General features: G+C 33.8%; 92 protein-coding genes and 5 pseudogenes (1 of these 97 running past the window's edge). 11 read left to right on the top strand and 86 right to left on the bottom strand.

All coding sequences use genetic code 11. From position 1 onward, the window contains the following. Positions 1 to 104 precede the first annotated feature (104 nt). A pseudogene (locus ACQV2P_RS00870) lies at positions 105 to 286 on the top strand (transposase); the annotation flags it as partial. Between the two features lie 106 nt (positions 287 to 392). On the opposite strand, the gene ACQV2P_RS00875 reads toward ACQV2P_RS00870, so the two are convergent. The 14 genes and pseudogenes from ACQV2P_RS00875 to ACQV2P_RS00940 all read right to left on the bottom strand — a co-directional run bounded on the left by ACQV2P_RS00875 (position 393) and on the right by ACQV2P_RS00940 (position 15,246). After that, on the bottom strand, positions 393 to 776 hold the full coding sequence (locus ACQV2P_RS00875; protein WP_428894539.1) for a group II intron maturase-specific domain-containing protein: 384 nt from the start codon (positions 774 to 776) through the stop codon (positions 393 to 395). 69 nt (positions 777 to 845) lie between these two features. Next, positions 846 to 1,562, bottom strand: a pseudogene (locus ACQV2P_RS00880) (reverse transcriptase domain-containing protein); the annotation flags it as partial. A gap of 704 nt (positions 1,563 to 2,266) precedes the next feature. Beyond that, positions 2,267 to 2,572: pseudogene (locus ACQV2P_RS00885) on the bottom strand (hypothetical protein); the annotation flags it as partial. Positions 2,573 to 3,084: 512 nt separating this feature from the next. After that, positions 3,085 to 5,655: a DEAD/DEAH box helicase gene (locus ACQV2P_RS00890; RefSeq protein ID WP_428894468.1), complete on the bottom strand. Its 2,571-nt coding sequence runs from the start codon at positions 5,653 to 5,655 to the stop codon at positions 3,085 to 3,087. Beyond that, a complete protein-coding gene (locus ACQV2P_RS00895) occupies positions 5,652 to 6,566 on the bottom strand; it encodes a HamA C-terminal domain-containing protein (RefSeq protein ID WP_428894469.1) in 915 nt (304 codons plus the stop codon). The genes ACQV2P_RS00890 and ACQV2P_RS00895 overlap by 4 nt, the downstream gene beginning before the upstream one ends. Positions 6,567 to 6,586: 20 nt before the next feature. Beyond that, on the bottom strand, positions 6,587 to 7,918 hold the full coding sequence (locus ACQV2P_RS00900; RefSeq protein ID WP_428894470.1) for a restriction endonuclease: 1,332 nt from the start codon (positions 7,916 to 7,918) through the stop codon (positions 6,587 to 6,589). Between the two features lie 16 nt (positions 7,919 to 7,934). Then, positions 7,935 to 8,438: a hypothetical protein gene (locus tag ACQV2P_RS00905; RefSeq protein ID WP_428894471.1), complete on the bottom strand. Its 504-nt coding sequence runs from the start codon at positions 8,436 to 8,438 to the stop codon at positions 7,935 to 7,937. Beyond that, entirely contained in the window at positions 8,431 to 10,962 is a 2,532-nt protein-coding gene (locus ACQV2P_RS00910; RefSeq protein ID WP_428894472.1) for a DNA cytosine methyltransferase, read from the bottom strand. The genes ACQV2P_RS00905 and ACQV2P_RS00910 overlap by 8 nt, the downstream gene beginning before the upstream one ends. Beyond that, a complete protein-coding gene (locus ACQV2P_RS00915; RefSeq protein WP_428894541.1) occupies positions 10,952 to 11,173 on the bottom strand; it encodes a helix-turn-helix domain-containing protein in 222 nt (73 codons plus the stop codon). The genes ACQV2P_RS00910 and ACQV2P_RS00915 overlap by 11 nt, the downstream gene beginning before the upstream one ends. 150 nt (positions 11,174 to 11,323) lie before the next feature. Then, entirely contained in the window at positions 11,324 to 11,614 is a 291-nt protein-coding gene (locus ACQV2P_RS00920) for an RNA methyltransferase (protein ID WP_428894473.1), read from the bottom strand. Beyond that, positions 11,601 to 13,382 carry a recombinase family protein gene (locus ACQV2P_RS00925; protein WP_428894474.1) on the bottom strand — a complete coding sequence of 594 codons (1,782 nt, stop codon included), beginning with the start codon at positions 13,380 to 13,382 and terminating at the stop codon, positions 11,601 to 11,603. Before ACQV2P_RS00925 ends, ACQV2P_RS00920 begins: the two co-directional genes overlap by 14 nt. Positions 13,383 to 13,426: 44 nt before the next feature. Beyond that, a complete protein-coding gene (locus ACQV2P_RS00930) occupies positions 13,427 to 13,576 on the bottom strand; it encodes a hypothetical protein (RefSeq protein ID WP_428894475.1) in 150 nt (49 codons plus the stop codon). A gap of 443 nt (positions 13,577 to 14,019) precedes the next feature. Further along, positions 14,020 to 14,430 carry a sigma-70 family RNA polymerase sigma factor gene (locus tag ACQV2P_RS00935; protein WP_428894476.1) on the bottom strand — a complete coding sequence of 137 codons (411 nt, stop codon included), beginning with the start codon at positions 14,428 to 14,430 and terminating at the stop codon, positions 14,020 to 14,022. Between the two features lie 279 nt (positions 14,431 to 14,709). Beyond that, positions 14,710 to 15,246: a hypothetical protein gene (locus ACQV2P_RS00940; protein ID WP_428894477.1), complete on the bottom strand. Its 537-nt coding sequence runs from the start codon at positions 15,244 to 15,246 to the stop codon at positions 14,710 to 14,712. A 362-nt stretch (positions 15,247 to 15,608) separates the two neighbouring features. Here ACQV2P_RS00940 and ACQV2P_RS00945 point away from each other — a divergent pair, with 362 nt between their 5' ends. After that, positions 15,609 to 16,007: a helix-turn-helix domain-containing protein gene (locus ACQV2P_RS00945; protein ID WP_428894479.1), complete on the top strand. Its 399-nt coding sequence runs from the start codon at positions 15,609 to 15,611 to the stop codon at positions 16,005 to 16,007. Between the two features lie 17 nt (positions 16,008 to 16,024). After that, a complete protein-coding gene (locus tag ACQV2P_RS00950; RefSeq protein WP_428894480.1) occupies positions 16,025 to 16,573 on the top strand; it encodes an ImmA/IrrE family metallo-endopeptidase in 549 nt (182 codons plus the stop codon). Positions 16,574 to 16,938: 365 nt separating this feature from the next. Here the strand turns inward: ACQV2P_RS00950 and ACQV2P_RS00955 are convergent, their stop codons facing one another. Together ACQV2P_RS00955 and ACQV2P_RS00960 are read right to left on the bottom strand one after the other, a co-directional pair. After that, complete coding sequence (locus tag ACQV2P_RS00955) at positions 16,939 to 17,562, bottom strand: VanZ family protein (protein ID WP_428894481.1); 624 nt, start codon at positions 17,560 to 17,562, stop codon at positions 16,939 to 16,941. 464 nt (positions 17,563 to 18,026) lie between these two features. After that, positions 18,027 to 19,124 carry a hypothetical protein gene (locus tag ACQV2P_RS00960; protein WP_428894482.1) on the bottom strand — a complete coding sequence of 366 codons (1,098 nt, stop codon included), beginning with the start codon at positions 19,122 to 19,124 and terminating at the stop codon, positions 18,027 to 18,029. Positions 19,125 to 19,551: 427 nt separating this feature from the next. On the opposite strand from ACQV2P_RS00960, the gene ACQV2P_RS00965 reads away from it, so the two are divergent. Further along, on the top strand, positions 19,552 to 19,905 hold the full coding sequence (locus tag ACQV2P_RS00965) for a plasmid mobilization protein (RefSeq protein WP_428894483.1): 354 nt from the start codon (positions 19,552 to 19,554) through the stop codon (positions 19,903 to 19,905). Between the two features lies 1 nt (position 19,906). Further along, a complete protein-coding gene (locus tag ACQV2P_RS00970; protein WP_428894485.1) occupies positions 19,907 to 21,238 on the top strand; it encodes a relaxase/mobilization nuclease domain-containing protein in 1,332 nt (443 codons plus the stop codon). Positions 21,239 to 21,261: 23 nt separating this feature from the next. On the opposite strand, the gene ACQV2P_RS00975 is transcribed toward ACQV2P_RS00970, so the two are convergent. The 43 genes and pseudogenes from ACQV2P_RS00975 to ACQV2P_RS01185 form a co-directional block, all read right to left on the bottom strand. Continuing rightward, a complete protein-coding gene (locus ACQV2P_RS00975; protein WP_428894486.1) occupies positions 21,262 to 23,799 on the bottom strand; it encodes a DEAD/DEAH box helicase in 2,538 nt (845 codons plus the stop codon). Between the two features lie 13 nt (positions 23,800 to 23,812). Then, entirely contained in the window at positions 23,813 to 25,096 is a 1,284-nt protein-coding gene (locus ACQV2P_RS00980) for a hypothetical protein (protein ID WP_428894487.1), read from the bottom strand. A gap of 13 nt (positions 25,097 to 25,109) precedes the next feature. Next, positions 25,110 to 27,320: a DEAD/DEAH box helicase gene (locus tag ACQV2P_RS00985; protein ID WP_428894488.1), complete on the bottom strand. Its 2,211-nt coding sequence runs from the start codon at positions 27,318 to 27,320 to the stop codon at positions 25,110 to 25,112. Continuing rightward, positions 27,317 to 29,074, bottom strand: coding sequence for a site-specific DNA-methyltransferase (locus ACQV2P_RS00990; protein WP_428894489.1), 1,758 nt, complete (start codon positions 29,072 to 29,074; stop codon positions 27,317 to 27,319). The genes ACQV2P_RS00985 and ACQV2P_RS00990 overlap by 4 nt, the downstream gene beginning before the upstream one ends. Beyond that, a complete protein-coding gene (locus ACQV2P_RS00995) occupies positions 29,067 to 29,288 on the bottom strand; it encodes a helix-turn-helix domain-containing protein (protein ID WP_428894490.1) in 222 nt (73 codons plus the stop codon). Before ACQV2P_RS00995 ends, ACQV2P_RS00990 begins: the two co-directional genes overlap by 8 nt. A gap of 133 nt (positions 29,289 to 29,421) precedes the next feature. Continuing rightward, positions 29,422 to 30,081 (bottom strand): single-stranded DNA-binding protein, encoded by a 660-nt coding sequence (locus ACQV2P_RS01000; RefSeq protein WP_428894491.1) that lies wholly within the window; start codon positions 30,079 to 30,081, stop codon positions 29,422 to 29,424. 45 nt (positions 30,082 to 30,126) lie between these two features. Then, complete coding sequence (locus ACQV2P_RS01005) at positions 30,127 to 38,313, bottom strand: helicase-related protein (protein ID WP_428894492.1); 8,187 nt, start codon at positions 38,311 to 38,313, stop codon at positions 30,127 to 30,129. 81 nt (positions 38,314 to 38,394) lie between these two features. Next, a complete protein-coding gene (locus tag ACQV2P_RS01010) occupies positions 38,395 to 39,834 on the bottom strand; it encodes an RNA-binding domain-containing protein (protein ID WP_428894493.1) in 1,440 nt (479 codons plus the stop codon). Continuing rightward, complete coding sequence (locus ACQV2P_RS01015) at positions 39,824 to 40,039, bottom strand: AbrB/MazE/SpoVT family DNA-binding domain-containing protein (protein ID WP_428894494.1); 216 nt, start codon at positions 40,037 to 40,039, stop codon at positions 39,824 to 39,826. The genes ACQV2P_RS01010 and ACQV2P_RS01015 overlap by 11 nt, the downstream gene beginning before the upstream one ends. 91 nt (positions 40,040 to 40,130) lie before the next feature. After that, positions 40,131 to 41,846, bottom strand: coding sequence for a DNA topoisomerase 3 (locus ACQV2P_RS01020; protein WP_428894495.1), 1,716 nt, complete (start codon positions 41,844 to 41,846; stop codon positions 40,131 to 40,133). 113 nt (positions 41,847 to 41,959) lie between these two features. After that, complete coding sequence (locus ACQV2P_RS01025) at positions 41,960 to 44,491, bottom strand: leucine-rich repeat protein (protein ID WP_428894496.1); 2,532 nt, start codon at positions 44,489 to 44,491, stop codon at positions 41,960 to 41,962. Then, the gene (locus ACQV2P_RS01030; protein WP_428894497.1) at positions 44,475 to 44,696 is read right to left on the bottom strand and encodes a conjugal transfer protein; all 222 of its coding nucleotides are present in this window, start codon (positions 44,694 to 44,696) and stop codon (positions 44,475 to 44,477) included. The genes ACQV2P_RS01025 and ACQV2P_RS01030 overlap by 17 nt, the downstream gene beginning before the upstream one ends. Positions 44,697 to 44,707: 11 nt before the next feature. Continuing rightward, the gene (locus ACQV2P_RS01035) at positions 44,708 to 47,239 is read right to left on the bottom strand and encodes a CD1108 family mobile element protein (RefSeq protein ID WP_428894498.1); all 2,532 of its coding nucleotides are present in this window, start codon (positions 47,237 to 47,239) and stop codon (positions 44,708 to 44,710) included. Beyond that, on the bottom strand, positions 47,240 to 49,606 hold the full coding sequence (locus ACQV2P_RS01040) for a VirB4-like conjugal transfer ATPase, CD1110 family (RefSeq protein ID WP_428894543.1): 2,367 nt from the start codon (positions 49,604 to 49,606) through the stop codon (positions 47,240 to 47,242). It lies immediately after the preceding gene. After that, positions 49,560 to 49,985, bottom strand: coding sequence for a PrgI family protein (locus tag ACQV2P_RS01045; RefSeq protein WP_428894499.1), 426 nt, complete (start codon positions 49,983 to 49,985; stop codon positions 49,560 to 49,562). Before ACQV2P_RS01045 ends, ACQV2P_RS01040 begins: the two co-directional genes overlap by 47 nt. A gap of 15 nt (positions 49,986 to 50,000) precedes the next feature. Further along, positions 50,001 to 50,255, bottom strand: a complete 255-nt coding sequence (locus tag ACQV2P_RS01050; protein WP_428894500.1) for a hypothetical protein — start codon at positions 50,253 to 50,255, stop codon at positions 50,001 to 50,003. Positions 50,256 to 50,267: 12 nt separating this feature from the next. After that, a complete protein-coding gene (locus tag ACQV2P_RS01055) occupies positions 50,268 to 51,131 on the bottom strand; it encodes a VirB6/TrbL-like conjugal transfer protein, CD1112 family (protein WP_428894501.1) in 864 nt (287 codons plus the stop codon). 12 nt (positions 51,132 to 51,143) lie between these two features. Next, positions 51,144 to 51,359 carry a Maff2 family protein gene (locus tag ACQV2P_RS01060; RefSeq protein WP_428892935.1) on the bottom strand — a complete coding sequence of 72 codons (216 nt, stop codon included), beginning with the start codon at positions 51,357 to 51,359 and terminating at the stop codon, positions 51,144 to 51,146. A gap of 3 nt (positions 51,360 to 51,362) precedes the next feature. Next, positions 51,363 to 51,674: a single-stranded DNA-binding protein gene (locus tag ACQV2P_RS01065; RefSeq protein WP_428894502.1), complete on the bottom strand. Its 312-nt coding sequence runs from the start codon at positions 51,672 to 51,674 to the stop codon at positions 51,363 to 51,365. Positions 51,675 to 51,894: 220 nt separating this feature from the next. Further along, complete coding sequence (locus ACQV2P_RS01070) at positions 51,895 to 52,512, bottom strand: SAP domain-containing protein (RefSeq protein WP_428894503.1); 618 nt, start codon at positions 52,510 to 52,512, stop codon at positions 51,895 to 51,897. Positions 52,513 to 52,573: 61 nt separating this feature from the next. Beyond that, entirely contained in the window at positions 52,574 to 54,355 is a 1,782-nt protein-coding gene (locus ACQV2P_RS01075) for a VirD4-like conjugal transfer protein, CD1115 family (RefSeq protein ID WP_428894505.1), read from the bottom strand. Next, positions 54,348 to 55,079, bottom strand: a complete 732-nt coding sequence (locus tag ACQV2P_RS01080; protein WP_428894506.1) for a phage antirepressor KilAC domain-containing protein — start codon at positions 55,077 to 55,079, stop codon at positions 54,348 to 54,350. Before ACQV2P_RS01080 ends, ACQV2P_RS01075 begins: the two co-directional genes overlap by 8 nt. After that, positions 55,076 to 55,561, bottom strand: coding sequence for a PcfB family protein (locus ACQV2P_RS01085; RefSeq protein ID WP_428894507.1), 486 nt, complete (start codon positions 55,559 to 55,561; stop codon positions 55,076 to 55,078). The genes ACQV2P_RS01080 and ACQV2P_RS01085 overlap by 4 nt, the downstream gene beginning before the upstream one ends. Continuing rightward, complete coding sequence (locus ACQV2P_RS01090) at positions 55,558 to 56,397, bottom strand: ATP-binding protein (protein ID WP_428894508.1); 840 nt, start codon at positions 56,395 to 56,397, stop codon at positions 55,558 to 55,560. Before ACQV2P_RS01090 ends, ACQV2P_RS01085 begins: the two co-directional genes overlap by 4 nt. Next, positions 56,394 to 57,137 carry a replication initiator protein A gene (locus tag ACQV2P_RS01095; protein ID WP_428894509.1) on the bottom strand — a complete coding sequence of 248 codons (744 nt, stop codon included), beginning with the start codon at positions 57,135 to 57,137 and terminating at the stop codon, positions 56,394 to 56,396. The genes ACQV2P_RS01090 and ACQV2P_RS01095 overlap by 4 nt, the downstream gene beginning before the upstream one ends. Positions 57,138 to 57,236: 99 nt before the next feature. Continuing rightward, complete coding sequence (locus ACQV2P_RS01100) at positions 57,237 to 57,755, bottom strand: RDD family protein (protein WP_428894510.1); 519 nt, start codon at positions 57,753 to 57,755, stop codon at positions 57,237 to 57,239. Between the two features lie 54 nt (positions 57,756 to 57,809). Beyond that, on the bottom strand, positions 57,810 to 58,100 hold the full coding sequence (locus tag ACQV2P_RS01105) for a CD1845 family protein (protein ID WP_428876202.1): 291 nt from the start codon (positions 58,098 to 58,100) through the stop codon (positions 57,810 to 57,812). A 461-nt stretch (positions 58,101 to 58,561) separates the two neighbouring features. Next, positions 58,562 to 59,959, bottom strand: a complete 1,398-nt coding sequence (gene rlmD / locus ACQV2P_RS01110; protein ID WP_428894511.1) for a 23S rRNA (uracil(1939)-C(5))-methyltransferase RlmD — start codon at positions 59,957 to 59,959, stop codon at positions 58,562 to 58,564. Between the two features lie 608 nt (positions 59,960 to 60,567). After that, a complete protein-coding gene (locus ACQV2P_RS01115; protein ID WP_428873527.1) occupies positions 60,568 to 60,750 on the bottom strand; it encodes a hypothetical protein in 183 nt (60 codons plus the stop codon). Between the two features lie 174 nt (positions 60,751 to 60,924). Beyond that, entirely contained in the window at positions 60,925 to 64,170 is a 3,246-nt protein-coding gene (locus ACQV2P_RS01120) for a pneumococcal-type histidine triad protein (RefSeq protein WP_428894512.1), read from the bottom strand. Then, entirely contained in the window at positions 64,171 to 65,121 is a 951-nt protein-coding gene (locus ACQV2P_RS01125; protein WP_428894513.1) for a metal ABC transporter solute-binding protein, Zn/Mn family, read from the bottom strand. Positions 65,122 to 65,518: 397 nt separating this feature from the next. After that, positions 65,519 to 65,650, bottom strand: coding sequence for a hypothetical protein (locus ACQV2P_RS01130; RefSeq protein ID WP_428875028.1), 132 nt, complete (start codon positions 65,648 to 65,650; stop codon positions 65,519 to 65,521). Positions 65,651 to 66,049: 399 nt separating this feature from the next. Next, positions 66,050 to 66,982 carry an NAD(P)H-dependent flavin oxidoreductase gene (locus ACQV2P_RS01135; protein ID WP_428873522.1) on the bottom strand — a complete coding sequence of 311 codons (933 nt, stop codon included), beginning with the start codon at positions 66,980 to 66,982 and terminating at the stop codon, positions 66,050 to 66,052. A 130-nt stretch (positions 66,983 to 67,112) separates the two neighbouring features. Continuing rightward, entirely contained in the window at positions 67,113 to 67,961 is an 849-nt protein-coding gene (locus ACQV2P_RS01140; RefSeq protein ID WP_428875026.1) for a 3-hydroxybutyryl-CoA dehydrogenase, read from the bottom strand. Positions 67,962 to 67,987: 26 nt separating this feature from the next. After that, entirely contained in the window at positions 67,988 to 69,232 is a 1,245-nt protein-coding gene (locus ACQV2P_RS01145; RefSeq protein ID WP_428873553.1) for a thiolase family protein, read from the bottom strand. Positions 69,233 to 69,265: 33 nt separating this feature from the next. Next, positions 69,266 to 70,471, bottom strand: a complete 1,206-nt coding sequence (locus ACQV2P_RS01150; protein WP_428873520.1) for an acyl-CoA dehydrogenase family protein — start codon at positions 70,469 to 70,471, stop codon at positions 69,266 to 69,268. A gap of 21 nt (positions 70,472 to 70,492) precedes the next feature. Further along, positions 70,493 to 71,797 carry an acetyl-CoA hydrolase/transferase family protein gene (locus ACQV2P_RS01155; protein WP_428894514.1) on the bottom strand — a complete coding sequence of 435 codons (1,305 nt, stop codon included), beginning with the start codon at positions 71,795 to 71,797 and terminating at the stop codon, positions 70,493 to 70,495. 15 nt (positions 71,798 to 71,812) lie between these two features. Further along, positions 71,813 to 72,595, bottom strand: a complete 783-nt coding sequence (locus ACQV2P_RS01160; protein ID WP_428873518.1) for an enoyl-CoA hydratase/isomerase family protein — start codon at positions 72,593 to 72,595, stop codon at positions 71,813 to 71,815. Positions 72,596 to 73,099: 504 nt separating this feature from the next. Beyond that, entirely contained in the window at positions 73,100 to 74,005 is a 906-nt protein-coding gene (locus ACQV2P_RS01165) for a LysR family transcriptional regulator (protein ID WP_428873517.1), read from the bottom strand. Positions 74,006 to 74,138: 133 nt separating this feature from the next. Continuing rightward, positions 74,139 to 75,331 (bottom strand): annotated as a pseudogene (locus ACQV2P_RS01170) (peptidoglycan bridge formation glycyltransferase FemA/FemB family protein). A 153-nt stretch (positions 75,332 to 75,484) separates the two neighbouring features. Further along, positions 75,485 to 76,870 (bottom strand): L,D-transpeptidase family protein, encoded by a 1,386-nt coding sequence (locus tag ACQV2P_RS01175; RefSeq protein WP_428875025.1) that lies wholly within the window; start codon positions 76,868 to 76,870, stop codon positions 75,485 to 75,487. Between the two features lie 103 nt (positions 76,871 to 76,973). Next, the gene (locus tag ACQV2P_RS01180) at positions 76,974 to 78,209 is read right to left on the bottom strand and encodes a lipid II:glycine glycyltransferase FemX (protein WP_428873515.1); all 1,236 of its coding nucleotides are present in this window, start codon (positions 78,207 to 78,209) and stop codon (positions 76,974 to 76,976) included. Positions 78,210 to 78,510: 301 nt separating this feature from the next. Continuing rightward, positions 78,511 to 79,746: a lipid II:glycine glycyltransferase FemX gene (locus ACQV2P_RS01185; protein WP_428873514.1), complete on the bottom strand. Its 1,236-nt coding sequence runs from the start codon at positions 79,744 to 79,746 to the stop codon at positions 78,511 to 78,513. 189 nt (positions 79,747 to 79,935) lie between these two features. On the opposite strand from ACQV2P_RS01185, the gene ACQV2P_RS01190 reads away from it, so the two are divergent. Next, entirely contained in the window at positions 79,936 to 81,273 is a 1,338-nt protein-coding gene (locus ACQV2P_RS01190) for an MATE family efflux transporter (RefSeq protein ID WP_428894515.1), read from the top strand. Positions 81,274 to 81,482: 209 nt separating this feature from the next. Here ACQV2P_RS01190 and mgtE read toward each other — a convergent pair whose 3' ends face one another. The 5 genes and pseudogenes from mgtE to ACQV2P_RS01215 form a co-directional block, all read right to left on the bottom strand. Beyond that, positions 81,483 to 82,805 (bottom strand): magnesium transporter, encoded by a 1,323-nt coding sequence (gene mgtE / locus ACQV2P_RS01195; protein WP_428873512.1) that lies wholly within the window; start codon positions 82,803 to 82,805, stop codon positions 81,483 to 81,485. A 263-nt stretch (positions 82,806 to 83,068) separates the two neighbouring features. Continuing rightward, complete coding sequence (arsB, locus tag ACQV2P_RS01200) at positions 83,069 to 84,121, bottom strand: ACR3 family arsenite efflux transporter (RefSeq protein WP_428894516.1); 1,053 nt, start codon at positions 84,119 to 84,121, stop codon at positions 83,069 to 83,071. A gap of 10 nt (positions 84,122 to 84,131) precedes the next feature. Next, a complete protein-coding gene (locus ACQV2P_RS01205) occupies positions 84,132 to 84,530 on the bottom strand; it encodes an arsenate reductase ArsC (RefSeq protein WP_428873510.1) in 399 nt (132 codons plus the stop codon). 166 nt (positions 84,531 to 84,696) lie between these two features. Beyond that, positions 84,697 to 84,801 (bottom strand): annotated as a pseudogene (locus tag ACQV2P_RS01210) (ArsR family transcriptional regulator); the annotation flags it as partial. A 144-nt stretch (positions 84,802 to 84,945) separates the two neighbouring features. Continuing rightward, entirely contained in the window at positions 84,946 to 86,244 is a 1,299-nt protein-coding gene (locus ACQV2P_RS01215; RefSeq protein ID WP_428894517.1) for an alpha-amylase family glycosyl hydrolase, read from the bottom strand. Positions 86,245 to 86,354: 110 nt separating this feature from the next. On the opposite strand from ACQV2P_RS01215, the gene ACQV2P_RS01220 reads away from it, so the two are divergent. The 4 genes from ACQV2P_RS01220 (at position 86,355) to ACQV2P_RS01235 (ending at position 90,595) form a co-directional block, all read left to right on the top strand. After that, entirely contained in the window at positions 86,355 to 87,626 is a 1,272-nt protein-coding gene (locus ACQV2P_RS01220; protein WP_428873507.1) for an ABC transporter substrate-binding protein, read from the top strand. Between the two features lie 74 nt (positions 87,627 to 87,700). After that, positions 87,701 to 88,627: a carbohydrate ABC transporter permease gene (locus ACQV2P_RS01225; protein ID WP_428873506.1), complete on the top strand. Its 927-nt coding sequence runs from the start codon at positions 87,701 to 87,703 to the stop codon at positions 88,625 to 88,627. Beyond that, complete coding sequence (locus tag ACQV2P_RS01230; protein ID WP_428873504.1) at positions 88,627 to 89,499, top strand: carbohydrate ABC transporter permease; 873 nt, start codon at positions 88,627 to 88,629, stop codon at positions 89,497 to 89,499. The genes ACQV2P_RS01225 and ACQV2P_RS01230 overlap by 1 nt, the downstream gene beginning before the upstream one ends. 211 nt (positions 89,500 to 89,710) lie before the next feature. Beyond that, positions 89,711 to 90,595 (top strand): LysR family transcriptional regulator, encoded by an 885-nt coding sequence (locus ACQV2P_RS01235; RefSeq protein WP_428873502.1) that lies wholly within the window; start codon positions 89,711 to 89,713, stop codon positions 90,593 to 90,595. On the opposite strand, the gene buk is transcribed toward ACQV2P_RS01235, so the two are convergent. The 18 genes from buk to ACQV2P_RS01325 form a co-directional block, all read right to left on the bottom strand. Next, positions 90,592 to 91,662 carry a butyrate kinase gene (buk, locus tag ACQV2P_RS01240; RefSeq protein WP_428873500.1) on the bottom strand — a complete coding sequence of 357 codons (1,071 nt, stop codon included), beginning with the start codon at positions 91,660 to 91,662 and terminating at the stop codon, positions 90,592 to 90,594. The genes ACQV2P_RS01235 and buk overlap by 4 nt on opposite strands. A gap of 1 nt (position 91,663) precedes the next feature. Next, entirely contained in the window at positions 91,664 to 92,572 is a 909-nt protein-coding gene (locus ACQV2P_RS01245) for a phosphate acyltransferase (protein WP_428873499.1), read from the bottom strand. Between the two features lie 26 nt (positions 92,573 to 92,598). Next, positions 92,599 to 93,636, bottom strand: a complete 1,038-nt coding sequence (locus ACQV2P_RS01250; RefSeq protein ID WP_428873552.1) for a PTS transporter subunit IIC — start codon at positions 93,634 to 93,636, stop codon at positions 92,599 to 92,601. Between the two features lie 23 nt (positions 93,637 to 93,659). Next, complete coding sequence (lpdA, locus tag ACQV2P_RS01255) at positions 93,660 to 95,072, bottom strand: dihydrolipoyl dehydrogenase (protein WP_428882294.1); 1,413 nt, start codon at positions 95,070 to 95,072, stop codon at positions 93,660 to 93,662. Between the two features lie 7 nt (positions 95,073 to 95,079). Then, positions 95,080 to 96,411: a dihydrolipoamide acetyltransferase family protein gene (locus tag ACQV2P_RS01260; protein WP_428876112.1), complete on the bottom strand. Its 1,332-nt coding sequence runs from the start codon at positions 96,409 to 96,411 to the stop codon at positions 95,080 to 95,082. Between the two features lie 14 nt (positions 96,412 to 96,425). After that, positions 96,426 to 97,403 carry an alpha-ketoacid dehydrogenase subunit beta gene (locus tag ACQV2P_RS01265; RefSeq protein ID WP_428873495.1) on the bottom strand — a complete coding sequence of 326 codons (978 nt, stop codon included), beginning with the start codon at positions 97,401 to 97,403 and terminating at the stop codon, positions 96,426 to 96,428. Between the two features lies 1 nt (position 97,404). Further along, on the bottom strand, positions 97,405 to 98,511 hold the full coding sequence (gene pdhA, locus ACQV2P_RS01270) for a pyruvate dehydrogenase (acetyl-transferring) E1 component subunit alpha (protein WP_428873493.1): 1,107 nt from the start codon (positions 98,509 to 98,511) through the stop codon (positions 97,405 to 97,407). Between the two features lie 163 nt (positions 98,512 to 98,674). Continuing rightward, a complete protein-coding gene (locus ACQV2P_RS01275; protein ID WP_428882296.1) occupies positions 98,675 to 99,136 on the bottom strand; it encodes a YopX family protein in 462 nt (153 codons plus the stop codon). A gap of 61 nt (positions 99,137 to 99,197) precedes the next feature. Then, on the bottom strand, positions 99,198 to 100,193 hold the full coding sequence (locus ACQV2P_RS01280; protein WP_428873490.1) for a D-2-hydroxyacid dehydrogenase: 996 nt from the start codon (positions 100,191 to 100,193) through the stop codon (positions 99,198 to 99,200). Between the two features lie 1,028 nt (positions 100,194 to 101,221). Next, positions 101,222 to 102,703, bottom strand: a complete 1,482-nt coding sequence (malQ, locus tag ACQV2P_RS01285) for a 4-alpha-glucanotransferase (protein WP_428873488.1) — start codon at positions 102,701 to 102,703, stop codon at positions 101,222 to 101,224. A 192-nt stretch (positions 102,704 to 102,895) separates the two neighbouring features. Beyond that, entirely contained in the window at positions 102,896 to 103,414 is a 519-nt protein-coding gene (locus ACQV2P_RS01290) for a DNA-deoxyinosine glycosylase (RefSeq protein ID WP_428873487.1), read from the bottom strand. A 398-nt stretch (positions 103,415 to 103,812) separates the two neighbouring features. After that, positions 103,813 to 105,498, bottom strand: a complete 1,686-nt coding sequence (locus tag ACQV2P_RS01295) for a cache domain-containing sensor histidine kinase (RefSeq protein WP_428894518.1) — start codon at positions 105,496 to 105,498, stop codon at positions 103,813 to 103,815. Next, the gene (locus ACQV2P_RS01300) at positions 105,495 to 106,241 is read right to left on the bottom strand and encodes a response regulator transcription factor (protein WP_428894519.1); all 747 of its coding nucleotides are present in this window, start codon (positions 106,239 to 106,241) and stop codon (positions 105,495 to 105,497) included. The genes ACQV2P_RS01295 and ACQV2P_RS01300 overlap by 4 nt, the downstream gene beginning before the upstream one ends. Before the next feature lie 6 nt (positions 106,242 to 106,247). Beyond that, the gene (gene msrB, locus ACQV2P_RS01305; protein ID WP_428873483.1) at positions 106,248 to 107,363 is read right to left on the bottom strand and encodes a peptide-methionine (R)-S-oxide reductase MsrB; all 1,116 of its coding nucleotides are present in this window, start codon (positions 107,361 to 107,363) and stop codon (positions 106,248 to 106,250) included. A gap of 1 nt (position 107,364) precedes the next feature. Next, positions 107,365 to 107,949 carry a TlpA family protein disulfide reductase gene (locus ACQV2P_RS01310; protein WP_428875018.1) on the bottom strand — a complete coding sequence of 195 codons (585 nt, stop codon included), beginning with the start codon at positions 107,947 to 107,949 and terminating at the stop codon, positions 107,365 to 107,367. 11 nt (positions 107,950 to 107,960) lie between these two features. Then, positions 107,961 to 108,677 carry a cytochrome c biogenesis CcdA family protein gene (locus ACQV2P_RS01315; RefSeq protein WP_428873480.1) on the bottom strand — a complete coding sequence of 239 codons (717 nt, stop codon included), beginning with the start codon at positions 108,675 to 108,677 and terminating at the stop codon, positions 107,961 to 107,963. A 211-nt stretch (positions 108,678 to 108,888) separates the two neighbouring features. Next, positions 108,889 to 110,259, bottom strand: coding sequence for a 23S rRNA (uracil(1939)-C(5))-methyltransferase RlmD (rlmD, locus tag ACQV2P_RS01320; RefSeq protein ID WP_428894520.1), 1,371 nt, complete (start codon positions 110,257 to 110,259; stop codon positions 108,889 to 108,891). Positions 110,260 to 110,335: 76 nt separating this feature from the next. Further along, complete coding sequence (locus tag ACQV2P_RS01325; protein ID WP_428873461.1) at positions 110,336 to 111,133, bottom strand: hypothetical protein; 798 nt, start codon at positions 111,131 to 111,133, stop codon at positions 110,336 to 110,338. 187 nt (positions 111,134 to 111,320) lie between these two features. Between ACQV2P_RS01325 and ACQV2P_RS01330 the strand changes: the two genes are divergently transcribed. Continuing rightward, positions 111,321 to 112,334 (top strand): glycosyltransferase, encoded by a 1,014-nt coding sequence (locus tag ACQV2P_RS01330; protein ID WP_428873459.1) that lies wholly within the window; start codon positions 111,321 to 111,323, stop codon positions 112,332 to 112,334. 19 nt (positions 112,335 to 112,353) lie between these two features. Here ACQV2P_RS01330 and ACQV2P_RS01335 read toward each other — a convergent pair whose 3' ends face one another. The 4 genes from ACQV2P_RS01335 to ACQV2P_RS01350 form a co-directional block, all read right to left on the bottom strand. Next, positions 112,354 to 112,710, bottom strand: coding sequence for a hypothetical protein (locus ACQV2P_RS01335; protein WP_428873458.1), 357 nt, complete (start codon positions 112,708 to 112,710; stop codon positions 112,354 to 112,356). Between the two features lie 12 nt (positions 112,711 to 112,722). Further along, a complete protein-coding gene (locus ACQV2P_RS01340) occupies positions 112,723 to 113,571 on the bottom strand; it encodes an HAD-IIB family hydrolase (RefSeq protein ID WP_428875014.1) in 849 nt (282 codons plus the stop codon). Between the two features lie 119 nt (positions 113,572 to 113,690). Next, positions 113,691 to 115,205: a helicase HerA-like domain-containing protein gene (locus tag ACQV2P_RS01345; protein WP_428873456.1), complete on the bottom strand. Its 1,515-nt coding sequence runs from the start codon at positions 115,203 to 115,205 to the stop codon at positions 113,691 to 113,693. 136 nt (positions 115,206 to 115,341) lie between these two features. Beyond that, positions 115,342 to 115,343, bottom strand: a 2-nt sliver of a protein-coding gene (locus ACQV2P_RS01350) for a SpaA isopeptide-forming pilin-related protein (RefSeq protein WP_428894521.1). The gene runs 2,758 nt beyond the window's last position; a 2-nt sliver of its 2,760-nt coding sequence is all that appears in the window; its start codon lies beyond the right edge, outside the window — the gene reads right to left on this strand; the stop codon is cut by the window's right edge — 2 of its three bases fall inside, at positions 115,342 to 115,343.

A 115,343-nucleotide genomic window follows, 5' to 3' on the forward strand; every position in this document is an offset into this window, starting at 1 on the left:
TAATATTTTTCATGGGAGCTTCCTTTCGCTAAGTTGTTTGTATATCTTTAGTGTATCAGAAGCTCCCTATTTTTATTTGTTTTATGTCACATATGTATTATCGTCTAACACGACCTATTAAAACGGCTTTAAACACCTTTATCCGCTATAAAACTATGTCGCTAATGCTATTGAACTACCTTACTCCAACGCCAAACTAGAAGCAACTAACAAACTCATCAAAGATATTAAGCGAAATGCCTTTGGCTATAAAAACGACTCCCATTTCAAAAAAGAATTCTTTTAATATCAAGATTATATGTGTCAGGAAGAAATCGAGTAGGAGGCTAGCCATTAGTTGACTAGCCGACCTCTCACACCCCCGTACCTACGGTTCCGTATACGGCGGTTCCCTAGTTTACACACACTTTAGTATAATAACCGAGCATTGACAGGTAGCCTGGCTTGGCTATTTCTTCTTTGATTAGCACTGAGTTTAGCATTAGTGCAGCTCGCCACGTGGCTTTTCTGCAATTCGCCATTTCATGCACTTTCCAAAGCGGTATCCCAAATTTCTTTATCCTCTTGTATCTTGCTCTGACTTTCTTCCACTGTTTCCAGTATATTTGCCTTACTCTTCTCCTAAGCCATTCATCCATACGTTCCAGCATGGATTTCATATCCGCCATTGAGAAATAATTTATCCATCCTGCGATAAACTTGTTCAGTTTGGATTTCCTTACTGCATTTGACCCTCCATTACTTCTAGATGTTAGCCTTTTCAGTTCACTTTTCATCTTATCTATTGACTTCTGATAAACCCTAACCCTATATTCCCCTTTTGTAATATAGAAGCTATAGCCTAGATACTTAACTTTCGTTATATGTGCTACCTTGCTTTTATTTCGATTCACTTTTAACTTCAGCTTTCCCTCTATAAATGACAAGATATTTCTTAAGGTTCTTTCTGCACTTCGTTTACTCTTGCAAAATATCATCCAATCGTCTGCGTATCTTACAAATCTTTGTCCTCTGTGTTCCAGTTCCTTGTCCAGTTCATTAAGCATACTATTACTTAGTAGTGGACTTAGATTTCCACCTTGTGGCATTCCTACCTTCGTTTCTTCATATTTTCCCTCGTTTATTACGCCTGCGTTCAAGTATTTATGGATTAGCGCTATTACTCTACCATCTTTTATAGTTCTTGATAGTATTTCTATTAGCTTGCTTTGGCACACCGTATCAAAGAACTTTTCCAAGTCCATATCTACCACCTACTTATAGCCTTCATCTACATTCTTCTTGCATGCTTTCAGTGCGTCGTGGGTACTTCTTTTTGATCGAAAACCATAACTATTTTCGGAAAATTGTTTTTCATAGATTGGGCTTAATACTTGGGGGATCCCTTGTTGTATCAGTCTATCTATTACCATCGGTATTCCTAACTTTCGGTATTCCCCTTTTGTTTCTTTGGGAATCTCTACCCTTAATACGGGTCGTGGCTTGTATTTGCCCGTTCTTAACTTCTCGAGCAGGCTGTCTTTGTTATCTTTGAGATACGGCATAAGTTCATATACACTCATCTCATCGATTCCGCTAGCTCCCTTATTGGATACTACTCGCTGATAGGCTTTATTCAGATTTTGTCTATCCAGTATCTTCTCAAGTAGCCCAGCATCACTAAAGTTTGTGTCGATATGCTTTGTTTCAGTAATCCTCTGTTAGGCGAATGCTCTTAGCTCCTCTTTCTGTTCCGCAGATCCCCTCCCCAAGTAGCCCTCTGTTTCTTTCTAAGGTTTTCTATTCTTGTATCTATCATCAGTTACATTCATTTTCTTCATATCTCCTAAAGTTCACTCCTTCCCCATTCGTCTTAAGCCGTCGGCTACTATGACTTCTGCTGACTTCTTACAGTTCGTTGTTACTATAGATTTCTTACTCTGTTTCCACCTACCTGTAAGACCTCCCCAGGTAAGAGCACACTCTTTCACTCCATATATCTGCCACATTTACTGTATTTATTCCCGAGTAGTTATTGGACTTTAACTTGTCTAGCAGCCTTATCCATAAGTACAGCCTGATGTGATTTCTGTTCGTCAGACCGGAGTTTTGCCTACACCTTCCTTCAGATTCCACCTCATGATGGACACCCTCGGTGTTCGGCTATGTCTTTCCCACTACTAGGGCAGACTAGGGACTTTCACCCATTAGATTGTGCCCATGCTGGGCACACAAGAAAAAGCCCCCTTGACTGCTAGCTCAATGGGGCTTTACGAGATACTCCAATTTAAATCATCTTAAAATGTTTTAAAGCCTCCTTAATTGCCTCTTCTTTTTCAGGTGGACAATTAGGTGCTATAGGATTTTCCTTCTTTGAAACATTATAATTTTTACCAACTTCAAGTCCACATTTCTTCTTTACTTGCGATATATAACGATTAGATACTTTCATGTCGTGTTTCTTCATAACATATTCTTTAATTTCTTCATAAGTAGCCTTACTTTCAGATGCTGTTACATCTAACTCGTCCATATCTAATTTCACTTTAATACATTGGTCGATATCTAGTTTGGACAATAACGCTACCGTCTCCCCCTATATACTAAGAGGAGAAAATAAACAACGAGCTATCAAAAATGGAAAACCCGTTGTTTATAATCGTTTAGCTTTAATGGCTGTTTCAGTGTTGGCTCTAAGCCATTGGAAATTGGATGTTACAGTGATAAATTACGTAGTTTAATTAATTTAAAACTAAAAATATATCTGAAACTGCTATAAAATTTAAATTATCAAGGAATACTGTTAGAAAATACATTAATTTTGATGTAAATAAAGATTAGATACTAGAAAAATGTTCAATAAATAACTTTAGTCCATAGTCACATTGTTCTATGGGCTAAAGTAGCTTTATTATAATCTTACAACATTTTCTTTAAAGTCTTTGATTATTTGATTTACTGCAAGAAAAAAAGAATACCCTTACGCAAGAGTATTCTTTAAATAAAGAGCAATTTTCTGACCTTTTACAATATAGGCAAAAATATGAGAATTATTATGGGAAAGAAGTTTAGATGTAACATCATCCTCCTTTATATTTATAAATTTTACCATTCAAATAACTTTTCTAATTCTTTATATTCATCTAAATATTTTTGCTTATCGATGATTCTTCTTAATTCTTCGTCATTAATACCTATGATTTCTTCTCTTTCATTTCTAGTAAATAGAAAACTATATTCTTCTAACAAAAATATTGCTATTGTTCTTGAAAACCCTAAATTTTGTATATCTATTATTTCTGGATCAGTAGTTCCATAATCAATATATTCTTCCCAATTACATTCAAACTCTACATTGTTGAATTGTAGTATTGATTGATAGTTACTTACATAAATTTTAATTTTATATTTTATATTATTTTCCAAATTATTAATTAAATTGTTTATAATAGTATTAATATGAAAGTCATTCTTTTTATCAAATTTTTCTGAATATTTTCTACCATTAGTACTTAAAATTATATTTTTACTGTCACCAGAATTATTATAATAACTTATAGTCTTTTGAATTAGATATTTTAAAGGTTTGGAATTAATCCAACCTTCCATGAGTGTTGCATAATAAGATAATTGTTCTTTGCTCCTTATCATAGGATTATTTCCCCTACTTTCTGTTCTTAACCATTCATATTCTTTACATAATATTTTTAACATCTTATAACATCCCTCATAAGAAGTGTCAGTAGGTAATTTCTCTTTAATACCTTCACAAACCTTATTTTGTATATCAAATTTTATATCTATACTTTCAGCTAAAATGTTACCGGGTACAAATTTTTCAGTTTGTATTTTTTTTAAAATACTTAATGATTCATCTTCTGAGTTTATATATCTATCTTTTAGAATAGAATCATTGTTTACTGAATCATGGTATAACAAAATATTCCCATACATCTCTATTATTTTTTTATCAACTTCGGACAACCTTTTATTAGTATATTCACTATTAGTATAGTAATTAGATATGTTTTTATATAAATTTTTGTTATTCTTTTTTAGTATAATTGGCTCTGCTTCGTCTATATTTTTTTCTCTAAGAATTTTCACTTTTCTTTCATCTTTCCAATAACCATCTTGATTATAAAGATTTACACAAAAAATATTGCCTGATAAATCCTTAGTTAATCTGCCTGCTCTTCCCGCTAAATTCCAAAAATCAATATCTGTCATCTTTAAATTGCCGATTTTCTCACTCAATATAAATATATTTTTAGCTGGTAAATTTACACCTTCTAAGAGAGTGGAAGTGCAAAATATATATTTTATTTTTCCTAATTTATATAATTCTTCTATTTTAAACTTTATTTCTTCTGGTATTCCCCCAAAATGATAGGCAATACCCTTTTTCAAACAATATTTAAGATAGTATTTCTCATGTACTTTTTTATCAATAATGTCAATTAATTCATTAATATCTTCATCTACAATATCTTCTAAATATTCAGAATATTTAAAAGCTGTTGATATTGTCTTATATACAGTATTACAATAAATTAAACTCTGTCTGTTTTTTGAAAAAACATCTAATATAATTTTTAAATCTTTAATGAAATTTCCTGAAAAATTGAATTTAGGAAAAATAATATCATTACCAAAATCACTTATCATAAAGCTAGAATCTGTATAACAATTAATAAAAAATTTATTTTGAGATACTGAGTCAACTTTTACTGCATAGCTCTCATCTGGGGTATTATTTACCAATTTTAAAAATATAGATGGATTTGGTATATTTGGAGATGCAAAGTATATATTTATACTTTTTCTTTTCGCCATGTTCAATGCATGATACATCAACGGAGTTCTAGTATCTTTAGTGCTTAATAATTTATGTGCTTCATCTACAAATAAATAATCTATCTTAGGATTTGTAAAATCTAAGAAATAAGAAATCAATCTTTCAGGGGTGAATATAAAAATATATTTATTTTCTGTTTTTTTTAATACTTTAGGAATTTCAGGTGAATTTATAACTTTATATTTACTTGACCTTACTAAATGTCTAATTTTATTAGACACCTGATTTATTAGTGCTTTGGTCGGCACTATAAACGCTATATTATCAGACTGATTATGCTCTTCAATTAAATATTTTGTAAAGGATTCAAAAATAAATGATTTCCCAAAAGATGTACTGCCAGAAAAACTAAAGTGATTATTATTCCTTAATTTATTAAATACTTTAACTTGTTCATCTGTAAAAAGTTCTTCAGTTGGAGATGAATTATATATTCTTTTTATTATTAAATCTAAATCAATCTCATCTACTCCTGTATTTTCATTTTTGTTCCCAATTAGATTCATTGATGGAAAATTTCCTAATTTAGTTAAAGCGTTTATCATTATAAGTTTTATATAATCAATTTCCATAAGTTCATCAAATTCATAAATAAGGCTAACAATCTTTAATGCTAAATTTTTATGATCATTCGTCGACGATCTACATAATATATCTACAAATCTCATCAAATCATGCTGTTCTTTACTAGAGAAATTTATTTTATAATCTTGATCTAATAACTTCTTACAAAAAAAATTTTCCAGATTATATATTAAATTCATCAAATACTCATCTTTATAAGCTTTTGCTGAAAGATGGTCAATAAAATTATTCATGTTAAAATATCCTCTAAAATTTTATTTCTTGTATTATCTATATCAGTAAACGGAATAATATATACAAAAAAAGTATGACCTAATAAATTATTATCATTAATTTTTCTATATATCTTATTTTCATATTCATTTAAATCTGAAAGTATTTTTTTCTTAACTTCCTCAAAAAAATTATTGCTTGTACAGTTTTTCGTTTCTTCTGAAATGTCTATCTCATAACCAATGAAAATAGAAAAAGCATCATCTATTCGTAGATTTTTTTCATTTTTAGTAGGATATATTATTAATTCAAGTATATTCTTATCTTCATCACTTAGTTCGCAATTTTCTATATTTGATGATATTAAATCTTTTTCATAATTTATACCACTTTTATTTTTACCATTGGAATTAATTTCATTAATGAAACTGTTTATAGATTTAAAGGCGTCATTTAAAGCATCAGATAATTTTTTATATAACTTAGATTCACCAAATATAAGTTTGTATGTCCCATCATAATTATTTAAAAGATGAACACCGTCTGAGCCATTAACATACATACTGCTAGTTGTTTTCATTTCCATTTTTGTTAGAATTTTAGGGGCATTTAAATGGCCCTCTAAAAAACAATATAAAAGCAACTCACCTAATTCACCTTTATTTTTTAAATATTCTTTAAATTTGCTACGTGCAATTTGTGATAAGCGCCCAGGTTTATTTTGATATTTTGCTATATTTTTTTTAGATAAAGCATAATCAATTACAGAATCCACTAAAACTAAGGAAATTTGATTGTAGTCAAAGTTTCTAGCATTTATTGGGCACATAAATATATTCAATTTTCCGTCATCTGAATTTGAACTTATAGGTATATCCTTTATGTTATGAAATATTTTAATTACATCTTTTGAATTTTGACTTACTATCAAATTATCACCTCCAAAATTAACTAAATCCTATAATCGATACCATCTTCTGCTACCGTTTTAAAATCAACAAAATTTTCCAAATACTGTTGATTTCTATCTAACTTATTATCATTTATCAATTTATAATATTTGTTATTACTAACATTATCCATATAGTAATAATCTATCTTGTCAATAATAGTAGCAAAATCCAAATAGTCAATGGAACTAAACTCTTCTGTCTCAAGACCAGTATTTAATACAAATTTATAGTCTTCAAAGTCATAAAACTTATCCTCTTTTTCAGAGGTTAAATCTAGATATATTTTTGTTGATTTTGCAATAAGACATATATATTGGAAGTCTTTATCAACGTATTGAGTGTTATTATTAGGATGAGCCATTGAATAATGTTGGTTTGGTGTCAGCATTATTAAATTTTCAACATAATCAGCAATAGTCGGATAGTCTGATTGAGTAAATATGTGGTGTGCTTGAGTTGCATTTACCATCTCGGTTGATTGATATACTTCAGATTTTCCATTATAAATACTATCATTAAATTTACGCATTGCTTTTTTAGCCTTATTAATCGTATAACTAGCCATAGCTCTTGCTTGTAGCTGTGAAGCTGTTGGCTCATGTTCAGCTCTAGTAACCGACTTATCTTTACCACTTAATTCATCTCTCCAGTTTGCACGATTATATTGTAAATCACTCAATGTAATAATGTTTTTGGAAATTCTACCTCGCTCAGTACCATGTTTCTTTAATTTAAAAGCAAGAGGATTTATAACTTTTGTAAAAATCCTACCACATTCTGTCTCACCATTTATCTTTGTATAATTTATAGTGAATCTTATAAATGTATCTCTAACATCTTTGTAGGCTTCTTTAGTTTGTATTTCAAAAAACTGTTCAAATGAATTCCAAATCCCACTATCTTTTAAAACCTTAACTATATACTCATATAAAAAGTTCAAAGCATTAGTCGGCCTTAATGCAATTTTCTCTAATAACTCCCTATTGTTTATAGAGTAGTAGTACCTATTCTTCTCTTTTCTTACATTAAGAATCTTACTATAACCCAATAATTTAATAGGTTGTCCAAAATATTTGTCATATTCATTTCCAGCTTTCAATTCAGGATCAGGTTTTGAAAAAATAGAAATTACATTCTCTCTAGAATATTCACTATGCCATATATCAGAAACAGCAAATTCCTTTGCATCATTTTCATCCACATACTCTATTATGCAGTCAGCAATTATTGAAACTACATCATAGGTACACTTCTGATCAATCCACCTTGCATCACCAGTTTTTCTTACATCATAGTCATGTTTATTTAAAAAGTCTATATATATACTCATTCTTTTTCATCCATAATTATAAGTTAAATCCGTATTTAAATTGTTGTATCAATTCTTCTTTTTCTTTATCACTATAAAAATCTATATTTTTTAAAAATATATTTTTTATTTTCAGATAACTAGAAGGGGTAATATTACTTATATATTCTTCTGAATTTTCAACTTTGAACTTATACTCTTCTATTAAGTGATTAATATAAGGGTTACTATTTATTCTAAACTCTATATTCCTAACTCCTGCACTTTTTGCCCTGTTAAAAACTTCTAATTCTTCAGTAAAAATATCAATAGTTTTATAACCATGTATTCTGCATTCTTTAGCCCATGCTCCATCAGTATGATTACCTTCTATATGAATACTTATACTATTATCAAAATTTGTTTTATTCTCACCATAACCTTTATAATGTCGTATATTAGTTAAAAAACCTAATGTTTTTGAATACTCCATCACATCTTTAAAGAGAATACCTGATTTTCCCCATCGAGGGTTATCTGTAATAAAATTTAGTTTAAGCATCTAACACACTCCTTTTTTCTACTTTTCTCCCGAACCAAAATACGCTTGTTTTATCAATGTTTAATGAACGCGTTTGTTTATTTCTAGCAATTTTATAAAATTCCCTATACTCATCTGTTGAGAAATATCTCATTTGTTCATCATTAAGAATCTCATTATTCTTTGGTATTAATAATGCTATAGACCCATTTACAACATATCCTTTTTGTTTTTTCATTACTCTTGGTTTATATGTCATATTAGGTGTCATATATACATCATCTCTATCCATAAATTTTTTTACTGAAAGATTGTCTAACTCTTCTAAACTTATATAAGAATCGTAAGAGTTTATATTTAAAATTTCACATCCATCATCACTAATATTTCTTGATTTCAATACTCTTACATAGTTTTCAGAATCATTCATATTCTCCAATGTAGAATTTTTTGTTGTAATTTGTCTATCTCTAAATACATCAAATATATCAAATTTCATATTTTCATATACATTATCGAAAAACTCATTTCTGTAAATTACCCAGTAAGGAAGTTTTTCATCTGAAATATAAGATAGCTTTTGTTTAACAATAGAGCTATCTGTAATTGATTTTACAATTGTATTCTGTCTTTTTATTTTTGTATTTACCATCAAATTTATAGTTTCAACAAGAACCCCCTTAAACCCTAGTTCTCCAAAGTCATGTATATAGTCTATAGAGTTCTCTTTTAACAATTTCCTTGTTTCTATAAACTCAGGTGTGTTTAAAATATTTTTAGGTAATATTAAAGAAACATAATCAGAAATTCTTATTGCTTTTTCTAAAAATATTTCAGCCAAATTTTTAGTATCCTTATTATAATTGTTTTCTAAATATTTATTTAAAATTTCCCCACTAATTTTGGAAAATGGAGGATTGCCAATTACTAGATCTATATTTAATTCGTCAAAATCATAGTTCAAGAAATCATCACAAATATATCTAACATTAAAGTTATCTGGAACATGATTTAATGATTCTAATATTTTTAATATATCTTCATCTATGTCAATCAATATAAGATTTACTCGTTTTTTATCTTCATATTTCTTATAAAGAAGCTTTAGAAAGTTCCCAGCGCCTACGGATGGTTCTACTATAGTTATTTCATCTTTTTCAAACTCTGGCAAATCCTCAATTATATGCTCTACTATAAATCTATTTGTATAAAAAGCTGAATGTGTCTGTCTTTTCGTATTCGACATTTCTATTATTCTTAAAATTGTAGATTCTGTATATAGATTTATATTTTCTTTTAAAAAATTAGTTAAATCACTAATGTTTTCTAATCTTTTATTTTCTATTACACCTATAATCTCCTTATCCTTTAAACTTTTTCTTGAAGTATTTTCCTTTATTTTTTTAGCTATTTGCCTAAAAATACTTGTAGGAACAGCCTCTCCTATGCTTTGCCTAATATTCATTTCAATCTTCTTAGACATTTTTTTCTTGTCTTCAATACTAAGTGAATTTAATTCTTCTATAGATTCCTCTGTCCATTTAAACTCACTTGGTATGGTCATCATCTTCATAAGTTCTCTAATAGAGAATACTCTATCATCAATAGGGTGAACAGTATTTTGACTAGCCAATTGATCATTTCTTGTGTGTATGCATGGAGCTACTTTGTTAAATTCTTGTCTAGTGTATTTATCAGCATTTTTAGCTTTATTAAATAAAATTTCTCCATTTACTACTCTATGAGGGATTTTCTTAGGATCATCATTATCAAACGCTCCCTGGCCCGGTTTAAGATCTGATATCCATTTTCTCATTCTTTTTGGATATTCTCTAAAACTGTGAAAAAAGTCATTGTCATCATATTCTCCCCAATTTAAACTTTTCATATCACCTATAACATCAAACAAAGTTTTTTCTGTTCGATAATCTGGATATAATTCTATAGGTACTACAATATCTGATAAATCTTTTCGAACTCCAATAACTAATGTCCTGGTCCTTGAAGAGTTTGAACCATAGTTTTTAAAATTAATTACACGCTTAGAAATTAAATAATTATTTGAAAGTTTACTTTCAATCATTTCGCCTATTGATAGTATAGTTCCATCTTTTAGAGTGCAACCAGTTTTCCAAAATGCAGCAACATTTTCAAAGATAAAAAATCTCGGATTAATATCTTTAACAATCTCTACACTTTCAACTATTAAACTATTCCTTTGTAAATCACTATTGTTTTTCTTATGATTAGCTACGCTCATTCCTTGACAAGGAGGAGTTGCAATAATAACATCAATGCTATCATTACCGAGTTTTTCCCATTTTTTTATTTCATTTGAAATTTTGTCTTTAATTTCCTGCTCCTGAATATCTCCACTTATATATCCACTATCGAATTTACATTTTTTGTTTATTTTTTGAATTTCTAAACGTCTATCAATTATTTCATTCGTAGCTACACATTCAAATTCCTCTTGTTTGAACCCATAACATCCAACTCCTGCTGATGAAAATAATGATATGTAGGTAAGAATATTATTTATCATTTAACTTAACCTCATTCTTAAATTCAATAATATCTCCAATATCACATTTAAAATAATCACAAATCTTCCCTAATGTCACTAAACTTACATTTTCATCTCTTCCCATTTTTGCTATTGTTTTGGGAGTTGTTGCTATTGCACATTGTAAGTCTGTTTTTTTCATATTTTTATCTATTAATAACTTCCATAATTTATTATACGAAAATCCCATATTATTCTCCAATTCTATATTTTAACTTCCTAAATATATATATTAACTATTCTATTATAACATGAAGTGTCATTTGTTTTCAATTAAGTAAATTAATAAAAAGACGGTTGGAATACCGTCCTATAAAATATAAACCTTTTGTTTAAATAACTAAATCATCCTAAACCACTCTAAAGCCTCTATGATCGCTTTTTCTTTGTCCTCAGGACATATTGGTACTACTTGGTCTTCCTTCTTTGATTTATTATAGCTTTCTCTTTCTATTATGCCTAGTTTTCTCTTAACTTGAGCTATATAAAGATAGCTTACTTTAAAACCATGTTTTTTAAACACATATTCTTTTATATCTTCATAGGTTGCATCTTTTTTTAGCTTTATATCTTTTAAATCTTCTTCATTCACTTCTATATTAATATGTTCATCAGAATCAAGTTTGGACAATAACGCTACCGTCTCCACATGCGGGGTCTTTTGATTGGGGACATAATTTTTTGTCCTCGTCCTCGTTATGGGAACACAATTTATTAATATCTTTTTCTTTGGCATTCTTTCTTTTATCTTTAAAGTTATTAGAATCTTGACTATCTTGAACTCCTGTTTTGAAATAAAACGTTAAGTCATATGGATGGACTTTTCCTTCCTTGTCAATTCTACCCACCACAACTTTGTCAACTATACTTTCAAAAACTGTTCTGTTAAATTCTTCAATAATCTCTTTGTTCTCTAATACCTTTTTAAATCCATTTAATCTTTCTTTTATAGAATTTTCATCTTTAATTGTCAATTCTAGTATTTTCTTTTCATCTAGTATTTCTTCCTTTTGTTTTGATAGTTTTTTATACTTTTTTGTATAAACATCTTCATCTATACTTTCTTCTAAGTGAAGATCAACTAGCTTTCTTTCTTGATTAATGATTCTATTTAATTTATTTTCTATCTTTTTCAAATCTTTAATTAAACTATTATCATTTATTTCTTCTTCAACAATTTTTAAAAAGTCATCTATTACTGTTGAATCTGCATGACATAATTGTCTATAACTTTCAACAAAAGCTTTTTCTATGGCTGATTCTTGAACCCCTTTTGAGTGAGGACAATATTTTTTACCTTTTTTAGTCGACTTTACACACTGCCAGTTAATCTTTTTATATATTGAACTAGTGTGCCAAGTTCTTCTTGAAAGTATTTCACCACAAAATCCACATTCTAACATACTTGAAAAAGCATATTGTCTTGAAAGTTTTTCTCTCTTCCTTCCTTTATTAGCAATCGTATTTCTATTTTGTGCTCTTCTCAATCTGATTTCTTGTGCCTTTTCAAAATCTTCTCTTGATATAATTGGTTCGTGATGATTTTCAATATGGTATTTATCAGATTCTCCGAAATTTGCTAATCTTCTTTTTGTAATAGGGTCAACTGTGAAAGTCTTTCCCATTAATATATCTCCAATATACTTTTCATTCTTAATTATCCCTAACACTGTAGTATCGGACCATTTTGTTTTACCTCTTGGACTTAGATACCCTTGCTCTTCTAATTCTCTACCAATAACTGATCCACCACTTCCCTCTAAATATCTTTTAAATATATATCTAACAATTTTAGCTTCTTCTTCATTTATAGATATACTTTTTGTTGACGGGTCATAATCATATCCAAGGCAACCTTGAAAACCAATGAGCTCTCCTTTTTCCATTTTCATTTTCAGGCCTTTTTTCACATGGGCTGAGGTGTTTTCTACTTCTTGCTGAGCTACTGAACTTAATATAGTTAATAATAACTCTCCATCCATAGTTAACGTATCTATATTCTCTTCTTCAAATACTACACCAACATTATTTTCCTTTAAAAGTCTTACATACTTTAAAGTATCTAATGTATTTCTGGCAAATCTCGATATAGATTTTGTGATTATCATATCTATTTCTCCATTTTGACAATCACTAATTAATCTCATGAAGTCTACTCTTTTAGTTGCAGTTGTTCCTGTTGTTGCTTCATCTGCATATATGCCTGCTAAAGTCCATTCTTTATTATTATTGATTAAGTTTGTATAGTAATCGACTTGTGATTTATACGAATCAAGTTGGTCTTTGCTGTCCGTACTTACTCTACAATATGCTGCAACTCGCTTTAAATCTAAATGCAATGCATTTCTATTTCTTGCTCCTGTATTTGAAGCTTTAATTACTTTTACTTTAGTCTTCATTTTTACCTCCTTCCCATTTTGTATCTCTCTACAGTGTTATTATATCATAATATTAATTGCTTTCTATCTATTCTCTTGTAATCTTTTTCTAATCTGTTCTTTATTTTAGTGTATTCTTTATCATTTATTAAATTAAGTTCATAAAGTCTACAGAGCATAGCAACTTTCATACTATAATTTTTTATTGCTTTCATATTAACCTCCTATGTAAGTTTAAGTTTTTTGACATTTACGAGTGCAGTGGATCTGCTACATAGGAATCTCACCTCCGCCCCTGTTCTAGACGAGCCGGCCTCAACTTTAGAAGTATCATTAGCACCACTCAAATCATCGCTTAAGATTTCCAGGCCTTAATTAAAGACATATATTTTTCGCTCATTTTCTTCTATCCTTGCACTTGCAGTATTCATTTAAACCAACTCTAGGGTCAGCAGAAAGGTCTTAGCGTATAGGTCTTCTTGCTCCTTAAGTGGATAAAGTCTCGTAATGGTCTATGCAGTTTTCAAGGTTCAATTTGTAGGTTTTTCCTAATAAATTTAAGTTCTTTTAAATGCCCTACACCTTTAAAGTGAATATTTAGAACAAATGGAACGGGTGAAAAGAAAAAGGGAGCAAGTTTTAAACTTGCCCCTAGTTTTTATAGGTCTTCTAACAGTTTCTTTAATTTCTTAAAAATTGAATTTCTTTTTCTAATAACTGATGTGTGAGAAGTGTTTAATCTTCTTGCTAGTGAACGAATTGATTCTTCTTCGAAATATAGGCTTTCGATTAACTCTCTTTCTTCTGTATTCAACCCATCAAGTGCATCATGAACCCTGTCAATTAAGATTTTAGTTTCTACAATCTTTTCAACATCCACCTTGTCATCTCTTAGGTTGTCTACAAAGTTTCCATCCTTATCGTAGGAAGAAAAAAAGAGCAAGTGGTTTTTACGATCCACCTGCTCTAAATAGTTCTCACGATTTGTAATTTGCCAATATCCTTTATAAACTTCTTCACTTACATAAACTTTCTTTCCATCAATAAATATAAAATATTTTTTACTCATTTTCTCCTCCTTATTTGTTTTTTTCGTTCTTCTACTCAAAACAAATAGGAGGACTACGAATATTAACCATAACTCCTCCTGATTCTTGGCATAAAAAAAGACCCAATCGATTATTAATCGACTAGGTCGCTGCCTGACTTTTTTTAGTAGCTAGAGTTCAAACTCCTCCACTATACTAAATGTATCATGGTTAATATTCACTTGTCTTCCTAACTTTATCCGTGGTTTTCTCCGTACAAAAGTTCTTTATAAGTTCAAAAATAGTTGGTAATTTAAGTTCTAATTAATAGTGCTTAAAAATTTCATTTCAGCTTTTATTTCAGGTATTGCATAACCCCAAAGAGCTATCCCAACTAAATAGATTGCTTCTTTTTTTCGTTGATAATAAACTGTTTTTTCTAAAGATACAATCTGCATAACATCTATGTCTGGAATCTTCTTTTCATTTAAATATGCATTTTTAATAATTGTATAATAAATCTCTCCTTGATCAGGGTATTTTTTTAATTGAACGAGTGATTTATCAATTAAATCAATAAGCCACTTAGTTTCAAATAAATAATTCACTTGATCTTCAAAATCTTTCTTCTTTTCTATTGGTGCAAAATCATATAAATATTCTAACGCCTTATCTAATCTTCTCCCATAAGTTACAATATCTTCCATCACCATATCATCAACTCTTTGATGGATTGACCAAACAACTTTTCTATAAATGGTTAAAAGAGCTTTTGTCTTATGCCATACATTATCTTTATCTAACCCTAAGTTCCTACAAAGAGTTTCTATTTCTCTTATATTTCTTGAATATCCCATTTAAACCACCTTTCTTTACAAATGTATTAAGTTTTAATACAAATTTTTCTCTATTGCTTCTTACTTTTTTGATTATCAAATGTTTATCCGCTAATTCTTCATCATTTAACTAAATCTTCATTTGAATTTTTCTTCTATTATCAATAGTATCTTCCTAAAACATCTTAAATAAAGCTTTAATTAATACTTCCAACCAGATATATCATCTACTAAAACCCCTTGACATTTATTAGTACTTTGATTTATAATATTGGTAGTTCAATTACTATTTATGGGTATTATATATATTTAAAGTTCTAATGTCAATAGATAAAAGAAATGTTTTAGAACTTAAACTGCTAAATGACTAGGAGGTTGTAAAAATGAGTTTTGGTAAAAAACTTAAACAATTAAGAGAAGAAAAAGGCTTGACCCAGACAGAACTAGCTGAAGTTTTGGGAACAAGTTTAAAGACCATTAGTAACTATGAGGTCAAGGGAACAAGACCTAGAAGAATGGATATGTATGAAAAAATCGCTGACTATTTTCAAGTAGATATTAACTACTTACTGACAGAAGGATCTTCCTTTATCATCAGTGCAGGAAGTCAGTATGGCTACCAAGGAGCCAGGGATGCTGAAAAGCTTTTATCCTCTATGGCTGGTCTTTTTGCTGGAGGGGAACTTCCAGAAGAAGATAAGGACGCTCTTTTTGAAGCTATTCAAGAAGCCTACTGGGAGGCAAAACTTGAGAATAAGAAGTATGGCAAGAAAAAAGAGTAAGAAAAGGAGCAGGCTTTATGTCAAATAAATGGATATATGATAAGGTTCAGGCTCTGGTACAAAAGTATAAAACAAGAAACCCCGAAGAATTAGCAAGTGAATTAAATATAAAGATCAGATATTTCTCTGAAACCAAGTCCCTGCTAGGTATGTATAAGGTGGTGATGAGAAATCGCTTTATCTTTATTCCATCAAACCTGGGGCATTTAAAAAAGACCGTTCTAGCCCATGAACTAGGACATGACCAACTCCATAGGGACTATTGTAAGGACGGAGCAAGCTTTCATGAAAGTAGGATATTCAATCCCACCAACCAATATGAAATAGAAGCCAATATTTTTGCAGCCCACCTTCTCATACCAGATGACGAAGTCCTTCGTTTAATCAAATATGCTAATGATGATAGAGACCTGGCTAATCAATTGGAAGTAGATATTAATCTACTTAACTTAAAGATATCAGAAATGGCTAAACTTAAACTACTGGATCTAAATAATACCTATATAGAAAGACCAGATTCCCGGTTCTTAAAAGATTACAAGCCAGTAGATGAAAACTACTTTTAAACAGGAGGTAAGCTCATGGGATATATTGATTATACAAAAGAACCTAGATCTGACATAGCCTTTGTGGATATGAAAAGCTTTATATTAATAATATAGTATATTTTTGTTTCCATTTTAAGTGAGTGTAATTTAAATGAATTAAATATAGGATTTTTTAGGTAAAAAAACAAAAGACGATAGATTTTTAATCATCTATCGTCTAAGGGTTAGTTATTAAATTATATATAATGTAATTAACATATATAAGTTGTATAATTAGTTTTCGGATTTTTCAATTTTTCATTTCATCATCATATAAAAATTGGCATGAATAAAGTGTCTATAGTTTTAAATTTATAATCAAAATAGTTTTCCTTATACTATTACTATCCCAATTTAAATAAAAAAGAAATTACTAATGGCTGAATAGTAATCATAACTATAAAGCAAACCACCCAATAAAATAAGATCTCCAAATTTGTATTGACTTCTACAGAAAAAAATGATTTCTCATAATTATTCTTTGTTAATGAAATAACGACTTTGTATATAACATACCCTAGGCATGAGCCTAGTACATTTGCTATCAAATCATTTAAAGAAGTTATCCCCCTTCCGAACATCTGATATAATTCAATAGAAAGTGAAATAAAAAAAGCAGTTGAAGCAACTTTTTTAATATTACTAAAGTTTTTATATAAAATAGGCAAAAACAGTCCTAAAGGCATAAATAAAAAAACATTTAATATCTCTTCAAAAGAAATACTAGTTATGCCATTAAAGCGTATCCCCTCAAAGCGTGGAGAAAATCCTGAAATCTTTCCAATACCTGTCATTGTTAATATGCCAATTAAATAATAGCAAAAAATAAATGACAAAATTATATGTGCCTTAGTCTGTTTTTTATCCTTTTTTTTCAAGAATAAAAAATACAAAATTAATACAGGTATAACAAAAAAATAACCACTAACTGATCGCTGTATTATTTCTTTTACCAATTCAATATACATCTATATCCTCCTTACTGTAACTAGTCGTAAAAAACATTAAATCATTATTTATATTTATTTGTTTAAAAATTATATATTTCAGTACACTCTCCATCATTCTTAGTCAATTCTTGATGGTCCCTTCCTTCAACAACTTCCCTTTTTTATAAATTTTATTGAACCTATAATATGAACAAACCTTAATCTATAAGTAGTAAAAAGTATTGCTTTATATTTCAATTAAGTTCTTATTTTATTAAATAATTATCTATCTAATATTATATGTGTTATGTTCATTTTTATTGACTTTTAAATTAATGTTTTTCAAAGCATGGTTTTCTTTAAAACTTTTTTCTAACGATTCTATTTTTATCATTTCTTGCTCCAATTTTATATATTCTTTGACCGTAAAGAAATCTAGAAACTTTTTCAAAAAAATTATTAAAAAAAGAGGTGTTTCAAATCATTTTGTTTTTTTAATCAGCTTATTTTAATCTTATGAAATCTACTTCTTCTCCCATCCACTCTCTACTTCTATCAAGTTTAATATCTATGTTTCTTATTAACTTTAAATCTTTTTTGTCATATTCTCTTATAAAACCGACTTCCACCTTATCAAAGTCTTCTGATGTATAGAGAACGCTTAGAATATTTTCATTATCATTAATTTTTCTTAAGCCAAATTTATTATCTTCTATATCTTTTATTAAATCTGTATCTTTTATTTCTTTTTTATTAATGATTTCTAATTCACTGTTTAAGTCATATATATTTTTATTAGTAATAACTTTTAGATTGTCATTTACAAAAACATATAATATGTTTTCATTTTTTAATGTAATTTCCTTAGTTTCGTTAGTGTTTGAATCAATCAAATATAAGAGTGATGAACTTCCAATATGTCCATAATCAACCACAGATTCGTTAAACTGAATCATTTGTTTGCCTGGATCTGTATAAGGTTTTTCAAAATTTATTCTATTAGATGTCTTTTCTTCTTTATCAATTACAATTATGCTATATTTAGAGGTTTTTTCATTATACGCTTCTAGAAATATCTTTCCATTTACTTCAATTGCATCATCTAAATATTCCCATTTTAATAAAATCTCGTTCCTAACTTTATTATTACTATAAGCTAAGCTAGACAAATAATAATCTGTATCTATTAGGCCGACATTTATTCCTTCAATCAGGTCATCGTTACCCTTTTTGACAAACCATGTAGTTATATTAGGAGAATCAGCATATTCACTTTCTAAAGAAAACTTTTCAAAACCATTGTCATCATAAATAAAATGATCATTCGTTCTAGACGAGTGCATATAGATTTTATCGTCTATGTAATTTAAAGAATTAATACTAGCTCCCTTATATTTTAATTTCTCTTTTATTGTTCCATCATTAGATATAAATAACAAAGTTGATCTATTTTCTCTACTCCTTGACAAAGATAAAACATAATCTATGTCATTTTTATTCTTTGTCAGACTAAATTGATTTTTTTTGCAAGAAACCGCAAATATCATCAATAATACCAGAAACAAAATATATAGTAGATTTCTTCCCCTTTTAGTAATCATATATCCTCCCCCTTATTTAAACGTCACAGATTAATTTTGCTTCCAATGCTTTTATCTTAATTAAACAAAAATTCTCCAATTATAATAATAAAAATTATATTTGGTAAATATCTAATTTAATCTTAACTATCATTTCGTTTATATAAATCATCTTATTTATTTCATTATAACATAGTCATTTTCTCTTTATTGAAATTTCTCTTTTAAAGCTGACACATAGTAGAAAATATGATAAAATAAATACATAAATTATATATAGCTTAATGCCTGTTACTTGTTTTATTTTAAGTAGCAAGCACAGTAAGTGAGTACCCACTTACGAAAAATTGATGAAGCAGACCACTATGGACTGCTTCTTTTTTTATTCAATTTTAACTTGTTAGGGAGAACCCTAAGACCCCGAAATTCAAAAGAAAGGAAGATAATAATGGAAAATAGAAGAAGAAAAAATCAACTAAAGATTTGGCTAGATGATGAGGAATTAGCTCTTTTTAAGAAGAAAATGGACATGTCTAAATGTAATTCTATGGGACAATTTATTAGAAAAAGTATTTTAGAGAAAGAAATTTATGTCGTGGATTTAGAACCGATTGTTAGATTAGATTGGCTTCTTTCTAATGCAACAAATAATATCAATCAAATTGCAAAACACACCAATCAAACAGGTGTTATCTATCATGACGATATAAAATCGATTAGAAAAGATCTTGAACATTTTTCTAAAGAGTTGTGGCAAATCCATTTCCTACTTCTAGGCAGAACAAAGGAAAGGAGCGATTAATATGGCAATTACTAAAATCCATCCGATTAAAAAAACTCTATCTTATGCCATAGATTACATCACGGATGATAAAAAGACGGATAAGAAAATTCTTGTTTCATCTTTTAATTGTAATCCCATATCTGCTCATAAACAGTTTGAAGCTAGAAGAGAACAGTTCGATACAAAGGGAACAGTTTTAGCTAGACATTTAATTCAGTCCTTCCTCCCTGGAGAAACTGACGCTGAAACTGCCCACCGAATTGGTCAGGAACTTTGTGAAAATGTTTTAGGAAATGAATATGAATATGTACTAGCAACCCATGTAGATAAAGACCATATCCACAATCATATCATTTTTAATAATGTAAATTTTGTTACAGGCAAATGCTATCAATCAAATAAAAGAAGCTATCACCAAATCCGTTATCAAAGTGATGAGTTATGTAAGGAAAATAAACTTTCTGTCATTGATAAATACTATGAATCTTATAAGAGAAAATATAAAACTAGAGGTAAGTCCTGGTATGAAAATGAGATGGCTAATAAGGGGAAATCTTGGAAATCAAAGCTACAATTTGACATTGAACGTATGATAAAACAGTCGAAAGATTGGGAAGATTTTTTAAAGAAAATGACTAATCTTGGCTATGAAATTAAACATGGTAAACACATAGCTTTTAGGTATAAGGACAAGAAAAGATTTACTAGAGCTAAGACTATTGGTGAAAATTATGTAGAGGATCAATTAAAAGAAAGAATTAAAGAGAACAGAAAATTAAGTATCCATCCTGTTAAGAAGAGAGTCGGGAATATTGTAGACTTGAAAAATAATAAGAAGGTTCAAGCTAATAAGGGCTATGAGTACTGGGCTAGAAAACACAATCTTAAAACTATGGCAGATTCAATTATCGCTATCCGTGAACTTGGTATTAATTCAAAACAAGAATTAGAAAACTATATCCAAAAAAGTGCTGATGAAAGACAAAAGTCCCTAGACAAAATTCAAGAAATCGAATCTAAAATGGATAAACTTTCCGAAACAATGGAGCAAGTTGAAACCATTAGAAATCATCGAGAACATTACAAATATCATAAGGCACATCCTGATGATGAAAACTTTTTAAGAGAATATTCTGCCGAATTAAAGCTTTATACAGTAGCTTCAAAAGCAATCATGGAAACATATGATGCTGTACCTAAATCAAAAGATATTCTTTCCCAACTTGATGAGTTACAAGAAAAAAAGAATACTTTTATGCAAGAATATTCTAAGTCTAATGATTTATTTGCTGAGTTGATTCAGCACAAGAAAAACTATGAAAGTTATATGGATAAGGAGGTGGAGAGATAAGATATCTCCACTTCCTTATAGAATTAAGACCTTCTGTGAAAGTAATTTTCAGAATATTCTTCTGAAAAAGTTCCCATATTAAGTTTATGAATATTTAAATATTTTTGTAAAACTTCTGATGAAATTGTTTTTAAATCATATGGGCATAACTCGTTAATAAATCCCTTAAGATTGTCTTTAAGTTTCTTTAACCCGTTTCTTCTAATAATTTTAACATCATGGGTAAAATCTGCTTCATAAGCGAGGTTTTTTGTAGAGATAATCATAAAATGGGACACTTTTACATTTGTTCCATATTTTCTATCAAACCAACCACAATGATTGTTCATTTGTCCAGCTTCTTTTTTGGTGATTTCTGCTCTTCCCTCGCTTACTTCATTTTTACATTCAAATAAAAGATACTGATTATTCTCACCACACCATAAATTATCTGGGCCTTTTCTTATTTCTTGATCTGGTCTTTGACTAATAAATCCAAGAAACTCTCCAACTTCTTTTAAAGCCGCTTCAAATTTCTTAGAATCTATGCCAAAAGATAAATCATCTAGTAAACTAGTTAAATATAATTTAAATACTTCATAATCTTTAAATTTACCAATATAAGCTTTGATATTCTTAATTCTATTTTCATGAATAAAAGATACTTTTTGATACTCAACACCATCGATTGGTTTTAAAAGATTTTTATTGCATTTAAAAGCAGAAGACTGCAACCTTATCGATTGATCTTTAGAAAAAAGATATGTGTACCTTGCTTGTTTTTCTAAATACCACCCTTTTTCCAAATCATCTTCAATTTCATCATCTATAAATTTTTGCATTTTCTCAGCTGCTTTCCTGTATTCTCTATTACTAAAATATTGTTCAATTTCTGATTCTTTAAGAATTTTTTTATGCCTTGTATTACTATTATCATCAATTTTAAAATCATCCATTGATTCTTTGTAGTACTCTTTCCAGCCTTCATCTCTTTTAAGCAATTGGTTTATGAGTGATTTAACAGGAGTTAGTAGTGAGTCCTCTTCCCTTAATTCTTCCTTAGCCATTTCTGCTACTTCTAGCCCTATCTCAATTTGTCTTCTTGTTTGAGAAGAAAAATATTTATTAGTGTTTAAGCTCACTATAAATTTCACTAACTCAACACCTGTAACAATAATTGAGCAATAATCTTTCTCACCACGAACAGCTCTACCCAAGCCTTGTTCAATTTTTTGAGCCAATTTTTTATTTATTATTTCACTATTGGGGAAACATTGTTCTTCATATTTATCTGAAAAGCCATTCAAATATGGCATAGAATCTAAAATCAGTATTCTACAACTTTCATCAGGAAGATCTATACCATCATATCGATTATTTAATACAATGGTATCATTAAATTCGAACTTTTTTAAATCTTCTATAGTTGTTATTAATTTATTATTTTCCTCGGGATAATTAGCTCCGAGATTCTTATAGTAATTAGCTCGATTTGTATTTGGCACAATAACAACTATGCCAAATTTTTCAGGTTTTATTTTAGCAAATTTCGTACCTATCAAATCTCTATCAATATTGTCATTTATCATTGATGGGATAAGAATCATTTTTTCTCCAGACCATTTCATATCTGGATAAATTAAAGGCCGCTCCACAGATTCAGGTTTTAAGCCTAATCCTTTAACAAAAAATATATCATCTTGTGTTGTTGCAGACATTAAAATTTTTCTTTTTGATTTTGAAAAAGTTCCGAAATCATCTACCCTAATATTTGAAGGTGCTATTTCAATTTTTTGTCCAGAAATATAGCATTCACATTCAAATAAGTTGTCTTTGATTAACTCCCAAGCAAACTTTATCTCATCTTTATCTTTAAATATAGATAAAATCTTAAGCATTTCGCTTTGCTTATCAAACCAAGACCAATATGGAATTTTCATAAAAGCGCTATATTCGCCATTTTCAATATCAATGTAGCTCCCTTCCCCTTGTTCTAATAAGTCATCAGTAAATAAAGTTAGAATCTGTAGATAAGCATCTGATAATGTTGAACGATCAATCTTTATAGTGAAGGCATCTCTTATTACATCTATGCATGCATGTGAATCATCAAGTACTATAGCACCAGCTTTTTCAAAAGACATACCAGTTCCAAAAATTGATTTACCATTGAATAATTTATGAGCATGTATTATTAAGATTTTTTCCCCAGAATAGAAATTATTTGGTATTTGGTTATGTTCTTCTATTACACAAAATGGAATTCCAAATTTTTCCGCTTCTTGCGAAACTTGTTTTGCTAAGTATTTATTTGGGCAAACGTAAATACATGGTCCTTCGCCCATATTTATAATAGACTGAAGCATCAGCAAACCAATTAAAGTTTTCCCTTCGCCTGTATGCAATTTAACAATTAGATCTTTTTCATCTTTACGATTTTCATACCACTCATTCAAGATATACTTTTGTGATGCCCTTAGCGGCCCAGTTATACTTTTTCTGTCCAAGGTATCATAAATCTCAATTGGATTACTTATTTTATTTCCTCTACTTGCAGATACTTTTTTCCTAAAATCAATCATAAACTTTCCTCCTTTACTTTAATATTTTTAATATAGTTGAAATTAATGCCATACATCTTTTATAAAAATACTGGTAATGAATTTCTTCAGAAATATCTATTTTATTTATTTCATGATGACGTATTCTAAAATCATTTCCAATGTCGGTTAACTTCTTAAACTCATTATTAAACATCTTTTGAAAATCCTCATCTCCCTTTGCAACGTTCTCAACAATCTTTTCTGCTGATTGTTTTTTATTTAAAGATGGGGAGTAATATGTTTTAAGTCTCTCAAAAGCATCCCATAATTTTTCCACTGCATCAGAATAATTTCCTTTTTTATATTCTTCTTCAGAAATTATTAATAGTTCTTCTAAGCCAGGCTCTTTTATTGGTTGGGCAGGATTAAGTCGAAACAATTTATCACTCGCATTAATAATCTCTCCATTATTATTTAATGTTATTCCTAACTTGTGATAAGAAAATAAACTATTTACTTTATCCCTATAAAGGCTATTATCTTCTAATAAATAAGCAAAAGCCTCAATAACATCTAATACTGAAAATGGAGAAGTGTTGTCTATAAAAAACTCAAAATTTGTAGCTGGTACATACTCATTGTCTTTAAAATTTTTAGGAATATAGAATTTCTCTATTTCCTCCATAGCTATTTCACTAAGATGCTTCCAGTAATTATAATTTGTTTCATCTGTAATAGCTCTTTGTTCATCATACTCTTTGAATAACTGTAAAACTTGGTATCTGAAGACTTTAGATAACCTCAATTTAATATCTTTGTTTTTTATTTGCATTTTATGCCTCATTGAATAAGGAATGAAATATGAATTCTTTTCCAAATAATTTCTCCAAGTAAAAACCTCTCTACCAGAAATCTGCTTATATGGATATAGTTCATATGCATCATACATTAACAACCTATTTATTTCATCAAGAAAAAGTTTCCAATTTCTATGTTCATCTCTAACCTCTGGGTGGAATATTTCACAAATAAAATTTAAAAAAATTGCATCGTCGCCATTTAACAATTGAAATCTATCATCTTTAAAAACCCAATTAGCGGGATAGTCGTCATTATTAATAGTATGTTGCCAAATATCTCCTTTTGCATTAGGAAATCTTGAATCCATACTCTCCATATTTTCTAAATCATACAATCTTTCGAGAAACTCAATCTCCTCAAGTCGTCCATAATACGGATAAGTATAGGTTACGACATCAAAAAATTCATCCTGATTAATACCGTTGTCAAACAAATCAAAAATATCTCTTTTTGTAAGCTTTGATATTTTATTCATCATTACTCCTTAATCAAAAAAATTCCTTTAAACTCATCCAAGCAGAATCACTCATATCTTCGCTATATTCTGTATTATTAATATACAATCTATTGTTTCTATCTCTTACAAATCCCCAATGAATGCCTTCTTTTTCAGCATATGATTTAAATGCTATAAATTTGTTTTCTACTTGTTTATCAATATTTTTACTCTTGCCTTGGATTTCTCCACCCTTGGTTTCAATAATCCAAACCTCACCATTCTTTTTTCTAACGATATAGTCAGGATAGAAGAGATATTCTTTGTTGAATCCTGTCCTATAAACAATTGACAAATATTGTTTCCCCGTATCTCCATTTTTGAAGAACCAATCAATATCTTCTCTTTCTTCTAAATGATATTCAAATAATTGCTCGCTAGTAGACCTTAGCTCTGATGTTGTCATTGAAGTATCATATTCTTCATAAGCATTGTTTTCATAAATTTCTACATCATTTTCATAAGGTAGATATTTTTGAAAATCTTCCAAAGGTAACTTATATTCTTCTCTTTTATCTAGCAAAAGTTGAGTCTGATACTCATCAGGACGACTTGCCGCTTCAACAAAGTCCTCCCTTAACTGATAGGCATTATTTATCATGAATGCATACCATTCTCTATTAGACAAAGCTACTAGTTTCTTTTGCGACCTTATCATCTTATGGAATAAATGCTGTAAAACTGCCTTCATTTTATTTGATGGCAAGCCTACAACCTTTTTAATCATATCTACTGAATGTAAGGTATCAATCCCATGATCATGAGTACTCACTTCATAAGCTATCTCTCTGTGTTCACCTTTTCTATTATCTGCAATATCAGCTAATTTCTGGAATTTACCACTTCGATATTTACTAAAAACTTTCGTACCAAATATATATCCATAATTTTCTAGTATTTTCTTATTCTCAATCTTATCTTTTCCTAATTTGTATTTTTGAAGAAAATAGTTATACGCCTTATCTAAAACTTCTTTCTCATTTACATATTCAAAATCTAGATTTCGTACTTCTTTAATCATCTTAAAATCTTTAGCCTTATCTTTTAAGAAAATTCTACGAACTTCATAGGCGTTACCAGACTGAACAGCAGCCTCTTTATATTTCTCATCAAAAGTATATAGAAAACAAAAGTCCAGCCTATCATCTCCATAGTGCCTTGCCTTCGGCATTCTTCTTATACGACCCAAGGTTTGTATTTCAAAAGTTTCCGTCATATTTTCTCTTAACTTAACTAATATCTTAGCTCTTGGACAATCCCATCCCGTTGATACTGCTTGCTTCATAATTAGAAAATTGGAAGAATAATCATTTTCTGTTAAATGTTTAATATTTATCTTTTCATCACTTAACCACTTGCTAACAAGTTCATTTTTATAGGTATATCCCATTTCTTCCAGGTGTTCTTCCACATACTCAATCAATCTTTCGCTCATATCTGGGAATTGGATAATAACTAAAGGATTTACATTTTCTCCCTGCTCAATATAGGCTTCTTTTATTTCCTTTCTTTTTTCATCTGCTTTTTGAATTAAGAAAAGTGTTTCCGTTTCTATATCTTCTACTTCATCTATATCAACATCTTCATTGATATATAAGGCACGAGTAATTAACCCACTTCCAATCACTTCCTCTTCTGGAATTTCATAAAACTCAGCGGTTGGTAGTTTCTTAGTTGTAGCCGATACCCTAATTTCATACTTTGAAGAGAGGGCATTTAGCACATCATTCGCCTTAGCCGTATTGTTCAAATGCTCTTCATCAATAACAACTATAAAGTCATTTCCATTTCTGTGGGCAAAGGCTATTCTTTCAAAAAGATTTTTCTTTTCTGTATCCTTTAAGGCATTGTTTGTCTTATTGGTAATCATTTCCCAGTTAATGAAATAGGTTGTTCCACCAACAAATCCTTGAAGTAAAACATCACTAATGTCCCCCGTTTTAGCATTGGGAATAAGTTTCTCCATCTTTTCCTGAGATTGTTTTTCTAAATCGCCCTTACCCGGTGTAAGCCAGACAAAGATCATCTCCTTATCCACATTAGCAAGGTAATCCTCTATATAAGAAAGAAGCATAATCGTCTTTCCACTACCTGTAGGACTTTTTAAAATTATTTTATGTTTAGAATTACTGTCCGTTGTTTTGTCCAAAAGATAATTCTTAGCATCTGTTTGAAAATCAAATAGCTGAATCTCTCTAATCATAGTTCATTTACCTCTCTTAACTCGTCTAGGAAATAATAATCTGGTACATCTATAAACTCAATTCCTTTTTTCTCACTCTCAACTTCAATTTCTCTTGATAATAGAATGTAGGAAGGTAGGTATACTTTTGATTTTTCAGTTATCTCCCCATTAAACCATTCTTCAAGCTCTGCCTGACTCAAAATAAGGACCCTGTTTTTACCATCTATTTCACACATATTCTCTAGCTCAACCATTTCCTTTATGTGCGATAATAGTCGCTCTGATAAGATTTCTTCCTCATCACCAAATCTTTTAATAAAATCTGTTTTAAAGTATTTAAGATTGTGGGGTAGCTCTTCTTGTATGTTTTTAAGTCTTTTATAGGTTATTTCCTCTGCAATCTTATTTTCATTGTTTGTACAAAGAATATATTTTCTGTTCCCACCATCTTCTTTATTTAATTCCATAACTGCATGACCCGTTGTTCCAGAACCAGCAAAAAAATCAAGGACTCTTGAATCTTTGTTTTTATTTAATTTTATTACTCTTTTTATTAATTCTAATGGTTTTTTACCATTTTTGAAAGATACTCCTCCTTCCACTTCAAGACCTGTTGTACTAATATCAGTCCATAAATCTCCAATATATTCCTCTAGATAATCTTCTGCAAAAAGCATTTGAACTCGTGGGCTTTTTGATGTTTTTCGATAATCTGTTTTAGCTAAATATAATTTTTTATCTCTAGATGAAATTACTGAAAAAAACAAATTTTTATTGTTCTTTTTCTTTTCTTCTACTAATCTAAATACTGAGCTAGATGCAGCAGTTCTAAAAATTCTATAAGAGTTTTTATATTTCCATTTATTCAAATCTTTCTTATCTACACCTTCACTTTTTGATACCTTTGATACAGAATCAACCTTGCAATTAGATAATAGTTCATCAATTTTTATTATATGTTTCTCATAATCTTCTTGACTAAAATTATCGGAATTTTCAATAATATAATCTACATATTCTTTATCTTTTTTAGTAAAATTAATCAAAACTTTGTTATATTCATTGTCCCATTTTTGCTTTGGTATTTTTATAGGTTGTATTTCTAATAAACCATTTTTATACATTAAAATATTTTCTGTCATCTTAACTAGTCTCTTCGTTACATGAGCCATCTTTACCCCTGATACTTCAGATGTTTTCACAGCAATATTATTTACAAAATTCTCCTCCCCAAAAATCTCATCACATAAATTTTTTAATTGGAATAATTCATTATCATCTATACTCACAAATATTATCCCTTTTTCATTTAATAATTCTTTAGAAATAACTAATCTCTCATACATAAATGATAACCATTTTGAATGCCTATAACCATCTTCGTTATTAACAATTCTATCATTATACATAAATCCTTCATTTTTTGTATTATACGGAGGATCTATATAAATAACATCAATCTTACCCTTATGTGTTTTCTCTAATAAATTTAAGGAATGAAGATTATCTCCCTCAAGTAAAAAATTAACCCCCTCATTAGGCTTAAACTCAATTTTCCTGTCATCAACCTCAGTAAATACTGGTATGTTATGCTCTAACATTTCATCAACTTTTTCAGAATGTTCCTCCCAAACAAGACCGTACTTTTTTTCTGTCAATGCATTTTCTATATTGTTTAAAGCAATAATGCTTTCATCATCACTGTGTATCTCTTTGAGTTGATTAATATAATCAAGCATTTTTCGTCGTTTTTTCTGCGATAAATTACTCATTTTTCTTATAACCCTCCAAGTCCATAGATATCATATCACCAAAATCTGCTCCTAAAGCCTGTCCTATTCTATAAAGGACATCTAGTGAAACATAGTCTCCCTTGCTCATCTTGGCAATAGTTGAAGGTGATATCTTTGTAAGCTCTGCTAAATCTTTTTTGTTCATATTCTTATCTATTAATATTTTCCATAATCCATTGTATTTAATTTTCATGATTTCCAACTCTCCTTACGAGTTCTCAAAGTTCTTCTCTTTAATTATACCACATCCCTTTTTACTTTTATCATTTACCTCATAAATTTAAGCAACAAAAAAACGGTGCAGTCCGAAGACCACACCGCCGATATTATCTTTCTGTTTCTATTTTTTTATCTGACTTATCTGTCTGTTTAGCTTTATCCTCTACCTTGTACTTCTTTATTGCTCCAAGTATAGATTCTTTTTTAGGACTTTTATCCTGGTCTCTCTCTTTTGCTTTTAAAAGTTTTGATGACAGCACTCTTATATTTGTATATTCTTTTCCATCATCTCCAAGGCTTACCTTTGTTTGCCCAAATACTTTCATATAATCTCCCTGTTTAAGGTTTTCCATTCCTTTTGCTTTTTCTCCATAGGCTGAACAAGAGTGGTAATTCTTCCCTCCCTCCTTATCATTAGAAACCAAGGTAAAATTAGCCACCTTGAGTTTCTCTCCTTGATTATCCTTTATCTCTAATAGTTCTGGATCTTTGATAAGATTTCCTACTACATTGATTAGGTCATCTCTTTCTTCCTTTATGGTAGATTCTTCTTCTAGTAAGCCTTGTTCTTTAAGATTATCTATCGAGTAATCAAATTCTTCACTTAATAAACCTTGAGTATCATTGTCCATAAACTCCTCATATAAACTATCTAAAGCTTTTTCATCATTAATCCCTTTCTCATAGCTAATCAGGGCTTTTACGAAGTCCTGATAATTATTATCTGCCATTTCTTCAATGTTTTTTCTCATCTCTTTGTAAGTCATTTAATCATCCTCCTATAATTAATAAAAGGAGCTATCTCTAGCCCCTTATCTTTCCTGTGTATTTTCTTTTACTGCTTTATCTTTGTTTTCGTTGATGGTATTTTGATAAGCTCTAATTTGTCCTAAGATAGATGGCTTATCTTCTACTTGCTCTTTACTATCCACTCTACTATGAAAATTATCTTCTACATCATAAGTTGATTCAAAGTAATCACTATCCTTAAAATCGTGGTCATATCGATCAGGGATACCATCATTATCTAAATCTTTTTCTAATGGATCATAAAGGTTACCTTCATCATCTATGGCTAAGCCAGTTGCTTGAATAAGATCCTCTGAATCCATATAGACTAAATCATTAAATTCTGCTTGATGGATACTTCCTATCATTTCCTTAATGATTTCTTCTTCCGACATTCCCTCCTCTCCAAACTTTTCTGTTGATACTAAAATGTCCTCGTCTAAATATAAAGAACAGGACTTTTCTTCAAGGTTTAATTCATAAGATATAGAGTTTCTTCCATCAGGTGTTTCTGTATAGGCTATTCCAACATGGGCAAGGTCTGGATACAATTTATCAAAGTCTTCATAAGAATCATTGCCATCATATTCTTCATTACAAAATTCAACAATGGCTCTTTTTAAATCTTCCATAAGAGGGGTCTTATTTTCTAGTTCCTCCACTTCACCCATATCAAGTAGCTTATTTAGTTCAGCAAGTCTTAAAACTTTATCCTCTAATTCTTTTGCTTGCTCAAATGGATTTTTCAACTCCTCCCTTGCATTTACTAATTGTTCCTTGGTGGTTTCTAGCTTGTTTTCTAATCTTTCTAGTTTTTCATCTAGTTTACCAAGGACATTATCTAGCCTGGTAAGATTCCCATCAGCGCTCGTCCCAAGACTACCCTGATGTTTAGCTTTACCATTTAAGGAAAAGTTATATTCATTAAGAAATGAATTATAGGAAACCTCTAATTTGAAATTACGATATGACCCAATTTCTTTTTCTTCTCCCATCTTAACAGTCTTTATAGCTTCTAATAGTTTTTCTCCTGCCAGTTTTTTATCTAGGATTTTTTCTCCTGCTATTGTTATCCCATTAAAACTATCTTCTCCACTTAACTTAGGCTCTACTAGCTCTATATCTTTTTTAACCGCCTTTATTAGCTCTTCTGTAGCTTTTATCTCTCTAGGATAGGTCTTACTTACCTTATCCTCCAAACGATACTTATTGGACTTGTAATTGGCTTCTAGCATCTTTAATTTGGTTACTTGGTTGTCTAAATCCATCTTTTCCTTGATTAAAGGATTACCTGTTGCTAAAGCCTTAATCTCAGCATAATTAAGAGAACTTTCATCTACATCTTCCGCAGCTCTTACTGGTGTTTTAGAAGTCATAATTTGAGAGATAAACTTTTGCTTGTTTTCAATCGTCTGCCACAAATAGCTGTCAAAGGTATTCTCTGTAACATAACGATATATATTTACTTTCTCATTTTCATTTCCCTGTCTTACAATTCTACCTGCTCTTTGCTCTAAGTCAGCGGGTCTCCATGGCACATCAAGGTCATGTAAAGCGATCAGCTTGTTTTGAACATTCGTACCTGCTCCCATCTTTTGCGTTGAACCTAATAAAACTCTTACCTCACCCTTTCTTACCTTAGCAAAGAGTTCTTCTTTTTGCTTGTCTGAATTAGCTTCATGAATAAAAGCTACTTCTTTTTCTGGTACACCTAGTTCCACTAGCTTTTGTCTAATATCGTCATAAATATTAAATTCCCCATCTCCCTTGGGAGTGGACATATCAGAAAATATCAGTTGAGCCGACTTGTTTTCCTTGGTCTTATCCCAAATGGAAAAGACATTTTTCACACAGACATTAACCTTGCTATCAGGATGATCAGGTAACAAAGGATTAATAAGTCTTTGATCAAGAGCTAGTTTCTTCCCATCATTGGTTATTTTTAACATATTATCTTTTTCAGGTTCTACTTGATTGTTTCTTACCTTATCCGCTCTTTCTGCTAAAGAAGATAGGATTTCTTTTTGTTCCTCTGAAGGCTCTGTTTTTAAAACCTGAAATTCTGCTTCTGGTGTTGGAAGATTTAACATGTCCGCTGTTTGAATATCAGCCACTTCACGAAACATATTCATCAGTTCTGGTAGGTTATAAAACTTAGAAAATCTTGTTTTAATTCGATAACCTGTTCCTTCAGGGCTTAATTCCATAGCAGAGGTCGTTTCTCCAAAGGTGGAAGCCCATGCGTCAAAGTGTTCTAATCCATGCTTTTTCAAATCCTCATACTGTAAATATCTTTGCATGGTGTAAAGTTCCGTCATAGAGTTTGAGATAGGTGTTCCTGTAGCAAATATAACTCCTTTACCCCCTGTCATTTCATCCATGTAACGACATTTCATATACATATCTGATGACTTAAAGGCTTCCGATTGTCCAATACCAGCCACATTTCTCATCTTGGTATGAAGATATAAATTCTTGTAATTGTGAGCTTCGTCTATAAAAAGACGATCTACTCCCAACTCTTCAAAGGTAATTACATCATCTTTTTTAAAGTCATCATTTAGCTTTTCAAGCCTTGTTTCTAATTTCTTTTTGGTCTTTTCTAATTGTTTAACGGTAAAATTCTGATTTCTGTCATGCTTGTAATCACTAATAAAGTTGACAATATTTTCAATTTCATCTTGTATATGCTTTTCTTGATATTCCTTAGACATAGGAATCTTTTCAAATTGACTATGCCCAATAATTACTGCGTCATATTCCCCTGTTGCAATTTTTCCAATAAATCTCTTTCTATTTTTAGGTTGAAAGTCTTTTTTATCTGCCACCATTATATTGGCTGAAGGATAAAGTTGCATGAACTCTCGACCAAACTGTCCTGTAATATGATTAGGAACAACAAAAAGAGATTTTGAACACATGCCTAGTCTTTTTGATTCCATGCTAGATGCCACCATTTCAAAGGTCTTACCACTACCTACCACATGGGCAAGTAGGGTGTTTCCTCCGTAGAGACTTCTGGCTATAGCATTTTTTTGATGAGGGCGAAGGCTAATTTCTGTATTCATCCCATCAAAAGTTAAGTTAGAGCCATCATATTCCCTATTCCTAACCGAATTGAATTTTTCGTTATAGATTTTTTCCAGTCGATGTCTTCTATCTGGATCTTCAAAAATCCAGTCTTTAAACTTTTCTTTAATCAGTTCTTGCTTTTGGCTGGCAAGCATGGTTTCTTTTTTGTTTAATACAGAGCGAGTTTTCCCATCAATATCTGTCACTCGGTCAAATACCTTAGTGTCTTTTAAATTTAAAGAGTTTTCTATTAGCTTATAGGCATTGACTCTTGATGTCCCATAGGTCATGGTAGCCAGGTCATTGAAATTATCCTTACTCTTACCCTCGATATTCCATTCAGAAGTTTGAGGGGAAAATTTAACATTTATATCCCATCTAGCAAAGCTCGGTGTTTTTAAGGTTTCAAAGACAAAGTTTTCTACATCCTTAACGGGTATCCAAGTTGCCCCTAGCCTTACATTTATTTCACTGGCTGTTAATTCTTCTGGCATGACCTCCTCTAGCCTAGATTTTTGATAGTTTAAACGCTCTAATTCCTTTTCTAGAAGCTTTTTCTCATCTACGCTATAGATTCGATAGTCTGGACTAATAGCTACCCTGTTTCTCTCATCCTGGCTTAGTTCATACTGGATTTTTTCTATATGACTATCTAGTATGCCAATCTTTTCTCTTATATTTCCTGATAGATATTCATCTGCCGTTACATAGCGATAGCCATAATAGTTTTCTCCACTAGCACCAGCAAAGGGTAAATCTCCATCTTCAATATTTAAGGAAATGGACTTAGCTCCTGCTTCTTCATCCAGGTTTAAAAAGATTTCACCCTGAAGGTCATTGATTAATTCTTCTTTTGTCTGATTAGTCAAACTTTCCATATAAGAAAAATCAACATAGCCTTTTTGGGATACCGATAAGACTAAGGCTTCAAGTGGTGTGTCTACATGATCAACTACTTTTGCCTTCTTTATAGTTCTTTTTGTAAAAATATCACCTTTTGCCTTAAATTGTTCTTCATCATCTAAAACTTCTATGGATGAAACGAGAGGGAAATTACTATCTTCCTTTAAGGCTCTGGTGTTGGATAGATTATTAATAAAGCCATGTCTATTTGAAAACTCATCATAGACTTCATTTAGTTTAGCCTGAGCTTTTTTAATTTCTTCATCAGAAAAATCTTCCTTTTGCTTGTAAATGACATCTTTTAAGGCTTCATTGACTAGTAGATAGTCCTTAATCTTTTCCTTGTAATTGTCACTTACTTCTTTTTGAATGAGCAGGGAGTTTTCCCTGTAATAAACCTCTCCATCAATTAAGGTATAGGAAAAGTTTTTTACATCATCAGTAGCTGGCATTGAAATGAGTTCATCTTCTAATAGTTCAATTTCTTCATAAATATGTTCACTTGAAATCTTCTGACTGGCTATCTCTAGTAAATCTTTCAAGTTTTCTTCACTTGCTTTACAGGTCAGTTCCTTTCCAAATCGTCCACTAACTTCTACCATCTGACCTAAGACCATTTCAGGGTGGTCGACAAAATATTTGTTGTAGACAAGACCTTTTTCATCACTTGCTAAATGAATCCAGTCTTCATCTCTTTCAATGATGGAATCTCTTTTTTTAAGAAAAATAATATCCGAAGTTACTTCTGTTCCAGCTTCTCCCTTAAAAGTATTATTAGGAAGTCTGATTGCTCCCATAAATTCAGCTCGAGCTGCAAGGTATCGTCTAATACTTTCATCTTTTTTATCCATTGTTCCACTGGATGTAATAAAGGCTATGATTCCACCATTTCTAACCTTATCTAAGGATTTAGCAAAGAAGTAATCATGGATTAAAAAGTTGTTTTTATTGTATTCTCTATCATTAACCTTAAAATCACCAAAAGGCACATTGCCTATGGCTAAATCAAAGAAGTTGTTGGAAAAGTTTGTTTCTTCAAATCCCTTAATTTGAATATCAGCTTGTGGGTAAAGATATTTGGCGATTGTACCACTTAAAGAGTCCAACTCTACCCCATAGATTTTTGATTCACTCATTTTTTTAGGAAGTGAACCTATAAAATTCCCAACTCCAAGAGAAGGTTCTAGTATATTTCCTTTACGATATCCCATATCGGACAAGGTTTGATAGATAGAGCCCATGACTAAGCTTGGTGTGTAAAAGCTTGTTAGGGTAGATTCCTTTGCTCGTTCATATTCTTCTTCCGATAGATTATCCTTTAAAAAGTTTCTTGCTTCTTGCCACTGACCAGCTTTGTTTTCATCAAAAACATCTGCTAAACCGCCCCAGCCAAGGTAGTTAGATAAGATTTCTTTTTCTTCCTTACTTGCTGATCGATCTTCTTTTTCTATTTGCCTTAAAGTTTTTATGGCACTGATGTTTCTTTCTAATCTTTCAGATGGTGTGAGAGAAAGTAGTTCTTTCTTATCCTTTTCAATAAGGTCTTCTACTTCCTTCTCATCTGCTATTCTTGTAAATAAATCTTCAAGGATTTTCTCATCTCTAAAAGGAATTACATTAGACCCTCGAATCATACCACCTAGATATTCTGTGTGAGATCGAATGGTTACCGTCTTTAAATCTGAGCTAGTATCAAAGTTTGTAATAGTATAATCATCATCTTTATATTTAATCTGATCGCCTACTATAAAGTCTGGTCTTTCCAGGCTAATTTTTGATAGTAAATCTTCTTGATTTTTAAAGCTTATTACTGGTCGATAATGATTACCCTCTCGCAAGGCTTCAAGTTTAATTACCTGATCTTCTTCACTATCATCTATTTCTTTAATAAGATAGGCTTCATGGTCATAATAAATCCTTTGACCAAGTGATAGCTTGACTTCTTCTTTTAAGTGTTCATCTATCTTAAATACTGGATAATTTCCACTATCTAGTAAGTTATCAATTTTCTGACTTTCTTCAAAGCTACTTCCTCGATACATCTGATATTCTTTTCCATCAAGTACTACGATATTTCCTGTGTCTTCAATTTCTATGTCTTGAATGTTATTAGGCTCTACTAATGTAAATTCTGTTCCAACCTTTAGAGCGATTTGTTTTTCTTGTGATTTGTCCTCAATCTGGCTGTATAGATAGTCAAAAAGTTCTCTGTTAGCTTCCTTTCCATCTCCTATATCCACTCGTAAGTGTTCAGTTCTTTCCCCATTAACATAGTGGTCAAAATAAAACTTATGATAGCCCTCATAAGAATCAGTCATCTCTCCATATTCATCTAATCCATAAAGAGTATTGTGAGCTTTTACTTTTTCATCTAATTCAGAAATCTCATCTAATAGAGCGACTGAAAGTCTTTCCCCACCAAAATCCTTAGAAAAAGTTTGTGACCTTTCATTAAATTCAATTATCCAATAGTCTTCTTCTCTCTCATCTTTCTTTTCAAGGCTTAAGTTTTCAATCCCTTCTTCTTTTTCCTTTCTTTCTTTGTAGTTTTTTGCCTCATCAAGTATTTCTACAAATGACTTCATAGGAATTTGGTCAATATTAATTTCTTTTTCAATGGCTCTCGCCTGATCTGCTATAATCTCGCCCTTCCATAGATAATCTTTTAGGACAATAAACTTTGAGATTTCTTGTATCTCTATTTTTTTTAGATAATCTAATGCCTGACTTCTTAAATAAACATTGTCTATATTGGCATTTTGATTCATATCATCTACTAACCATTTTAATTGTTCCATCTTCCAGGAAGGAAGACTAGGATCAAGAAGAACTTCTAAATCTACTTGACTAAACTTATAGTCTCTTATGGCACTTTCTAATTGTTCAATTTGGTCTTCAGTATAATCTAATAGATCTATATCTAAGATAGTTGGTTCTATTTTCTCTATAATTGGCTCTAAATCATTTTCTACATTAAAAAAAGAAGCCTGTTCAGCTCCTTTTCCTAATTCAGTATTTTCTTCTCCTAGCCTTCTACGATCTCCTTGATAATTATCTCCTTCAAGGCTGACATCATGTTCTTCTCTTGTTTCTGGTATTCTTCTGGACTCTTCTTCTTCATGGTCTCGGTTAAATTCCAAGCCCTCATCATTTTCTCTTTTTCCGTCCTCAATAGACTGATCGCTCTTTTTTGTGTTTTCATCAAGTGATTGACTAGTTGCTTGTCCTCGTAAAGTTCCATCAACATCTGAAACTTGCTGTCTTCCTCGCTGTCCACCAGATAGTCTAGTCTCATCACTGAATAAGTCGGATTGGGAAACTCCTTGATAAATTCCTTCTCCTTCTCCAACTGGTCTAGAGTCTTCTCCCTGATTGTCATGGCGATTTCTTCCATGGTTTCCATCTGCCCAAATTCTGTCTTTATTTCCTGAGTCCTTATCATCTCGTCGAATAACATCTTCTCTACCTCCCTTATTTTTATCCCTATCTTTATTATAATCTGCACCAGCTATTTCTGTCAGCCCCTGATTTAATTCAAAATTCCTGGTTCTTTCCATAGTATCTTCAATAATTTCTTCTACAAGGTCTGAAACTACATAGCCTAGACTCATTAGGGAAATCCTATCTAGGTGCAAATAATTTTCTTTTATTAAATTTTTATCCATTTCATAATCAATATTAAATCGTCCTGCTAGAGAATAGGAAATAGACTGATAGATAAAATCCATAAAGGAAGCTCTATCTCCATCAGATATTCTCATTTCATTGGCTAGACTATAGATTTTGTCCTCTCCATAGATTCTTGCCAGGCTATAAAGATTTTCTGATAGCTTGTCATCTCCTCCATAACCCTTATCTGCTAGGATCTCACTTAAAATCAAATCATGTCTTTCTGGATTAAACGACCACAATTTGACCTCATTGACTTCCTTATTTCTTGATACCGTCTGACTAATATCAAAGATATAGTCTATTTTTCTATATGAACCGTAATCTTCCATAATTGGAATACCTTTTTCACCTCGCATAACGGTTCGATTAAATCTTTTTCTCCAGAAATCAAACTTAGCACAAGCAATGGCATTGGGATTTTTGCTATAAATATTAAGTTGACTTAAGAAATCATATCGTTGATTATTTCCAATGACTTTTAAAAGCTTTAAATATTCGTCTTCATTACTTAAAATATCTTCTTTAATTAGCTCTGTAATCTTATAAAAATCATTAACTCTCATATTCTAACTCCTTTCGTTTTTTAGTAATAAAAAAGACGATATCTCTATCGTCTTAAATCTTATCTATTTTCTTAATTGGTCTTATTCATCTAATTCCCAATATCCATTATTACCACTTCCAATATATCTTAGGTTTTCTATTTCTTTAATTCGTCTTTCAATAGTTTTTTCACTTACACCAGCTTGTTCAGCTATTTCTTTTCTTGTTATCCTATCGTTAGCTCTTATCTTATCTATAATAAAGTCTATTAAATCTTCTTTGGACTGAACGACATCGTGAGCGACACCGTGAACGACATCGTGAGCGACACCGTGAACGACAGTCCCCCCACCCACTTTTTTCGTTGCAATTTCCTTAAGAGGAATGATGGTTTTGAAAATATCTCCTTCTTCAAAAACAGGTTCTGCTCCTGAATAAAGTTTAGCGTATTTATAGGTGTTTCTCATACCAGAACCTAGTTCATCAGCAATTCCAATTTCTCGAAAGACTTTTGATATAGGTGGGTTTTTGGGAAAGGGTTTAAATCTTTTTATATCCAAAATACCTAAACCATGGGCTAGATTACTATTTTCAACTAAGATTTTTTCATCATCTATAATCATCTTGGCTGGAAAGCCACTAGAATAATCCCTATGAGCTAGGGTGTTTGATATTATTTCCCTTAAAATCATATCTCTTGCATTAACATTTAAAGTCCCATCTAAAACAAATAAATCATTTAAATGTTTTTGCCCAAAGGCTAAAAGTCGATCATAGGAATCAATGAGGTTGGTTATAACTACATCTCGATCATCATAACGGTCTTTATTCTCAACTCGAAAGATTGCATCTGTCTTATGTTGAGGTAGAACTGACATAATAGTAGAGTCCTTACCAAATAAAAGGATTCCTGCCAAAGTAATCCCCTCTTGGTTACTTTCAGGGTCAAGCAAGATTAAATTGGTGCTTCTTAAGAGTTCTTCATTATTCATGGTATCCCATAGGTGGTTTTGATTACGACTTAGAGCTTTTGCCCTTGCCCTATTTATGACTTCTTCATCTAAATGCTCCAAACCTATCTTGGGGTAGACCTTATTTACAAAATAAGACCCTTGCTTTCTAGCATAGAGTTTATAAACCTGTTCTGACTGGTCTGTGATGTTGATATCCCCTTCATGTGACCTGTCCCAAATTCGCCCATTATGCCTACATACTTGCGAGCCTCTCGGTACTCTAATATAAATCAAGGTCTTACCATCTATTTCCATTGTTTTAGGAACTAAATATAAGGGTGGATTTATTTTTTGAGGATTATTGATGGCAGTCGTAAAATCCTTGATGATTTTATCAACTTTTTCTGGATTGACACCAATAATTTCTCGATTATCTTTTACCCCTAAGATGATGTAACCACCATCTCGGTTATTAAAGGCACAGACAGAGTTAAAGACATCCTTATTCAAGTCATTTCTAGCTTCCTTGAATTCAACATTTATGGTTTCTCCCTTATGAATTAGTTCTAGTATCTCATCAGGACTCATCTTCTCCCCCTCTGCTTTCTTCTTTTGTTATATTTTCTTCATAGGCTAACAAATAATCCTTAGAATTTATTATTTGAACCTTTCCTTGGTTGACAAGAAAGCTAACTCGATCACCAGGAGCAATTCCCATAAGATCCCTTACCGCCTTTGGAATCGTCACCTGCCCTTTAGACATTACCTTTGCATTTTCAATAAAATTATCCATTAGTTTCCTCCTACTTTTCCTACTTACTATTATACAAAAAACAAGAAAAAATAACAATGATTGCAGGTGGTATTGAATGCTTCCTCTTTATTTAATCGATTCTATTTTTGTATTTATCAATAGTATTTTTTATCTCATCTTCAATTTCTTTCAAAAACTCTTCTTTTAATAGATTCCCTTTAGCAATATCACTTAGTTTCATCTCCCAATTAGCTGTTGTTTCAGCTGATTTAAATTCTTCTCCTACAATGGCAACTAGGGATACCCCCTTATGGGTTGAAATTAGATTCTTCTTATCTCTTTCAATAAACCCTTTATAAATTAAATTCTCAATAATCCCTGCTCTTGTGGCTGGTGTTCCTATTCCTTTTCTTTCAACTTCCACTTCTTTATCAAGTGCCTTATTCCCAGCAATTTCCATTGCTTTTAATAGACTATCCTCTGTATAGGCTTTTGGTGGTTGGGTATATTTTTCATTGATTAATCTTTCATCTACCTCAAAAACATCGCCTTTTTTAATGACTGGCAAGGTTTTTTCGCTTTTTTTTTGCGATAAATCAAATTGCTTAAAACCTTCTTCAATAATTGTTTTTCCACTTGCTGTAAATTCCATACCATCATAGACATAAATAACCTTGGTCATACTTTCTACTAAAGACTTAGATGCTGCCATTACTAACTTAGTTTCAATTAATCGATAAACTTTATTTTCATCTTCAGAAAGCTTTTTAAAATCAAAGGTTAAGCTTGCTTCTGTAGGAATTATTGCATAGTGATCACTTACCTTTTTTGAGTCAAAGATCGATAAGAAGTTCTTTTCATCAATTTCTAAATCACTTTTTAGCATAAAGAGGTATTTATCAACTTTTTCCTTTATATCAAGGGTTAGGTATCTACTGTCTGTTCTTGGATAAGAGATTAATTTTCTCTCATAAAGTTTTTGGGCTAAATCTAATGTTTCTTTAGCAGAAAAGCCATAGATTTTATTAGCTTCTCTTTGAAGGGTGGTTAAGTCATATAATTTATCAGGCTTAGTTACTTTTTCCTTTTCAATGACATCGTCAATTTCTATCTGGTCATCAATTAAATTTCTTAACTGCTTGGCAATTTCTATATCATCAATTCTTTGGGTACTTAAGCTAAAATCTTTAAGCTTAATTTCTACTGTGTAGTATTTTTCATTTTTAAAGTGTTCAATCTCCTGATCCCTAGTAACAATCATATTGAGAGTCGGCGTTTGTACTCTTCCTACTGAATAGTTTTGCTTATATAAACAGGAGTAGAGCCTAGATAAATTCATCCCAACCAACCAATCTGCCATGGCACGAGCCTTGGCTGATTCATACAAGTTCTCATACTTTTCTCCATTTTCTAACTTGTAAAAGCCCTCTCTAATAGCCTTGTCTTCCATGGAAGATATCCATAATCTTTCAATTTTATTCTTACAATTTACATAGTCATAGACATATCTAAAAATTGCCTCTCCCTCTCGTCCTGCATCACAGGCATTGACAATAACTTCTACATCTTTTCTTGCCATTAGTTTTTTCAAAAGATTAAATTGTTTCTTTGTTCTAGGATTAATTTCATACATATACTCCTTGGGTAATATGGGCAAATCCTCTATCGTCCACTTAGCATATTTCTTATCATATTTATCAGGACTTGCTAGCCCTACTAAATGACCTACACACCAGGAAACATAAAAGCCATTACCTGAGTAATATCCATTGTTTCTTTTATTAGCTCCAATTACCTTGGCAATAGTCAAGGCGACAGTGGGTTTTTCTGCAATTACTAATCTCATTTTTTCCCTCCATAAATTAAAAAGAGCGAAGAATTTCTCCTTCGCTCAAGATTTCTCCCAAATCTTATATCATATTCGGGAGAGTTTTTTAGATTCTAGTATTTTAATTTTTCTTACAATAAATCTTCTGTATCAATCTCTTCTTCATCTTCTATTAATTCATCATCTTCATCTTCTTCATCATCTGCTTCGGCTTCATCAAAATAATCTTCTTCATAGTCTTCTTCAAAGCCTTCTAACTCACTGGCTTCTTTGCCCTTTATGACCTTAAAGTAATATCCTGCACCAATTACTCCACCAACTACTAGAAGAAGTAGGAAGTATGTTCCTGCTGAAGATTTCTTCTCTTCCTTAACAGGTTCTTCCTCTACTTTTTCAACAACTTCTTCCTTAACTGGAATGTCTTCTTTTTCTTCTTCTTTCTTGCTTTCTACCATATTTAAAAGATCATCTTTTGAAACCTCTGTAAGAAGCATAACATTTTCACTTTCTTCATCATGGTTGATAATTAGGTGGAAACTCTTTCCATTCTTCGTGGTAAAGGTCACAAATTGACGAGCGTCTGCTGAATAATCAAGTCCTTCAGAATCGCCACGATGAATTGGATATTCATTGTTAGCATTATCTACATTTTCCTCGACTGTTGCTCTTGCCTTAGACGGAGCACTTGCCACCCCTTTATTTGTATTTACAGCCTTACCATCTGATGTTTCTACTGGATTAACTGGAGCTTTTGCTGTTGACTTATTTGGATAGCGAACATCTTTTACTTCATTATTTTTAGACTCATTAGAACTATCATTTGTTCCACTAACTTCTGGTTTTTGATTAGAATCCTTTGAGCTGGTTGTATGTTCAGTGATTGGACTTGCCTTTACTTGAGAAGAAGCTTGTAAAGGAGATGAAGATAAACTAGCTTGATTATTAGAAGTGTTTTTTAACTCATTAATCTTTCCTTCCATCTCTTTAATTAGAGAAGTTAATTGACTGTTTTCTTTGTTTTTTAATTCTTCATTTGTCTTTAAATTTAACTTAGCTTTTAAGTCCTTAATCTCCTTGTCTAGATTACTGATGGTTTTGTTTTGTATCTGGTTGACTTCCTCCTTGCTTTTAAGTGACTTTTCTAACTCCTCTAATTTCTTTTCTAAATCCTTGGATTCTGATTTTAGTTTTTCATCTTCCTTATTTCCCAAATCTTCAAGTTTCTTATTTAAGTCTTCTAATCTATTATCTAAATCTTTTATCTTATTAACTAAGTCCTTATCTTTTTCCTTATCAAGCTGTTTATTTTTCTCATCAAGTTCTTTTTTAAGTTTGTCTAAATTATCTTTTAAGTCCTTAATTTCTTTTCCCTTTTCAAGGTCACTATCCTTAGTAGAAGCTAAATCCTTTTCTAGTCTTTCAATCTTTTTCTTGTACTCTTCACTAGTCTTTGTCATTTCTTCTAAGTCTTTCATTGTTAAATCCGTTTGACTTGAAGCATCTTTTTTATCTTCCTCGGTTTGAGTTTCTTGGTCTTTTTTAAGATAGGTAACTGTTCTTTCGATTAAATCTTTCCCATCGCCCTTTACCTCGTATAATAAAAAACCATCCATAAATTCCATATCATCTGAAATCATTGGTAGGTCTCCACCGTCTAAGATAGCTCCAATATCCGCTTGGATTACCTCTTCCTTATAGATACTTTTATCTTCAAATAGATATCTGATTTTTACATCTACTTTTGTTTGACTTGCCTGATCCTTACTTTCTTTTGGTTCTGTCTGAATTTCTTTGTCTTTTACATCAGGTTTTACCTGGATGCCTATCGGATATTTTTTAGGGTTTACAATGGTCATTTCTCCCTTGTAACTTGTCCCATCAAGATTAAATGCCATCTTAACCTCATCCACTTCATCGCCAATAAATGAGTATTCTCCATCTTTAAATCTTAATCCCTCAGCTAGTTTTTCAAAATTAATCTTTCCATTCAAGCCAAAGTGGTCTTGATAGAAAGGATTTTGCTTAGGCTTATATAAAGCATTTTGTTTACTAAATATACCCACCTTGCTCATCTCAGGATTTCCTAAGATTTTAATGGTATGAAGTCTGTTATTAACAAAGGCATATTGTTCAATTTCCCGAACGGATTTTGGAATAACAATTTCTGATAGTTTATTTCTTTCAAAGGCGTTATGCTCTATAACTTCCAACCCATCAGGTAGGATAACCTCTTTTAATTCATTCATAAAAAAAGATAGTCCGCCTATTACCTTAAGATTTTTTGATAAGACTACCTCATCTATCTTTCCTGTATAAAAAGTTGCATAACCTAATCTTTCCACACTATCTGGAATAATGACCTTGCTCCAATGTTTACCTCGACCAAACTCTCTTTCAAATCGCTTATTATCTGCTGAATTGGAAATCGAATAGTTTCCTCGAATAACTCTTGTTCCCTCTGGGAATTTTAATTCCTTGTTTTTCTTACTTTTTTCTATCCCCTTATCTGATAGAGCAATAATGGTGGTGTCATTACTATAAAGAAAGTCATCTTTATTCCATTCTTCTGTTTTTGCCCCAGCTACTATTGAACTTGCTATGGTAGTAAAGGCAATTACAAATGCTAATAAGCCGATTTTTAATTTTTTATTCATTGTTTTCATTATCTCTATTCTCCTTTTTTTCTTCTTTAATTTTTTTCATTAAATCTTCTAGTGTTATCTTGTTTTTTCTACAAATTGCAATAATTTCTTGATTCTCTAATTCCTCCTCTTCTAATAACAAAAGCCCTAACTCTTCTTGGAGTAGGGCTATCTTTTCGTTGGTTTTACTTATTTTATTTCTAACTGTTTTTAGTCTTCGACTCATAAATCTTCCTCCTATCTTGGTCGACCAAAAGCATAAAAGTGTTGTTTCCAGTAATTTGAATTAATACTTGTATATTGGATCGGATCTCCTGCGTGAATCATCATGCCATTTCCAGCATAAATTCCTACATGAGAAATCGGTGAGCCACTGTTATATGTCCCACTAAAGAAGATAATATCTCCAGGTTTAGCTTCTGATGGACTAATATGGGTACAATAATTGGAATAAATCATCTGGGCTGTTGTTCTAGGCATATTTTTAATCCCTGATTTTGTAAATGACCAACAGACAAAAGACGAACAGTCAAAGTTGTTCGGCCCATTTGCTCCAAAGACATATCTTTTTCCAATATGTTTTTCAGCCTCTGAGAATAACTGTCGAACACTTGCATCATCAAAGGCAAGTCCTGGATTGCCAAAGTTTGGATTGTTGATAATTTCAGACAAATCTCCTGAGCTTGAACCAAAAAAGTCTCCCATATTACCCCCACTAGCAAGTAGGGCTTCATAGTGAACAATATTATCTGGATAGTCTGCTAGTATTTCTCTTATTACGCTATCCATTGAACGAGTCTTTAGGTTTGCAATAAAAATTTTGTACTCATAAGGTTCTTGAACCCTTACTCGATACCTATTACCATTACTATCTATCCTCGTCTCATATTTTGTTCGATAGCGAATTTCTGTCTTTGTTTCATAGCTAAGGTCATACATCTTTTCAAACAATTCTTCTATGAGTCCCTTGACCTCATCTACTGACTCAAATCCACCATATCTAGAAGTAATGTAGGACAAGAGTTCATGGGTATTATGATAGATTTCTCCATCCTTATTAATGATGTATTCATCATAACCAGGGTGTGCTGATTCAATATTATCTAACTTATCCTGTAACTCTTGCTCCATAAAGGAAAAGTGTTGATTGACTTCTGTTAAAACATTAGGCTCTGAGAGATAAGAAGTAGCAAGGGTAGAACTTGCAGTGTTCATAAAGCCTGACATAGTTGAACCCCCAAAACTTATGATAAATGTTCCTAAGACAATAATCCCAACAAGACCTATTAAAATTGCCTTAGACTTTCTTACTACCATTTCTCTGGCATTTTTAAAAAGACCGAGCAAGTTTTCCTTTACTTGATCTCTGAATCTTGTTTTATGCTTTTTATTTATTTGTGCCTTCATCTGTCTTCTTTTTTGAAACTTCTTATAGGCACTTGCCTTTTTATACTTATCACTTTCTTTTGCCCTTTCAAGTTCTTCTCTAAAATCAAGCTTGGACTTTTTCTTTCTAATTTTCTTATCTTGACCTTTTAGGTTATAAGCCTTTTTTGCCTTTCTCTTATTGAGATATTTTTGCTGTTTATGAATAAGCTTTGAACTAGTATCCGCAAGCTTTTCACCACTTTCAACCCCAGCATTTTCTTCACTTCCACTTGATAGATAATCTCTTGCAACTTCCTGACTTTTAGCTACTCCTAGAAGTAAGGCACTATTGGTCTTTTCTTTTTTAAGCTTTTTATTAAAATCTTTAGCTTGTTTGTTTTTCTTTTTTCTATCCTCAACGACCTTCTTCCCCTTAGTTTGATCCTTCTTTGAATCTTTGCTTCTGGTATATTTTTCATCAGAATAGTTTTTTCTCTTATTATTTTTCTTTTGATAAAGCTTCTTTTTATGAGACTTATCTTTACCTAAGTCATCTAAGTCAAAGGTTGATTTAAGATAGTCGCTATCTCTAAAGTCATGGTCATATCGGTCGATAATTCCGTCATTATCAAGGTCTTTTCCTAATGGGTCATAGACATCATCTGTTGACTTCTTATAGCTTTCTTCTAGTTTTTTCTTAGAACTTTTTACTTCTTCCTTTCTTCTAAAATCCTGACCAATTTTTCTTTGTTTAGCTTTTTTGGTTTGTAAAACCTCTTGATGATTTTTTTCTTCTTCTTCCACATCATAGGTGGATTCAAAGTAATCACTATCCTTAAAGTTATTGTCATATCGATCAATTATCCCATCATTATCTGTATCTTTTTCTAGTGGATCATAGACTTCTTTTAACTCATTTAACTGAGATACTCTATATTTTTGCCCCTGTCTTCTAAAAGCCTTTTTCTTATCCTTTTTATTAGAAAAAGGCTCTCTATCATTTGAACTTAAGCCTTTTCTAACTTCTTTTATTTCTTCTTGTCTTATTTGTTTATCGGACTTTGTTTTCTTATTATCAAAACTTTTATTTTTTCCTAATTCTTGTTTAGAAAAAGAGCCTTCATTTTTATAATCGGATAGAGATCTCTTCTCCTCCCTAATTTGTTCAAGCTCCGAATGCTCTCGATGTCTTCTTTCCTTTTTATTTTCAACGACATCTGAAGTAACTTGTCTTTTACTTGTTCTAATTTTTCTTTTATCTTGAAACCTCTCATTATCCTTAATAATTTTCCCCAGATAATCATCTCCATGTTTAAGCTTTGATTCCTCATTTAGATTCTTTCCTTGTTCCCTACTTAATCTTAATTTTTCATCAAAACTCTTTTTCCTTTTCTTTTTCATCTACTTCACCTCTTCAGGCTTAGTGGTCATCTTTTCATAAAGAATCGTATCTTTAGGAAACTTATCAATAAAGGGAACAATGGTATTGCCAAAAAAGACTAGACCTTCTCCCGCATTAGAGTTGGTTACATATCTTAGTTGGGGAGAAGATATTTTAAGCTTAGAGGCTAGTATATCTCGATCCCCTGGTGCTTGATTAAGCATGAGAACAAAGTCTGTATTATCAAAAATATTTTCTATTTCCTTACTTCCCAATAAATCTTTAATGTTCTGAGTAATTCCTGTGGGTATCCCTCCCCATTTTCTAAATCGCTTCCAGATTTCAACAGAATACTGGGCTGTTTGTTCATCTTTTAAAAGCAAATGAAATTCATCAATGTAGTATCTAGTCGACTTACTTCCCCTATTTTGCGACACCTTATTCCAAACCTGGTCTTGTATAACAAGCATTCCTATTTTCTTTAATTGCGTTCCAAGTTCCTTAATATCGAAACAAAGTAACTGCTTATTTAAATCCACATTAGAGTGATTGTTAAAGACATTAAGTGAACCTGTCACATAGATTTCCATTTCTGTGGCAAGTTTTCTTCCAACCGTTTCTTCCTGGGTGCGAAGCATATCGTACAAGTCTTCTAAGATAGGCATATTTTCAGGCTTAGGATCTTCAAAATACTTCTCATAAATTTTAGGTAAACATCTATCTATTACCGATTTTTCAGCAGCCGTTAATCCAGATCCTCCAACAACAAGTTCTAACATGGACATAATAAAGTTTGCCTTATCCTTTAAGGGAGCATCTCCATCCCCATAGTTCATATTGATATCTAGAGGATTTAAATAGTCCTTAGACTTAGAACTGATTTTAATTACTTCTCCATTAAACTGTTTAACAAGACTTCCATATTCTCCCTCTGGATCACAGATAATGACATCATCATCTGTAACTAATATGGCATTTGCCATTTCACGCTTGGCTGAAAAAGACTTACCAGAACCAGGTGTTCCTAGTATCAAGCCATTTGGGTTTTTAAGAAGCTTTCTATCGGCCATTATCAAGTTATGACTTAGGGCATTTAAGCCGTAATAAAGGCTATTTGATGAATCAATAAATAACTCTTCGGTTGTAAAGGGCATAAAGACAGCCGTTGATGAACTGGTTAGTCCTCTATTAATTTCAATTTGATTGACTCCTATTGGCAGGATAGAAACTAAACCTTGTTCCTGTTGATGATCTAAGCTTTTTACCTTACAGTTGTGTCTGTTGGCAATAGAAGAAATTTGTGCCAAAGTGTTTTCTAACTTTTGAATAGTTCGAGCAAAGTTCATAAAGATAATGCTTACTATAAACATACGCTCATCACGACTTTGTAGGTCTTTTAGTAGGACTTTGACATCTTCTCCATAGGTGTTAATATCTGATGGAATGATATCCATGTCATAACCTGCACGAACTGCCTTTTTCTGTTCTTCAATTTTCATCTTATCAATATCGGTGTTTTTTCTCTTAACCATCTTAATGGCTTCTGATTGTTCAATGGAGCGAATGTGAAAGGAAATATTAATATTATCGTCAATATCTAAAAATTCTGCCAGCATTCGGTCGGATAATTCACTGGCAAGTATTTGAAAATGACTGGTTGCTCCAATGTATTTGCCAAACTTAAAGTATTTACTTGGTACAAAGTTAAATTCATCGGGAACAATAAAGGACTTACTGGTCTTTTTCTTAGTAATATCCTTATAGGAGAAATCAAATGACTTATCAGGATTTAAAATGTCATGGATAACCTTTAGTCTTTCTTTTCCATTTAGACTTTCTGCCCTTACTCCCATACTTTTTAGGTTGGATAAGATATCAATTTCTATCCTTTCAAGCATGGCAACTGCTTGTTCCAGCTTATCAGCTTCAACGGTAAAGGTAATATACTTGGATTTTTTAAGTCCATTATTTCCCTTAGCTAGTTGATTTTTAAGCATTTGTCTAAATTCTTTTCTTACTTCGTCATAATCATCTCCCTTGTCAGGAATTTTTATGGCATCTTCCATTTCTTCATTTCGGCCTAACTGGTTAATATATGAAAACTCAATCCCAATACTTGGGTCAAAGGAATTTAGGAAGTTAGCAAACTGATTAAAGATTAAATCTCGATCTTCTTCTAAAGCCAGTTGATAGTTAATGTCTTCAAAAGAAATGGTTTTATTAAAATGTGTTTCATCTATCTGACAAACCCCATTTTTTAACATTCTTAGATAAGGTATGGTATCTTCTACGGTGTATCTTTTCTTCTCTTTTCTAAATAAAAAGTCCAATACCCCTGTCTTACTTGGCATTGGACTTTGCTTTTGATTTTTTCTCTGACTTTTCAAATCCCTTTTTTGTTCTCTTAGGGCTTGTTTGTTTCTTTTTAGTGTTTTTTCTTGCAGTTTTATTTTTCTGTTCATTTCTTAGAACCTCCTTTCTGACTCTTTTACCAGGCTGATAAAACTTGTGAAGGTAGATATATTTAAAATACTGTTCAAACCTTAAACCATCTTTTTCAAAAATAGTCACAAAAAAGATAGGTAGAGTTGCAAGTATCATAGTGATTACTGCTATATCATTTGGTACAAATTTTCTAATGGATAAATAAACTGGAAAGCCTACAAGCCCAGCCAAGGTAAAGCCAATTAATTGTCTTTTGGTTAAGTTAAAAGCAACTTTTGTTTTAACCTTATTTAAGTCTTTAGGTATTGGTACATAAGCCATAATCTATCCCCCATCTTATTTAATCTCCGCTAGTTCTTCCATGTGAGTATAGACACTAGCAAATTCATCCACTAATTCATCTAAACGCTCTTCCATCTTTTTATTCTTCTCATGCTGATAAACCATCAGTGCTTCATTAGAAAATTTTTGCTCTCTTATTTCATCTTCCAGTTTTTCTATCTTATTTTTCTTTTTGATTTCATTCACTAGCCATCCAAGACCAGCTACTGTTGCAGTTACTAATAAAATTATTTTTTTCTTTTTATTCATATATTTTTCCTCCTAATGTGAATTCATAACACTTTTAGCAAGTGTTCCACTCTTTAACATCATCAAACCAAGTAATAGGGAGTAACCTAGTACCATAAAAATACTTTGATGAATATCTGTTATTTCTATTGTTTTAATTAATACGGCATAAATACCGAGGCATACCATTAAAAACAAACCTTGAAGTCCAATAGCAAACAAACCCTTTATATAGTTTGTCCCTATTTGTCCCCACTCTTTATTGCCCATAGTGGCAAAAGGTATAGCTGAAACCGATGAGTAAACATAGATCTCAAACATACGACCATAAACGACAAGCATGATGACGAGAGAAACAATCTGAATGGCTATTTTAACCAACGAAGTTTCTACAAGAATCATTAGTAGCTCTCCTACTTCCTTTTCATTTAACTGCTCAACCATTGCAACTATTTCATCTGGAGAAACAGTAGCAGAAGTATTAATTACTCCTGCTGCCTGACTCACTAGATGTTGGGCGACATCAAAGACTGCCATTGAAAATTGAAAGGCATGAGATACAAGCCACACAGCTATCCACATTTTTATAATGTATTTAAAGAACTCAAAAGTATCTGTGTCATGCATATTGTTCTTTTGCATCACCAGATTAATAAGTTCTATACATAAAACAGCTGTAATGATTAAACCCGCAATGGGAATGATAACCGAATCATTTATGCTTTTTATAAATGAAAACACCTCGCCGTTCCATCCCATTGGGGTCTGACCAATATCTGTAGCTATTTCTCCCACTCTTGAATTGATGTCGATAAACATATCTTCAAGGTTTGTTTGGATACCTCCGATTAAAAGTTCTTTAAAAAACTCTGTGATCTTATCGAAAATTCCAAACATATATCATTCTCCTTACTTCAATACATTTGCCAGTAACGGAATTAGCTTCAATCCGATTAAGACAATCCCTCCTCCTGCCATCAATTGCTTGATTCCTTGTGATTTTGCACCAGGGTTGTCATTCCCGTATCCTTCCATTAGGTTAATAACGCCCCAGGCTCCAAGTCCTGCTCCTACTGCCATAACTAATACCTTTAATACATCTACTGCTTGTGTAAAAAATTCCATTGATTATTCCTCCTCTTTTTTATCTTTCTTTTCTATTTTGTTATGTGCTTTCACGACAAAATTCTTATAGGTCTTTCCTTGATGTTCTCGTGTCTTAAAGTAGCCAAAGACACGAATCAAATCCCCTTTTTTAAAGATCTTTGCTGTTTTAACCTTTTCTCCATAGGCAGAACAGTTAATATATTCCTTGTCCTTTCCATATTTTTTAACTAGGCTAAAATTTGCGACCTCTACTTCTTCTCCTTCTCTTTCAAAGCTTGTAAACTCAGGTTCTTTCACAAGATTTGCGTTAATATTTATCATTTCTCTTTCCATAGTTCTTCTCCTTTTCTTGAAATAAAAAAAGCGACTGGATTTATTCTTTTCCAATCGCTTTATGTGATCTATTAATTTTTTACCTTGCCTATCTAGTAGGGCTTCTTATCCTATTCATCCTTACCTCCTGATTTTAGGAACAAAAAAAGACGATAGAATTTTATTTCTATCGTCATATTCGTGTGTGTATTAAATTATCTTTTTATAAACTGGGATTTAACTATTTATGGTACTCCTCTATTTTGTTTCTATACTTATTTAGAAGTTCCCTAGAATAGATTTTTTCATTCTTCGAATCTCTGACTTCTTTCCAAAGGATAGCTGCCACTTTTAACTTATCGAAATAATTTTCGCTAAATTTATCCAAGAAAAAGTCTTTTAGAAACTGATTCCATTGACAAACTGAATTATCGTACTTAGCATAGTCTGATTCCCCATAATATACTTTCAGCATATCTCCAATTGTAAAATTTAAATCATTTTCTGCTTTTACTTTTCTCCATGCCGTCGCCATATCGGCATTGAACTTAAATGGACTAACACCCGTTACAGCTGAAAAATAGTCTCTAAATTTTTGATTAAAGGTAAAGGCACATTCAAGTAATGGTGTACATAAAGTTACAACTTCTGTTTGACTTTTTTTCCCATTTCTCTGAGACTTCTCTATTCTATTTCCCATAAAATATTGTTCTATGATATGATTCAGTTCTTGCTTTGTACTTCTATATTCTAATCCAAGTGACTTGCAAATTTTTGAAAGCTCCTCTCGGTACCAATAATATCTAGTAAATTCTTCAAATGACTTTATATCTTTGAAATCAGGTCTACGCTCTTTCACATACTCCCCCCTGCAAATTCCAATTTATATTAATTATATAATTTAATTCTTTATTTTTAAACTAGATTCTAACCACTCTAGTATTTGCTTTCAGTTTAGGCTTATCCTTCCTACTCATGTAACTTTCAACATCAAAGGCATTTCTCTTATCATAATCTTCCAGGAGCTTATAATTCTTGTGCTTTGTAATGTCATACTTGTCAGATAGAAACGGTCTGACTCCTCTAAGTTGTAGTATACACTTGCTTCCATCCATTACCGTTATCTCATCTTGGCTCATTAAGTCTTTGCCTGTCTTTTGGTAATTGAGTCCAAAACTTTTTTGTGTTGACCGATTCTCTGAAGTGTTATAAAGGTCAATAGTTTCTTTACCTAAGCTCTCTGATAGTTCTTTAAGAGTTGTTTTTTCTTTACCACCTAAGAAAATCATCGAATCGCAGTTGCCAATAATGGTATCGGCGTGATCCTTATAAATTGCTTTTAGTTGAGATTGAGCTTGTAGGATAATACTTGCTGAAATCTCCCTTGAACGAATGGTGTCAATCAGCTTTTCAAATTTTGGAATCAAACCGATATTGGCAAACTCGTCTAATAAGAATCTGACATGAATAGGTAGTCGTCCGCCATAAACATCATCAGCCTTATCACATAGTAGGTTAAATAGCTGAGAATACATAATGGAAACGACAAAGTTAAAGGTATCATCTGTATCAGAAATTATTACAAAAAGTGCTGTCTTCTTATCTCCTATGGTGTCTAGGGCTAGATCATCTTCTTTCATCAATTCTCTTAATTCCTTAATATCAAAAGGAGCTAGTCTTGCTCCACATGAAATTAGAATGGACTTAGCTGTCTTTCCAGCTGCTAACTTATACTTTCTGTATTGTTTCACTGCAAAATGTGTAGGGTCTTTTCTTTCTAATGCTTCAAATAAGTGATCAATTGGATTTTTAAAGCTTTCATCATCTTCTCGAACTTCTGAAGCGTCAATCATATCTAGTAGGGTGGCAAAGTTCTTTTCTTCTCTTGGTGCTTCATAAAATATATACCCAATCAGGGCTGTGTAATAAAGCTTTTCCGCTTTGACCCAAAAATCTTCTCCTGCTTTTTCTCCTTCTCCCTTAGTATTTGCAATGATTGTTTGAACAAGTTTTAATATATCTTTTTCACTTCTTAAATAAGCAAAGGGATTATATTTCATAGACTTTTTAAAGTTTATCGTATTTAGTACTTTAATATCATAACCATTTTTTTCTAACATCTTGCCACACTCTATTACAATCGTCCCTTTGGGATCCGTTACAACATAGGAAGAGTGCATTTGCATAAGGTTAGGTTTTACATAAAATCTTGTCTTACCTGAACCTGAACCCCCTACAACCAGTACATTTTTGTTTCTAGCATATTTGGGATTCTTAGGTCTGGAGTTCATTGTTAGGCTTTCTGTTTGAGTAAGAATCACATTGTTTTCAAACTTAGGGTCAATGTATGGCTGAATATCTTTTTTATCTCCCCATCTGGCTGAACCATATTCTCTTCCCTCTCTAAACTTCTTAGCATTTTTACCTTTTGAATAGACAATAAATTTAATCAGCCCACCAAATGCGATACCTATGATTAAATCTTTCGGATGAAGACTTGGGAGATAGTTCATTTTTCCTATTTCAATGATTGCTTGAAAGATTCGATCAATCACATCTCCTCCTATATATCCTCTTACATGGTGGGAGAATATATTTCCTAAATAGAAAAACCCTAGATAAGGAAGTAAATGAATTACAAACTTTTTAGGGTCATCTATTTTTATTAAATTTTTTATATCTTCTAAAATCGCCTTAATCACAAGTTAAACCACCTCCTAATAGAATTAAAAAGTATTTCCTACCTTTGGGTGTTATCATAGTCTGTATGCCTAAGAGTGAATTATCCTCTCTGTACCATTCTTTAATTTCAAAATAGCCCTTGTTTCTATGAGCATAAGGTAAAAGTCTTCCTTTTTTATCTCGATAGATATATTTTTCTTTAATTAGAAAGTCAATGAATACCTTTTGAGGGAGGTGGAGTTCTTTGGCTGTATTTCTAAAGTTAGTTAAAAGATTTTTATCTACTAACTTATCATAATAATTGGCTTTTGGCTCAAGTTCCTTAATTCTTTGAGTCTTTTCTATAATCACATTGTTAGCTACCAATATAGCTTGAGCTAATAATTCCTCATTAGATAAATTCTCTTGTCCCTTTATATATCCACCATGTTTCCTAATACTTGGAAGAACTTCTCTTGTCACCCAGTTCTTAAACTTCTTAGCTTGTTGGAGTTTTGAGGATAAGATAAGAGAATAGAGTCCTGATTCATTAATAATTGGTGTTTTCTGCATTCTCCCGATGGAATCCTGAATTGGGATTTCATCTCTATCTTCTATATCAACATGATCTTGGACTGCTTTAGTTCCTCTAGCATAACCTAACATCTCTGCCACTTCTTTTCCAAAAAAGAAAAACTCACCGTCTTTTTCAATAACAGTGAGTTCTCCAAATTCCTGATTATTAAATTGTAAAATATTGCTCATAGGCTCTGCTCCTTCTGTTTATTCTTAACCTTATCCTTATCTATGGTATTTTTAATCTTCTCCTTAAATTTATTTATTTGCTTATTAATTGACTCTTTTCGATCATGCTTTTTCTCAGACTTTTCAACCGCCTTATTAAAGGCTAGTTCCATCATTTTTAAGTCCCTTGACTGGAAAAAGACTGTATGCTCTCCTGTCTTCTTATCCCTCATTACAGAGAACTTGACTCCATACTTATTTAATTCCTTTCTCAATTCCTTTAATTCTTGATCCTTGACTGGAATTTCTTCTAATTGCCCTTTCTTTGCCATGTCTTTTAGCTTTATCTCGTTGCCTTCTTTTTTTATATAATCTTCTAAACTTCCATGCTTTTTTATTTGTTTTCTAATTTTTTGAAGTTGCTTTAAAATTTCTCTAGCTAGTGATTTAGCTGTCCTTACTTGAACACTAATGGTTCTGTTACTTACTTCTTCGTTAATCATCTACCATCACCTCCATATAGAAGTGTTTCTTTTACACTTTCTAGTTTTTCTTGCTGTATGCTTCTTCTAATATCTTTTCCCACTACCATAACTGGGATACACATTTCTAAGATTCTTGAATAAATCCTTTGGTATTCAATGTCATTTTCTCCATGAGTGATTGTTTCTAAAGCTAGGTTAGTGGTTATGATAGTTGGCTTTTGTTTCAAATACCTGGAGTTAATAATGTTATAGACCTGTTCTTTGGCATAGGAGGTATCTCTTTCAATGCCCAAATCATCTAAAATTAGAAGGGGAACACTAACTAATTTTCCAATATATTCATTCTTATCTAACTGAAAGCCCCCACTTTGAATATCATTAATAATTTCAGCAAAGTTTTTGATTAAAACCCTTATTCTTTCTGCTTCAATTAGATAGTTTGCAATGGCACTGGCTAGATAAGATTTACCAGAACCTACACTTCCATAAAAGAGTAATCCGATGTTTTCTTTTTTCATCTGTTTAAATTCTTTAGCATAGTTTTTAGCAATGATATAGGGTTGAGTGAGATCTCCATTAAAATTCTCAAAAGTGTGTTTCCACTGACTAGGTGACGGAAAACAAGCTGTCTTAAGTCTTCTTATTTCTTCCTTCCTTTGCCTTTCTTCGTAAGCTTCTCTCTCAGCTCTTTTACATTTACACTCTCTAGGAAATATTTTTGAATGAAGAAACTTGATTGGATTTATATCTAATCTTTCATGACATTTTTTACAATAAACCATGCCGTCCTTTATATATTCTTCCTTTTCGTTAAAGGGATAGCTGGGTTCTTTTAATTCTAATTCTTTTTTCATAGATGAGCTCCTTTCTCATAGTCTGTTTTTCTTACTAGTGATTTTCCTTTTTTATTGCCTTGATCTTGATAGAACCAAGAAAGGATGGTTGCCTTATGGTCTTTATAGCTCCTACCAGTGCTTTTCATATAGGCTGATAATCTTTCAATATAGTTCTCTAGCTGATAAGGAATTTCTTCTTTTAATTTTTCAATTTGAGATTTAGTTAAATAAACATTTTGAAATCTGCCTAAAGCCTGGGTCTCCCCCCTCTTATTCTTATTACTAATATCAGTCTTAATATAATTAGTATTACTTCCTTGTAGTTTTTTCACTTCTTGAAGTGTACTTTCTTCATTTCTGAAATGTAAATCCTTCACTTCTGAAGTGTAGTTTTTACACTCGGCATTTACTGCTGTCATAAAATCTTTCACATAGATTAAATTAGGCTTGCCTAGTCCCTGTCTTTTTCGTTCGATCAAGCCAATTTTTTCTAACTCATCTAATACCTTAACTGAGGTCTTATTGGACTTGTTTAACACTTCCATCACCTGGTCAATAGTAAAGATGATATAGACTCTTTTTTCATCATCTAGCCAGTTGTTTTTTGCAGATAAACTGGTTCGTTCTAATAAACAGGAATAAAGTATTTTTGAGTCAGATGATAGATTCTTAAAGATGTCTCCACTAATTAAAATCTTAGGTAGCATATAAAAGCTATATCTATCCCCGTCTCGATTATAAAAGTAATCAAATTCCATCAAGCACCTCCTTTCTTGCATAAAAAAAGACGATAGAGTTTTTATTTTCTATCGTCTAGTATGATGTTTATTAAATTTTATTGGTTTTATACGCTAGAATTATTTACCATTTAATTGAACTTGAGTATTAGCAAGTAAATCTCCCAAATGTCTTTTGTCTTGTCTTAGAAGAGCCATTAACAACAATAGTAGTCCACATGTCATACTTACAATAGACAGCATAATTGATAAGGTATCAAAGTTTGTATATATGCCATGAATTGTAGAAATATGTCCTAACTGCCAGGGTAAAAATTTTATGCCGTTTCTTATTAGGCTGGCTTTAATAGATTTTTCCTTATAAACAAGGGTTAAACCAACTTTTCTTTTTCCGAAACTTCCATCTTTTGAATAGTCTAAATAGGAAAAAATCAGAATGATGGGAATTACTGATGTCAGGATTGAAATGAGTTGAGCTTGTAATTCATTCATTTCAGGTATCCCTTTAAAGAAAAATATATAGACTGACATAGCTATCCCAAATAAAAGCACCAGATACAAAAGAATAAACAGATAATCAAAAAATAATTCCTTCACTCTTTTTCTTATTGGTATTGTATTATTTTTATTGATTATCATAATTTTTTATCCTCTCATATCCCCATAATGTCAAATTCATTGCCCATTAACCTTTTATATTGCTTTTATACCCTCTTTCAATAGAACTATTGGCACAATTACCAAAGCTCCAATTAATGGTAGCCCGTAAGGACTAAACAGGTAGGTTAAAAAGATTCCTTGTATTCCTGTTCTTGTATCTCCTTGTATAAATGCCCAAACTGTTCCTATTAGGACAAGTAGCATTACAAGATACAAAACTCCAGTACCAATTTCTAAAAGCATAGTTAAAAACAATTCGAGTAATGTCAAAATGATTTGAACAGGAAGTAGAATAATCCTGAATAATATTCTTATTATCTTCATCTTAACGCCTCATTTCAAATTTATACTTTCTTCTATATTCTCTCACACTATCCTCCAACACTGATGTGTTCCTTAGAAAAATCTTTCTAAAAAAATCTCTCTAAGCAACACACCAATGTTTTTTTATTTTTGATAGAGCCTTTGAAACCCTTATATCATCGTATCTATTTGCCGTTGTCACAATTATATCATAGAACCCATATTTCAACTATAATAGTAATCAAATTCCATCAAGCACCTCATTTCTTACATAAAAAAAGAGCAGCATTCGAAAGCTACTCTTGTAGAAAGTACAAAACGGGTTTCGTCTCATTATATTTTTCTCTTTGTGTTTCCTCATACCAGTTGCAAAACTACTCTTACATTCATATAGTTTTTTTGGATTTTTTTCACGTATCCTTCTTCATCCTTATCAAAGACAAAATGTCTATAAAACAGCTTGAAATGGAGGATTTCTAAATTTACATCTTTTGTATCAACGCTATAGCCTCCACATGCGTTGTATGCGGAAATTGATCCACCGGCTGAACAGAGACCAATTCATAACCAAAGTCACGTAACCAAACCAAATCCTCTGCTAAACTTTTAGGGAAACAAGAAACATAAACAATCTTATCCGTACCAAATCTTCCAATCGCACGCATGACTTTTCCACCGGCCCCCGAACGGGGAGGGTCTAATAATAATAAGTCAGGTCGTCCCCACTCGGTTTCCAAGCGCTTCAAGCCATTTCTCGCATCACTGGTCATAAAGAAGGTATTGTCTAAGCCGTTATCAATCGCATTGCGAATAGCTGATTGAATCGACTGGTCCACAATCTCAATACCGGCTAAGTCTTTAGCCTTTTCAGCTAGGGGCAAACTAAAAGTTCCCACCCCACAGAAAAGATCTAAGACGCGCATTTGATCATTGACCTGGGCGAATTCCAAGGCTAGTTGTACCAATTTCTCCGCTTGGACAGGATTGGCTTGGAAAAAGGTCTCCGGCCAGATCCGATAGCGAAAGCCATTTAATTCGTCATTAATATAATCGCGCCCATGAAGAATAAACGTTTCGTCGGCTTGAATCCGTTCCGTCGCTTCCTTGTGTAGAATCCATTGTAAACTAACTAATTGATCGAAGCGTTTGCTTAGCCGCTGACTCAAATCATCCACTGCCTCTTGCATTTGACTAGGTGCTTCAGTGGCATAAATCACTACCATCAACTCCCCGGTGACAAAGGATTGACGCAATAAGAGATTTCTCAAAAGACCTTTTTGAGTCTGTTTGTCATAATAGGATAATTGATAATCTTTTTGCCAGTCGGCGACTACTTCTTTTACCCGGACAAATAGTTTAGGAGCAAGCACCGAATCTTTCATATCGATGATTTTGGTGAAGTTACCTTGTTCATGCATACCGATAGCCCCTTCAGCTCCGAAGCTTAACTCCATTTTATTACGATAACGGGTGGGATCATCCATCCCAATAATGGGTCGAACACAAGCCGGATCGAATCCTTGGCTTGCTAAATGGTCCTTTACTTCTTGGGTTTTATAAGCTAACTGAGCTGGATAGGTCATGGAAATTAATGGCGTTCCCCCGGCATTGGCGTCTTTGAGCGGAATATCAAGATTACGATCAGGACTGGCTGCTAATAATGCATCAAACGGTACGACTGCTTGCTTTCTGCCCTTGGCATTAGGTACCGTCACCCGAACTCTATCCCCTGGAACGGCATTGGGTATAAATAATTTCAAGCCCTTTCCATTCGACCCACGGTCTGGCGCATGGACATAACGGGCATAGCCATTTCCTTTATGGTCTAACTCAGTAATTTCAACTTCCAATACTTCAGTCGGAAATATTTCTTTTTTCATTCACTCACTCTTTCTACTCATCATTTCCTTTAACAGCTTTCTGCTTTTTCTTCAACCATTGCGAATAAGAACCAGTGTATAACTTTCCTTCAATGCCTATTTCATCTAAGGCTAATAAATTGCTACAAGCGGTTACGCCCAATCCTCAAGACACCATGAGCTCTTTGTCTTTAAGGTTTTTGAAATGAGCTTATAAACTTTTCTGGGACCTCATATACCCCTTATCATCGTACACCAATTCGTAATAATATGACTTGGCATGCGGAATGTGACTCGCCTCATCATATAGTGGCTCCTCAAGTCCTAAATAGTAGTCATCGCCACTGGCTTGATCATTTCCCAGTGTTACATTTATAAAAAAGCTTTTGGATACTGGCTAAGTTCATCGATTTCAATAAAGCGCTTCATTAAATACCTCTTTTCTTACTACTTTAAGCTAAGTTTTTAAGATTGTTCCTATATTATATCATGAATGAATAGACATTCCTTGGCTACTTCTAAGTCTTGTAGTAGACAATTAAAATAAGACTCCTATCGATAGAAGTCTTATTTTCTATTTAAATGAAATGCTTTAATAATTAAATTTAAAAACCTAACCTTTCCTCTTCCTAAAATCCGTCTTCCTCATAGCCGTTGCTATTGGGATCCATCGCATTGATACTAGCTTGTATAAGAGATTCGCTGCATTTTTTGCAGTAATATTCTTCAAACTCAGGTTCTGAACCTTCCCAGTCAATTTTAGACTTGGAAAACTCTTTCCCGCAATAAGAGCACTGATATTTCTTAGCCATAGCTTTTGCTCCTTATAATCAAAAAATTTATTTTGATTATAAAATATGCCTACTTTCTTGTCTATCAAATTTATTTGTATGACATAAATTTTGATATTTAATTTCCCTAAATAAAAATTAAGAGTCCTTTGATCATTAACAAGGACTCTTAACATAACTTTGTTATAATTTTGATTATTTGCCTATTTCTGCATCATCTAAATTAGAATCATTTCGTTCTCCAATCTCTTCTTTTGCAAAAGGAGCAACTTGTGGCATAGCAGGTAATTCACCATTCATAATATAAGCAAGCTTTACTTGTTTAATCGTAAGATTAAGGTTGGCATAATCTGGATTAGGATTTGGAACGATTACCATGCCTGAAAATATTTGAATACTTGATGGGTTTACCCCATAGTAATTACCTACAAAATTTTTCAATTGTTCCATCGAAATTTCTTTGGTAGTTTCATCTAGTGAAGAAACTTCATTTTCTGAATCTACGCCATCCTTCTGACTAGCAAGTTCTGGCAATGCCTCTTTATTTTCCATCGCTGCTCTTGCTTCAGACTCTATAATTAATACATTCTCTTCTCCAGAAGCTGGCGTCACTATATATCCAAAACCTTTTCCGTACTTAACGGACTTAGCAGCCTTACCATAGTAGTTTTTAATATATTCAATGACCGCTTGATGGCTAACTCCTTTATTAGAAGGAGTTTCTTCAACCACTTCATCCTTTTCTCCTTCAACATTTTCTTTAGTTTCTGGCAAATCATTTGAATCTGTTTCATAGGCTTCTGTTACGTCAATCTCATCGATCACTAAATTAAGATCACCAACTTTGATACGACCATTAAAGATAAACATATCAGATGGCTTAACTTTATAGCGCTGAGCGACATAGACTTTCTTTTCAAAAAGTGGATCTTCTATTGTTTTTACATCTTTTAATGAGACTTGATCATATTTAATTGGTAATTCTATGTCATCTAATGGTATCTCTACTACTTTATAGAACTTCGTTAAAGCATAAATGGTAGCATCTTTACGCCAAACATCAATGTAATACTTATTACGCGATACTTCACTCATTTTAAGCGTAATCAATTGAGTTTGATAGTCTTCTTCCGATGTGAAGTTAGACTGCTTTAATTCTGTTGGAATTTTATCCATATTCGCTGTATGTGAATGATTACCGTGCGGAATAATCACTTCGTTACCGTTGACTTCCAGATCTTCAATGGCTACACCATTTTCCAAAGAAATATAGGCCAACTTGGCTGCAATTTCTTCTGCTGTATATTTACTTTCTTCTGCTGCATTAATGTTTCGCTGATTGATAAAGTCAGCAGCTGCTTTCAATTCACTGTCGTCTAAATCACCAAAAGGAATAAAGTGAGTGTGTCCTTCATGCTCAGCTGTAAGCCCCTTTTTAGAGTAGTTCAAAATACTTTCTGGTGTGAAAACATAGCCATCATCCGTTGTATATGTTTTACCGTCCTTACCCTTAGCTGACTTCTTATAATTTTGAGCTAAGAAATCAACTTTTCCATCTGCTTTTGGTTGATCTGGTTGGCTAGGCTTTTCAGATTGACTTGCTTGGTCTAATTCAGCTGGTTTTTCATTATCTGCTTTATCAACTTGTGGGTCTTTTGGCTTCACAGCGACTGATGGACGTTTGCCTAATTTCATTTCTGCTAATTTAATTTCTAAATCTGATAGACTTGAACGTGGAATAACATGGAAGTGGTCACCATGAGGTAAGACGAAGTCTCCCTCAATCTCATCTGTTACGAGTTCCGGGTCAAAGACCAAACCATCAGATTCAGTATGACGTTGGTTGATTGGCAAAGCATAGAGTTTGGCTAATAGGCGCTGATATTCTGAATTTGTTTGGTTTTTATTACCTTGATCATTTTCAGTTGGCTTATCAGCTATCTTATCAAGGTTTTGAGAAGGTTTTTTATTACTTGGCTGATCAACTTTGTTATCTTCTTTAGCTAAACCAAATTCAGCCAATAAATTACGTTTAATTCCGAATTTCTTTTGAATATAAGCTTGTGTTTGGGCTAATTCTCCTTTGTTTAAGTGAGCAAAAGGAACAAAATGGAAGTGACTACCATGAGCAGCAATTAAACCTGTATCCGTTACCTTAGTAATGGATCCCACTGAAAAGACATAACCATCATCCGTTGTGTAAGGACCTTTATGATTAACAGCTTTGTCATGAATGATCTGATCAACCATTCCTTTATCAGCTGTTTTACTGTTGCCTTGTGAAATTTTTCCACCTGATAGAACAGCGTTTGCAATCATTATTTCTTGAGGCATTAAATCTGACTTTGGAATAAAGTGGAAGTGGTCACCATGGGGAACAATAAAGCCATTGCCTAAATCTTTTATAACGTCATAAGGGTTAAAGATATATCCATCATCCGTTACGTAAGCTCCACTGGAATTGCGGTTACCTGATCCACCCACTTCACCAGCTGCTATGGTGTTAGCTACATCTTTACGCACTCCACCTGCTTGTTTAAAGACCTTTTGACTGCTGGTTACTTGAGCTTCAATATCTTGGAAAGTTCGGATATTATCAGCTTGGGCCCGATCTTCAGGAGCTATGTAAACTTGGTACTGATCTTCTAGCTTTACAATGTATCCATTCTTAATTTCTGCGACCACATCTTCTTGGTCCAATTGATAATCTTCAGGTGTTAAGAGTCTTTCAGAGAAAACAGCCTCTGGATCAAGGTCACCATAGAAAACATGTAAATCAAAAGCGTGATTGGTTACAAACTCTTCTTCGGTTAAATAGACAACAACATGCTCTCCTTCAATCCCTTTTTGATCTGCTACTTCTTCAGGACTGCGTTCTAATTCATAAGTAATAATAGCCTCTTCGCCAAGATCATATTCTTCCATCAAATCATAAATAGCCTTTGCATCGACAGGATCCATACTGTATGACTGTAGTAACACTTCTTCTAAAGAACGAAGATTTTTAGCTTGATCTGGATTTTCTATATAAAGATAATATTGGTCATCTACTAAAATAATTTGCCCTTCATCCGTTTGACTAACAAGATCCTCTTCATTAAATTGATAATCTTCAGGGGCTAAGACTCCCTCTGAAAAAATAGCATCACTAGGAACTGATCCATTGAAATAGTGATAATGATCACCGTGAGAAGTCACATAACCTTCCCTATTGATTTGGACAATAATTTGCTCGCCCGCAATGCCTTCTTCCATTGAAATTTCTTCCATAGTGCGGTTTTCAGTGCTTGAGACATTACTTGGCTTTTCTCCATCGCTACCCTCAATATAATTAATGAATGAATCTTTATCATCTTGAGCGTAGATTGATTTAATTGGTTCATGCCAACTTAAAAGTGTCAATAAAGCGGCGGATGACAAGAGTATTTTAGATGGTTTCATTTATTTCTCTCCTTCTTCTTGCAAAACTTTTAACAGTCTTTGTAAATTATTTTCTAAATTAGCTAGTAAACTTAAATCATTATGGGGATCCGCTTCTAAGGGATCCAAGACTTCTACCTTAGCTCCAGTCTCTTGGGCTATTAATTGTGAAGCTTTATCTGAAATATTCGGCTCGGTAAAAATGGTTTTGACTTGATATTTTTCCACAAACTTTTTCACTTCTTGCAATTGTTTCACACTGGGCTCTTGTCCAGACACACCTGCTATTCCCAACTGTGTTAAGCCAAAGCGTGTGGCTAAATAAGAAAAGGCTGTATGCTGAGTGACAAAAGTCTTTTGCTTGAGCTTTTTAAAAAGTGAGGTGTATTTATCCGTTATAACCTGAGCTTGCGTTCCAATACTTTCTGCTCTTTGCAAATAGTAATCTTTATTATCTCTATCCACTTCCCCTAAGGCTTGAGCAATCAACTTTGCTTCTTCGCCTATTTCAATGGGATCTAACCAGGTATGTGGATCATAAAGGGTTGATTCATCTTTACCCTCCATCAATTCTAGTTTTTCTAGACCCGGCACTTTCTTCATAGCTAATCCATTCGAAGCTTCAATAATAATCACATTAGATTTCTCTTGCTTTTCGACATTGTGCTTAATTTTTTGAGCCCAAGATTCTAAGATATCTGAGTGATAAACAAAGATATCAGCATCATAAATGGCCACCACATCATTAGCCGAAGGCTCAAAACCATGAATACCATTCGCTGAATTAATCATCAAAACAGGGTGTTTATCGCCAACGATTTCCTTGGTTAAGGCATACATTGGATAAAAAGAAGTGACTATTTTTCTTTCTTCTTCTGCTTCAACAGATTGAATTGAAGAAATATTCACTAAAGAGCCAATAATAAGAAAAAGTACTAACCACCATTTTTTTGTTTTTGCTTGATACTTCATACGATCTCCTTTTTTAAATTTATCTGCCTAAAGATAAATAGTAATTGTTATCATTTTCAAAATGAATATTACCGTCTTTCCTTTTTCCTGTCAACAAAAATTTTTGTGTTTTTTTATTTTTCTAAATTTTTGCATAAAAAAAGCCTAATCTTAAAGGATTAAGCTGTCTTAAAATTTTTGTTTAAAGTGAATAGGCATACATAAATTCATCCCGATATCTAAAGCCCTCTTTGGTTGGTAATTTAATACGTGTCTCATTGATAAGCTCGAAATGGAGGTAATCATAAAAACGGTAATTGCAATCCGTATCGGTGATTAAATAAACATTTTCCAAGTCCTGTTCTTTAAAATAATCAAAGACTTCGGTAATTAATTGTCTATAGGCTTGACGTTCACTTTAGAAGACGCGAGTCACTCGTTCGACTTCATCCGGTTGCGCTTGGTTGGATAAGGTGATCAATTTGTCAATAAAGTCTAACTGGAACATTCTAAAAGTCGAATCTGCTTCTTTCATTAAACAAAGAGTCATACCACCAATTTCTCCACCAAGAACGGCAACGCATCCTAATGAGCTGTTCTATAGTGCTTTGTTAAGGGAAATAGCAGATGCTGCCTTTTCAAATTTCTTTGCTTTATAAACCCCTTCGAACCATGCCTCATGGACTAAATCCACTAATTAAGTCATAGCGTCTTCTCTAATTTGTTTAATTTCTAAAGTCATAACCCCTTCCATACTTTTGTTGTGATACTAGTATTCTTATTAACTTAAATTCTTAACTTAAACACTCTAGCAGTCCTGTCAAAGAATGCTGATATTAATCGTTTTCAATCTGTTTTCATTAAAGATATCTACTCAACTATTGTTATTTTTAAAACTCTTAAAAAGCTACTAGAAGTCTAGAGATTTTTAGTAGCTTATTATAAATGTTTATTGATTGATTAGCTTTAAGCGTGCTTGGCGGTATTCTTCCATTAATTTTTGAATAATCGCATCAACACTCTGGCTCTCAGTAATTAAGCCAATTGATTGACCACACATAAGGGATCCTTCCTCGACATCATCTTCATAAACTGCACGCCGCATAGCACCTTCTGCTAATTTCATTAGGTCTTCATCTGAAGCCCCTTCATATTCTAAACGAATATATTTTTCAGTCATTTTATTCGGTAACACACGAACAGGATGTCCTAGACGACGTCCAGTAACCACCGTGGTTGTTTCGTCGGCTTGTAGAACTAAGTTCCTGAACCCTTCTTTGATAGGGCTTTCTTTGGAACTTAGAAAGAGAGAACCCATCTGAACTCCACTAGCCCCTAAGGCTTCCACAGCTAACATACCCGCACCATCAAAAATACCACCGGCTGCCACAATAGGTACATCAACTGAACGAATCACTTGGCGAACTAGAGGCAGGGTTGAAACTTGTCCGATATGACCTCCTGCTTCTTGTCCTTCTGCTATAATTGCATCAACACCTAGCGCTTCCATTTTTTTAGCGATTTTAACATTAGGTATAACTGGCAGTACTTTCACATTAGCTTGATGCAAAGCTGATATAAAATTCTTAGGAGTTCCTGCACCAGTGGTAACCACCGGTACTCCTTCTTCAATAATTACTTCAACCAATTCCTCGATATTCTTCATTTGCAACATTAAGTTAACCGCAAAGGGCTTACGAGTCATTTTTTTAACTTCTTGAATCTGTCTTCTTAACTCATCAGCTGACATACCACCAGATGCTATCACACCTAAGCCTCCTGCTTCAGAGACCGCTCCTACTAATTGATAGCGCGACACATTGGCCATTGCTCCTTGAATAATGGGGTATTCAATCCCCAATAATTGGCAAATTCTATCCATATTTCCACCTCCATAATTATGGCTCTCCCCTTGTGACTAGTTAGATAAAAGTAACTAGAGCCGACAAAATGAGGGGGTCAAATTGTTAGCTCTAGTTTAACAGAAGTAAACTTTTTAGTTATAGCAATTCCTAATAGTCATAGAAGCCTTTGCCAGATTTTTGACCATAATATCCCGCTTCAACCATTCGTTTAAGCAATGGTGCCGGACGGTATTTAGGATCATTGAATCCGTTATAAAGAACGGTCATCACTGATAATAAAGTATCCAAACCAATTAAATCACATAATTGAAGTGGGCCCATAGGATGACCTGCTCCTAATTTCATCCCTGTATCAATGGACTCTTTGCTGGCAATTCCTTCACCCAATACAAAGATGGCCTCATTAAGCATTGGAACTAAGATTCGGTTAACTGCAAATCCTGGTGAGTCATCTGCGATAATCATGGTCTTATTAAAGGCATCGATCACTTCTTGAACGGTTTGAACCGTCTCTTCGCTGCTTTGTAAAGCTGTCACAATTTCAACCAATTTCATAACTGGTACTGGATTAAAGAAGTGCATACCAACTACTTTATCCGGCTTATTAGTTACTGAAGCAATATCTGTTAGTGACAGAGAAGAAGTATTAGTGGCTAAAATAGCTTCCTCAGGTGTGACTTTATCTAACTCTTTAAAAATCTCCAATTTAATTTGACGATTTTCAGTGGCTGCTTCAATCACTAGTTGAACATCTTTAGCATCATCATAAGAAAGAGACTTATGGATTCTTCCTTTAATACTTTCGACTTCTTCAGCCGTCATTCTTTCTTTTTCAACATTTCTTTGCAAGTTTTTATGAATCTTTTCTAATCCGCGATCAATAAATTCTTCTTTAATATCATTTAAGTAAACTTCATAACCAGCCTGGGCAAGGACTTGGGCAATACCATTGCCCATAATACCTGATCCAATGACCATTGTTTTTTGAATTTTCATTTAAACTTCTCCTAATCTCTTTAGACTTAGTCCTTGTAATAGCCGTTTTCTAATAAGATAGATATTCCCATTCCACCGCCGATACAAGCTGATGCAATCGCATAGCGTGTTTCTGGACGGTTCTTGAACTCATAACAAATACTTGTAATCATTCGCGCGCCTGTACATCCTAATGGGTGTCCTAATGCAACAGCCCCTCCGTTTGGATTTAAGCGTTCATATAGCTCTGTTTCAGGGCCATTACCCAATTCTTTCAAGCAGGCTAGAGTTTGGGCTGCAAAAGCTTCGTTAATCTCAAGAATATCGATATCTTCTAAAGTGAAATCATTACGCTCCAAAATTTCTTTAATCGAATTAACTGGTCCTAACCCCATTAAATCTGGCTCACAGCCAGTAACAGAATAATCCATTACTTTAGCCATGATTTCTAAGTTATTAGCCGCGGCATTTTCTTTAGTCGTAAAAATTTCGAAAGCTGCCCCATCATTTAGTCCAGAAGAGTTTCCGGCTGTGACGCTTCCACCCTTAACAAAAGCTGGTCTTAGCTTAGCTAATTTTTCCATACTAGTATCCGGACGTGGGTGACTATCTTTATCAATCACAGTCACATTTCCCTTACGATCAGTTATTTCAACTGGCACAATTTCTTGAGCGAGGCGTCCTGATTCCATGGCTTTTTTGGCCTTGGCTTGACTGTTTAAAGCAAATTCATCTTGCTCTTCACGCGAAATCTTATACATCTTTGCTAAAGTTTCTGCTGTTTGTCCCATATGAATCAAGTCTGGGTACCCATCACCGACTGACCCTGTATGAATCATAGTATTCGCATCAATTAATCGCTGATCACCAGTTTTAAATCCTTGGAAACGCACTTCTTCTGGTAAGAAATAAGGTGCTCTAGATAGAGACTCTGCTCCCCCTGCCGCCACATATTTCTTTTCAGAAGCTTGTAAAAGCTGTACAGCTGAAACAGCTGATTGGATACCAGAACCACACAAACGGTTGACTGTATAACCAGTAGATTCAATCGGTAAACCTGCATTAATGCCGACTACACGACCAATATTACTTGAAGTAGGTGAACCAACCACATGGCCACAGATAACTTCTTCAATTTCTTCTAGGCTGACACCTGCTCTTTTAGCTGCTTCTTTTAAAGCAGTTGTTCCCAAGTCTTGAACACGAACCGTTTTTAAATCGCCCAAGAAGGCTCCTACAGGTGTTCTGGCTGCCCCAACAATAACTACTTCATCTAAATTTTTCTTCATAATTCGCTCCTTATCTCTTGCTTCAGCTTGGTATTTCTAAACAAAGGCCCCTTTACCTGTTAAGTGACGACCGATAATTAATGAGTTGACTTCGTGGGTTCCTTCATAAGAATATGCTGCTTCAGCATCCACGAAGAAGCGTGCCACATCGTGTTCAACAATAATACCGTTACCACCTAATAGCTCACGTCCTAGGGCTACTGTTTCACGCAGACGGTAAGCGTTATTCATTTTAGCAAGTGAAGATTGAACTTCTGCATACTTACCTTTTTCTTGTAGAACAGCTAAACGGTGAGATAGTCCTAATGAAGTCACACAGTTTGCTTGCATTCTGGCTAGTTTTTCTTGAACTAGTTGGAATTCAGAAATTTTCTTACCGAATTGCTCACGCTCTTTAACGTATTTCAAGGTATTAGCTAAAGCTCCAGCATGTAAACCTGTTGCTAAGTGAGCCACATCTGCACGAGTAGTGTATAAGATCTTAGCGACATCTTTAAAGCCATTAATATTTTCTAAACGCGCTTCAGCGTCCACTTCAACATTATTTAATTTAATATGTCCATTTTGGACCATTCTTAAGGCAATCTTTCCATCAATCTTATCGACTGTTAAGCCTTTAGTTCCGCCTGCTACCATGAAACATTTAATCTTGCCATCTTCAACGTCGCGTGCAAAAATTGGTAAAACATCGGCAGTTGCTGCCCCGCCAATCCATTTCTTCTCACCGTTTAAGACCCATTTATTACCTTGTTTCTCAGCAGTTGTTGATAGACCACCGGCAATATCTGATCCGTGAAGAGGTTCAGTTAAACCGAAACATGAATGCCATTCATAAGAGGCCAATTTAGGTGCATAGTAATTAACTTGTTCTTCAGATCCTCCGATTAAAACAGTTGAGTAAGCAAGTCCTCCGTGGACGATAGTGAATGCACCAATTGAAGAATCCATACGGTTTAATTCATAAAGACGGAAAAGATTAAAAATTTCTGAAGTTTTACGTTTATTTTCCCGTCCCTCGAAAAGAGTTGGATGAGTCATCAAACCTAAATCAGTAATTTTCTTAAAAGCTTCCATCGGGAAAAGCTCTTTCTTCCAGTGCTCATCAATAACTGGATAAAGTTCTTTTTCAAGTACTTCACGCAGCTTCATTAGAAAGTTTACTTCATTTTCTGAAAGATCATGCGAGTAACCATAGATATCTTCTGGATATAAATACTGTAATTTTTCAATCTTTGTAGTCATTTTAAAATCAATCCTTTTCTTTTATTTTAATTTTTTATTTTCTAAATAACCAAGCTTGATGGCTTCTTCTCTTAAACCATCACGGAACTTCGGATGCGCCACTTCAATTAAAGCTTGTACTCTTTCTTGAATACTCTTACCTTTAAGGTGGGCTACCCCATATTCTGTAACAACAATTTCAATATCATTTTTTGAGGTTGAAACAGGTGAACCACTATGTAAATGTGGAACAATTCGAGAAATGGTATCATCTTTAGCTGTTGAATATAGACAAACAATTCCCACACCATTGGCAGCAATTCTTGCCCCCACAGCAAAGTCTGATTGACCACCGGTACCAGAATAGTAGAAATCTTCTAATTGTTCAGAGTTACATTGACCCAAGAAGTCAATTTCTAAAGTTGTATTGACTGAGACCAGGTTTTCAATTTTTGCAAGTTCAACAATATTGTTTATGAAGTTAACCGGAAGAATTTCGACATCCTCATTATTATCAATAAAATCATACAAGCGACGATTTCCTAAAGCTAGAGTTGTTGAGAAACGGTGTTTACCGACCGGTTTCTCTTCATTAGTAATAACTTTATTGTTATAAAGATCTACTATTGATGATAGCAACATTTCGGTATGAATCCCTAAGTTTTTCTTATGGCTTAAAGCATTCATAACAGCATTTGGAATTGTTCCAAAGCCGATTTGAATAGTTGAACCGTCCTCAATAATGTCCCCAACATACTCACCAATTTTGCGGTCCTTATCTGATAATTCGATATCCGGTAATTCTACAACATCTTCAGAAGATTCTACAAAAGCAGTTACTTCTGAGATATGAATTCTCATCCCCTCTCCATGTGTATGCGGCATATTTTCATTTACTTCAAGAAACACTTTTTTTGCAAACTCAACCGTGCACGGTGTATAAGCAGCTGTTAAGCCAAATGAAAAGTATCCATCTTCATCCATTGGTGAAGCTTGACTAATCATTACAGGTTCTGGTTCTCTTTGTTTAATAATGGCGGGTATTTCTGAGAAATGAGAAGGAATTAAATCGACATCTGTATTTCTCATAGCCTTACGATCCAAGCCTGATAAGAAAAAAGTAAACTGTTTTAATTGATCTTTAGCTAGATTAACTACCGGTGACATTGATAACATCCGATACAATCGATTCCCTTTAAGTTGCTTAGCATTGTTTAAAGCTTGGGTAATCAATAATGGCTCACTTCCAGCCGCTGCTAGAACGATCCCTTCACCCGGTTCAATCATTGCGACTAACTCTTCAACTGAACGACGTTTTTCATCATAGATCGCTTGATATTGACTCATACTATTCCTCCTAACTTATTTGGCTTTAAAATTAGCTTTTCGCTTTTCAACAAAGGCATTCATACCCTCGATACGATCTTGACTATTAAATAATCCAATCACAATTTCATTTTCTAATAAGAGTCCTTCTTGTAAGCTTGATTGGGAACCTCGATTAATAGCCAGTTTGGCTTTTTTTAAAGCAAGTGGGGCTTGCTGCATTAGTTTGTCAGCTAATTTATCAGCTTCTTCTAATAAGTCTGCTGAAGGAACTAAATAGTCAATCAAACCTAATCGATAAGCTTCTTTACCATCTATCAATTCTCCAGTGAAAACTAATCGTTTTGTTGCACCTAATCCGATTAAACGGACAGCTCTTTGAGTGCCTCCATAGCCTGGCATAATTCCTAAGCCGACTTCAGGAAAACCGATTGTATTTTCAGAACTTCCTATTCTTAAGTCACAAGTTAAAGCGAGTTCCAAACCACCACCTAAGGCATAACCATTAATAGCCCCAATCATTATTTGCTTAAGGCCTGCTAAGCGATTCATTGTATAATTTCCATATTCAATGAATTTCTTAGCCACTTGGTCATCCATCTTCATCATTTCTTTAATATCTCCACCGGCCATAAAGGCTTTACCTTCACCCGTCAAGATAATTACTCGAATACTCTCGTCCTGCTCCATTGCATCCATAAAAGTATTTAGGTCATCCAACATTGCTGAATTAATAGCATTCAGGCTCTTGGGTTGATTGAGGACAAGCTTGGCTATGCCTTTATCAACCGTATAACTTAAAGTCTTTAACTGAGTCATTATTCTCTCCTTCAATCAAAATCACAAAGTAAAACTTGTTAGATAAAAATAATTCACAAACTCAAAATTGACTTTGATCGATCAAATTTAAATACTTACTCCATAAATTATGCAACACAAAATTTGATAAGCGCTTACAAATTGAGTATAGGCAATCATTTAGAGACTTGCAACTTAGAAAAAGAAATCGATTCCATTACATTTACTAATCAGGTAGGATTTTAATTGTGATTTCTCCCACTATTTTTCACAAATTCAACAGTTTTTTTATAAAAATTTTTCACAAAGAGGTCATAAGTGCGATAGCTTTTGATTTAATATGAATTCGTATTAAATTTTATCTATTAAATACTTTGTGTAATCGCCAACTATTTAAATAAAGTTTTGCCTAATTTTTTTCAAAGCAGTTTTGTTAAATTTAAAAAATTATTTAAAAAAAGAGTGGACAGCACAAAAAAAGCATATTTCTAAAATTTAGAAATATGCTTGAAAGATATTTGACTCTTACCCACTAATTACTTGCTGGTCTATATAGTTTTTAATCCAGTCATAAAGTAAGTTATGGCTGGTCGGGTAAGCTTCATATTTTTTTCTTGATAAATAGATATTAAAAGGTAAATCTTTTTTGAATTCGCGATAAATTATTTGATCCGAATTCATTAAATGATAAGTAGATAGAGGAAGAATCGTAATTATTTCATTCCCTTTTACAAGATCAATAAGGTATTCCCAAGAAGAAGAGTGAACGAAAATTTCAGGTTTCATCTGTCTTTGAGCAAATTGATCCATTACCAAACGATTAGTAGAAAATGATTCATTAAAAATGGCAATAGGCATTTGGTTCACTTCATCCCAGGTCACTTTTTTCTTCTTGGCTAAAGGATTGTTAGGATCCATAAAGACAACAAATTTATCGTGAATCAGAACCTGGTCTTGAAATTCCCCTGTCCGTCGAATGGGATCCATCAGAATAGCCAGATCCACATCGCCTTCATCTAACCTTTCATATAAGAACTGACAACCGCCCTCAATAATTTCTAGGTTTACATCCGGATAAGTTTTTCGTAAATCTAAGACGACATTAGTTAGTCTAGTTCTCAATACAATAGAAGGTAGACCGATGCGTACCACATTATTAAGCTTGCGCGACTCATTGTGAATGGTCGTCATCATTCGATCATGAAGACCAATCATTTCTAAAGCATACTTATAATACTTATGACCAATCGGCGTCAGTCCTACCAAGCGACCTCTTTCGCGATAAAAAAGGTCTAAATTATGAGCTTCTTCAAATGAAGAAATTATTTGACTAAGTGCAGATTGGCTAACAAAAAGGTGCTTAGCTGCTCTAGTCATATTGCAATCTGACTGAACAATTTCAACGAAATACTTTAGTTGTCTAATATCCATTCTTTTACCTTTCTCCAGATTCTAATTATTTCTCTTCAATTATATCAGATATTCAATATTCTAAAAGGAAAACGCTTTATTTTCTGCACAAAAACCTCCTGTTTATTGCAGATGGTTTTTATCCTATTTTGCATTATTTTTTTGGAATTAAGCCAAATACTATTCTTTTTAAAGAGTGAGTCAATTTATAATAAAGCGGGAACGGACGATAGAAGAAAACGCCCGTTTTTTCAAGAATAAAACCATTGAAATTTTGTTTAAAACGCATAACGCCATCACTTCCATCAAATTCCCCCTCAATTCCATAAAAATTATAATAAGGAATCCCTTTTTTAATTGTTCGCATCATGGCTTCATATTGTAATAGAAATGGAGCTGAAAAATTTTGATAAGATTCTAGCGATCCCCCCAGAAAATAAGTTGCTTCTTGATCTAAATAAACTATTAACATATTTGCTAAAGGAATAATTTCTTTTTTCTCTTCATCTTGAATGGCTTGAACCATTTCTATATCTTTCTCTAATGACTTGATTCGGTCTTGATCTTGAAGTTTTTGGGGTTTAATTCATTGATTTGTCTTTTTAGTTTTTCAATGGCTTTAGGAAGATTGATCTCAGCTACTAAAAACTCAACTTGATCCTTAAAGTTTTTATACATTGCTTGATAATAATCTAGTGATTTATCTCCAAAGTCCTGTCTTTGAGCGGTTTCCCTAGTTATTCTGCAGAAATCTTCCATTTCTTCATAGTCCATTGTTCGTATCGAAAGACCAAACTGCTTAGCCTTTTTAATCTTTCTTTGACTATTTTTATTAAAAGATTTTAAAAGCAATTTTTCATCTTCTGATGTAAAAGCACTTAAATCTTTTAAATATTGGAAAGTCGGCATTCCTTGCATATTGTAGACATTTGACTTTTCTCTAGTATAACCTAATTCATCAAAATAGCTTGGTATTGCTTCTAAATCCTTAATGGTTGTTGCTTCACTATTATAGAGATGATCCTTGTGATTAGGTTGAACAATCACCTCCGTGATTTTTATGCGTTTGGCATATAACTTTAGATGCTGGTAGAAAAGTGATTCATACTGTTCTTCTGCTGCAAAAGTCCCTGCCATTAATTCCATTCTTTTACCGGCGAAGACCTTTTGGCTATAAGCCAATCCCACAGCTTTTATAACTCCTGCATTTTCTAAAGCTAAACGTTTTACCTGAAAACCGCGAGCAACTAAAACTTCAGCCATTTGAGCTGTTTGTAAAAAAGAAAAGCCACTTTTATTAGCTAAAAAATGTGCAAGTTCATCATAAGAAATTTCAATAATCTTCATGGCTACCTCCAAGGTATTTAAGAATGTCAGTGTTTATACTCGCCTATTTTTAAGTTTTTAACCTGCCGCAGTTTCTTCAAAATAAAAAAACAAGCATCAGCATATGTGATTGTTCACATATGCTGATGCTTGTATTTAAAAAAATTGCATAAATTAGAAAACAATGACAGGCGTACCAACTTCTAAAGCGTTATAAACTTGTTGCATAACTGCTGGTGGAGTATTGATACATCCCATTGATCCATTAGAACGATAGATATCTCCACCATAGGCCGGTCTACTAGCAGTATCATGAATACCTTGACCAACAGTATCAAACGGCATCCAATAATCCACATGTACTTTATAGTCTTTTTCATTTACCCAGTCATATCCTTCTAAATACCGATCTCTTTCCTTGCTCCAAATTGCATAAGCGCCTGGAACTGTTTCAGCCCCATCTTTTCCTGAAACAATCGGTGTTTGTGTGAAAAGTTGACCATTAATATAGATAAACATTGTTTGGTTAGCTAAGTCTACTTCAACATAAGTTGAACCAATATCATCGCCACCACTTCCATAACCGCTTCCTACTACTACTGGATCGCGACGTACGTCCTCGCCTTTTTGCAAATCTTCTACAATTTGACTCGCTTCAGCTTGTCGATCAATTGACCATCCTAAAGTACCAGGTTGTACTGTAACTTGACCTCGTAAAGTAGAATTAAAGGAACGAGGATTTAAGTAAGATGAATACTTATCATTGTATGTTTTTAAGAATTCCATAATCATATTTTCATCGAAAACGATTTGATTGTTCTCATCAAAATGCAGCCACTTTTCAATTTCTTTCTTAGGAATGACTTCTTCGTTGCCATCAATCTCTAAAGTTATCTCTGTATCTACAACATCTTGAATTTGTTCCAAAAACTCTTCAATTTTGCTATCTTGACTGGTCATTGTAGGCTTTTTGTAATATTGATTTAATTCTACGTTAGAATTACCCGCTTGAATCTGAGCCATCATACCATTTTTTAAAGCTTCCTCATCAATCTGAGTTCCCTGTTTTTCTTCAACAACATGGTAGCCTTCTGCTTCTGAATAGTCGATAAAGGCATCTTGTGAAGCGGAACGCTTATTATTATCTAAGCCTTGGGCCTCTAATTTATCCTGTAATACTTGGTAATCGATCTCTATGTCAGTTAAAGAGGTGTCTTCAAAACTTTGACCTTTAAAGTAATAATTTAACCAAGCATTTGGATTTTGATTATTATAAAGCTCTTCCAATTTAGCAGATTGGTCAATTTGAGGCTGTAAATCCTTCATTTTAATACTTGCTACTGACCGATCATTTTCAAAAAATTCAATTTGTTGATCTAGTACATATTTTTCTATTTTTTCCTCTGCTTGAGGGAGTGTCAAGTTACTTACATCAATTTGTCCCACTTTAGTATTTGCTTGAAAACGATTAGAATAATAGCCGATTCCACCTGCATATACTAAACCAAAGATTAGGCTTACTATCATTATTGTTACCAGTGAGCGTTTTAAAAATTTCACAAAATTACCTCCCTTTCGAGATTCTAGTATATCATGTATTTATGAATATTCTAGTAATAATCTATTACAATTTGTCAGTTATCGTTCTTTACGACTATTATTTTCAATTCTTTTGCCAATTAAAGTAAATTTGGCGCAACTTAAATAATTGACGATATAAGATTGAAATAAAATGCGATAATTCATAATCAAACTCACCAATTCGAGCACTTTTAACGGCACCCCAACGTTTCTTAAAATTATACAGTCCGGGTGCATCATCTTCATGCTTATCTTCTAAGCCAGAAATTGCTCCCAAGTCAAATGAATGGCATCCCCGCTTTTTCGCTTGACGCATCATTTCCCAAACCATAAAGTCATTCGGTAGTAATTCACGTAGTTGATTAGATGAGGCACCATATAAATAATAGCCTTTCCCACCTGATTGAACGAAAATGGCTCCTGATAAGTAATAGCCGGCTGGATTTTCTTGAGCAATTTGCTCAAGAGTTTTTTTCTGATGAGCAGATTTTTCAATCGCTTCTTCTAAATGTTTGATTTGTTGTTCAAATTCTGGAGTTGGTTTTTTCTTTTTGAGACTTTTCAATTCTTTTTGACGATTCTTATCATTAGCATCTAATCCTTCTATGGCTGCTTTTGGATCTAACCTCACTAAGTAAAATTGTGCTTCTCCTTTTGGATTCATTTCATTATAAATTTGCTCGAAATAACTTATATCTCGAATCCAGAACTTCCCTCTTGCACCTGTTTCTTTCATAAGATTGTAAAAAATAGCCATTTTACTTATAGGCGCCTCTTCTAGAATAAAGCCATATTTATTAGCTCTTCGAATATTAGTACGAGTCAATCCTTGAAATGAATCCAGTATTTCTTTTTCACTTTTATTCAAATCTGTAATCATATGGAAACGGGGCTGAATCGCCTCTTTAAAACCAAAGGTAAACCCTTGATGATTAAATCCATAGCTTTCAATCTGTTCTAATAAATGAGGGGTGGACTCTTCTAGAACTGGATCAATTTTGATTAAAAAAGCATTATGTTGTTTTGCATCTTCTTTAACCACTTCTAGAAGGGCTTTAACTGATTCGTTATCGAACCAATCGACCACGAATCCCCTAGACACATAACAAATAGAACGTTTGATAATAGGAATTTCTTTATATAATAAGGATGCAACTCCTGTCACTCGGTCTTCATGGCCCACACTAACTCTCGACCACTTCCAACCTAAAGATTGCTTTATTTTGGCCCAAGAAGACAATTGACACATATCGCCATTGGGGTGGTCTTTTACAAATTGATCATGTTCAGTATCACTAATTATAATATTTCGAATCATTGTGGAACTCCTTCTCCATCTTTCTTTGATATTATAGCATAGGTGAAAAATCTTCCAATTGATCCGCTCTTACATTCTAATTAAATGAAATTAAGTGAATCTTAGAAATAAAAATATAAGTTGGGCTATTATATATTACTAGCCATAAAATAATAAGGAAGAATTTAATTCAATATTTCTACTTCAAGTGTTCGAATAGTATTTTAAATATAATCTTAATTTCATATGTAACTCACTTAAAATTTGAACCCCTAGAAGTAGCTTGCTAATATCCATTTTAACTTTCGTTAAAATAAAGCCGTTACCGATTTCTAAGCTGAATCAATCGCGCTCTTAAAGAAAAGGCAAAGCGATATAATTTAGTAAGTATTGGCGAAAGTACGTAATCAAACTCACCGATTCGAGCTCTTTTATTAGCTCCCCATCGCTTTTTAAATTCAAACAAACCAGGTGCGTCATCCTCTGGATGCCCCTCCATACCCGACACCCCTCCAAAATCATACGATAAACACCCCTGTTCTTGAGCATAACGCATCATTTCCCATTGCATAAAGTAATTAGGTAATAAATCACGGAATTGGTTAGAAGATGCACCATATAAATAATAGGCCTTGCGTCCACATTGAACGTAGATTGCTCCTGATAAATAGATGGTTTCTTCACTTTCGTTTTCTGCCTGCTTTAAGGATTCTATTAAATCGTAAGTATTTGCAATCGACTGTTCGATTTGCTCTAACTGTTGCAGAATTCCTTCACTGATTTCTTTCTTCGACAAATTCTTCTGTTCTTTTTGGCGGTTTTTAACATCTTGTTCGAGCCCTTTGATTGCTTGGTCTGGATTCAATTTTACTAAAAAGAGCTTGGCTTCATGAGGAGGATTCATTTCTTGATAAATGCGTTTAAAATATGAAAGATCACGAATTAAAAAGCCATCTCGATCACCAGTAACTTTCATGATGTCATAGAAAATAGACATCTTACTCTCAGGAGCATCTTCTAAATCAAAGCCATACTTATTGGCTTTTCTGACATTAGTTCGCGTTCGACCTTGAAAGGATTTTAAGAGTTCTTTTTCATTCTTATTAATATCAGTTACCATATGAAAGCGTGGTTGAGCCGCCTCTTTAAAGCCAAAAGTGAACCCTTGATGCTTAAAGCCAAAGGATTCAATTTGTTCTAATAGACCAGCTGTTGATTCTTCTATATCAGGATCTATTTTTATTAGAAAAGCGCGGTGTTTTTTAGCATCTTCTTTTACCGCTTCTAACAATGCTTTGACCGATTCATCATCGAACCAATCGACCACGAATCCCCTTGAAACATAACAGATAGACCGTTTGATCAATGGGATTTCTTTATATAATAAGGAAGCGGCGCCTGTCACTTGGGCATCAGTTCCCACACTAACTCTTGACCACTTCCAACCAAAAGCTTGTTTTACTTTTCCCCAAGAGGATAGTTGGCACATATCGCCATTAGAATGTTCTTTTACAAATTGATCATGTTCTTTGTCACTAATTTTAATATTTTGAATCATTGTGGCACTCCTTCTCCGTCCATTCTCAAACATTATAGCATAAGTAGCTATTCTACTGATATTAATTCAAACATATTCAATCTCCGTTGGTAGAAACAAAGGGGGCAATTTTCTGGTAATATAGACAGCAAAGTTATAGGATTGTAGTTGAATACTTTTTTTACAAAGTTAAATAAAGGATGATTTAAAATGAATAAAAAATATTATTTAACAGCCTTAAAAATGGCTTGGCCTTCGGTCTTGGAGTCTTTTTTTATTGCCTTAGCGGGGATGATAGATACCATGATGGTAGGAAGTTTAGGAAGCTATGCCATTGCAGCCGTTGGTTTAACCACTCAACCAAAATTTATTGCCCTAGCAATTTTTATTTCGATTAATATAGCCGTTTCGTCTTTAGTTGCTAGACGTCGAGGTCAAAAAGATAAAATGGGTGCTAATAGCGTTTTTCTTACCGCCATGATTCTAACTCTTATATTATGTTTACTTTTTAGTTTGATCACTGTTTTCTTTGCCAGTGATATTATCCACTTAGCAGGTAGTCAACCAGATACTCACCCTTCTGCAGTTCTTTATTATCAAATTATTATGGGTGGCATGGTCTTTAACTTAATTGCTATGACGATCAATGCCGCTCAAAGAGGAAGTGGTAATACCAAAATAGCTTTTGTCACTAACCTGACTTCTTCTGTCTTGAACGTCTTCTTTAACTACCTATTAATTGGTGGTAAGTTTGGCTTCCCGGCTTTAGGTATTAAAGGAGCGGCTATTGCGACTGTACTCGGTTCAGTCGTAGCAATGTTTATGAGTGTACGCTCATTATTTAAACCTCATAGTTTGATTCAAGTTAGGTATCTCTTGAAAAACAAAGTTCATTTTGATTTCAATGTTGCTAAATCGATTGGGAAGCTCTCATCATCTATGTATATCGAAAACTTAGCGATGCGGATTGGTTTCTTAGCCACTGCATTAACTGCTGCTAGCTTAGGAACAAACACTTTCGCAATCCATAATGCTGGTATGAATATTTTGGGTTTAGGATTTTCTTTTGCGGATGGAATGCAGGTAGCGGCTGTTGCTCTTGCAGGTAAGGCCTTAGGTGAAGAAAAACCTAAAGTAGCGATTGAATTTGGTCAAATTTGCCAACGAATAGGACTTGTTATTTCTATAATACTCTCAGCCTTTTTATTCTTCTTCGGACGCGATTTAATGGGTATTTACTTCAGGGACCCTCAGTTGATTGACCAATCTATTATTGTTATTCAATTCACTATGGTCATTGTTCTATTACAGATCTCACAAATCATTTATGCAGGTTGTCTTAGATCAGGTGGTGATGTTAAATATACCTTATTCGTAGGAATTATTTCAGCATCCATTATTCGTACCGCAGTTACTCTTATTTTGGTCAATATTTTTAAGCTCGGACTCGCTGGCATTTGGATCGGTGTACTATCTGATCAATTTTCACGCTTTCTTCTTATGCGCCACCGATTTAAGGCAGGAAAATGGACTCAAATTCGTATTTAATATAAAACTATCTTGTTGTTTTTAGAACTGACCCCAAATAGTGAGACCAACATAAAAACACCTACGGATAAAATCCATAGGTGCATAAAATTTACTTTTTTACCTATCTACTTAACAAGGAGCCGTTCAGAATTCGTGTGAAAGGTGTTTTTATTCTATCCCATTTATGGGGTGCAGTGTCTTTTAGCAACAAGATGGTTTTCACTGGATTAAATATTCAATAAACGACTAGCTACTTCAAAATATACTAGTAAGGATGCAGTATCAACAATCGTCGTAATTAAAGGACCTGCCATAACAGTAGGGTCGATCTTTAATTTGTCTGCCAAAATTGGTAATAAACCACCGATTACTTTGGATAACATGACGGTCATTAATAAAGTGATCGATACGACCAGATTCACTTGGAATGAAACAGAATCTAAAATTAAAATTCTTAACATATTGACCACAACCAAGGCAAGTCCAACAATAAAACCTATCCTAAGTTCTTTTAGTAAAATTTTCACAAAAGAAACACCTTGTAATTCTCCTAAATATAGGGCTCTTATAATAGTAGTCGAGGACTGACTTCCTGCATTCCCCCCACTATCCATTAACATCGGTATATACATGGCTAAAGCTACGTTGGTAGCTAAAGTCACTTCATAGCGTTGAATTATAAAACCCGTGACAGATGCAGTAATTAAACAAATGATTAACCAGGTAATTCGACTGCGGGCTATCGACAAATCAGATTGTTTTAAATAATGCGTTTCTTCCACGTCATTGATCCCGTGAATGTTTCCGAAGTCTTCATGGTACTCTTCTGCTAAGATATCAATGGCCCATTCAACAGGAACAGTACCTACTAAACGATTTTCTGAATCGACAACCGGTATTTCTGACAAGTCATATTTTTGAGCCAATTTAGCTACCACTTCTTGATCATCTTTAGCTGATACTGTGCGTGTTAAGCCCTTTAATAAGTCAGATACTTCAGCTTGAGGATAACGAATTAAATCACCCAAATGAATAAATCCTAACAAGCGTAGCGATCCATCTGTAATCCAGATTTGTTCTAATTTATTGGCATCTAGGTCTGATTGGAGTACCAGATTATATATTTCTTTAAGGGTCAAGCGTTCTTTTGCAGCTAAAAAGTTAACGGTCATCACTGATCCGACGCTTTCTTCTGGATAACCTAACAATTGATTAATAATTGGTCGCCGATCTTCGGTGACAAAGTATTGCATGATTTTTTTTACCATATTGGCTGGTAATTCTTGCAAAGTGTCAACTAGTTCATTTTCATCAAGTTCTTTGATCAATTCACCAGTATCTTCATCAGATAGAATCTCAATGATTTCCATTTTCTTTTCTTTGCTCAGCTCGGCAAAAGTATCCGCTAATAGATCTTTACTCAACAATTTAATCCTTAAAGCAATTTCATAGGCCGTTAAGTTATCAAATTGTTCAGCAATATCAATTGGGTCCATGCGATTGATTTTTTCTTGTAAATGATTAATTTGATCGATTTGGTATTTCTTCATTTGTTTCCCTCCTAAATGAAAATTCTTTCATTTATATGTGATTTTACAAATCACTGTCATTTTTATAGTTAAACAATTAAAGAACACCCACTAAAAGCAAAGCGAGTAAGCGATGCTGATAGTGAATGTCTTTTTTTATAATTCTTGTTACTCCAGACTCGAACATCTTCTCCAGCATCCATCTTACTCACCCCTTGAAATTATTTATATTCATTATATCATAGCAATTTATTTAATCGAATGCTAGCTGAAAAAGCAATCTATTAAATGGATTGCTCTTCTTTTCTAAAACAATGTTGCTTACTATTAGCAAAGCGAACTAACATTAACATAACAGGCACCTCTACTAAGACACCGACAACAGTCGTTAAAGTAGCTCCAGAAGAAAGTCCAAAAAGTGAAATAGCTACCGCTACCGCTAATTCAAAAAAGTTAGAAGCACCAATCATGCCGCAAGGTGCTGCTATTGAGTATGGCAGGTTGACTTTATATGCTATAGCAAAAGTAATTCCAAAGATTAGTAAAGTTTGAATAATCAAAGGAATAGAAATCAATAGAATATTAAGCGGCTGATTCATAATATGGTTACCTTGGAAAGAGAAAATAATAATCAAAGTCAATAATAGGCCTAAAGAAGTGTAACGATCAAAAGATGGAATAAAGATATTCTCTAAGTAATCATTGCCTTTATTTGAGATAATAATGCGACGTGTAACCATACTCATTAAAAGCGGAATAACAATAAAAAGTACAATAGATAATAATAGCGTCTCCCAAGGAATAGCAATATTCCCCATCTTTAATAAGAAACTAACAATTGGCACATAAGCTACTAAAAGGATCAAATCATTGGTTGCCACTTGAACCAAAGTATAAGCACTGTTTCCTCGAGTCAATTTCGACCAAACAAAGACCATAGCAGTACATGGAGCTGCTCCTAAGAGAACGGCACCCGCTACATATTCAGAAGCTAATTCAGCTGATAAGAAACGACCATAGATAATATTAAAGAATAAATAAGCGATTAAATACATGGTAAGTGGTTTGATCACCCAGTTGACCATCCAAGTAATATATAAGCCCTTAGGATTTTTTCCAATATTCTTAACACTATTAAAATCTATTTTCAACATCATAGGGTAAATCATAATCCATAGGAGAATAGTTGTAGGAATGGAAACATTATAGAATTCAAATTGCCCGAGAAAGACTGGTATTTGCGGAATGAATTTTCCAATTAACACACCCATCATCATACAAACCAACACCCATAAGGTTAAGTTTTTTTCAAACGATTTCATTTCAACTTGATTCATAAAAAACCTCCTATAATTGACTAATTTCGGCAACTAATTCTTTGACTTTTTGATCAATCGAAGCAATCACTTCTTTAAATGCTTCATCTGATTTACCACTGGGATCTTCTAAGCCCCAATCCTCTTTGCGATCATTAAAAGGAAGAAACGGACAATTCACATTACAGCCCATAGTGATCAAATAGTCGATTTCAGCTAGTTCAGTGATTAATTTAGGCTGCTGGTTAGCTTCCATATCTATCTGGTAGATATCTTTCATTAAACGCACAGCCTCTTGATTAATTTGATCTTTTTCTTCCGTTCCAGCTGAATATGCCTCAATTACACCTTGACCATAACGTTTGGCAAGCGCTTCTGCTATTTGGCTTCGACATGAGTTATGAACACAGACAAATGCTACTTTTTTCATTTTACAACTCCTTTAAATAGCTAACTGCTTAAAACTTGTTGATTTCTTTATCAGTAGGCTTAGTTAAAACATTGAGATTTGATATAAAGCGATTTCGCCCTTGATTAGAAATACGACCGTAAACCCATTTCCCTTCCTGACGCTCTTTAACAATGCCTGATCCAACTCATTTTTTCATGTGGTAAGACAATCCCAATGGAGAAAGGTCAAGTTGCTCAAGTAATACACAAGCACACTGTTCCCCCTTCTTCAAAAGCTGCAAAATAACTAAACGATTCTCATCACTTAACGCTTTGTCTTAATCAACCATCACCTTTAAATCTTCCATTTTATCACCTCACATCAAATCTTATTGATGTTTCAGCATATAACAAATGTACCCTTATACCAATTTGTTTTGATATGAGGCTTGGCTTTAATCTTCTTTATAAGTGAGGTATTGAGGTCTATCGGATAAGGCTATTTCTCCATCATTAACTTTTATCCATCTATCCTCTAATAGATGACGATATGCTCCATCAGCAAGTGGTATTTTAATCGAACCATGTTTTTCTTTATTCAAAGCAAAGATCCCCATCAAACATTCTTCATGGTTTTGATACTTAACCCAAACAGCTTCTAAGTCATCATCGCCACCCACTTCAAAACTTCCTTCACAAGGAATATACTCCTTTTTAATTTGGATTAAGTCCGCTAAATACTCTGAAAAAGTCGACTCATTAGACCAGTCGATTGGATCTTTTTCAAAAAGATTAGGTAGATGATTAGCTTGAATCTCTTGTCCATTATAGATTAAATGCGCACCACGTAAAAAGAGGTTAAAGGCTGTTATTTGTTCTAACGAGTGCTTATCCTTAATTCTTGCTGCAATACGTTTTTGATCATGATTTTCTAAAAAACGTAATTTAGTGAAGTTGGCAGGATAAATCCAATTTTGTCGATTTAAACTAGTAAGGTAAGCAGATAAAGGTTGATTTCCTTCTAAATAAGCAACCCAATCATTAAAAATATCATAATCATAGGTCAAATCAAAAGCTTGATAGACTTCGGAGTCTGACAGTCCGATCATAGCTTGTTTTCTTGTTTCGAGAATAAATGAAGGCTCAACACTCTCTGCTAACCACACTAAGTCAGGATTAACTTCTTTAACTGCTTCACGAGCAGCCAACCAAAAATCTAAAGGAATTAAAGAAGCTACATCACAGCGAAAACCATCAACGATTTTGGCATAGTCCATTAAAGTCTCAATTTGATAATCCCATAAGTCAAAATTGTCATTATAATCCAAATCGATAATATCTGTCCAATCACCAATCTGATTACTAAAACTGCCGTCTGGTTTTTGATAAAACCATTGAGATTTTTGATTGCTTAAAAGACTGTCTGGAGAGGTATGATTATAAACGATATCAATCATCACTTTCATACCCGCTTGATGAATTTGATCCACTAAATGAATAAAATCCTCGCGACTACCTAACTCTGAGTGAATGCCGCGATAGTCTTTTATGGCATAGGGTGATCCTTTTGTGCCCTTTCGTTTAATCTTTCCGATCGGATAATGAGGCAAAAACCAAACCATATCAACCCCTAACTTTTTTAAACGTGGAATTTCAGCTTCCACCTCTTTAAAACTACCTTCTTTTGAAAAGTTACGGGTAAATATACTGTAAATTACCAGCTTCCTTAACTCTAATGCACTTTCTTTAGCCATCCTAGTCCTCCTGTTTGTAACTTTTTTTATTAATTTTGCAAACGATTGCAAACCTTTATTCTTAAAGCTATAATTATTATAACAAAAGTTAAAATTATAGGAGGAATACCATGACAATTCTATCAAAAATTTCTAAGGCTAGCTTGATTTTAGCGGCTAGTTCTCTCATATCTCTGCCGAGCGCTTCAGCTGCGTCTGACAGTCCTGATGCTTTTACGCTCTATTCTAACAAAAGTGAAACTCAAGAGGCTTTAACTAACTATGCTAAAACATGGGGTGAGGCTAATGGAGTGGATGTTACAGTTAAAGTCTGTTCTGGTTCCTGTACTCTAGGTGACCAATTGAAATCAGATTTCACAGCGGGTGACGGTCCTGATGTCTTTGTTATTGAAGGGCAAGGAGGCTACGATATCTGGGCTGATTTCCTCACTCCTCTTGAAGGTGATTGGATTGATCAAACTGAATTTGAATTTAAACAAGGTGATGAAGTCTATGGTTTCCCTGTTTCAGTTGAAGGCTATGGTTTAGCTTATAATGCAGACCTTTTAGAAAAAGCAGGCATTGATCCAGCTAGTTTAGATTCTTTTGAAGCAGTCAAAGCTGCTTTTGAAGATTTAGAAAATCGTAAAGAAGAATTAGGACTGACTTCAGTTGTAGCAAATGCTACTAAAGAAGGCGAAACATGGATTATGGGTAATCATGACTTCAACGCTTATCTTGGATCCGGTTTAGAAAATGGTGACCGTACTGTTACAGAAATGACCCTTAAAGGTGAAGTCGATGAAGACCGTATGGCAAACTATGCGGATTGGGTAGAGCTTCTCTTCCAACATACTGACAAGCAAATGTTAACAGTAGGTACACAAGAAGACATGGATATTGCTTTTGCTACAGGGCAAGCAGCTTTCCTTCATCAAGGAAACTGGAAAGATCCCAACTTAGCAGAATTAGAGGCTGATTTCAAAATGGGCTTCATTCCTTATCAAACACTAGGAACTGATGCAAATGCTGATGGTCTCTTTATTGGTGCTCCATCATATTATGTTGTGAATAAAGAATCTGGCGCAATGGAATCTATCAATAAATTCTTCCAAGACATGGTGGATACTCCTGAAGGTCAAGACTATATTGTAAACCAAGCCAATATGATCTCACCTTTCTCAACCACTGAAGAAACACCACAAGCGCCAATGTCTGCATTCTTAGCACAATGGATTGTTGATGAAAAGCCAGTTTACTCCTTTGATTCGACTTATTTTATGCCTGATGGTTTCGGTATGAATAACCTAGGCCCTATCTATGGTCAATTTGCTCAAGGTAACATTGACAAAGATGAATTCATTCAACTAATGTCTGAAGAAATTTCACAACTTTCAGAATAAAAGGTTAATTTAGCAGTGTTCTTAAAGGGACTAGAGGGTTTCTTCTAGTTCCTTCATTTATAAGGAGGGTTCTTATGGCATCTGCCTCTCATAAAAAATCTCGTAGTAAACGGCAGCGTCGCAATTTTATTTTTTTAGTGGCCCCTGCTTTTATTGCACTTACTTTAGTGATTTTCATTCCCTTCGTGATGGGCATTTATTATTCATTTACGAATTGGGGCGGGATTATTAAGCCTGTTGCAGATTTTATTGGTTTAGGTAATTATAAAGAAAGTTTTGCCGATTCTCGTTTTCGTTATTCTCTGATGGTTACCTTTATTTTTGCTTTTTTTAATATAATTATTATTAATTTAGTCGCTTTTACTTTAGCTATGATTGTTTCTAGTCAAGTTAAAGGTAGAGATATTTATCGTGCGGGCTTCTTTGTTCCTAATCTAATTGGTGGAATTGTCTTGGGTTATATTTGGCAATTTATCTATAATAATGTTTTTCCTCAAGTTGGAGAATTGTTGGCTTTCGATTGGCTGGTTGAAAATCTCTTCTTAGGTTCTCCGCGTCTAGCTGTTTCTGCCTTGGTTTTAACTTCAACTTGGCAATATGCCGGTTATATTATGATGATTTATTACGCGGGCTTGCAAAACGTTCCTCGTTCATTGTATGAATCTGCTTCCTTAGATGGAGCCAATTGGTGGGGAAAGCTACGCCACATTACTTTACCAATGATTATGCCATCATTTACTGTTTCTTTATTTTTAACCATTAATAATTCCTTTAAAATATTCGATGTCAATTACTCCTTGACGGGTGGTGGCCCTTCTATGATGTGGAATAGTGAAGCCATCAAGTCTACTGAGTTTATCACTATGAATATTTATAATACTGCTTCTGTTGAAAATAATTTAGCTTATGGTCAAGCTCGAGCAGTAATTCTTTTTGTTATTCTAGTCATTATTAGTCTTAGTCAGACTTATATTACAAAACGTCAGGAGGTCGAAATGTAATGTCAATTATCAAATGGAAAAAGTTTTTCTTGGAGTTGTTCGCCCTCTTAGTTTTTGTCTTATTTATCAGCCCCTTACTGTTAATATTTATTAACTCAGCCAAATCCTCTCGCGAAATATTAGTCAATCCACTCTCACTGCCTGAAAATTGGGGACAAATATGGGAAAACTTCCTTACTATTTGGAACAACCCCTCTATTGATTATCCTAGTTCTTTTTTATCATCAGTAATTATTACTGTCACTTCCTTGGCTCTAATTAGTCTGGTCAGTTCATTAGCTGCTTGGGGATTAGTGAGATACAAATCAAAAACTTCTTCACTCATTTTTTATATGTTTGTGGCTTCAATGGTTATCCCTTTCCAAGTCGTCATGTATCCACTGATTACTTGGTTTAGAATCCTATCCATGAATGTAACTGAACCCCTAATGAATTTCTCACTCTTGAGATCTTATCCTGGGATAATCTTGGCCTACATTGGCTTTGGAATGGGCATGTCTGTCTTTATGTTTCATGGTTTTTTAAAGGGTGTCCCACTTGAGATTGAAGAAGCTGCCGAAATAGATGGTGCTAACAAACTACAAACTTTCTTTTATGTAGTCATGCCCATTATGAAACCAATCTATGTTACGATTATTATTTTAAATGGCATTTGGATCTGGAATGATTTCTTACTGCCGATGCAATTGTTAGGTGTCGGTAATGACATTCAAACATTACCGATTGCTATTTCAAACTTTGCCGGTTCCTACACTAAACAGTGGGATATGATTTTATCTTCATCCTTAATGATTATGATTCCAATCATTATTGTTTTCCTCTTTGCTCAAAAACAAATCCTTAAAGGCATGGTTGATGGAGCAATTAAATAAAACAAACTAAATAGAGATCCTGCCAGACAAATCAAAGAAGGATCTCTATTTTTATTAGCTTTTGAGGAAACTATAACAATATTCAAGCTCTCATAAAATCAATCATAATGCAAAAAACAAAACAATCTATTAAACAAAAATTAGCTTTATTAGTAGAAATAGCCGTCATTTGATATAATGAATTTAAAAAATCTAAAAGGAGGTGTCTATCTTGGATATACGTCAGATTAAATATTTTATTGCTGTAGCAGAAACAAAAAACATTTCTCACGCTGCTAAAAGTCTTTTTATTACTCAACCTACACTTTCCCAAGCAATTAAAAAAATTGAACTGGAACTAGATACACAACTTTTTACTTATTCAGAAAAAGAAATGACGCTTACTCATACCGGTAAAATTCTTTATGACAGGGGGAAAAACTTGACCGAAGCTTTCGATGAACTAGTTCTTGAAATTCAAGGCTATAATCATAATCCAGCTGAAATAATGAAAGTCGGATTAACTTCTCTCTTTGCCATTCAATTCATGCCTCAAATATCAAAATTTATTGCTACCCATTCCAACTTGGAATTGGTCCTAGTTCAAGATGGGTCTCGTCATCTTCAACAATTGCTTGCTGAGGGTACAATTGACATTGGCCTCGTTTCTTTTCCTAAGATTGAAGAAGGCATTCATATTGAACCTTTAAACACGACCACTCAAGGATATAAGGTCAGTGTTGTTCTACCTAAAAGCAACCCACTCTCTAGTCGTGCTTCGCTTGAATTTAAAGATTTAAGAGACGAAAATTTCTGTAATCTAACTGATAATTTTATGCTAGGTGAAATGTTACCTAAACGCTGTCGCAAGGTTGGGTTCGATCCAAATATTGTTTTAGTCAACAATGATTGGGAAGTGCTTACTCATAGCTTAAAAAGCTTAAACTCAATCTGCATTTTACCGAGTGAGTTTAAGCCTTTAAGCAAATTAGAAGAACTCGCTTGGGTTCCCTTGGAAGATCGCAATAACTATTATCCGATTGGTATTGCTTTGCGAAATAATTATACATTGACACCAGCGATGAATGAATTTATATCCATCATAAAATCAAATTAACCCATTTCTGCTAAACGATGTGCGGTCTCTTCCTGATTTAAGACGCGGTTACCACCTTTTGCTAAGGCAATCATTTCAAATTCTCCTGGGAATGGAATAAACGGACCAATAAATGCTGTTCTTTTCTTGACTTCATTTCTTAAAAATTCCGAATGAGCCATTCCACCTGTCATTGAAACGGCATCAACTGGACCGCCTATCGTAGCTGCCAAACAAGCGATTGTTTTCGCAATCCCTAAAGCCATAGCTTCAAGTACTAACTTAGCTTCTTCATCTCCATCAACAGCTCGTTGCTCGATCAATCTTAAATCCTTTGTTTGAAAATAAGAGTATAAGCCTGCTTCGTTTCTAGCAAATTTATAAAACGCATCGACTCCCCTTTCTTTGATTAGAGGGATTAAATTTTTAATAGCAATTCCACCAGAGCGTTCTGCTGAGAACATTACCTCATCGTCTGAAATAAAATCAACAATTTCACCACCTTGATGAGCACTAGCTGAACAGCCTCCTCCCATATGAACCACTATAATTTTAGCCTCTTGATAACTTTTCCCCATATCACTCGCTACTCGTCTAGCAACCGCCCGCATATTCAAATGATGTCCAATACTTTTACGACTCACTCCTTTTATGCCAGTCAGTCTAGCTACGTCTGACATTGAGTCGACTGTAATTGGATCATATATATATGCGTTGGTACCCGGTTTCCCAAAGTGATTGATTACGGCTTGTGCTAATTTGGCACCTAGGTTTGAAGCATGTTCAATAACTGGATGGAATTCTAGACGATCTAATAGCTCGTTATCAACTAGAATAGCCCCTGACTTCACTGGACCAATGCCCCCTCCACGGCCTACGGCAGTGTCAAGGTCTTTGGTTAAATGATGCTCTTCTAATAATGATAAAACATCTTGGGAACGCATTTCAAACTGATCAAAAACATGTGGAAAATGACTGATTTCCTCATTAGTATAGAGAATTTCATCTTTCCAGATTTCTTGATCGTTTTCAAAATAAGCTATCTTAGTTGATGTAGCTCCCGGATTAATGACAATAATTTTGTTCATTTTATTCCCCCTTATCCATCATTAACTGAGCTAATAGAATAGAGGCATATTTTTCACTAGCCGAAGCACTTCTCGAAGTTAAGATAATCGGTACGCGCGCTCCCATTATAATACCAGCCATCTCGCCGTCACCAAATAGCAAGAGTGACTTGGATAGACTATTACCAGCGACAATATCTGAAGCAATGATTAAATCAGCATCTCCTCTAATTGCTCCAGACCAATTTTTTTCTGCTGCACTTGTCGGTGATAAACTAATATCTAAAGATAAGGGGCCTTCTATAATTGCCTGCGAATTATCTGACTCCTCAGCGATTTCAGCAAAGTTAACAGAAGATGGCAATTTAGGAATTAAGGTTTCAGCTGCAGATAACAGAGCTACTTTAGGCTTTTCTACACCTAATTTGTGAAATACTTCCACTCCATGTTGGATAATTGTTTTATACTCTTCTTTATTCGGTTGCAAAACCATGCCACCATCACTTATGCCTAACAAACGATCAAGTTTGGGAATGGATAAAACGGCCATGTGGGTTAATAAGCCACTTTTGACAATTCCTGTCTCTTTAGCAACGACTTGTTTCAATAACTTTCCGGTGGAAAGCTTCCCTTTCATAATCGCACCAGCTTTACCTTCACGGACTAAACGAACTGCTTCAAAAGCTGCCTGTGAGTCGTTGGATTCGTCAATGATTTCGTAATCTTCTGCTGATAGTTGATAATTTGCAATGATTTTTTCTAATTGCTCCTTATCATCAATAAAGATCATCTTCAAGCCTTCTTCTTGAATGGCTTTTTTTGCACTTTTCATTACCTCATCGTCTGCAGCTTTTACTACAGCTAGGACGAATTTGTTTTTGCTAGATCTTTCTTTTTGTTTGAAGGACTTAATTTGTGAAATGAACGACATAACTTTCCTTCTTTCTTACTTTGTTTTTATAATTCTAAACGATAATCTTCCTCGGTTACTAATGGCACCGCTTGGGTAAAAACGTATTTAAAGACGAAGCCTAAACTAACAGGAACTACCACAAAAGCAACAAAAGTAATTAGGAGGTTTATCAATGAGAAACCACCACTTACTAAGTTCAGATGATTTATCGGACCAACCAGTCCACTAAAACCAAATCCTGCACTCATCGGTGTTCCTTGAATATTGAACAAAGCAGCCATCATCCCACAGACTGCAGCATTACATATAATCGGAATCATTGTCTTAGGATTTTTAACCACAATGGGCATTGACATCTTAGGTGAACCAATAAAGTGGGCCAAGGCTGTTCCTGAACCATTTACATTCCATCCCATAATAGCTAATCCAAAACCACAAGCACAAATACCAAGGTTTCCAGCTCCCGAGCCTATACCTGAAAGTCCTACAGCTAAAGCAATTCCTACCGTTGTAATTGGAGAGACTATCAAGATCGAAAAAACAATAGCAATTAAAATACACATTATAATCGGTTGAAGTGTTAATAAGCTAGCCACGCCTTGTCCAATTAGCACAGTAATACCTTTGACATAAGGCAAAATCCAATGGCCTATACTCCCTACTAAAGCTAACATTAAAGTGGGAATTACAATAATTGTGTATGATTTTAGCTTGTTTCCAATTAATAATATCACAAAAGCAGCTAATGCAGATGTTAAGCCGACATTAATGACGTCCCCTGTTCCATTCAGGGTAAGGGCGCCACCAACGAATTGAACCGCACCCCCTCCATACATTGCAGCTAGACCAATTGAGGCAGCTTGGATTGGATTAAATTTAAAATTCAATCCAATCATGACACCACTGACTAATCCTAGCATAGAGTTTGACATGGCCAGAACACCTAATAAAGGTGATCCCGGCGCGATAGCTCTAACCAGTTCTGTTAAGAGGGCGCCAGGAATTAATACGATTACCGTACCTAGAGCTAAACCATTAAGAATATTCATTGCAAATTGTTTACCGGTCATTTTATTTTCCATCATATAAATCTCCTTTTAATTTGCTATTGGTGAATTCCTTGATCTAAAAGTATTTCAGCAGCATCCATTATGGTTTCTGTTAGGCTTGGGTGGTTATGAATTGTTAATACCAAATCTTCAGCTGTCATTAAATTTTCAATTGCCAAGGTGATTTCTCCAATTAATTCACTTACTTCTGGACCAACCATTTGAGCCCCTATCAAACGATTTGTTTCTTTATCGGAGATTAAACGAACAAATCCTTCTTTTTCATTCATTGATAGAGCACGACCATTGCTTTGGAACATGAATTTTGCTTTTTTGACATTGATTCCTTGATCCTTAGCTTGTTTTTCAGTTAATCCGACTGTCGCAATTTCTGGATAAGTATAGCAGACTGTTGGAATAACTGAATAATCAACTGCTACTCCTGCATGACCAGCAATTGCTTCAGCTGCAACTTTTGCTTCATAACTCGCTTTATGAGCTAAAGCCGGTCCTGCGACAATATCGCCAATCGCGTATATGTTATTTTTATTGGTTTGTCCTTTCTCATTAACTGGAATTAAACCTTTATCATCAACCTTAACTCCGGCCAACTCTAAACTTAAGAGATCCGTATTAGGAACTCTTCCTACTAAAACCGCTACTTTATCAGCTGAAAGGTCTTCTTTTTTCTCTTTAACAGAATATGAAACGGTCACTTTTCCTTCTTTGTCTACTGCTGATTCAACGGTTGCTTTAGTAATTATGTCAATACCCTTGTTTTTCATCTGTTTAATAACTGGCTTGGTCAAATCACTTTCAAAACCATTAAGAATTCGATCACTTGCTTCAATGACTGTTACCTTAGTACCTAAATTAGCATAGGCTCCGGCCAATTCCATTCCGATATAGCCGCCACCAATTATAATTAAGGATGCTGGAAGTTCTTTTAAATTAAGTAGTCCTGTCGAATCAATAATGTTTTCACTAAATGGTAGACCTGAAAGTTCAATTGGACGACTACCAGTAGCTATAATCACATTCTTAAACTGATAGGTCTCGCCCATTTCTCCTTCTTTTACAACATGAACAGTCTGGTCAGAAGTAAACATTGCTTCGCCATGGATTATTTCCACTTTATTCTTTTTCAATAAGGCTTGAACGCCAGCTGTTAGTTTTTTGACTACTTCATTATTCTTCCAATCTTGTAGAGCCGTAAAATCCAGACTTGCGTCTCCATATTCTAATCCATAAGGCGTTTTGTTTTTAGTCTTAACGTATTCATTTCCGACCGTAATCATTGCTTTTGAAGGAATACAACCAACATTTAAGCATACTCCCCCTATTTGATCTTTCTCAATGATGAGTACTTTCTGACCTGTTTGTGCCGCTCGAATGGCGGCAACATATCCTCCCGGTCCAGATCCAATTACAATCGTATCAGCTTCTTTTGCAAAATCTCCTACTACCATTTGTCAATCACCCTTCCGATAATAATAAATCTGGATTATTTAGGTATTCTTTCATTAAATTAATTGCTTTTTGAGCGGTTACACCATCCACTACTCGATGGTCAAAAGCAAAAGATAATTTTAACACAGGTTTTAATACTGGATTCTTCTCTTCATCTGGTAAGAATTGTTCTTCAATTCGACCTACACCCAAAATAGCTACTTCAGGTTGGTTAATAATAGGTGTAGACCAAACTCCACCTGTTGCTAAGCCACCCACATTGGTTAAAGTCATAGAGCCATTATCCATATCTGTTGTTTCTAACTCTCCATTTTGAGCTTTATCCGCTAGAGTTTGGATTTCTTGAGCTATTTCAAATAGACTCTTTCTTTCTGCGTTACGAATCATAGGAACATATAAGCCTTTAGGAGTGTCGGTAGCTACGCCAATATGATAGTAATTATGGTAATATATTTCTCCCTTTTCAAGATTCATAGAAGCGTTTAGTTCTGGGAAACGTTTCAACATAGCCACTAGAACTTTCACAAAATATGCAGAATAGGTTAACTTAATATCTTTATTCTTAGCAATTTGTTTCATTCGATTACGATGTTCCACTAAAGCTGAAACTTCTACTTGATCAAATACCGTTACGTGAGGTGAAACTCGCTTACTTTCAACCATGGCTTTAGCAATTACTCTACGCATCATGCTCAGTTTTTCCACTCGATCTTCAGCCATTGCTTCAGTAGCTACTGGAGTCGCGCTAGAAGTAGACACTTGATTTTCAACGACTGCTTGACTTACTTGTTTATTTGAAGTTTCTTCGCTAGGGGCTACAGTTTGACCTGTTTCTAAGAAATGATCGATATCTTCTATCGTAATCTTACCGTGATTTCCTGTGCCGATTACTTTCGAAAGGTCAACCCCCTTGCTACGAGCATATTTACGTACTCTAGGAATAGCCATCTTACGAATATCATCCGATACAGCTTCCGTTCTATTAGTATCTTTTTCTTCCACTAGATCCACTGTATCTGATGTATTGGAGCTGTTTTCTTCAACCAGATTATCTTGAGAATCTGGTTGAGCAACATTTTCTACTTGGCTCCCCACTTCCTCTCCTTCAAGAGCTATATCGGCAATAGGCTTGCCTACTAAAGCAATTTCACCTTCTTCAGCATATAGCTTAGAAATTGTTCCGGATACAGGTGAAGGCAATTCAACAGCAGCTTTATCACTTTGTATTTCCAAAATGATTTGGTCTTCTTCAACCTTATCTCCAACTTTAACATGCCAGGTGAGCACTTCTGCTTCATGAGTACCTTCACCAGCATCAGGTAATATAAATTGATACATCAAAATGCCTCCTTTTAGAATTTAAATGTTTCTAGAGCCTGTTCATAGATATCATTCTCATCTGGTATCCAAACTGACTCCGCTGCCCCAAAGGTATAAACAGTATCAGGTGAGGTTACACGCGCAACAGGTGCATCTAAATCCATAAAGCAACGTTCACTAATATCTGAAGCTATCTGACCAGCAATTCCTGCAAGTCGTTGCGATTCTTGTAAAACAACTGCACGATGAGTTTTTGCAATCGAAGACTGAATTGTTTCAAAGTCATAAGGAGCTACGGTACGTAAATCGATTACTTCTGCTTCAATTCCTTCTTGTGCTAATTTGTCAGCAGCCTTAACTGCCAACCCTACCATTAGTCCATAGCCAATTAAAGTAATATCTTTTCCTTTACGGACTACATTCGCCTTATCTAACGGTACAGTATAATATTCTTCAGGTACTTCGCCTTTAACTGAGCGATATAATTTTAAATGTTCTAAGAAAACAACTGGATCGTTCGATTCAACAGATGAAATGAGTAAACCTTTTGCGTCATAAGCAGAAGAAGGAATAACTACACGTAAGCCAGGAACTTGAGCCATCATTCCTTCCAATGAATCAGAGTGTAATTCAGGTGTGTGAACTCCCCCACCATATGGAGCACGAATGGTTACAGGCATTTGACGAGTTCCACCATAACGAAAGCGAAAACGAGAAATTTGAGCCACTAGAGGATCCATTGCTTCTAAGATAAAACCAGAAAATTGTATTTCTGGAATAGGACGAAAACCTTCTGTAGCCAAACCTGTTGCCATGCCTAAGATAGCTGATTCTGCTAACGGTGTGTCAAACACACGATTTTTCCCAAATTCTTCTTGTAATCCATCGGTAATTCTGAAAACACCTCCGTTTAAACCGACATCTTCACCAAATATTAAGGTTTTGTTGTCACGGCTTAAAACTTCTTTAAGTCCTGCTGTAATTGCTTGTGCTAGTGTTAATACTGCCATCTTATCTCATCTCCTTTGCTTCATACTTCTTAATTTGTTCTAAAATACTTGGCGGAGTCACTTCAAACATGTTCTTCAAGAAATCAGAAACTTTTTGAGCAGGCTCTTGTGCCATACGTGCCATCGCTTCTTTCACTTCACTCTTCAAATCTTCAATGACTTGATTTTCTTTTTCTTCTGACCATAAGCCTTTTTCTGTTAAATAATTGCGAAGACGAATAAGTGGATCTTTTGCCATCCATTCTGCTAGTTCATCGTCTCCACGATAACGTTTTGGATCATCCGACATCGTATGCGGTCCAAAACGATAAGTCAAGGCTTCAATTAATACAGGACCGTTACCCGCTATCGCATATTCACGTGCTTTCTTGACTGTTGCATACATTGCGACTGGATCCATGCCGTCTACTTGTACAGCAGTAATACCTGCTGCAACCGCTTTTTGAGCCAAGGTTTGAGCAGCTGTTTGTTGTGCCACTGGAACAGATATACCATATCTATTGTTTTGAACAACTGTAATTAATGGTGCTTGATAAGCTCCTGCGAAGTTGATTCCTTCATAGAAGTCACCTTGTGACGTTGCTCCATCTCCACAAAGAGCCAGTACAACTGATTTTGAATCGTTGAATTTTTTACCAATGGCTACACCCGCTGCTGGAGGTAAAGTTCCTCCTACCATTACTTGGGGAGCATATGCATTAAAATCCTGCTCAAATTGGTTACCTGCAACATGGCCCTTATACCATAGGAACCCTTGATACATAGGCAATCCGTGACGAATCAATACTCCTAAATCTCTATAAGTCGGAACTAAGAAATCATCACGAGTTAAGGCAGCTAATGAGCCGAATTGACTCGCTTCTTGCCCTCCTGCCGTTGCATAATTTCCCAAGGCTCCTTGGCGATTTAAAATAATTGTTCTCTCATCAAGAGCACGACCCCAAACAATATCTTCCATCAAAGATACTAACTCTTCATCTGTTATTGATTTCAATGTTTCTGGATCAACAACTTTTCCATTTTCGTCTAAAACTTGAACCATTTCAAAAGGTTTGGCATACTGATCAACAACTTGGTTAAAGTCAACACTACTTAGCTTCTTCACCATGTTTTCACTACCTTCCATTATATTTTTTATTAAGCGCTTACAATTTTATTATAAGTTTTGTTTCAATAAAGGTAAAATACATAAAATCTATGATGCTATTGATTTTATCCTCAAGCTAAACAAAACCCTTAAAATAATTGACAAAGAGCTGTCTTCTCTTGGTTTACATTTTGGTGGTGTGTTTCTCGACTAATTGATCGAGATCATTTTCTAATTCATTTCCAATGACTTGACGATAGCTATAAGGATCATCCAAAGAAAAATAAAAATAGTTATCCCTTAAATAAGCTAAATTTTTCCCTACTTTAACTTTCAATTGCCATTCATTTTGTCTGAAAACAACCACTCCGATATTTTCTGGTGTATTAAGTCCTCCACAATTTAATCGTTCATGAATATATCGGCTCTTAACAATGTCTCCTTCATAGATCAGTTTACCACTCTTTTTAGCTGTCTTTTCAAACAAAGCCGTCGAATACATCAAGCAGTCACCTTCTGATAATTTCCATAGATTTGCTTCACTTTGACCGGCTAATACCCCCTCAAATTGATTTGTCCCCTTCTCAATAACTTGATCAAAATAACTCATTTGACGTTTTTCATCAAACCAAACTCTTGCTTTCATTTTTCCTTCCTACCCCCTATATAAAAATTAGATATACAAAATTGTATATCTAATTTTTATCTTAATTTACTCGATTTTTGGTTGTTCCAGTTTTAATGACATCTAATGTAGCGTTTAGGCCGCCTTCTACTAAGTTTTTTACTGATTCATCCGTATAAAATGCAATATGAGGAGAATAAATCACCTTAGGATGGTCTAATACTTTTACAAAGACTTCATCTTCAATTTCCTTGTCTGAAAAATCTTTGGGAATATAAGGCGCTTCATGTTCATAGGTATCCAGTCCAGCTCCTAATAGGATGCCCTCATCTAAAGCATTTAGTAGTGCCGTCGTATCAATTACTGATCCTCTTGCCATATTTAATAAGACTGCTCCTTGCTTAAACTTCTTAAACATCTTCTCATCAAATAAGTGGTGATTTTCCTCAATAGCAGGTATGTGTAAAGAAACAATATCTGCTTGTTCTACTGCCTGTTCTATCGAAGATTGATACTCTAATAAATCCTTCAGTTCATCATTTGGGTATAAATCATATCCAACTATTTTAGCGCCCATCCCTTTAAAAATTTGTGCGACACATTGGCCAATATGACCGGTACCGATAATTGCAACGGTCATATTTCCGATTACTCGACCTCTAATATTTGGTGTCCAAGAAAAATTATGCTTCTTCACTTGTTCTTGAATAGCATCATAATGCCGAATAAGATTCATCGCCGTCAAAGCTGACCATTCTGCAATTGATTCTGGTGAGTAAGTAGGGACATTGGAAACGATCAAATGATGACGTTTAGCCATTTCCAAATCATACATATCCACTCCAGCACTTCTTTGAGCGATCTGTTTAATGCCAAATGCCTCTAACTTAGCATAAATCGATTGCTCTAAAGGAGCCACTTGGGATAAGGTGACCCCATCATACCCTTCTACTTGGTAAATTGTCTTTTCAGTTAAAATATCTTGCAACATCTTAACTTCTACATTGGCTTTATTGGCCCAAGCCTCAACTATCGGTCTTTCTTCATCCCGGATACCAAATGCGATTATTTTTGTCATAATGACTCTCCTTTCTTTTTCACACTTATTCTATAAATAAACGTTTTTAAATACAAACAATTACTCTTTTTTTACAAAGTATCTCCACAGCCTAAAATTTTTGGTCTAAGCTCGAAGTCTCAATAGAAAAAACCTCCTTTTATAAGATTGTGATGGCCACAAAACAATCACAAACAGGAGGTCCCTTATAGAAAAATTTAACACAAAACGAATGACTGCACTCGCACAAGGTGAGTCTGTTCAGTAATTTTGCGCCTAGCCTTAGAAGATGCCATTAACTTTTTGCTGAAGAAAGAGCGGTCGATCCTTCTTAATTTAAAAAATAGGAAGCCGAAGGCTAACAAAAACACCCCATAAAAAGATTATGTTTGTCTTCATTGTGGCCCTGCTTTTGCTCCTATTATACGTGGAAATGATTCAAAAGAAGCAATTAATCAACAAATCCAGCGAATCAGCAAAGTGAAAGAACAATTTCCTCATACAGCAGCTCTGGAGAAAACGATTTTTTGTTATATCACAGAGTATGATGCAAAGTTCAGACATCGGATACATGAAGCTTTGATAAAGTCCGCTTCAAACTTCAACACCTTGTGGATCAAAAAGGAGCTGTTCACAAAAAAATAAAAAGAGAGCTAACAATGCGCTAAGTAGCTTGAATGGATGAGTCAGCGCCCTTTGCTTCCCTCGCTTTTTAGCTGAGCATACTTGCAAGGCAAATATTCAATCATATCAATGCAATCGACAGCTCATCAAAATGCGAGCTGACTATTAGAAAAGAGTAAAAATGCTGGTCTGTTTATTATAATTTTGCGATCTAGCTTACACTATTAATTTGACACTAAGAAAATCATAATAAAATTGACTCCCTTCTAAAATCTTTGAAAGGCAAAGTAATTAAATTCTTTGATCCATGAAATGCATTATTGCCAGAAACTATTAGCAAGAATCTTTCTGAAAAAAATCAATGATAAGCATCCGCAAGAAACAGGATAGCCATTTCTTTTACTGTTGAAATATTAATACTGTCCTTAGCGATAATAAGTTTGGGTGAGTTTCAACAATTTAGTCTTGACAGTTTCTGTTAATTGTTCTTTCGTCATACGCCATTTCCAGTTTCCTCCTAATGTTGCAGGAGTGTTCATTCGTGATTGGTTATCTAGGTCCAAAAGATCTTGCATACGAAAAATTGCTAAGTAAGATCGTGACATAGCAATTCCACGATTTAGACAATCAGCTATACTTTCGTCTTTTAATTCTCCTAGATAATTTTTTATTTTATCTAAAGACGCCGGACTCGCTGTATCTTGTGCCCATCCCCTAGCTGTTTCATTGTCATGAGTGCCAACATAAGCTATTGAATTGTGTGGATAGTGGTGGGGGAGATCTGGTGAGTCACCCACTTCCTCAAAACCAAACTGTAAGATTTTCATCCCAGGAAAACCGGTCGCTTCTCGCATAGCAATCACGTCAGCTGTCATAAAACCTAAATCTTCAGCGATAATATTTAAGTCTCCTAACGCTTCATTGACAGCAGCAAACAAATCACAACCTGGTCCTTTAGACCATGCTCCTTCAGCGGATGTTTTAGCCGAAAGCGGAACTTGCCAAAAAGACTCAAACCCTCTAAAATGGTCGATTCGCACCCAGTCGTAAAGTTTAAAACTCTCTTTAAAACGTTGAACCCACCATTTATAATTTTGTTGACGATGATATTCCCAGTCATAAATTGGATTGCCCCAAAGTTGTCCATCGGTGGAAAAGTTGTCAGGTGGCGTTCCTGCTACTAGAGTCGGATTGCCCTCTCTATCGACTTTGAATAATTCTGGATGGGTCCACATTTCTACGCTATCTCTCGAGACATAGATCGGCATATCTCCAATAATCTCAATCCCTTTTTGATTGGCATAGGCTTTTAAGGATTGCCATTGTTGGTAAAAAAAGAATTGGGTTATTCGATAATAATCAAGTCGTTCAGCTAAATCTAAACGATAGCTAGCTATAGCATCAGCCTCCCGTTTTCTTGCTGGTTCATCCCACTCATACCAAGCTTTAAGATCAAACGTTTCTTTAATCGCCATATATTCAGCAAAAGGATTTAACCAATCCTGATTTTCTTGTATAAATTGTTGGTAGCTATCACTTAGATTCTTGTTTTTAAAACGTTGAACGGCACTTTCCAAGATAGTTTGGCGACTTTTAAAGATTAAAGCATAGTCCACTGACTTTCTATCTTGACCGAAGTCGATTCCTTCTATATCTTCTAACGTTAATAAATCTTCTTTTTGCAGTATGTCTAAATCAATAAAATAAGGATTTCCGGCATAAGCTGAAAAAGATTGATAAGGTGAATCTCCATAAGAAGTCGTTGTTAGAGGTAATATTTGCCAGTATTTTTGTTTAGTATCCGATAGAAAATCAACAAAATCATAAGCTGCTTGCCCAAAGGATCCAATTCCATAATCGTTGGGTAGCGAAGATATATGCATTAAAACCCCACTTGAACGTTCCATCTTTTCCTCCTTTGATTTAATCATTTGTTTATATTGCTTGTTCTTTTACATTCAGTCCTTCCCCACTCATCTATTAGTAATAGTCAACCATGACTTATACCATTATCTTGAGTCTGCTCTACTTTATATTTTCTCCCATCCTTAATAGAGTATGTTCATTATACCCATTCTGGCCCATTTTTCACTAATCCTTTATTCATCTAGATAGGTGATTATTTTTTTCCATTCTAAAAACAAATCATCTAAACGAAATCGCGCATTGGCTGGACTAGTAGAAGATAATTTAATTCCCCTAATACCCATATCTTTTGCATGATATTTTTGATAATACTTATAAGAAGTAGTTCCATTACAGAAAACTTGCTGAATAGATGCTTTGTCAAAAATCATTTTTAAATTAGAAGGAATTACATTTTTAATGCTAGCGTCACTCGAACCGACAATATCGCATTGATATATCGAATCATAAACGGCAATTTTATGATTCATTAAAAATTTTCTTCTTTCTTCTATATTGGAACTTAATGCTTCATTAAATAGTTTTTCCATTAAAGGCCAAAAACGGTTTTGTGGATGTCCATAGAAAAAACCATACTCTCTCGTTTTCACTGAAGGGAATGAGCCTAAGATTAAGATTTTAGAGTCCTTTTTATAGAATGGCTTCAAGGGATGAATAATTGTTTGATAATCCTTTTTGCTGTCTTTAGTCATTGAATATTTCCTCCTCTCGATGACTTTATTATCCATCTAACTTGCTGTCTATCATTTCTAGCTCACATTTTCTCACTTAATCAAAAAGGCTTTCCTTTAGCAAAAAGGCACAAGACTTATTGTTGAATTACTTTCAGATCTTCTCCCTTCTACTTACTTGAGTAAGCTCAGGATTTGTTTTTTGATGAAATACATAATAGCTTCTAACTAATCCTATTTTTGACTTTTAATGCGTCAATAAATTGCTATCTTTTCTTATTTACATTTTAAATGATTGATTGTTTGATAACAAATTTTACGGTTAGGACTTTCAAGTCAAAAAGAACCAGGAACGTTTTACAGTGTCGCTGGTTCAATTCTTTTAACGGTCTTGTAGAAATTTAGGATAGAAATATTTTTTAGATTTTTATCTTTAATGTTACCCTAGTTAATTGATCATCACTGGTATAGCTTAGGCCATAAGCTTCTCCGTAGAGGATTTTCAGTCTTTGATCCACATTAGCCATACCTATACCGCCTAGTTTAGGCTTTGGTTTGTTTGAATGCTCTTTACCTTTAAATCCTATCCCATCATCTTCCACTTGAATCATTAAAGCGTTCGCTCCAATCCTGGAAGTAATTTGGATATGCGACTGGCCTTTTTTAGTTTTAATACCATGATAAATAGCATTTTCAACAATCGGTTGAATAATTAACTTAGGTACTAAAATTTCGCCTGTATTTGCTCCAAGCGAAATATCGTAATCAAATTTATCATCATACCTAATCTTTTGGATGTTCATATAATTTTTAACCTGCTCTACTTCTCTCTTCAATTCAATAACGTCCTCGTCCACACTCAAGGTGGTCCGTAATAAACTACCTAAAGATTGAATAACTTCGACAGCTTGATCTTTTTCTCCTAGTTCAACCAGCCATAAAATAGTATCCAAAGTGTTATAGATAAAATGTGGGTTAATTTGACTTTGAAGGGCTTTTAATTCATAAGTACGCTTAGCTTTTTCCTTTTCTTCAATTGCCTCTGTCAATTTTTTTACCCGATTTAATAACAAATTATACTCCAAGGTCAGTTCTCTGATTTCTAGAGAAGCTTGTTGGTTTACCGGGATATTCGAAAATTCTTGATTCACTTTTTTCATCTCATCAATTAAGTCCACAATAGGATTGGTGACTTTTTTTGATACGAAAATCGAAAGAAAAATACTTGAAAGTAGAATTAAAAAAGCCCAGATAAGCATTTCGGTAATCAGCTTTCTATTTAGAATGTAAATTTCTTCAGGACTTCTAACTTGCGTCAATTGCCAATTTGTATTCGGAACATAGATTGATGAAATAATGTAATCTTCTTTGTTAAAAGCACTCGAATCTTCAATAATAGCAAGGTAATTGGCCTTTTCTTTTAGCGAATCACCATTCATCTGTTCAGAATCAAAAATCAGCTGCTTATTTTCATCTACAATAAAGGCAAAACCATTTTCCCCTAAATTTACCGTAGAAATATAATCTTCAATAAACTTATAGGAGACATCTATGATAGAAAGTCCTTGAAATTGTCTATTAGCATCTTCGATTTTATGACTCAAGGAAATGACTCGTTCACTTTTATTCATGGTAAAGCCCGAATGATTTTCACGAGTAATTTGAGCCATGTTATTCGACTTTAAAGCTGTTTGGTACCAGTCTTCATTCAACACCGACGCTTTACTTTCCATTACACTTCCGGTTTGAGTAATTAACTGACCGGATTGAGTAATTATCATAATATTTTTTATAATGTTATCGCTCGATTTTATTAAATCAAGCGTGCTTTTTAAAGCACTCTCATCAATTGCTTGCTCCTGATCACTATTTAATTCGGGGGTCATGGCTAATAAACTATTTAAACTTTTCATCTTCTCAAGATAAGAAGCAATATATAAACTAGCCGTCTTCAACTGCTGACTGTTTTCCATTTCGATATTTTGCTTAATAATTTTAACTGAAGACCTATAATTAGCATAAGATAATATTAAAACGATCATCATTGAAATACTGAAAAAGTATACACTGATTTTTCGGTCAAATCGGTTGCGCATTGTTTTCATTTTTTTGCCTGCCTAAACTGTTTGGGGGTGATTTGATAATATTTTTTGAATTTAGTGATAAAATAATTGACATCTTCGATTCCGATCTCATGCGCAATCTCATAGTTCTTTTTATCGCTTGATAGTAAAAGTAGCTTTGCTTTCTCCATACGTCGTTTATTGATATAGTCCTGAAAGCTCATTCCATAGTAATCTTTGATCAAAACAGACAAATAATTACTATTATAGCCGATTGCTTCCGCCATCTGACTAAGCGACAAATCAGCTTGAAATATATGTTTATCCAAATAGTCTTCAATCAAATCTGAGCGTTTAACCCTATCGACTTCTTCAGGAACTAATGCCTGAATTTCATCTTTTTGACGTTTTTCTTTTATCTTAGTAATCGCTGTTTGTAAGATGAACTCAATGTCTTTTTTGGATACTGGTTTCAAAATATAATCATCCACTTTAGCTCGAATAGCCTTTTGCATGTATTCAAAATAATCGTAACCTGTTAAGATAATAATATAAATTTGGGGATAATTAGCCTTGACAGATTCAGCCACACTCAAGCCATCCAGCTTAGGCATATTAATATCTAGAAGCAAAATATCAGGGTGAAAGTCTTCTACCACATTTAAAGTTTCTTCACCATCTTCTGCTTCATAAACGTCTGAAATGCCTAAATCTTCTAATGGAATTAATTGTTTAATACCCCTGCGAATGATTGATTCATCATCAGCTATCAATAATTTCAACATAATAACCTACTTCACAAAATTTATTAAGGATTCATAGCCTGCAGCTTTCATTTCTTCTAATGGGATAAAATCAATTGAAGCACTATTAATACAGTACCTCAAACCGCCTAATTCTTCAGGCCCATCTTCAAACACATGACCTAAATGTGAATCGCCTGCACGGCTTCTAACCTCGATTCTACTCATATTATAACTTAAATCTTCATTATATGTTACAACTTCCTTAGCGATGGGGCGAGAAAAAGATGGCCAGCCACAGCCAGAATCAAACTTATCTTTTGAACTAAAGAGAGGTTCACCCGTAGCTACATCGACATAAATTCCCGCTGCTTCATTATCCCAATATTCGTTAGAAAAAGAAGACTCTGTATCATTTTTTTGCGTTACTTTATATTGTATGGCTGTTAATTTATCTTTGAGCTCTTGATCACTTGGCTTTGGATATAGAGCCGGATCAATTAAAGGTTCATTAGCCTTATTCAAATCAATATGACAATAGCCATTGGGGTTTTTCTCTAAATAATCTTGATGATATTCTTCAGCTGGATAGAAATCTTTCAATTCTTCTACTTCTACTTGAATGGTTTTACGATATTTGGCCTGTTCTTTATCTAAGCGAGCTTGAATGATCGCTTGATCAGTAGTTTCAGTAAAATAAATACCTGTGCGGTATTGAACACCGCGGTCATTTCCTTGACGGTTCTTACTCGTTGGATCAACTACTTTTAGATAATAATCTAACAGTCCATCTAAAGAAATGCGCTCCGGATCATAGGTCACCTCAACCGTTTCGGCATGGCCCGATCCTTTAATCACTTCTTCATAACTTACTTCCCTCTTGTTTCCATTCGCATAGCCACTGATTACATCTGCAACACCGTAGACTCTTTCCATATAGGCTTCAACACCCCAGAAACAGCCACCGGCTAAATAAATTTTTTTCAAATCAGCAGAAGAATAATCGATGTCTTTGTTAGGGTTCACTTTGCTTTTAGCTTTCTCTTGATCCAATATGGCGTCAATTTCAGCTAATTTACTGTCATTCACTTTATTGTTAGAACTCACTTGTGAACAAGCGACTAAAAATAGGGCAAACGCCAATAAAACGAATATCTTTTTCATCTTAATTCTCCTTTGCTAAGGCTTCAAACAATTGAGTTAATGTTTCTTTGCGAATTTCACCTGGAATAATCTTTACTGGCACCCCTTGACTATCAATCAAGGCATTAGTTGGCATTGAACGTACTCCATAATTAGCAAAGGTCTGGCCCTCTTCATCTAAAAGTACTTTCATATTATTGTATTCTAGCGAATTAAACCACTCCATAAAATCTTCTTTGTTTTTCTCCCCGTTATAACCAGGAGAAACAATCGTTACAACTTCAAAGTCATTTTCTTGACCAGCTAAAGTATTTAAATCTTCTAAGCCAGCTAAACAAACCGGACACCAGGATGCCCAAAACTTGACATAAACTGGCTTGCCTTTTTGTTCTGCTAAAGAATAATCTTTTCCCTTTAAATCTTTTAAGGTGAAATCATAAGCACTTTCTCTTTTTGAAGATATGCTTGAATCCTCTGAAACTTTATTTGTCTTTTTAAGCTCTTGGGCTGAATTGTTCGATTCGCCATCTGTAGTCTCTTGGTTGGAAGCTAAGGCACAACCACTTGCGATTGAAGCGACAGCTAGTAATAATATAAATTTTTTCATTTCATTTCCTCCTAATTGAATAAGTTATTAAAATAAGCGACTAAGTTGGGAAGTTGATTGGTCATTAGGACGATTCCCATTATCATTACCAAGAAGCCACCTGTTCGTTTGATGGTTACCAGATGTTTTTTGAAAAAGCTAACACGGTCTAACATATAAGTGGATAGAATCGCCATAATCAAAAAGGGAATCATTAGCCCTAATGAGTAAATTAACATCAAGAAGGCTCCGTAAAATTGAGTATCTCCGCTGGCGGAAGTGACTAAAACAGCTCCTAATATTGGTCCTACACAAGGTGTCCAGCCAAGACTAAAGGAAACACCCATCAGATAGGTTCCTAAGGCTTTTTTCTGTTTTACATTCACTTGAATTCCACGCATACGATCCAGTTTTTTAAAGTGGATGATATCCATTTGGTGGACACCCAGTAAAAAAACTAAAAAGCCTGCAAAGATTAAAATGGAAGAATTATTTAAAGCTTGGCCTAACCATCCTGCGCCAAAACCTAAAATAATAAAACTGGTTGAAAGTCCTAATACGAAGGACATGGTTTTAATAATGCCTCCCTTATTGATTTCGAACTTGCCAATTTTTAATTTTTGATATTCTCCTGCTTCATCCGTCATAAAACCAATATAGACTGGAATTAAGGGGAAGGTACAGGGTGCAAAAAATGACAATAATCCGGCAACAAACACGGAACTGAGTAAAATGTTTTCTCCTATCATAATGTTTTCCTTTCAAAAATGTATTTTTTCTTTATAGCTTAATTATAGAAGTAAGACGAAAGGATTATAATCGAAGATCGTTTTAAAAAACTTTAATTTGATTGTATTATTTATTATTTAATACAATTTATACTTTTCATATAAAAAAGAGCTATTCCAATTCCTTATTGAAGAAAATTGGAACAGCTCTTAATTTCATTGGTTTAAAATCTTATTTATTGAGTTTTGTTAATAAAGCTACCGTCTCCACATGATTAGTGAATGGGAAAAGATCAACCGGTTGAATACTTTTGACTTGATAGCCCGCTTGAGCAAGTAGTTGACAATCACGCGCTTGGGTAGCTGGATTACAAGAAACATAGACAATCTTAGCTGGATCTTGTTCCACTAAGCTTTCAATAAACTGAGGATCCAATCCCTTGCGCGGTGGATCCACTGTCACCACATCAAAACGAATGGCTTCTTGATTCCATCTTGCTAGCCAATCTTCTGCTAAACCCGCTTCAAAATGCACATTATCTATCTGATTGATTTCGGCATTTTTCTCAGCCATTTCGACGGCTTCAACCACTACTTCCATGGCATAGACCGCTTGAGCATGTTTGGCAAGCGCTAAGGATAAGGTGCCTATGCCACAATAAGCGTCCAATACAGTCTCACTGCCATCTAGTTCTGCTGCTGCAATAGCCAGCTGATATAAACGCTCAGCTTGAGGAGTATTAATTTGATAGAAAGATTGTGGTGATATTCGGAAAGTCATCTCTAACATCTGATCTTCAAAATACTCTTTTCCCCATAAACAATAAGTCTCTTTTCCCATAATAACATTTGTTTTGGCGGGATTAATATTTTGAATAATTGATACCAGCTGAGGAATTTTTTTAATCATCTCTTGAATTAATTCTTCAAGTTGAGGAATTTTTTTAGCTTTAGAAACTAAAATGACCATTAATTGACCACTATAATGGCCTTTTCTTACAATTAAATGACGCATGCAGCCTTTGTGAGCTTGCTCATCATAAGCCGGAATGTGGTACTTTCTTAAAAGGTCCCGAACCATTAGAATCGCTTGATCAATAGCGGGATCTTGAATATGGTAGTCTTCAACTGGAATGAGGTCGTGACTATTTTTTCGAAAGAATCCCGTTTCTAACTTACTTTTAACCATCCGAACTGGAATTTGAGCCTTATTACGGTATCCCCATGGATCATCCATACCCATAGTCGGTTGAATGGTCAATTCTTTAAAATGCCCAATACGTTCAAAAGCATCTCTCACAACCTTTTCTTTAAATGCTAACTGTGCCTCGTAAGACAAGTGTTGTAAGGTCATCGTTCCCGTTTGACGCCCGATATCATCGGTTATGGCTACTCGGTCAGGACTTTTATTTACTACTTTTTCTAACTTTCCAAAGCCATATTTTTTTCCGATTTTTATGACTTTAAATTCAATGTCTTCTTGCGGTAAGGCTCCTTCAATAAAGAATGGAAAGCCCTCAATTTTAGCGACACCCAACCCTTCATGAGTTAAATCTTCTACTCTTGCTTGTAAGAGTTGGTTTTTTTCAAAATTATTTGCCATGTATTGCTCCTCTGTTATTTACCTTAGGTTTTGGTTAAAAAGTTTGGGTCTTGAAGTGAAAGGACTAAATAGAGGATTAACTCTCTTTTAACTTAGCAATTTCTAACTCCAATTGTTTTATTTTTTGCTTAAATTGACTTCGTCTCTGCATCAGACTTTGTCGCATTTTCTCGCCTAATTCATCATTTAGAACGTAATCGCGAATGAGATAGGGAAAATCAGATCGTCTTAAGGCCAATTGATTCCTCTTTTCATATAAAGAGACTAACAAGGCATTCCTCACATCGACTAGTTGGCTTAATTTTAATGGAGACGCTTGAGCATAATCTTCATTTAAATGATCTAAAATCAATTGAAGAATCTCTTTATTATCTCTTTTATAGGCAGTCAAGGCTTTTTGATAAAGTACCTCTTGGTGTTTTGTTTGTAAAGGATATAGAAGAGGATGGACATTAGAAACTATTTGACGGTACATTCCCCGCATCAAGCGCGCCTCTTCTTCTGTTAAAGTATCTTCGTAGATAGAGTGTTCTGCTGATTGTATCTTTTCTTCCGTTTCAATAATTAACTGCTGATAAACAGATAAATCTTTTTCTAACTGTTGCAGTTTTAGCTTTTGATTCTTTTCCTTATAAAGACGTATTATTCTATACTTTCTTTCTAAGAAGACAGCTTGAAAATGAGCTTTTAATAAATTGAGCCATTCTTTCCCAAAATTTAAATAAAAGTGCTTTTCTAAATAAAAACAATCCTTATAAATTAATTCATCATACTCAAATACAGCTTGCGATAAATCCACTTGCAACCTCTCAATTTCTTTTTCAAGTAACGAGCGTCCAGGCAGTAAGAAAATTTGACCAAAATGTCCTGTCATTAAAAAGCCCCCTCTCAAAGTCGCTTTGCTCATCTATTGGATTATACATCAAATCATTGGTAAAGACTAAATTGCTTTAACAAGACTTAGTAAAACTTGTTAAAATAGGGCCTGTTCGATAAAATAAGTATTACATTCATTAAAAATAAGTTTTTTAAGATTTTTAAAAGAGAAAGTAGGTAAGTAGATGCGCGTTTTACTTTATTCAGGCAATCTCGAGCAAATCAAACGCTCAGGCTTAGGCAAAGCCATTCATCATCAGCAAAAAGCATTGGAATATATGGGAATCGATTATACCATGAATCCCAAGGACTCTTTTGACCTATTACATATTAATACCTACTTCCCTAAATCCTATCTTTTAGCAGCCAAATGTCGCCGCAAGAATATTCCAGTCATTTATCATGCCCACTCGACTAAAGAGGACTTTGAGAACTCCTTCCGTTTCTCAAATTTTCTAGCACCTAGTTTTAAACAATGGCTGCTAACTTGTTACCGTTTGGGTGATATTCTCATCACCCCTACTCCATATTCTAAGAGCCTGCTTGAAAATTACGGTCTCGATCAACCGATTTATTCTGTTTCTAACGGGATAGACCTATCTAGATTTCAACCTCTAGACACTGAGAAACTTAAGAAAGTTTTCCGTCAAAAGTACGACTATCAGCCTGATGATTTTGTTGTAATGGGGATTGGACTATACTTAAAACGCAAAGGGATTCTTGACTTTGTTGAATTAGCCAAACGGATGCCTCACATTCAATTTATTTGGTTTGGCTATCTTGACTTGCGCTATGTACCGGATGAAATAAAAAAGGCTGTCACTACGAAATTACCTAACTTAAAATTTGCTGGTTATGTACCTAATGAAGATATACGGGCCGGTTTGTTAGCGAGCAATCTTTATATTTTCCCGACTTTTGAAGAAACTGAAGGTATTCCTGCAATTGAAGCTTGCGCCATGAAAACAGATTTTATTGTGCGTGATATCCCTGTATTTGATGGTTGGCTGGAAGACGGTGTGAATGTTCATAAAGCTATAGACCTTAAAGCCTTTCAAGAAAAAATTCAACTAGCCTATGAAGGCAAACTCCCTTCATTAGTAGAAAAAGCCTATGAAATTGCCATCGAACGCGACCTTCCTCAAATTGGTCGACAGCTATTTTCAATTTATCAAGAAGCTCTGAAAATGAAGGTATAATAATAAACCCCACCGTTGATTAAACCATTGGTGGGGAATTTTTGTCTATATTTTCAAATTTGATTAAAAACTTATCCAGTTGATCTTTATCTCTTGCTTTTTGCGCTTGAGAAATATTAGAAGGATTAAGATAGAAACGAAAAACTTCTTGATCCTCAGCATTTTTAATTTGAATAGCCTCGCCTTCATCAGGATTATCCTTTATACGAGAAACCTGAGGATATTTTGCTCGCCAATATTCAATGGCTTCTTCGGCTACTGCTTGTCTTAAAACTTTATACATTTCTGCTTGATGAGCCGGAATTAAGAAAGCGTCAATTTGAGCCATCTCGTCCATTCTGTTCTTGATGTTTTTCTTTTGCGTTCTCTTTACCATTTAATCAACCTACTATTCTTTAATTGTACGGTATTTTTCTAAAAAGTCTAATTCAAATGATTGTATATAATCTTCTAGCACACAAATAACTGATTGGTCATTATTATTTCCGATTTTATAGCGACATTGCATAGCCAAGTCTTTATCGGCATTATCCATTGCTATACTGTAGTGGACTTGAGCCATCATGCTTTCATCATTCAAAGAATCACCAAAGGCCATCGATTCCTCAGCTTTAATATTGTATTTGTTTTGTAAATAAAGCAAGGCGCTGCCTTTACCACCCTCTTTATTATATACATCTACCCATCCATCTCCTGAAGTAACTGCAGTAACTTCTTGATAACGCTCGTTGATTATACGAGCTAAGACTTTATTGCGGTCAAGCGTATCTTGTGTCGCAATCGCAATTTTTGTTACAACAGAATCTTCAGGCAGTTCAGAAAATTGAGGAATGTAGTTTACATCTTTAGCGTAGCGTGAAATGAAATCAAATAATGGACCCTTAGTGTCTCTAAAATAAGCCGCATCGCCTAATCCTAAAACGGGAGAATAGGCTTGAAATTCATCTAAAAAGTCGATAATTTGGGTAAAACCTTCATATGGAATGCCAATCTTCTTTAAGGTCTGATCATTCTTGACAATGTAATTACCATTATCACAAGCAAAATATAAGTCCGGCCAGACAGACTCTTCAAAGTAATCTGCAATTTTCTGATAAGAATTACCAGTAGCAATTGCCACGATCACTCCTGCTTCTCTTAACCGTTTCAGAACGCGGTTAAAGCGATCCCGATCATAAGTCTTGTCAGTCCTGAGGAGTGTTTCATCAAGGTCAATAGTGATGAGTTTTAATGTCATAGAAATTAATGCTCCTTTTTAATTATTGCTAGAATAAAGTGTTAAACATTTATCATATTGCATCCCTACTGATTATAACATTTTTTTAAGAATCATCATCCTTTATTAATCGCTAAAGTCTACTTTTTGAACATACCAGATATCGAACGTGTGATAACTCGGCCTATCTCGCGACCAACCTGACTCATCATATTTTTAGTAAAGCGGTCAAAATTTGAATCCGTCCGTCTTGAAGCTGTTTTGCCTGACTTCTTAAGCTGTTTAGCTAATTCTGCTTCCAGCTCTTTAATGCGTTGGTTGGTTGAGAGGTCCTCTGCTTTGCCATCAATCGATTCAATCATTTCTTCTTGTGTTTCTTGCATAGCTTGATTTAATTGTTCGTGAGCAGACTCACGATTAATTGTTTCACTATATTTATCTAAGAGTTGTGAGTGGTTAATCGTCTTCAAAATAGTTTGAGGGTCAACAAGGCCCAACTTACTCATCGGAGGATAAATCATAACTCGTTCAGCAACATTTGGTGTGCCTTTTGAATCTAGAGTAGAAACAACAGCCTCTCCGGTGGCTAACGCTTGGAGCACTTTTTCCAAATCAACAGCTGAAGATTCTGCTTGTCGGAAAGTTTGACTCACTGCTTTGACCACTTTAAGTTCCTTTGGTGTAAATGCTCTTAAGCCATGTTGAATTCGATTGCCTAATTGTGAAGACACACTGTCTGGAAGGTCCATAGGGTTTTGAGTGACAAAAAAGATGCCTACCCCCTTGGAGCGAATTAAGCGAACCATCAATTCTATCTTTTCAACCAGCACCTTCGGAGTTCCATCAAACAAAACATGGGCTTCATCAAAAAAGAAAACCATTTTAGGTTTAGCTAAATCGCCCACTTCCGGAAGACTGTCAAAGAGCTCTCCTAGGAGTGCTAACAAGACCATGGCATAAAGTGTGGGAGTTTGATAGAGCTTGCTGGCATTCAAAATGTTTATAATGCCTTTTCCTGATTCATCTACCCTTAATAAATCTTCAATCTCTAGACTAGGCTCAGCAAAAAAAGCATCAGCTCCTTGCTGTTCTAAAACTACAATACTGCGCAAAATAACACCAATGGATGCTTTGGAAATATTCCCATAACTACCGCTTAATTCTTTGGCATGTTCGCCTACGAAATTTAGCATTGCTCTTAAATCTGTTAAGTCAATCAATAAAAGCCCTTTTTCGTCTGCTACCGAAAAAACCACATTCAAAATACTAGTTTGTGTCTCATTTAAACCTAATAGGTTGGCTAATAAAATGGGTCCCATTTCGGAAACAGTAACTCTCAGTGGCAGCCCTGATTGCCCATGGGCATCCCACAGTTCGATAGGAAAAGCTTGATTATCATAATTTTCATAGTGAGTGGCTTGTAATCTTTCAATAAATGCTTGAGAACTACCCATCTCAGCCAAAGATATCAAATCGCCTTTAATATCTGATAAAAATACAGGTATGCCAGCTAAACTTAGCTGTTCAGCTATAACTTTTAAGGTAACCGTTTTACCCGTTCCGGTCGCTCCCGCTATAAGACCATGTCGATTCAACTTGTCTAAGCTTAATCCAACCGCTTGTGAGCCGTATCCAAACATAAGTTGTGTATCCATGTTAAGCCTCCTCTACTATTCACACTCTCAATTTTAGCATACTCTTATTTACTCATCATCCAATTATCTAACATTTATTAGATTTATTAGACACAAAAAACAACCCCTAAAAATATTAGGGATTGTTTTCAAAAATCT

The organism is Facklamia sp. P12932 (assembly GCF_050409545.1).
In the GTDB taxonomy this organism is placed as follows: Bacteria; Bacillota; Bacilli; order Lactobacillales; family Aerococcaceae; genus Facklamia.

Excerpts from the sequence above, each read along its gene's own strand:
- msrB (WP_428873483.1), bottom strand. The coding sequence starts at position 107,363 with ATGAAAAAGATATTCGTTTTATTGGCGTTTGCCCTATTTTTAGTCGCT.
- lpdA (WP_428882294.1), bottom strand. The coding sequence starts at position 95,072 with ATGGTAGTAGGAGATTTTGCAAAAGAAGCTGATACGATTGTAATTGGA.
- buk (WP_428873500.1), bottom strand. The coding sequence starts at position 91,662 with ATGAACAAAATTATTGTCATTAATCCGGGAGCTACATCAACTAAGATA.
- ACQV2P_RS01120 (WP_428894512.1), bottom strand. The coding sequence starts at position 64,170 with ATGAAACCATCTAAAATACTCTTGTCATCCGCCGCTTTATTGACACTT.
- rlmD (WP_428894511.1), bottom strand. The coding sequence starts at position 59,959 with ATGAAAAAAGAAATATTTCCGACTGAAGTATTGGAAGTTGAAATTACT.
- ACQV2P_RS01030 (WP_428894497.1), bottom strand. The coding sequence starts at position 44,696 with ATGAGTCGAAGACTAAAAACAGTTAGAAATAAAATAAGTAAAACCAAC.
- ACQV2P_RS00930 (WP_428894475.1), bottom strand. The coding sequence starts at position 13,576 with ATGAAAGCAATAAAAAATTATAGTATGAAAGTTGCTATGCTCTGTAGA.
- ACQV2P_RS01230 (WP_428873504.1), top strand. The coding sequence starts at position 88,627 with ATGTCAATTATCAAATGGAAAAAGTTTTTCTTGGAGTTGTTCGCCCTC.
- ACQV2P_RS00915 (WP_428894541.1), bottom strand. The coding sequence starts at position 11,173 with ATGGGATTTTCGTATAATAAATTATGGAAGTTATTAATAGATAAAAAT.
- ACQV2P_RS01155 (WP_428894514.1), bottom strand. The coding sequence starts at position 71,797 with ATGAGTCAATATCAAGCGATCTATGATGAAAAACGTCGTTCAGTTGAA.
- ACQV2P_RS01085 (WP_428894507.1), bottom strand. The coding sequence starts at position 55,561 with ATGATTAACGAAGAAGTAAGTAACAGAACCATTAGTGTTCAAGTAAGG.
- ACQV2P_RS01215 (WP_428894517.1), bottom strand. The coding sequence starts at position 86,244 with ATGGCTAAAGAAAGTGCATTAGAGTTAAGGAAGCTGGTAATTTACAGT.
- ACQV2P_RS01025 (WP_428894496.1), bottom strand. The coding sequence starts at position 44,491 with ATGAAAACAATGAATAAAAAATTAAAAATCGGCTTATTAGCATTTGTA.
- ACQV2P_RS01165 (WP_428873517.1), bottom strand. The coding sequence starts at position 74,005 with ATGGATATTAGACAACTAAAGTATTTCGTTGAAATTGTTCAGTCAGAT.
- ACQV2P_RS01035 (WP_428894498.1), bottom strand. The coding sequence starts at position 47,239 with ATGAAAAAGAAAAGGAAAAAGAGTTTTGATGAAAAATTAAGATTAAGT.
- ACQV2P_RS01060 (WP_428892935.1), bottom strand. The coding sequence starts at position 51,359 with ATGGAATTTTTTACACAAGCAGTAGATGTATTAAAGGTATTAGTTATG.
- ACQV2P_RS01275 (WP_428882296.1), bottom strand. The coding sequence starts at position 99,136 with ATGAAAGCAAGAGTTTGGTTTGATGAAAAACGTCAAATGAGTTATTTT.
- ACQV2P_RS00875 (WP_428894539.1), bottom strand. The coding sequence starts at position 776 with ATGAAAAGTGAACTGAAAAGGCTAACATCTAGAAGTAATGGAGGGTCA.
- ACQV2P_RS01185 (WP_428873514.1), bottom strand. The coding sequence starts at position 79,746 with ATGATTCAAAATATTAAAATTAGTGACAAAGAACATGATCAATTTGTA.
- ACQV2P_RS01140 (WP_428875026.1), bottom strand. The coding sequence starts at position 67,961 with ATGAAAATTCAAAAAACAATGGTCATTGGATCAGGTATTATGGGCAAT.
- ACQV2P_RS00990 (WP_428894489.1), bottom strand. The coding sequence starts at position 29,074 with ATGAGTAATTTATCGCAGAAAAAACGACGAAAAATGCTTGATTATATT.
- ACQV2P_RS01135 (WP_428873522.1), bottom strand. The coding sequence starts at position 66,982 with ATGGATAGAATTTGCCAATTATTGGGGATTGAATACCCCATTATTCAA.
- ACQV2P_RS01190 (WP_428894515.1), top strand. The coding sequence starts at position 79,936 with ATGAATAAAAAATATTATTTAACAGCCTTAAAAATGGCTTGGCCTTCG.
- ACQV2P_RS01160 (WP_428873518.1), bottom strand. The coding sequence starts at position 72,595 with ATGACTCAGTTAAAGACTTTAAGTTATACGGTTGATAAAGGCATAGCC.
- ACQV2P_RS00980 (WP_428894487.1), bottom strand. The coding sequence starts at position 25,096 with ATGAATAAAATATCAAAGCTTACAAAAAGAGATATTTTTGATTTGTTT.
- ACQV2P_RS00935 (WP_428894476.1), bottom strand. The coding sequence starts at position 14,430 with ATGAGTAAAAAATATTTTATATTTATTGATGGAAAGAAAGTTTATGTA.
- malQ (WP_428873488.1), bottom strand. The coding sequence starts at position 102,703 with ATGGAACGTTCAAGTGGGGTTTTAATGCATATATCTTCGCTACCCAAC.
- ACQV2P_RS01310 (WP_428875018.1), bottom strand. The coding sequence starts at position 107,949 with ATGAAAAAATTTATATTATTACTAGCTGTCGCTTCAATCGCAAGTGGT.
- ACQV2P_RS01115 (WP_428873527.1), bottom strand. The coding sequence starts at position 60,750 with ATGGCTAAGAAATATCAGTGCTCTTATTGCGGGAAAGAGTTTTCCAAG.
- ACQV2P_RS01245 (WP_428873499.1), bottom strand. The coding sequence starts at position 92,572 with ATGTCGTTCATTTCACAAATTAAGTCCTTCAAACAAAAAGAAAGATCT.
- ACQV2P_RS00960 (WP_428894482.1), bottom strand. The coding sequence starts at position 19,124 with ATGATTACTAAAAGGGGAAGAAATCTACTATATATTTTGTTTCTGGTA.
- ACQV2P_RS01315 (WP_428873480.1), bottom strand. The coding sequence starts at position 108,677 with ATGATAGGAGAAAACATTTTACTCAGTTCCGTGTTTGTTGCCGGATTA.
- ACQV2P_RS01180 (WP_428873515.1), bottom strand. The coding sequence starts at position 78,209 with ATGATTCGAAATATTATAATTAGTGATACTGAACATGATCAATTTGTA.
- ACQV2P_RS01325 (WP_428873461.1), bottom strand. The coding sequence starts at position 111,133 with ATGACAGGACATTTTGGTCAAATTTTCTTACTGCCTGGACGCTCGTTA.
- ACQV2P_RS01280 (WP_428873490.1), bottom strand. The coding sequence starts at position 100,193 with ATGACAAAAATAATCGCATTTGGTATCCGGGATGAAGAAAGACCGATA.
- ACQV2P_RS01050 (WP_428894500.1), bottom strand. The coding sequence starts at position 50,255 with ATGAATAAAAAGAAAAAAATAATTTTATTAGTAACTGCAACAGTAGCT.
- ACQV2P_RS00985 (WP_428894488.1), bottom strand. The coding sequence starts at position 27,320 with ATGATTAGAGAGATTCAGCTATTTGATTTTCAAACAGATGCTAAGAAT.
- ACQV2P_RS01290 (WP_428873487.1), bottom strand. The coding sequence starts at position 103,414 with ATGACTAAAGACAGCAAAAAGGATTATCAAACAATTATTCATCCCTTG.
- ACQV2P_RS01080 (WP_428894506.1), bottom strand. The coding sequence starts at position 55,079 with ATGAGCAATATTTTACAATTTAATAATCAGGAATTTGGAGAACTCACT.
- ACQV2P_RS00965 (WP_428894483.1), top strand. The coding sequence starts at position 19,552 with ATGGAAAATAGAAGAAGAAAAAATCAACTAAAGATTTGGCTAGATGAT.
- ACQV2P_RS01105 (WP_428876202.1), bottom strand. The coding sequence starts at position 58,100 with ATGAAGATAATAAGAATATTATTCAGGATTATTCTACTTCCTGTTCAA.
- ACQV2P_RS01090 (WP_428894508.1), bottom strand. The coding sequence starts at position 56,397 with ATGAAAAAAGAATTAGAATTAAAAGAACCCAGCTATCCCTTTAACGAA.
- ACQV2P_RS01000 (WP_428894491.1), bottom strand. The coding sequence starts at position 30,081 with ATGACTTACAAAGAGATGAGAAAAAACATTGAAGAAATGGCAGATAAT.
- ACQV2P_RS00950 (WP_428894480.1), top strand. The coding sequence starts at position 16,025 with ATGTCAAATAAATGGATATATGATAAGGTTCAGGCTCTGGTACAAAAG.
- ACQV2P_RS01260 (WP_428876112.1), bottom strand. The coding sequence starts at position 96,411 with ATGTATCAATTTATATTACCTGATGCTGGTGAAGGTACTCATGAAGCA.
- ACQV2P_RS01220 (WP_428873507.1), top strand. The coding sequence starts at position 86,355 with ATGACAATTCTATCAAAAATTTCTAAGGCTAGCTTGATTTTAGCGGCT.
- rlmD (WP_428894520.1), bottom strand. The coding sequence starts at position 110,259 with ATGGCAAATAATTTTGAAAAAAACCAACTCTTACAAGCAAGAGTAGAA.
- ACQV2P_RS01250 (WP_428873552.1), bottom strand. The coding sequence starts at position 93,636 with ATGGAAAATAAAATGACCGGTAAACAATTTGCAATGAATATTCTTAAT.
- ACQV2P_RS01045 (WP_428894499.1), bottom strand. The coding sequence starts at position 49,985 with ATGGCTTATGTACCAATACCTAAAGACTTAAATAAGGTTAAAACAAAA.
- ACQV2P_RS01095 (WP_428894509.1), bottom strand. The coding sequence starts at position 57,137 with ATGGAATTTGATTACTTTTATAATCGAGACGGGGATAGATATAGCTTT.
- ACQV2P_RS01055 (WP_428894501.1), bottom strand. The coding sequence starts at position 51,131 with ATGTTTGGAATTTTCGATAAGATCACAGAGTTTTTTAAAGAACTTTTA.
- pdhA (WP_428873493.1), bottom strand. The coding sequence starts at position 98,511 with ATGGTGAAGAAGCTAAGTAGTGTTGACTTTAACCAAGTTGTTGATCAG.
- ACQV2P_RS01010 (WP_428894493.1), bottom strand. The coding sequence starts at position 39,834 with ATGAGTCCTGATGAGATACTAGAACTAATTCATAAGGGAGAAACCATA.
- ACQV2P_RS00905 (WP_428894471.1), bottom strand. The coding sequence starts at position 8,438 with ATGCTTAAACTAAATTTTATTACAGATAACCCTCGATGGGGAAAATCA.
- ACQV2P_RS00975 (WP_428894486.1), bottom strand. The coding sequence starts at position 23,799 with ATGATTGATTTTAGGAAAAAAGTATCTGCAAGTAGAGGAAATAAAATA.
- ACQV2P_RS01150 (WP_428873520.1), bottom strand. The coding sequence starts at position 70,471 with ATGACTACAAAGATTGAAAAATTACAGTATTTATATCCAGAAGATATC.
- ACQV2P_RS01335 (WP_428873458.1), bottom strand. The coding sequence starts at position 112,710 with ATGGTAAAGAGAACGCAAAAGAAAAACATCAAGAACAGAATGGACGAG.
- ACQV2P_RS01345 (WP_428873456.1), bottom strand. The coding sequence starts at position 115,205 with ATGGATACACAACTTATGTTTGGATACGGCTCACAAGCGGTTGGATTA.
- ACQV2P_RS01015 (WP_428894494.1), bottom strand. The coding sequence starts at position 40,039 with ATGGATAATTTTATTGAAAATGCAAAGGTAATGTCTAAAGGGCAGGTG.
- ACQV2P_RS00955 (WP_428894481.1), bottom strand. The coding sequence starts at position 17,562 with ATGTATATTGAATTGGTAAAAGAAATAATACAGCGATCAGTTAGTGGT.
- ACQV2P_RS01065 (WP_428894502.1), bottom strand. The coding sequence starts at position 51,674 with ATGGAAAGAGAAATGATAAATATTAACGCAAATCTTGTGAAAGAACCT.
- ACQV2P_RS01205 (WP_428873510.1), bottom strand. The coding sequence starts at position 84,530 with ATGAAAAAAGTAGCATTTGTCTGTGTTCATAACTCATGTCGAAGCCAA.
- ACQV2P_RS01265 (WP_428873495.1), bottom strand. The coding sequence starts at position 97,403 with ATGGCAGTATTAACACTAGCACAAGCAATTACAGCAGGACTTAAAGAA.
- ACQV2P_RS01340 (WP_428875014.1), bottom strand. The coding sequence starts at position 113,571 with ATGACATTAAAACTCATCACTATTGACCTTGATGAAACACTCCTCAGG.
- ACQV2P_RS00925 (WP_428894474.1), bottom strand. The coding sequence starts at position 13,382 with ATGAAGACTAAAGTAAAAGTAATTAAAGCTTCAAATACAGGAGCAAGA.
- ACQV2P_RS01300 (WP_428894519.1), bottom strand. The coding sequence starts at position 106,241 with ATGTTGAAATTATTGATAGCTGATGATGAATCAATCATTCGCAGGGGT.
- ACQV2P_RS01005 (WP_428894492.1), bottom strand. The coding sequence starts at position 38,313 with ATGAGAGTTAATGATTTTTATAAGATTACAGAGCTAATTAAAGAAGAT.
- ACQV2P_RS01020 (WP_428894495.1), bottom strand. The coding sequence starts at position 41,846 with ATGAGATTAGTAATTGCAGAAAAACCCACTGTCGCCTTGACTATTGCC.
- ACQV2P_RS01295 (WP_428894518.1), bottom strand. The coding sequence starts at position 105,498 with ATGAAAACAATGCGCAACCGATTTGACCGAAAAATCAGTGTATACTTT.
- ACQV2P_RS01100 (WP_428894510.1), bottom strand. The coding sequence starts at position 57,755 with ATGATAATCAATAAAAATAATACAATACCAATAAGAAAAAGAGTGAAG.
- ACQV2P_RS01125 (WP_428894513.1), bottom strand. The coding sequence starts at position 65,121 with ATGAAGTATCAAGCAAAAACAAAAAAATGGTGGTTAGTACTTTTTCTT.
- ACQV2P_RS01330 (WP_428873459.1), top strand. The coding sequence starts at position 111,321 with ATGCGCGTTTTACTTTATTCAGGCAATCTCGAGCAAATCAAACGCTCA.
- arsB (WP_428894516.1), bottom strand. The coding sequence starts at position 84,121 with ATGAATCAAGTTGAAATGAAATCGTTTGAAAAAAACTTAACCTTATGG.
- ACQV2P_RS00970 (WP_428894485.1), top strand. The coding sequence starts at position 19,907 with ATGGCAATTACTAAAATCCATCCGATTAAAAAAACTCTATCTTATGCC.
- ACQV2P_RS01225 (WP_428873506.1), top strand. The coding sequence starts at position 87,701 with ATGGCATCTGCCTCTCATAAAAAATCTCGTAGTAAACGGCAGCGTCGC.
- ACQV2P_RS01130 (WP_428875028.1), bottom strand. The coding sequence starts at position 65,650 with ATGACTCTTTGTTTAATGAAAGAAGCAGATTCGACTTTTAGAATGTTC.
- ACQV2P_RS00900 (WP_428894470.1), bottom strand. The coding sequence starts at position 7,918 with ATGAGTATATATATAGACTTTTTAAATAAACATGACTATGATGTAAGA.
- ACQV2P_RS00995 (WP_428894490.1), bottom strand. The coding sequence starts at position 29,288 with ATGAAAATTAAATACAATGGATTATGGAAAATATTAATAGATAAGAAT.
- ACQV2P_RS00890 (WP_428894468.1), bottom strand. The coding sequence starts at position 5,655 with ATGAATAATTTTATTGACCATCTTTCAGCAAAAGCTTATAAAGATGAG.
- mgtE (WP_428873512.1), bottom strand. The coding sequence starts at position 82,805 with ATGAAGAAATACCAAATCGATCAAATTAATCATTTACAAGAAAAAATC.
- ACQV2P_RS00910 (WP_428894472.1), bottom strand. The coding sequence starts at position 10,962 with ATGATAAATAATATTCTTACCTACATATCATTATTTTCATCAGCAGGA.
- ACQV2P_RS00945 (WP_428894479.1), top strand. The coding sequence starts at position 15,609 with ATGAGTTTTGGTAAAAAACTTAAACAATTAAGAGAAGAAAAAGGCTTG.
- ACQV2P_RS00940 (WP_428894477.1), bottom strand. The coding sequence starts at position 15,246 with ATGGGATATTCAAGAAATATAAGAGAAATAGAAACTCTTTGTAGGAAC.